We start from the raw sequence: 110,603 nt of genomic DNA on the forward strand, positions 1-110,603 counted from the left end.
GCGCCCTGGTGCAGTCGGTCGAGGTGCCCGGCCGGGACGGCACCCGAGCCGAGGTCGCCCTCGGGCTGCCCGACGTCAAGGCGTACGAGACGCACCCGAGCCCGTACTTCGGCGCCACGGTCGGCCGGTACGCGAACCGGATCGCGGGCGGCGCGTTCGCGATCGACGGGCGGACGTACCGGGTGACGCCCAACGAGGGGCGCAACACCCTGCACGGCGGTGCGGTCGGGTTCGACAAGCGCGTGTGGGAGGCGCGGGAGGTGCCGGGCGGGGTGCGGTTCTCCCTCGTCTCCGAGGACGGCGAGGAGGGGTTCCCCGGGCGGCTGGAGGTCTCGGTGACGTACACCCTCGACGAGGACGGCGCGCTGCGGATCGGCTACCGGGCGACGACGGACGCCCCGACGGTGGTGAACCTGACCAACCACACGTACTGGAACCTCGCCGGGGCCGGCAGCGGGAACGCGCTGGGCCAGGAGCTGCGGATCGCCGCCGGGCGGATCACCCCGGCGGACGAGCAGTCCCTGCCGACCGGTGCCTTCCTGCCGGTGGAGGGCACCCGGTACGACTTCCGGGAGCCGAGGCCGGTGGGGCCCGGTCACGACACGAACTACGTGCTGGAGGAGACCGGCGGGAAGCCGGTCGCCGAGCTGCACGACCCGGCGTCCGGACGCCTGCTGACCGTCCGTACGACGGAGCCGGGGCTCCAGCTGTACACCGCCGACCATCTCGGCGGGAGCCCCTTCGAGCCGTGCGCGGGGATCGCCCTGGAGACACAGCACTTCCCGGACTCGCCGAACCGCCCGGAGTTCCCGAGCACCGTGCTGAGGCCGGGCGAGGAGTTCACCTCGACGACGGTGTACGGGTTCTCCGTGCGCTGAGCCCGTGCGGTCCCGCGTGCGCTCAGTCCTTGCGCAGGGAGTGCGGCGCGGGTGCGGGCGCGGGCCGCTCCTCCGCCTCCCCGGTGAGCTCGCGGGCCAGCAGGGTGGCACCGGCGACCGCGCCCGGCATCAGGAACACGGCGACGAACGGGACGACGAAGGCCAGCGCCAGCGGGACCCCGAAGCCCAGGACCGCCCAGCGCCTGCCGCGGAGCAGCACCAGCCGGTCCTTGAGGACCATGCCCCGGCGCTGGAGGGCGACGGCGGTGAGTTCCTCGGAGAGGAAGTAGCCGGAGACGCAGAAGCCGAGGGCGGGGATCACGGTCTGGCCGACGACGGGGATGAAGCCGAGGGCGAAGAGCAGCACTCCGTAGGCCGCGACGCGCAGCAGGATGCGGACGGAGTCTCGGGCGGAGATCCACAGCTCCCGCCAGAACGGCAGTCCCGACTCGGGCACCTCGCCGCCCTCGCCGCGTTCGACCTCCTCGGAGAGGGACTCGTAGAACGGCTGGCCGATCAGCAGGGTGACCGCGGTGAAGGTGATGACCGCGAGGAATATCCCCAGCACGAAGATCAGGACGGTCAGGCCGTTGCGGAGCAGTCCGAGCCAGGGCGAGGACCAGTCGTCGGCGAACGGGGTCGCCCAGGCGGCGAGGTCGTCGGCGCCGTAGCCCAGGCCGGTGAGCGCGCCCGCGTACACGACGAGGGTGATGAGTGCGGGGAGCAGGCCGATGCCGAACCACCTGCCGTGCCCGAAGGCCCAGCGCTGGCCCTTGACCAAGTAACCGAATCCCGCCCCGAGATCACTCATGGCGTCAGCGTACTTGCGCAGGCCATTGACACCTTCCCCGGCCCGTTTTAACGTCACGCCAGCATTTCGAACGAGTGACGAAATACCGAACACGTGGAGAGGCAACACCCGTGCGCATCACCGGAATCAGCACGCATGTCGTCGGGACGCCGTGGCGCAACCTCACGTACGTCCAGGTGCACACCGACGAGGGCCTCACGGGGGTCGGCGAGACCCGGATGCTGGGCCGCACGGACGCTCTGCTCGGCTACCTGCGGGAGGCGTCGGTCAACCACATCACCGGCTCCGACCCGTTCGCGGTCGAGGATCTCGTCAAGCGCATGAAGTACGGCGACTACGGGCGTGCCGGGGAGATCGTGATGTCCGGCATCGCGGTCATCGAGATGGCCTGCTGGGACATCAAGGGCAAGGCTCTGGGCGTCCCCGTCTGGCAGCTGCTCGGCGGGAAGGTCACCGACCGCGTCAAGGCGTACGCCAACGGCTGGTACACCACCGAGCGCACCCCGGAGGCGTACCACAAGGCCGCCCAGGGGGTCGTCGAGCGGGGTTACCGCGCGCTGAAGATCGACCCGTTCGGGACGGGCCACTTCGAGCTGGGCCAGGAGGAGACCCGGTACGCCGTGTCCCTGATCGAGGCGGTGCGGGACGCCATCGGCCCCGACGCCGAGCTGATGCTGGAGATGCACGGCCGGTTCAGTCCGTCCACGGCGGTACGCATCGCCCGGGAGATGGCGCCGTTCCGCCCGGCGTGGCTGGAGGAGCCGGTGCCGCCGGAGAACCTCAAGGCGCTGAGCAAGGTCGCGGAGAAGGTGGACCTGCCGATCGCGACGGGTGAACGCATCCACGACCGGATCGAGTTCCGGGAGCTCTTCGAGTCGCAGGCCGTCGACATCATCCAGCCGGACGTCGGCCACATCGGCGGCATCCTGGAGACCCGCAAGCTCGCCGCGACGGCGGAGACGCACTACACGCTGATCGCCCCGCACAACGTGGGCGGGTCCGTGCTGACGGCGGCCAGCCTCCAGGTCGCCGGCTGCACCCCGAACTTCAAGATCCTCGAGCACTTCAACGACTTCGCCGACGCGGACATCAAGAAGGTCGTCAAGGGCGCTCCCACGGTCGACCCGGAGACCGGCTGCTTCGAACTCTCCGACGCCCCGGGGCTCGGAGTGGAGCTCGACGTCGACGCGGCGGCGGAGTTCCCGCAGCAGCAGGCACGGTTCGACCTGTGGGCCGAGGGCTGGGAGAAGAGGCAGCCCAAGTGAGTCCGCTCTCCCGCTCGCTGACCGTGGAGCGGCCCGGCAGTCACCGGCTCACCGAGGGCCCGCTCCCGGAGCCGGGCCCCGGCGAGGTGAGGGTGCGGGTCGCCGCGGCCGGGATCTGCATGAGCGACCGCGAGGTGTACGACGGCCGCCGCGACCCGGCGTACGTGCGGTATCCCGTGGTGCCCGGGCACGAGTGGTCGGGCACCGTCGACGCGGTGGGCGAGGGCGTCGATCCCGCGCTGACCGGACGCCGCACGGTCGCCGAGGGCTTCCGGGCCTGCGGGCGCTGCGAGCGGTGCAGGTGCGGGGAGACCTCGCTGTGCTCGGCGGGGTACGACGAGACGGGCTTCACCCGCCCCGGGGCCTTCGCCGACCACCTGGTGGTCCCGGCGCGGCTGCTGCATCCGCTGGCCGGCGACGCCGACCTGCGGGCCGCGGCCCTGCTGGAGCCGGCGGCGGTGGTCGCGGCCGCCGTACGGGCCGGGGCGCCCGAGCCGGGTGAGCGGATCGCCGTGCTGGGCGCCGGCACACTGGGCCTGCTGGCGGTGCAGCTGCTGGCCGCGGTGTCGCCCGCCGAGCTCACCGTGGTCGACCCGCGGAAGGACCGCGCCCTGCTGGCCCTGGACTTCGGGGCCGGGGAGGTCAGGACTCCGGGCGAGGCCGGGGAGGTACGGGGCCGGTACGACCTGGTGGTGGAGACGGCGGGCGCACCGTCCACGGCGGCGGACGCCTGCCTGCTGGCCCGCAGGGGCGGCAGGGTGGTGCTGACCGGGATGTTCGCCCCGGGTGCCACGGGCATCGATCCGGTGCATCTCTCGCTCAGTCAGCTCACGGTGCGCAGCGTCTTCGGAGCCCCCTCTTCGGCGTGGTCCTACGCGGTGCGCGCCTTCACGGCGGGGCTGCTCGACCCCGCTCCGCTCATCACCCACGAGTTCCCGCTGGAGCGGTTCGCCGACGCCGTCGCACTGGTGGGATCCGGGGATCCGGAGACCGGGAAGGTGCTGCTACGGCCCTGAGGGCCCGCCCGGAAGACGCTCCGGCGCGGTCGCGACCTGACCGCCGCCGCGCCGGAGCCGCCCCAACGATCCGAACTTCGTCCGATATACCGAACGTGAAGGACCAGTCGTGAACGACACCCCCGCCACCATCCCCGGCACCGGCGGTGCCCGCCGTCCCGGTGACACCGCACTGGCCGCGCTCGGTCTGGGCCCCGCACCGCTCTCCCCTGCGGACGCGTCCCCTCACTCCTTCCCCTGCGGGGGGAGCTGGCGCACCGAGGTGCCGTCCGTGGAGGGCCCCGAGGCCCTCGGGGTCGTGCTCGAGGAGGCGGCGCGGCTCGATGTGCCGGTCCACCGCATCAGCCAGGGCAGCGGCATCTGGATGCTGACCGACGCGGAGATCACCGAGATGGTGGAGAGCTGCGCCGAACGGGGCATCGAGCTCTGCCTGTTCACCGGCCCCCGTGGCACCTGGGACACCGGAGCCTCGGTGCGCACCGACTCGGGCGGCGCGGGGCTGCGCTCCCGGGGCCACGACGCCCTGGCCGGCTGCGTCGAGGACGCCCTGCGGGCCACCTCGCTGGGCGTGAAGTGCCTGCTCGTGGCCGACGAGGGGGTGCTGTGGACCTTGCACCGGATGCGCGAGCAGGGTGCCCTGCCGGCGGACACCACCTTCAAGGTGTCGGCGCTCATCGGGCCCGTGAACCCGGCGTCGTACGCCGTGTTCGAGCAGCTCGGCGCGGACTCGGTCAACGTCCCGTCGGATCTGACGCTCGCCCAGTTCACCGAGATCCGGCGGGTTTCCAGGGCGCCGATGGATCTCTACATCGAGGCTCCGGACGACCTGGGCGGCTATGTGCGGATGTACGAGGTCGCCGAGCTGATCCGGCGCGGCGCCCCGCTGTACCTGAAGTTCGGCCTCTCCAAGTCGCCCGGCATCTACCCGTACGGGCAGCACCTGCGTGAACTGGCCCTGGCCACGGCCAGGGAGCGGGTGCGGCGCGGACGGCTGGCGCTGGACCTGCTCGCCCGTCACGGAGCGGACGGCGGGATGGCGGAGCTCGGCAGCCGGCTGCCGGGGAAGCTCAACAGGTTCGCGATCTCGTCATAACGCTTCGGACACTATCTCACCAAAAGAAGACACAGCCGCGCACAATCCCACACACCTGTTCTCGGTCGAGCCGCACCGGCGTTCCGGAGCGACCGGACCGGGCCGTGACCCCACATCAAGGATGATGACCATGCGCAACCGCAGAGCCGCACTTGCCGCCGTCGCCTCCGCCGCCACCCTCGCCCTGGCCCTGACCGCTTGCGGCCAGAGCAGCGAGGGCGGCAGCGAGGAGGACAAGGGGGGTTCGGAGGGCGCCACCATCGGCGTCGCGATGCCGACCAAGTCCTCCGAGCGCTGGATATCCGACGGCGCCAACGTCGTGAAGGAGCTCAAGGGCAAGGGCTACAAGACCAAGCTCGTCTACGGCGAGGACGACCCGGACCAGCAGGTCTCCCAGATCGAGAACATGATCACCCAGGGTGTGGACGCCCTGATCATCGCCGCGATCGACAACAAGTCCCTCGGCAACGTGCTCCAGCAGGCCAAGGACGCCGACATCCCGGTGATCTCCTACGACCGGCTGATCCTCGGCACGGAGAACGTCGACTACTACGCCTCGTTCGACAACGAGAAGGTGGGCGAGCTCCAGGGCACGTACATCGTCGACAAGCTCGGTCTGGGGGACGGCAAGAAGGGCCCCTTCAACATCGAGCTGTTCGCCGGGTCCAACGACGACAACAACACCAAGTACTTCTTCCAGGGCGCGATGAACGTCCTCAAGCCCTACGTGGACAAGGGCGAACTGGTCGTCCGGTCGAAGCAGACCGCCCTCAACCAGGTCACCACCCTGCGCTGGGACGGCGGCACCGCGCAGAAGCGCATGGACGACCTCCTCACCTCCAGCTACCGCAGCTCCCGGGTCGACGCCGTGCTCTCGCCGTACGACGGCATCTCCATCGGCATCCTCTCCGCCCTGAAGTCGGACGGCTACGGCTCCAAGGCCAAGCCCATGCCGGTCGTCACGGGCCAGGACGCCGAGGTCGCCTCGGTGAAGTCGATCATCACCGGTGAGCAGACGCAGACCGTCTACAAGGACCTGCGCCAGCTCGCCAAGGTCGCGTCGAACATGGTCGACGCGGTCCTCAACGACAAGAAGCCCGAGGTCAACGACAGCAAGTCGTACGACAACGGCTCCAAGGTCGTCCCCGCCTTCCTGCTGCAGCCGGTCAGCGTGGACAAGGACAACTACAAGGAAGTCCTCGTCGACGGCGGCTACTACACCGAGAACGACCTCAAGTAACCGGGCTCCCTCAAGGATTGGAAGGCACGACCATGGCGGGACCCGTCCTGGAAATGCGCTCGATCGTCAAGACCTTTCCCGGTGTCAAGGCGCTGTCGGACGTCTCACTGAGCGTCCGCCAGGGCGAGGTCCACGCCATCTGCGGGGAGAACGGCGCCGGAAAGTCCACCCTCATGAAGGTGCTCTCCGGCGTCCACCCGCACGGCAGCTACGAAGGGGACATCCTCTTCGAAGGCGAGACCTGCCGGTTCAAGGACATCCGCGCGAGCGAACAGCACGGCATCGTGATCATCCACCAGGAGCTGGCGCTGGTGCCGTACCTCTCCATCGCGGAGAACATCTTCCTCGGCAACGAGCACGCCAGGCGCGGGCTCATCAACTGGCGCGACACCCTCCGGCACGCCGGCGAACTGCTGCGCCGCGTCGGTCTCGACGAGCACCCGGAGACCCGGGTCGCCGACATCGGTGTGGGCAAGCAGCAGCTGGTGGAGATCGCCAAGGCGCTGTCGAAGAAGGTGAAACTGCTCATCCTCGACGAGCCGACGGCGGCGCTCAACGACGAGGACAGCGGCAAACTCCTCTCCCTGATCCTGTCGTTGAAGGAACAGGGCATCACCTCGATCATCATCTCGCACAAGCTGAACGAGATCCGCCGGGTCGCCGACTCGGTCACGATCATCCGCGACGGGCGGTCCATCGAGACGCTCGACGTGAAGGCCGAGGGCACGACCGAGGACCGGATCATCAGCGGGATGGTGGGGCGCGATCTGGAGAACCGCTTCCCGGACCGCACCCCGCACCATCCCGAGGAGGGCAGCGCGCCCGCCCTGGAGATCCGCGGCTGGACCGTGCACCACCCCATCGACCAGCAGCGCAAGGTCGTGGACGACGTCTCGATCGAGGTGCGCCGCGGCGAGATCGTCGGTATCGCCGGGCTCATGGGCGCCGGCCGCACCGAGCTCGCGATGAGCGTCTTCGGCCGCTCCTACGGCCGCTACGCGGGCGGCACCGTCCTCAGGGACGGCAGGGAGGTCCGTACGAAGACCGTCCCGGAGGCGGTCGGGCACGGCATCGCCTACGCCACCGAGGACCGCAAGCACTACGGCCTCAACCTCATCGACACCATCAACCGGAACATCTCGCTGACCGCGCTGGGCAAGGTCGCCAGGCGGGGTGTGGTCGACGAGCACGGCGAGCAGCAGGTGGCCGAGGAGTTCCGCCGGTCCATGAACATCAAGGCGCCGACCGTCTTCGAGCCGGTGGGCAAGCTGTCCGGCGGCAACCAGCAGAAGGTCGTCCTCAGCAAGTGGATCTTCGCGGGTCCCGAGGTGCTGATCCTGGACGAGCCGACCCGCGGCATCGACGTGGGCGCCAAGTACGAGATCTACACGGTCATCGACCAGCTGGCCGCCCAGGGCAAGGCGGTCGTCTTCATCTCCTCCGAACTGCCGGAGCTGCTCGGTATGTGCGACCGCATCTACACGATGGCCGCGGGACGGCTGACGGGTGAGTTCTCGCGGGCCGAGGCGTCGCAGGAAGCACTGATGCGTCAGATGACGAAGGACAAAGAGGTAACCCGATGAGCACGGACGTGAAGGACAGGACCCCCGCCCCCTCGGCGCCCCCGGGAGGCGGAGCGTCCTCCGGCGACGGCCTGCTGCGCCTGGTGCTCGACGGCATACGCAGCAACATGCGGCAGTACGGCATGCTGATGGCCCTCGGCCTGATCGTGGTGCTGTTCGCGGTCTGGTCCGACGGCGATCTGCTGCTGCCGCGCAACGTCTCCAACCTGGTGCTGCAGAACAGCTACATCCTGATCCTGGCGATCGGCATGATGCTCGTCATCATCGCCGGCCACATCGACCTGTCGGTCGGTTCGCTGACCGCGTTCATCGGGGCGATGGCCGCCGTCCTCATGGTCGAGCACCAGATGTCCTGGCCGCTCGCCGTGGTGCTGTGCCTGGCCATCGGCGCGGTCGCGGGAGCGGTGCAGGGCTTCTTCATCGCCTACCTGGGCATCCCGTCGTTCATCGTGACGCTCGCGGGCATGCTGCTCTTCCGCGGTCTCACCGAGATCGTCCTGAAGGGCCAGACGCTCGGCCCCTTCCCGAAGGGCCTGCAGAAGGTCGCCAACGGCTTCCTGCCCGAGGTCGGCCCGAACACCAACTACCACAACCTCACCCTGCTGCTGGGCATCGCCCTGATCGTCTTCGTGGTGCTCCAGGAGTTCCGTGACCGCAGGCGCCAGCAGGAGTTCGCCCTCGACGTGCCGCCGCTGAAGCTGTTCCTGCTGAAGCTGGTCGCCCTGGTCGCGGCCGTCCTCGTCGTCACCCTGCTGCTCGCCAGCTACAAGGGCGCCCCGGTGGTGCTGCTCATCCTCGGTGTCCTGGTCGTCGGGTTCGGCTACGTGATGCGCAACGCGATCATCGGCCGTCACATCTACGCCATCGGCGGCAACCTGCCCGCGGCGAAGCTGTCCGGTGTGAAGGACAAGAAGGTCACCTTCCTGGTCTTCCTCAACATGGGCATGCTCGCGGCACTGGCCGGTCTGGTCTTCGCCGCGCGCTTCAACGCCGCGTCCCCGAAGGCGGGCCTCAACTTCGAACTGGAGGCCATCGCCGCGTCGTTCATCGGCGGCGCGTCCATGAGCGGCGGCGTCGGCACCGTACTCGGCGCGATCATCGGTGGCCTGGTGCTCGGTGTGCTGAACAACGGCATGAACCTCGTGGGCATCGGCACCGACTGGCAGCAGGTCATCAAGGGGCTCGTGCTGCTGGCCGCGGTCGGCTTCGACGTCTGGAACAAGCGCAAGGTCGGTTCCTGACGCACCGGCCGCGAGGGCCACGGCCCCCGCGCCACGAAGGCGCCCTCCCCGGCCGGGGAGGGCGCCTTCGGTGTTCTCCGGGTCAGCCCAGCCGGATCATGTTCCAGGAGAGCGGCTCCAGCACCGCCTTGAGCGTGCCGCCTGCCAGCCCGGTGCCCTCCGCCGCGTGCGGGAGCACCCGCTCGGGCTCGGCGAGGGTGTTGCGGGCCTCGGGATCGGCGTCCGCGACGACCTGGTGCTCCAGGACCGTGTCCAGGCCCAGTCCTGTCAGCGCCACCTCCAGCGGCAGAGCGGCGTCCTGGGAGCGGTTCACCGCGAAGACCGTGACGGCGCCGGTCTCCGGGTCTCGCACGGCCGTGGCGTGCAGCAGGTCCGTCTCGCCGTACTTCTCCGTCGCGTGCACCGGCGAGTCCACGCGCACGTCGAGTACCTGGCCCCGCCCGTACCGTGCGGTGAGGGCGAAGGGGAAGAAGGTGGTCTGCCGCCACGCCGGTCCGCCGGGCTCGGTCATGATCGGGGCGATCACGTTGACCAGCTGGGCGAGGCAGGCGACGGTCACCCGGTCCGCGTGGCGCAGCAGCGCGATCATCAGGCTGCCGAAGACGACGGCGTCGGTGACGCTGTAGTTGTCCTCCAGGAGCCGCGGCGCCTCGGGCCAGTCGAGCGGGTTCTCCCGCGTCTCCTGCTGGAAGCGCCGCTGGTACCAGACGTTCCACTCGTCGAAGGAGAGGTTGATCCGCTTCTCGGACTTGAGGCGCGCACCGACGTGGTCGCAGGTGGCGACGACGCTCTCGATGAAGGACTCCATGTCCACCGCGGAGGCGAGGAAGGAGTCGCGGTCGCCGTCGGTCTCCTCGTAGTAGGCGTGCAGCGAGATGTGGTCGACGAGGTCGTAGGTCTCGGCGAGGACCGTGGCCTCCCAGGCGGCGAAGGTGGGCATGGCGCGGCTGGAGGACCCACAGGCCACGAGCTGGACGGAGGGGTCGATCTGCCGCATGGCGCGGGCCGTCTCGGCGGCGAGGCGCCCGTACTCCTCGGCCGTCTTGTGGCCCGTCTGCCAGGGGCCGTCCATCTCGTTGCCCAGGCACCACAGCTTGATGCCGAAGGGGTCCTTGTCCCCGTGCGCGGCCCGCAGGTCGGAAAGGGCGGTGCCCGAGGGGTGGTTGACGTACTCCTGGAGCTGGATGGCCTCCTGTACGCCGCGGGTGCCGAGGTTGACCGCGAGCATGGGTTCGGCCTGCGGGCCGATCTTGCGGAGGAAGCCGATGTACTCGGACAGGCCGAAACGGTTCGTCTCGGTGGAACGCCAGGCGAGGTCGAGCCGGCGGGGGCGCTCGTCGACCGGGCCTACGCTGTCCTCCCAGCGGTAGCCGGAGACGAAGTTGCCGCCGGGGTAGCGGATGGCGGTGACACCGAGTTCGCGGATCAGGTCCAGCACGTCGGTGCGCAGTCCGGCCTCGTCCGCCGAGGGGTGGCCGGGCTCGAGTATCCCGTCGTAGACACAGCGGCCGAGGTGCTCGACGAAGGAGCCGAAGATCCGGGGATCGACGTCTCCCACGGTGAAGGCCGGATCGAGGGTGAAGCGCGCGGTGCGGGTCATGACATCCTTCGCTCGTTCGGTATTTCGAATGCTGCTCGTAACCTCGAACGGGACCGTAGGGTTCAACCTCCGCGGGCGTCAATGCCCTTGCACGCCATTCGCGGGCGGGCGGGTCAGGGCACGACCGAGGGCCGCACCCCGTGGTGACGGGATGCGGCCCTCGGTCGTACTCGGGTGGTCCGGTCTCAGCCGGCCGACAGCTCCACCTTGATGTTGCCGCGGGTGGCGTTCGAGTACGGGCACACCTGGTGCGCCTTCTCGACGAGCGCCTGCGCGGTGGCCGCGTCGACGTTCGGGATGGAGGCGCTGATCGCGACCTCCAGGCCGAAGCCGCCCGCCTCGGTCTTGCCGATGGAGACGGAGGCGGTCACCGTCGAACCGGTGATGTCCGCCTTCTCGTTGCGGGCGACGACACCGAGGGCGCCCTGGAAGCAGGCGCTGTAGCCGGCTGCGAAGAGCTGCTCGGGGTTGGTGCCCTCACCGCTGCCGCCCATGGCCTTCGGCGGGTTGACGACGACGTCGAGCTTGCCGTCGTCCGAGGAGACGCGGCCGTCACGGCCGTTCTCCGCGGTGGCGACGGCGGTGTAGGCCACGTCGATCTGCTGAATGGTCATACGGGTGATTCCTCCTGCTGATGCGCCGCGACTCGCGCCCACGATCGCGACGGCCTGCGCCGAGCCTAACGGGTGACCGGGCGGGGCCCTTCACGGGTGGCCGCACCGGGCGGCGACGACGGGCGGGCCACCGGCGGGCCCGCCCCCGTGCCCGGCGGGATCTCAGGCGTCCAGCGAGACGATCATCTTGCCGGTGTTCTCGCCGCGCAGCATGCCGACGAACGCGTCGTAGCCGTGCTCGATGCCCTGGACCTTCGTCTCGTCGTAGGTGAGCTCACCGGAGGCGAGCCATCCGGCGACGTCCTGGACGAACTGGGGCTGGAGGTCGTTGTGGTCGCCCACGAGTACGCCCTGCAGGCGCAGCCGCTTGCCGATGACGAGCGCGAGGTTGCGCGGGCCGGGGGTGGGTTCCGTGGCGTTGTACTGGGCGATCATTCCGCAGATGGTGGCGCGGCCGTGCACGTTGAGCGCGGAGATCGCGGCCTCCAGGTGCTCGCCGCCGACGTTGTCGAAGTAGACGTCGATGCCGTCGGGCGCGGCCTCGGCGAGCTGCTCCCGGACGGGGCCGTTCTTGTAGTTGAAGGCGGCGTCGAAGCCGTACTTCTCGACGAGGAGCTTCACCTTCTCGTCGGACCCGGCCGAGCCGATGACCCGGGAGGCGCCCTTGATCCGCGCCATCTGACCGACCTGGCTGCCCACCGCCCCCGCCGCGCCGGAGACGAAGACCGCGTCGCCCTCCTTGAAGGAGGCGACCTCGAACAGCCCGGCGTAGGCGGTGAGACCGGTCATGCCGAGCACGCCCAGGTAGGCGGAGAGCGGGGCGAGCGAGGCGTCGACCTTGACCGCGTGCCGGGCGGGGACGGAGGCGTACTCGCGCCATCCGAGGCCGTGCAGCACGTGGTCGCCCACGGCGAAGCCCTCGGCCTCCGAGGCGATGACCTCGCCGACCGCGCCGCCCGCCATGGGCTCGTCGAGCTTGAAGGGCGGGGTGTACGACTTGACGTCGTTCATCCGGCCCCGCATGTAGGGGTCGACCGAGAAGTGGAGGTTGCGGACGAGGACCCGCCCCTCACCGGGAGCGGTCACCGGCGCCTCGCGCAGGGCGAAGTCCGTGGGCTCGGGCCAGCCGTGCGGCCTGGCGACGAGGTGCCATTCGCGACCGGTCGTGGGAAGTGCTGCAGACATGGCTCGGGTTCTCCTCGATGTCGTGCGGTGTGGCGTCTCGGGTGCCTGGAGCGAAAAGCTTCAGCACATGAAACAACCATGCGTCCACATATTTCACCTTGTCAAGTAATTCGGTAGTCTGGGTGTCATGGCCACCCCGCGCACGGACCCGCTCACGCTCGAAGTCGTCCAGCTCATCGGCGGGGTCGTGGCGCGTTACCACGAGGAGTACGACCGGGCCGCCGCCACCCACGCGCTGACCGGGGCGCAGGCCAGGGTGCTGGGGCTCCTCGCGCTGGAGCCGATGCCCATGCGCAAGGTTGCCCGGAAACTCAAGTGCGAACCGTCCAACGTCACCGGGATCGTCGACCGGCTGGAGCTGCGCGGCCTGGTGGAGCGCCGCCCCGATCCGGCGGACCGGCGGGTGAAACTCGCCGCCCCGACCGAGGAGGGCATCCGCACGGCCCGGGAGCTGCGGGACGCCCTGGACTTCGCCCGTGAGCCGCTGGCCGAGCTGTCCGAGGCCGAGCGGACGGTCCTGCGGGACCTCCTGCGCCGGATGCTCGGCGAGGACGACGCCTGAGCGTCAGAAGCAGAAGATCCACCATGTGCAGGTCGGGGAGGGTGAAGGGGTCGGCTCCGGACCGGCCGAAGGTCCCGGCGGCGTCGGCTCCTCGCTAGGCTCCCCCGAGCCGCCGGCGTCCGGCGCCGCGGTGCCGGCGGACTCCGGGGGCCCGGACGTGGGAGCGGGCGGTGCGGGGCTCCCGGCCGGGGCCTCCGACGACGGGGCGGGCGCGGGCGGCGCCGCGGTGCGGGCCGGGCCCTTCGTGGCCGGCGGGCGGGCCTCGGTGACCGGGACGACCGTGGGGGCGTCCGCCGGCGCGGGCGCCTCGGACTCCGGGCTCGGCGGGACCGGCGGGGCGGACACCTCTCCGGTGGCCTCGCTCACGTAGTCCGCGGCCCCGCTCCCGCCGCCGGGCTCCATGGCGAGCTCCGCGAGGCTCAGCGCCCCCAGCGCCAGTACGGCACCGGCCACGGTGAGCAGCAGCGCGCGGCCGCGTCTGCGGTGCCCGTTCCTCCTGCGGCCGCGGCCCCGTCCGGCGGCGCCCCGGGCGCGGCGGCGGTGCCCCGTACCCCCGGAGACCTCCAGGGTCCCGCCCGCGGGCTCGGCGCCCCGTCCGGCGGGCTCCACGACGGCGTAGGGGACCAGCGCGTCGGCGGGGGTCCCGCAACCGGCGCAGGCCAGCGCCCCGTTCAGGTGCCGTCGGCACGGGTGGCAGTAATCCATGGCGCCCGCAGAGTAGACGCGCGGAGAACGGCACAGGAAGGCGCACAGGTGAGGATCCTGTGTGGAATCCGAGACTCCGGGGCGCGCCGCCCGATACGCGCGACACGCGGCAGGATGAGCCCCATGACCCCTCCCGCCCCGTTCGGGCCGCCCCAGTTCCAGCTCGTGCTGCTGCGCCGGATGGCCGACCACCAGCCCGGTCTCGTCGAGGACGCCCGTCACGAACTGGGCGCCTCCCTCGCCGAGATGCGGGAGGCCAACCGCCGCTGGCAGGCCATGCTGCGCGCACCGGGAGGCCGGGGCGCCCTGCGCCGCTACCGGTCCGTCCTGGGCGAGCCGGAGTCGTCGGTGCGCCGGAAGGTGGGCGACCTGGAGTGCGACGCGCTGCTGTGGCCGCTGCCGCTCTGGCCGGACCTGCGGTTCGAGGTGATGGCCGGTCCCGGTGGCGCCGTCTGGAACGAATGGCTGGTCCGCGCCCCCGGCGCGGCGGGACCGGACCTGGACACGGCGGCAGATCTGCTCCCCTGGTCCTGCACGGTGGACGAGGTGGCCCGGGCCTTCGCCCCGGCCCGGCCCATGGAGGGCAGCGCGCCGACCCGCTGGGGGCTCACCTTCACCGACCCGGGCACCGGCCGGCCCTGTGCGGCCGAGTTCACCTGGGGCCTGTTCCAGCGCACCCTGCCGGGGGCCTCCTGACGCCTGTCGCGCCGTCAGCTGCGCTTTCCCCCCTACGGCTCACCCAGCGCGCGCCGCCCCCGCCCCGGCGTGACGATGCCAGGAGACCGGCTGCCGCCGGTGCCCCCCGTCAGCGCCTCTCGGGAGAATCTGCCGTGACCGTCAGTCTCGAACAGTTGCGCCGTTGCCATGTCGCCGTCGATCTCGGGGCCGCGAGGACCCGTGTGTACATCAAGGGAGTGGGGCTCGTCGTCGACGAGCCGAGCGTCGCCGCGGTGAACACGCGTACCGGCTCGCTCATCGCCGTCGGCGCCCTCGCCGAGCAGATGACCGGCCGTACGCCCGGCTACATCCGGGTGGCACGCCCGGTGTCCGGCGGGACCGTCGTGGACATCGACATGGCACAGCGCATGCTGCGCCATCTGCTGGGCGAGAAGCTCCGCCGCCAGCTGCGCCGCAAGCCCCGGCTGCGGGCCGCCGCCTGTGTCCCGCACGACGCCGACCCCCTGGCCCAGCGGGCCGCGGTCGAGACCCTCGTGGGGCTCGGGGCGCGGCGGGTGGAGCTCGTGGACACCCTGATCGCGGCGGCCGTGGGCTGCGGACTGCCGGTGGAGGAGCCGACCGCGACCATGATCATGGTGTGCGGGGCGGCCACCACCCAGATCGCCGTGCTCTCCCTGGGGGCGATCGTGACGGCGGTACGCATCCCGATCGGCGGCGAGGCCATCGACCAGGCGGTCATCCAGCACCTGCGCCAGCACCACGAGCTGATGCTGCCCAGCCAGTCCGTCCGGCCGCTGCAGCTGGCGCTCCGGGGCAACGGCCTCACACTCAGCGGGCCCGCGGTGACCGAGATCCACGGCCGTGACGTCGCGACCGGCCTGGCGCGTTCCGTCCAGGTCGACACCGCGGCCGTACGCCAGGCCATCCACACCCCGCTCACCGCGGTGCTCGACGGGCTCGGGAAGGTGCTGCGCGACTGCCCGCCCGACCTGGTCGCCGACATCGCGGACTCCGGGATCATGATGGTCGGCGGCAGCGCCCTGCTGCCGGGGCTCGACCAGATGCTGAGGGAAGCGACCGGTGTGCCCGTCACCATCGCCGAGCGGCCGGACGTCTGCTCGGTGCTCGGACTCGGCGCGATGCTGGACGGCAAGGTCCAGCCGCTGGTGCTCGACCCGCTGGCCGGCTGAGCCCGGCTCCCCCGGTGACCGCGACGGGCCCCGACCTGCGGATCACCCTCCAGCACATCGTGGACACCGCCGCGGCGCTGGCGGGTGCGCCGCACGGCGCCCTGGCCCTGCTCCACAAGGAGGACCGCCACGTCACCGACCTGTTCACCACCGGCGCGTCCGATCGCGGCCGGCGCGCCGCCGTCACGCTCCTGGACGGGCGCACCGGCGCGCTGGGCTCCCTGGTCGAGGGCGGACGGGCCGTCCGGGTGGACGATCTGACGGCCGCTCCGCACGGCGGCCGCGTCCCGGCGGACCCCGCCCTCGCGACACGCTCGTTCCTCGGGGCACCGGTCCTGGTGCGGGGCGAGGTGCTGGGCAGTCTCTGCCTCGTCTCCGGGGAGCCGGACGGCTTCACCGACACGGATCTGGCGCTGCTGCGGCTGCTCGCCTCACAGGCCGCCGCGGCGATCGGCGGCGCCCCCCTCTACGAGGCGGCGCGGCAACGGGAGCAGTGGATCGAGGGTGCGTCCGCCACCACCAGGGCGCTGCTGACGGGGGCCGGCTCGACGGACGCCCTGACGACCGTCGCCGAGCGGGCCAGGGTGCTCGCCGGAGCCGTGGCCGGGGTGATCCTCCAGCCCACGCCCGAGGGCGGGATGGAGATCGTCGCCGCGTCCACCCCCGAGGACCCGGCCGGCCTCGTCGGCACGGCCATCGCCCCGGGCGCCGCCGTCCTGGTCCAGCTGCTGGGCGGTGAGGACGTCGTCATCGAGGACTCCGCGACGGACCCCCGGATGACGACCCCCGTACGCTCACGGTTCGGCCCCAGCATGATGCTGCCCCTGAAGAGCGGCGGCAGGCTCATCGGGACGCTCGCCCTCCCCCGCAGACGCGGCGAGCCCCTCTACACCGGGACGGACCGGCTGCTCGCCTCGCAGTTCGCCTCCCAGGCCGCGCTGGCCCTGGTGATGGCCGACAGCCAGCACTACCGGGAGCAGCTGGCGGTCTACGAGGACCGCGACCGCATCGCCCGCGACCTGCACGACCTCGTCGTCCAGCGGCTGTTCGCGACGGAGATGATGCTGGAGTCGACCCGTCGCAAGGCCCCGGAGGGTGACACCGGCACGGCCGAGCTCCTCACCAGGGCGGTCGACGAGCTGGATTCCACGATCCAGGAGGTCAGGACCGCGATCTTCACGCTGCGGCAGCCGCCCGCCGAGGCGCCCACGACCGTTCGCGGCAGGGTGCTGCGGGAGACCGGGGGCGCGGCCGCGGTGCTGGGCTTCCAGCCGTCCGTGCGGTTCACCGGCGCCGTGGACTCGCTGGTGCCTTCACCCGTGGACGGTCAGCTGCTCGACGCTCTCCGGGGAGCGCTGGCGGCGGCGCACCGCCGGCCCGGGATCTCGTCCGTCGAGGTGGAGATCGACGCGACGGTACGGCTGCCGGACGGGCGTACGGCGGTACGGCTGGTGGTGGTGGACGACGGCCGCGCCGACGACGGTTCCCGGTCGACCACCGTCACCTGGCAGGCGCCGCTCTGAGCGCGATGCGGGTGTTGGAGTGGGCGACGCCCGCGTCCTTCTTGAGCCGCCGCAGCAGCGTGTCCAGGGAGCCGGGGTCCGCCGCCGTGGCGCGTACGAGGTAGTCGTGGCCGCCCGTCACGTGCACGACCTCGGTGATGCCCGGCAGGGTCAGCACGGAGCGCTCGAACTCCTCGTTCGTCGTGTCCAGGCGCAAGGAGACGTCGATGAAGACGACGAGGCCCGAACGGGTGTCGGCGGCCGGGTCGACGATCACGGTGAATCCCCGGATCACCCCGTCACGGCGCATCCGGCGCACGCGATCACCCGCCGCGTTGGCACTGAGTCCCACGCGTACGCCGAGATCACGGTACGAGATCCGGGCGTCCTCCTGGAGAATGCCGAGGATCTCTCGGTCCAACCGGTCCATAACGGTGATTGTCGCAGCCCTGGCCGGGAAGCGGCGGGTGAGCGGCCGCGCGGGGGGCCACCCCGCCGCTCCCGCCCATGGGGCGCCTGACTTCCGGCGGGCTACCCGGATGGCCCAGCCCGTCGTGCCCCGCCCGTCCTCGCGCTCTTGACTTGCGGGGTGGAGACCACAGCAGCGCACACCCCAGCCCCGGACCGGAAACAGTCCGCAGCCGCGTACCGGAACCTCGTCGTGGCGACCGTCGGCTTCACGCTCACCTTCTGGGCATGGAACCTGATCTCCCCCCTGTCCGGTGACTTCAAGGACCGGCTCGGCCTGAGCGACTTCCAGCAGTCGCTGCTCGTGGCGGTGCCCGTCCTCGTCGGCTCCCTCGGGCGCATCCCGGCGGGCGCACTGACCGACAAGTTCGGCGCCAAGCTGATGTTCCCGGCGGTCTCGGCACTCACGATCGTGCCGGTGCTGCTGCTGATCCCGGCGAAGAACTCCTACGGCGCGATGCTCGCCGTCGGCTTCCTGCTCGGCCTCGGCGGCACGACGTTCGCCATCGGCATCCCGCTGGTCAACTCGTGGTTCCCGCCGGCCAAACGCGGCCTGGCCCTGGGTGTGTTCGGGATGGGCATGGGCGGTGTCGCCCTGTCCGGCTACTTCACGCCCCGGATCGCCAAGCACGGTGAGAACCTGCCCTTCTGGATCGTCGCAGCCGCGCTGCTGGTCTACTCGCTGCTCGCGGCGGCCCTGATCACCGACCACCCGGGCCGCAAGGTCCCGGCGGACTCGCTCGGCCACCGCCTGGGCCAGGCGGGCCGGCTGCGGGTGACCTGGGAACTCTCCGCGCTGTACGCGATCGGCTTCGGCGGCATCGTCGCCTTCGGCGTGTACCTGCCGACGTATCTGAAGACCTGGTACGAGATGTCCCCGACCGAGGCGGGCACCAAGGCCGCGGGGTTCGCGCTGGTCACGGTGGTCTTCCGGCCGATCGGCGGCTGGCTGTCGGACCGGATCCACCCGGCTCTGGTCACGGCCGGCGCGCTGTTGCTGGCGGCGCTGATGGCGATCGTCCAGGCCTTCGACCCCTCGCTGGACCCCGTCGGCACCATCGCGCTGCTCTGCATGGCGGCGGGTCTCGGCACCGCGAGCGGCAGTGTCTTCGCCCTGGTCTCGCAGGTGACCCCGCAGCCCAAGGTGGGCAGTGTGACGGGCATCGTCGGCGCGATGGGCGGGCTCGGCGGATTCGTGCCACCGCTGGTCATGGGCGCGATCTACAGCGCCAAGGACTCGTACTCCATCGGATTCATGCTCCTGTCGGACCTCGCCCTGGCGGGCGCCGTGTACGCCTACGGCCGGATGCGAAGCCTCCGGCGGGACAGCTGAACCTGCCGGCGGGACGCCGGAGACGGGCGGACTCCCGCCGTGTCCGGCACGCCGCCCGGACCGCGCCGGGCCAAGGGCTGTCCCGCGTCTTCCGGCGGGGCGCGCGGCGACAGCTGTGCGATGCGCCGCGACCGGCGCCGCGCGCTGAACCACCGCGAATCGCGGGACAGCCCTTAGCGTGACCGGAGAACCATCCGCCGAGTGAAGAGAGGCCCGATTCATGGCCGCAGCATCCGAGGGCACCCCCTGCTGGGCGGACGGTACGTTCGCCGACCTCGAAGGGGCGAAGCACTTCTACGGTGAGCTCCTGGGCTGGACCTACGGCGAGTCGCAGAGCGAGTACGGCGGCTACACGCAGGCCCATCTGGACGGCAGGGCCGTGGCCGCCCTGTCGCCGGCCATGCCCGGTCAGGACGCCCCCAACGCCTGGTGCCTGTACCTCGCGTCACCGGACGCCGCCGCGACCACCGCGAAGATCCACGCCTGCGGGGGCGAGGTGGCGGTGGAGCCGATGCGGGTCGGCGACTTCGGGACGATGGTGCTGGCCTCCGACCCCGGAGGGACGGCTTTCGGGGTGTGGGAGGCGGGCAGCCACGAGGGCTTCCAGGAACGGCTGGCCCCCGGCGCCTACGCCTGGGCCGAGGTCTACACCCGTGCCCCGGAGCGGGCCGACGCCTTCTTCGCCGCGGTCTTCGGTTACGGGGTGAAGCAACTGGAGGACGACGCGGTCGACTTCGCGCTCTACGACCTCGGCGCGGACCCGGTCCTCGGCCGGATGAGGATGGGTTCGGAGTTCCCCGCGCAGGTTCCGGCCCACATGAACGTGTACTTCTCCGTGGCGGACTGCGACGCGGCGGTGGAGAAGGCGACCTCGCTGGGGGCTCAGCTCAGGTTCGGCCCGATGACCATCCCGTACGGTCGGTTCGCTTCTCTGACCGATCCGCAGGGGGCGGCGTTCTCGGTGATCGACGGCACGACGACCGGGGGCGAGATCCCGAAGGTCACCGAGATCGCCTGACGCGTGCCGCGGGCCGGTCCACGGACCGGGGGCGGGCCGGCCGTACCGGCCCGCGCTCCTCAGGGCCGCGGGTCGCGGGCGTCGTACCGGGCGAAGCCGCGTTGGCGCAGGGCCAGCAGGCAGACCACCAGGACGCAGGCCAGGCCGCCCCCGGTCACCGCCACGGCAGGTGAGGCCAGGTCGGCGGCGGAGCCCGCCACCAGGTCCCCGAGCCGTGGTCCCCCCGCCACGACCACGATGAACACGCCCTGGAGCCGGCCGCGCATCTCGTCCGGCACAGCCGCCTGGAGCATGGTGCTGCGGAAGACCATCGAGACCGAGTCGGCGCAGCCGGCGAGGGCCAGCACGAGGAGTCCGGGCCAGAGCTCACGGGTGAGCCCGAACAGCGCGATCGCCCCGCCCCAGCAGCAGACGGCGACCAGGACCGCGAGCCCATGGCGCCGGATGCGGCCCAGCCACCCCGAGAAGACGCTGCCGAGCAGGGCTCCGAGGGCGGGTGCCGCGACGAGCAGCCCGGTGGTCCTGGCGTCACCCCCGAACCACACGACCGCGACCACGGGGAAGAGGGCGCGCGGCTGGGCGAGGACCATGGCGGCGAGGTCGCTGAAGAAGGTCATCCTGAGATTGGGCCTGGTACCGAGGAAGCGCAGACCGTCCAGGACGGATGCCCGTTTCGCGTCCTGCGCGGCCCCGCGGCCGGGCAGCATCGACGGCAGCCGCCACATCGCGTACAGGGAGGCGGTGAAGGTGACGGCGTCGACGGTGTAGGCCGCCTTGTAACCCCACCAGCCGACGATCAGTCCCCCGAGCATCGGTCCGGCGAGACCGCCGGTGGTGGACGTCATGGCGTTGAGCGCGTTCGCGGCGGGCAGCTGCTCGGCCGGGAGGAGCCGGGCGATCATCGAGCTGCGGGCCGGGGAGTTGAGCGCGAAGCACACGGCCTGCAGGGCCACGACCGCGTACAGCAGCCCCACCTGCCGCACCCCGGCGAAGGTCGCGGCGGCCAGGGCCAGGGAGAGGACGAACGAGCCGCCCGCGCTGACCAGTCCCAGCTTGCGGCGGTCGACGGTGTCGGCGACGGCTCCGCCGTAGAGGCCGAGCAGCACCAGCGGGACGAGCGAGCAGAGACCGATCAGGCCGACGGAGAACGCGGATCCGGTGAGGTCGTAGACCTGGAGGGACACGGCCAGCGCCGTCATCCCCTGCCCGATCCAGGAGACGGTGTTCCCGAACCAGAGTCGCCGGTAGTCGGGAGAGGTACGCAGCGGCGCCAGGTCGGCGAGTATGCGTGTGCGGGGTACACCTTGTTTGGCTGTTTCGGTCACAGAGGATGGTACCGACCTGCGGCGGAACCGGTCGGGGCGGCCGGGTGATCCAGTCCCGGGGCCGCTTCGGCGCCTCGGCTCGGGGGCGGGTGCGCGGGTCCGCGGCCGCGTTCACCGAGGGCTCCCGGAACCGGACCGGAAGGTCTTGTTCCCTGGCTGACGGGGTCACTTTCCCGTCACTCACCGGTCCGCCGCCGTAACGCCTCCGTAAAAGAACTGTGAAGCAACTATTGACAGGTGCTCATCACCAGGCCACCTTGGGAGCGCTCCCACAACAAGACTTGCACGCACCATCCCCCAGCACCCCCCTCACCCCGACACAGGGTGACGGGATCGGCATGCGGGCTCGGAGCCGCGCTCACCACGCGGCTCCGCTCCACCCGCAAGAGGAAGGCGTTGGTCATGGACTTGATGAAGCGCCGCTCGGGCGGCCGGCCCGCAGGGCCACACGCCCTGCTGATCGGCGTCCTCGCGCTCGGCACCACCCTCCTGGGTGGGCCGGCGGTGGCGTCACCGGCGCCGACCCTGCACGAACTGGCGTCCGCGCAGGGCAGGTACTTCGGCTCGGCCACCGACAACTCCGAGCTGAGCGACGCCGCCTACACGGCCGTCCTCGGTTCGGAGTTCGGGCAGATCACTCCCGGCAACTCGATGAAGTGGGACACCACCGAGCCGGTCCGGGGGCGGTTCGACTTCACCAAGGGCGACGTGATCACCGACTTCGCCCGGGAGCACGGCCAGAGCGTGCGTGGCCACACCCTCGTATGGCACAGCCAGCTGCCCAGCTGGGTAGGAGCGCTCCCACAGGCCGAGGTCGAGCCGGCCATGGTCGATCACATCACCGAGGAGGCCACCCACTACCGCGGCGAGGTCACCGCCTGGGACGTCGTGAACGAACCGTTCAACGAGGACGGGACCTTCCGCTCGAGCCCCTTCCACGACGCCATGGGAAGCGACTACATCGCCACCGCGCTGCGCGCCGCGCACGCCGCGGACCCCGAGGCGAAGCTCTACCTCAACGACTACAACATCGAGGGTCTCGGCGCGAAGAGCGACGCCATGTACGCCCTGGTGAGCGAACTGCTCGATGAGGGCGTACCGCTCGACGGGGTCGGGATGCAGGCCCACCTGGCCGTGCAGTACGGCTTCCCGTACGAGATGCGCGCGAACATGCAGCGGTTCGCGGACCTCGGTCTCGACGTGGCCGTCACCGAGCTCGACGTCCGCATGCAGCTGCCGGCGGACACGGCGAAGCTTGCCACCCAGTCCACCTACTACCAGCGGGTGGTCGAGGCCTGTCTGGCGGTGCGGCGCTGTGTAGGCGTCACCGTGTGGGACTGGACCGACAAGTACTCCTGGGTGCCGAGCACGTTCCCCGGCCAGGGAGCGGCCAATCTGTACGACGAAAGCCTGCTCCCCAAGCCCGCCCTGGCCGCCGTACGCACGGCGCTGGGCGAGGAGGACGACGGCGGAGGAAGCGGCGGTACGACGCTCAAGGCGCTCTACCGCAACAACGACTCCGCCGTCCGGGACAACCAGATCAAGCCGGGCCTCCAACTCGTGAACACGGGCGGTGCCGCGGTCAGTCTTCAGGACGTGACGGTCAGGTACTGGTTCACGGGCGAGAACGGGGCCTCCACGTACAGCACTTGGTGCGACTGGTCCCCGCTGGGCTGCTCGACGGTCACCTCCCGGGTCGCCGGGTCGGACCCCGCCGCGGCCGGTGCCGACCACTTCCTGGAGGTGGGCTTCCGCAGCGGCAGCCTGGCGCCAGGCGCGTCCACAGGCGAGATCCAGCTCCGCCTGAACAAGACGGACTGGTCGAACTTCGACGAGTCGGACGACTACAGCCGCACCGGCGCCACCTCGTACGCCGACGCCACGAAGATCGCCGTGTACGTGGACGGCGAGCTTGCCTGGGGCGTCGAGCCCTGATCACGGGGCCGGACGGACCCGGCCCCCGACGCTCTCCCGATGGCGGGTCACCATACCCCGCCGGGCCCGCCATCGGGAGCACCACCCGGCGAGGCCGCACCTTCCCCTGCCCGGCCGGCCGGACAGCACCATCCCCCAGACCCGTCTGCGGGCATTCACCGCAGGCGTACCGAAGAATGACGGAGCCGCAGATGAGAAGCAGAAGCAGCACGTTGCGCGGAATGCGCGGAAGAGTGGCCGCCCTGTCCGCCCTCGCCATGGGCGCGGCGCTGGCAGTCGCCGTTCCCGCACCCGCCACGGCCGCAGCCACCGCGCGTGTGGACAACCCGTACGCCGGATCCACCGCCTACGTGAACCCCGACTGGTCCGCCAAGGCGGCGGCCGAGCCGGGCGGCAGCGCGATCGCCGACGAGCCGTCCTTCGTCTGGATGGACCGGATCGCCGCCATCGAGGGCTCGTCCACGGCCATGAGCCTGCGCGAGCACCTCGACACCGCGCTGGACCAGGGCGCCAACCTGTTCCAGGTGGTCATCTACGACCTTCCGGGCCGCGACTGTGCTGCGCTCGCGTCCAACGGTGAGCTCGGTCCCACCGAGATCGACCGCTACAAGAACGAGTACATCGACCCGATCGCGGACATCCTCGCCGACCCGGCGTACGCCTCTCTGCGGATCGTCACCATCATCGAGCCCGACTCGCTGCCCAACCTCGTCACCAACGCGGGTGGTACGGCCGGCTCGACGCCCGAGTGCGCGGTGATGAAGGCGAACGGGAACTACGAGAAGGGTGTCGGGTACGCCCTGCACACCCTCGGCGCGATTCCCAACGTCTACAACTACATCGACGCGGCCCACCACGGCTGGCTCGGCTGGGACTCCAACTTCACGCCCGCCGCGCAGATGTTCAAGAAGGCCGCCACCTCGGAGGGCGCGACGGTCAACGACGTCGCGGGCTTCATCGTGAACACGGCCAACTACTCGGCTCTCAAGGAGCCGAACTTCAAGGTCACCGACAGCGTGAACGGCACCACCGTGCGCCAGTCGAAGTGGGTCGACTGGAACTACTACGTCGACGAGCTGACCTTCGCCCAGGGCCTGCGCAACGAGCTGGTCAGCCAGGGCTTCAACTCGAACATCGGCATGCTGATCGACACGGCCCGCAACGGCTGGGGCGGCAACAACCGGCCCGCCGGTCCCGGCCCGACGACCAGCGTCGACGCCTACGTCAACGGTGGCCGTGTCGACCGCCGTATCCACGCCGGCAACTGGTGCAACCAGAGCGGCGCCGGTATCGGCGAGCGCCCGACCATCGCACCGGAGCCGGGAATCGACGCCTACGTGTGGGCGAAGCCCCCGGGGGAGTCGGACGGCAGCAGCCAGGCCATCGACAACGACGAGGGCAAGGGCTTCGACCGGATGTGCGACCCCACGTACACCGGTAACGGCCGCAACGGCAACAGCATGAGCGGCGCGCTGCCCAACTCGCCCGTCGCCGGGCACTGGTTCTCCGCGCAGTTCCGTGAGCTGCTGGCCAACGCCTACCCGGCGATCGACGGCAGCGGCGGCGGTGACGACGGCGGCAACGACGACGACACCACCGCTCCGAGTGTCCCGACCGGCCTGAAGGTCACCGCCAAGAGCAGCAGCAGCGTCTCGCTCTCCTGGACCGCCTCCACCGACGACACCGCGGTGACCGGCTACGACGTCTACCGCGGCTCCACCAAGGTCGGCTCGACCACCGCGACCACGTTCACGGACTCGGGCCTGAGCGCCTCGACCGCGTACAGCTACACCGTGCGGGCGAAGGACGCGGCCGGTAACGTCTCGGCGGCCTCCGCCGGGGTCTCCGCCACCACCGAGGCCGGCGGCGGCACCGGTACGGGCTCGCTCAAGGTCCAGTACAAGACCACCGACACCTCCCTGACCGACAACTCGATCCGGATGTCGCTGCAGCTCGTCAACACCGGCAGCAGCGCCGTGGACCTCTCGACGGTCAAGCTCCGCTACTGGTTCACCCCGGACTCCTCCGTCTCCTCCTTCGGCACCTTCTGCGACTGGGCGATGGTCGGCTGCGGCACCGTGACCCAGTCCGTGAAGACGAACGGCTCGGCCGCCGGGGCCAGCCACTACCTGGAGGTCGGCTTCAGCAGCGGCAGCCTGGCTGCGGGCGCGGCGACCGGTGACATCCAGCTCCGGCTGCACAAGGGCGACTGGTCCAACTTCTCGGAGGCGGACGACTACAGCCGCTCCACCGGCGCCGGCTTCACCGACGCCCCGAAGATCGGCCTCTACCGGGCCGGCACCCTCTCCTGGGGCACCGCTCCCTGAGTGACCGCCGGCTGACGGCACCTGCGTACGACGAAGCGGCCCCCACCTCCCCGGAGGTGGGGGCCGCTTCCCGTCGTGCGCGCGGCTCCGCGGCGGGGGGCGCGTCCCGTGCCTGGCACGGCGAGCGCCTACGGGCCGCGGGCGCCAGGCGGGCCTCCCATGCGCCGGCACGGCGAGCGCCGAGAAGCCGCAAGGGCCAGGCGGGCGTCCCTTTGCCCCGGCACGGCGCGCGCCGGGGGCCGCGGGCGCCAGGCGGGCGTCCCTTCCCCCCGGCACGGCGAGCGCCGGGAGGCCGCGGGCGCCTGACGCCGGGGCGCCGCCGCGTGGACCGTTCGCCTCCGTGGGCATTGGACGACCACCAGGGGCGAGCCCCGGGCCGGAGCGACGTCGCCCGCGCTGTTCGGAGCTACGGCCGGTGCCTGCCGGGGCGGCACGTGACGCCATCACCCCCGGCGGCGGCGAGCCGGACACTCCACCGCGGACAGCCCTCGCGGGGACGCACGAAAGCGCCGGCCCCCGCGGGAGTGGGGGCCGGCGCCGTACTCGGGTCGTTCCGGGACGGTTACGCGTCCTACGGGGTGACGCAGCCGATCGAGCCGATCGGCAGGTTGTTCCCGGTGGAGGTGGCGGTGAAGCCGAACGTGGTGGTGCCGTCCGGCGGGATGACCCGGTTGTAGTCGACGTTCCTGACCTTGACCTTGCCGTCCGAACCGGTGCTCATGGAACCGTTCCACACCTGGTTGATCTTGGTGCCAGTTCCCGGCTGCCAGGCCACCGCCCAGCCGTCACGTGCGGTCGTGTTGTGGTTCATCACCTCGACGGAGCCCTGGAAGCCGCCGTTCCACTGGCTCGTCACGCTGTACACGGCCATGCATCCGGTGTGCGGGTCGTCGGTCGGGGTCGGCGTGGGGGTCGGGTCGGTCGGGGTCGGCGTGGGGGTCGGGGTCGGATCGGTCGGGGTCGGAGTGGGCGTCGGTGTGGTGCCCGCGCCCCGGATGCCGGTCACCTCTCCCTTTCCCCCGTCGAAGACGATGTCGGAGCAGGAGAAGAAGTTCTCCTGGCTGTCCGAGCGCACCCACTGGATGAACATGACGGCGTCACCGGAGCGGCCCGAGGGCAGCGTCAGGTCCCAGTAGTAGTGGCCCGAGTCGGTGCCCACCGAACCGGACTGCGGCGGGTTGGTGACCGTCTGGACGAGCTCCAGGTCGCCCCAGCCCAGCGGTTGTGTCGGTGAGTAGCCCGGCTTGGAGATGTACACCCTGAAGTCACCGGGGTGAGCGGCCCAGTTGCTGTGCTTGACGGTGATCGCGGAACCGGAGGTGAGGTGCGTCCGGGGCCAGTCGCCGCGAGCGGCGTTGTATCCGGTGAAGTTGTACGGGGAACGGTCGCCCGCGCTGCACAGCTTGCCGTCGGGGACGTAACCCACGTTGCGGCCACCGGCGTTGGAGTCGAGAACGGCGAACCAGTTGTACAGCGAGTTCGCGCCGCTCTCCGCGAGTGCCGCCTTGCAGGCCGCGTTGGTGGGATCGAGTGAGCCGGTGCTGGTCCTGGCGTCCAGGTAGCAGAGGTACGTCCGCGAGCCGGGGGTCATCGTCACGCCGTGCGCCTGGGCGCTGTTCTGGCCGATCAGCGCCAGTCCGAGTCCGCTGAGCAGCGTGGCCAGCGCCGCCAGTAAGGACAGGGAGCGTCTCTTGCTTCGCATCATGGATCTCCTGTGTCGGATGGACTGCGTCTGTCTCACGACAGTCCTCGGGCCGGTCATGACGGGGCGGTCATGACCGGGGTCATGAAGGGGTGCGGCGTGCGTCCGGGGAACCCGCGACGCACCCCGCCGGTGCGGTCGGACGAGGCGGTGGCCCCGGGGGGCGGGGGTGCGCCTGAGGGCCCGGCCCGCCCTGATCGGCCGGACGGGCCCTCAGGCGGAGCGGCACGGGTGCCGTTCACCGGGGGAAGCGTGCGCGGGACGGAGGTCACGCGGTGCGGTCCGGCACCCGTGGGCTCAGGTGAGGGTGCAGGCGGCGCCGTTCAGGGTGAAGGCGGCGGGCTCGGTGAAGGTGCCGCCGTGGGAGCCCTGGAAGCCGAAGGCCTGTGTCGCCCCGGCGGCGATCCGGGTGTTGTGCGCCACCGGACCGGCGGTCACGGCCCCGGTGGAGCCGGACAGTGTCGCGCCCCACGCGTTGGTGACGCGTTGGCCGGACGGGAGGGTGAAGCCGAGCTTCCAGCCGTCCAGCGGGCTCGCCCCGGTGTTCCTCACCGTCACGTCGGCGGTGAAGCCGGTCTGCCAGACGTTGGTGGTGTACGCGACCTCGCAGCCGGTCGCCGGTGCTCCGGGGCCGGTGGGCCCCTCCGGGGTGCTTCCTCCGGTGTTCACCTCCGAGGAGAAGGAGTCCACCGACAGCCCCGCGCCGTTCTGCCACGGCTCGAAGCCGGCCTGCACACTCGTGAGGTACCAGTCGTTCCCCGCCATCCCCCTCGCGACCGTCTGGTCGACGAAGTCCATGACATCGAAGCTCCAGCTCGCGATCGCCGACGGCGCGAGGAAGGAGATCACGTCGTTGGCACCGTTGCTGCCGGTCCACACCTCCCATGTGCGCCCGCCGACCGTCGCGGTGCCGACCGGGGAGCCGATGGGCTGGACCGGCCCCACCCGGTTGAACCAGATCATGATCTCGGTCCGGTTGACCCCGTCCTTACGGGGCGCCGGGTCGAGCCAGATGTCGTAGGACGCGTTGTAGGCGGCGCCCGACACGAAGCCGTAGGAGATGCTGCTGGGGGCGGACGAGATGCCGCTGATCCTCGCGGGAAGCGCCGTGCCGGGCGAACAGTTCGTGTAGTGGCAGCCGTTGAAGACCGAGGGGTACGCCTTGGGGGCGCCGTTCGTGGGCACCGAGCCGTCGGCCTGGGTGACCCGGAAGCCGGAGCCGGTGGCGGTGACGCACTGGGTGGCGCCGGTCCCCCAGCGGTTGTTCTGCACGACGTAACGGCCCTGGATCACGGTCGAGCCGTAGGGCTCGCAGAGCGTGGTGTCGGCGTGGGCCGGCGCGGTGGCAGCGAGGAGCGCCACGACCGTGGTCAGGGCGGTGAGCAGTGCGCCGAACAGGGCGCGGGCGGTGCGGGGAGGGTGCGAAGGCGGACGCATGTGGGGCCTCTCTCCGAGGGACCGGATCTGACGGACTGCCCGGCGCGACGACGGAGCGCCCTCCCCCCACCGATGGGAGCGCTCCCATCTCACCGTTTCCCGTGACTGTAAGGTCCGGCAATGGTCATGACAACAGCTCGCGCAAGGATCCGCCGAAGAGATTTCGTGGACACAGGTCAGCGCCGTGCCGATCCGCCGCGCGCTCTGCCCGCACGGCCACGGGAGCGCTCCCCCACGCCCCGGGAGCGGCCGGTCCCGGCCCGCCCCGGCGCCCGGCCCTCCCGCCGGACGCGACCCGCCCGGACGGCCGCTCCGCCTGTGACTGCGGCTCACAGCATCCGCAGCGACTGGTTACGGCCTCCCGGGCGCCCGACGATGATCCGGGCGCCGCACGGCGCGGAGAGGAGGCCTGGTCATGGGCCGTGTCGTGACCGGGGCCGACCCGGTGCTCCGCTACCGGGGGGCGGTGTCCCTGCAGCACGGGCCTCGCGGGACCGCCCCCTGGCGGCTGCCGCACGAGGAGGCCCGGCTGCACCTGCCGGAGGGCGGGATCGGACGGGCCGCGATGCCGGCCGGGGTGCGGGTGGCGCTGAGGACCGACAGCGGGACTCTGACGTGCCGTTACCAGGCCGACCCGGCGCCGCGGTTGAACGGTCCGCAGGAGCACCCGTACCTCGACGTGGTCTGCGACGGCCGCCGCTCCCGCTCCGTACCCCTGCGGGCCGACGGCCGGGACGCCTCCTTCCTGGTGCAGCTGCCCGGCCGTCCCGCGCTCGTCGAACTCTGGCTGCCGCCGTACCACCAGTTCCGGCTGCGTTCCCTGGTCCTCGACGCGGGTGCCACGGTCACCCGCGACGACCGGGACCGGCCCCGCTGGGTGCACTACGGCAGTTCCATATCCCAGGGGCGCGGGGCGAGTTCACCGAGCCGCGCCTGGGCGGCCCTGGTCTCGGAGCGGGCCTGCCTGGATCTCACCTCGGTCGCCCTCGGCGCCGCCTGCTGCCTCCAGCCGATGACCGCGCGCCTGATGCGGGACCTGCCCGCCGATCTCCTGACGGCGTGCGTCGGGATCAACGTCCAGGCGCTGGGCAGCCACAGCCCGGACGCCTTCACCGCCGCGCTCGTCGGCTTCGTGCGCACCGTCCGCGACGGCCATCCGGACACCCCCTTCGCCGTGATGTCGACGATCATCGCGCCGGACCGCGAGAGCGTGCCCGGTCCGTCCGGGCTGACCGTCCAGGAGTGCCGCGAACGTACGCGCACGGCGGTGGAGTTGCTGCGTGCGCACGGCGATTCGAACCTGCACCACATCGACGGCCTGGACGTCTTCGGGCCCGCCCAGGCGCACCTGCTGCTGGAGCCCGAGGGCATGGACCGGCTGCACCCGGGCCCGGAGGGGCATCCGGTGTTCGCGGAGAGGTTCCTGGCGGCGCTCCGGCGCAGCCTGTGTGTGCCGGTACCAGCATGAACCGGGAACTGGTTGCCCTCGCGGCCGGACGCCACGATCACCTCGTCACCTTCCGTCCCCCGAGAGGAACCCCGTGTCCGCAACCGCTCCGCCCGGCACCGCAGGGACCACACCGAGGGTTCCCTGGGTCTCGTACACGGGCGTGTATCTGCTGCTGTTCCTGATCGGCACCGAGACCTTCCTGGTCTCCCCGCTCCTGCCGACGATCGCCGGGGACGTCGGAGTCACGGAGTCCGCCGCCGCCGTCACCGTCACCGCGTACACCCTGGTGTACGCGCTCACCGCACCCTTCCTCGGGGCGGTCTCCGACCGGTTCGGGCGGCGGCCGACGATCCTCGCGGGGACGGTGCTCTTCCTGCTGGGCAACGCGCTGGCCGCGGTCGCCGGGGACCTCACGGTCCTGGTGGTGGCAAGGGTGGCCGGGGCGCTGGGCGCGGCACTGGCGGGGCCGTCGATCTGGGCGCACATCGCCGAGACCGCGCCCGAGTCGGTGCGCGGGCGGGCGGTCGGCCTGGGGATGGCACTCTTCTCGGCCGGTCAGGTGCTCGGGGTGCCCGCCGGCAGCTTCCTGGCCGGGTGGGGCGGCTGGCGGGCCTCGTTCTGGGCGCTGACCGCGCTGTCGGCCGCCTCGGTCCCGCTGCTGCTCAGCCAGATCCCGAGGGCGCGGGGCCGGGACGACGTCCCGTCCGTGGGGCTCGGATCGGTGTTCTCGGTGTGGCGGGACGGAGTCCTCCGGCACACGCTGGTCGTCGTCTTCCTGCTGCAGGCCGCCAACCTGGGCGCGTACACCTTCCTCGGCACGGCCCTGCACGACCGCTTCGGCCTGTCGGTGGACGCGCTCGGGCTGCTCGGCGTCCTGGTGGGCGCGGGAAGCGCCCTCGGATCGCTGGCCGCCGGGCGCATCGGCGACCGGGCCCGCGGGCGGGGCGCCGGGGACGCGGTGTGGATCCCGGTGTGGGCACTGCTGCTGGGAGGGGCGGCCGTGGTCGCCGCTCTGGGCAGCCCCCGGATCGCGGTGTACGCGGGCGTACTGGTGTGGTTCTTCGCCAGCGGCGCCTTCGGCACGGTGATCCAGACGCTGCTGGTGAGCGCCCGGCCGGAACTGGGCGCGACCTCCAGCTCGTGGAACAGCGCGACGCTCTACGCGGGTACGGCGGTCGGGGTCACGGCCGCCAGTTCCTTCGCCCACGCCGACACGGGTACGGCGGCGGTGGGCGGTGGGCTGGCGCTGCTCGCGGGGCTGGTCGCGGTGCCGCTGGTGGGACGGCTCCGGCCGTCCGGCACGGGCAGCACGGACCGCAGGCACCAGGAGGACCAGGACGCCGGCGAGGCCGGAGGAGACCGGGGAGCCGGGGAAGTCCGCCGATCCCAGGAGGAGGTGTCCGCGGATGACCACGCTTGAGGCCTCCCCGGAACGGTCCATACCCGACACGGGCAGCCACCGGGCGCCCGCCCTCGACGGTCTGCGCGCGGTCGCCGCGCTGCTGGTGATCGCCCTGCACGTCGGCATCTACAGCGGGCAGGTGGCCTCCAGCTGGCTGGGCGTCGGGGAGGGCGGCCCGCTCGGGCCCGTCATCTCCCGCTTCACGGTGGGCGTTCCCGTCTTCTTCGTGCTGTCCGGTCTGCTGCTCTACCGTCCCTGGGCGAACGCGGCCCGCGGCGGTCTGCCCCGCCCGTCCACCGGGCGCTACCTGTGGCACCGCGCGCTGCGCATCCTGCCCGCGTACTGGGTGGTGTCCCTGACCGCCCTGGTCTGGTTCGGCCGGGACACACTCACCGAGGTGTGGCCGGCCCTTCGCACCTTCCTGCTGCTGCACATCTACCAGCACGACCCGATCCCCACCGGCATCCCGCAGACCTGGAGCCTCGCCACGGAGGTGTCGTTCTACCTCGTGCTCCCCCTGCTGGCATGGGGGCTCCACCCGCTGCTGCGGCGTGGCCGCACGGCGGCGGTCCTGGGCGTCCTCGCCGCGGTCGAGGCGGTGACGCTCGCGACGGTCGTGGCGACGCACCTCCCGTCCGCGGGACCGTACCCGCTCGCCCAGCTGTGGCTGCCCGAGTACGCCGGCTACTTCGCGGCCGGGACCGCCCTCGCGGTCATCGCCTCCGGGAGACGCCGGCCGCCCGCCTTCGTTCGGAGCCCGTGGCTGTGCTGGGGGGTCGCCCTCGCGGCGTACGTACTGGTCTCGACGCCGCTGACCGGGACCACGGCCCGCTACCCGACCGTGGCCGAGGCGCTGTTGGAGCACCTGCTGTACCTGGTGGTGGCGGTGGCGCTGGTGGCGCCGCTCGCCCTCGCGGACAGCTCGGGCGGCCCGGCGGCGCTGCTCCGGAAGCCCTTCCCGGCGTGGCTGGGGCGCATCTCGTACGGGCTGTTCCTCTGGCACATGGTCGTCGTCGAGGGCTGGCTGCGCGTCACGGGGGAACGGGCCGGGACGGCTCACTTCTGGGTCCTCTTCCCGGGGACCGTGGTGCTCACGACGGTCCTCGCCGCCCTCACCCACCACCTGGTCGAACTGCCCTCGCGGCGCCTGCGCACACGGGCCGCCGCGTCCCGAGAGAGAACGGAAGCACCATGACCGGCTGCGGTCCCGTCCGCTGGGGTGTCAATCTGCCCCTGCCCGCCCGTGAACTCACCGCCCACCGGGCCACGATCGAGGCGCTGCCCGACCTCGGGTACTCCGATGTGTGGACCGGGGAGGGCGGCGGCGTGGACGCCTTCACCCCGCTGGCCGCCGCGGCCGCCTGGCAGCCGCGGCTGCGTCTGGGCACCGGTGTCGTGCCCGTGTTCACCCGGGGACCCGGCATCCTCGCGCAGACCGCGGCGGGCCTCGCCGAGCTCACCACGGGCGATGTGCTGCTGGGCGTCGGCGCGTCGGTTCCCGCCCACACCACCGCACTCAACGGGGTCAGCCACGAACGGCCGCTGGCCCGTGTCCGGGACACCGTCCGCTTCCTGAAGCGCGCCCTGGCGGGACAGCCGGTGGGCGACGACTACGACACCCTCTCCGCTCCGGGCTTCCACCTCGGCTTCGTCCCCGAGAGGCCGCCGAAGGTGCTGGTGGGGGCGTTGCGTCCGAGAATGCTCGGCGTCGCGTACGACCACGGGGACGGGGCCGTGCTCAACCTGCTGACCGCCGGTGACGTACCGCGGGTGATCGCCGCGGGCGGCGGGCCGCGTCCCGGCAAGGAGACGGTGGTGAAGCTCTTCGTCTGCCCGACGCGCGACGCGTCCCGGGCCCGGCAGGCGGGCCGGGGCTTCCTCGGCTGGATCCTGAACCAGAAGCCGTACCACGCCTTCCACGAGTGGCTCGGCCGCGGTGACCAGCTGAAGGAGTCCCACGACCTCCACCTCCTCGGAGACCGCGCCGGTGCCGCCGCCGCCCTCCCCGACGAGCTGGTGGACGCCCTCTGGCTGCACGGTGAGCCGGCGGCCGTGCGCGAGCGGATCCGCGCCTACCTCCAGCCCGGGGTGACGACCGTGCTGCTGTACGTGGCGAACACCCCGGAGCTGCACCGCTCTCCGGAGTCGCTGACCGGTCTGCTGGCGGAGCTCCACGGGTGACCGGGCGGGTCCTGCTGCACTTCCACGGCGGCGGCTACCGGGCGGGGTCCCCCGAGGTGAGCCTGCCGCTCGCCGGGCACCTCGCCCGGCGAGCCGGTGCCGATGCCGTCGTACCCGCCTACCGCCTGGCACCGGCGCACCCCTTCCCCGCGGCCGTGGAGGACGGGCTCGCCGCCTACGAGGCGGTGCTGGCGGCGGGAACCGCGCCCGAGCGGGTGGCCGTGGCGGGCGAGTCCGCGGGCGGCGGCCTCGCACTGGCGGTGCTGCTGGCCGCCCGTGAGGCGGGGCTGCCGATGCCGGCAGCCGCGGCGGTCCTCTCACCGTGGCTCGACCTGACCGTCGAGGCGGAGTCGTACACCCGGTGCGCCGCGACCGATCCGGTGCTCGGTAGGGCGGCACTCCGGCATTCCGCGGCGCTCTATCTGGCCGGCGCCGATCCGCGCGTCCCCACCGCCTCGCCCCTGTTCGCTCCGGCCGAGGCCCTGGCCGCGCTGCCTCCGGTGCTGGTGCAGTCGAGCCGCGACGAGGTGCTCGCCGACGACGCGGTGCGGTTCGGGGAGCGGGTGGAGTCGAGTGGCGGCTCGTGCCGGGTGGAGCTGTGGCCGGGCACGACGCACTGCTGGCAGCTGTTCGTGGACCGGACGCCGGAGGCGGTGCGGGCCGCGGACAGTGTTGCAGCTTTCTTAAAGGACCGCCTCGACAGCCGGACAAGTGGAGGGAAAGCGGACAGGGCGGTCTGAGGCGCGGATATGCTGGCATCCGATCTGGTCGAATGCGGGACCGACGGAGGGGGAAACGACGGTGCGTTCGGACATCGAATTGGAGGAAGGCGTCCGCGAAACTGTCAACGCCAAGGAATTAGGGGCCTTTCTGCGCGCGCATCGCGAGCGGCGCAGCCCGCGCGACATGGGGCTGCCCGACACGGGCCGGCGGCGCACACCGGGTCTGAGGCGCGAGGAGGTCGCCGCCCTCTCGGGGGTGGGTCTCGCCTGGTACACCTGGCTGGAACAGGGCCGGGTCATTCCTTCGCGGAAGGTGCTGGAGGCGGTGGCCCGGACGCTCGGTCTGGACGCCGTCTCCTACCGTCATGTGCTGTCCCTCTCGGGCCTGTTGCCGCCGGTACCGGACCGCGCGGGGCATCGTGCGGTGGCCGCGCACACCCAGGCGTTGCTGGACACCTGGGCGACCTCCCCCGCCGTGCTGCTGGACTCGCGCTTCGACATCACCGCCTGGAACACGGCGTACGCGGCGGTCTGGTCGGACCCGGCCGACATCCCCCGCGAGCGCCGGAACCTGATGTGGTGCATGGCCGGCGACGCGGCGATCCGCACCACGCTGGCCGACTGGGAGCCGGTCGGACGCGCGGTGCTCGCGCAGTTCCGCGGGCAGACCGCGCGACTGGCCACGACGGACGCGCGCACCGCGGAGATCTACCGCATCCTGCGCGCGGACTTCCCCGAGCTCGCCGGCTGGTGGGAGTGCCAGGGAGTGGGCGACCTCACCGCCAGGCAGGTCGAGGTACGTCCGCCCTGCCACGGCGGGCTGACGCTGCGGTACACCGCGTTCAGGCCCGTCGACGACCCCGAGGCGCTCGTGCTGGTGCAGGCTCCGGTGACCCCCGCCGACCACGACCTGGTGGCGCGGCTGGTCCGTGAGCACCACGGGCGGACCGCCGAGGTGGTCCGCATCCACGCTCACGAGGGTTCGCCGCTGAAGAACGCGCGCAGTTCCGCGTAGGTCTCCTCAGGGGCCTCCTCGGGCAGGAAGTGCCCGCAGTCCAGGGCCCGTCCGCGCACGTCGTGCGCCCAGCGCCGCCACACGGAGAGCACGTCGTGGCGGCGTTCGGTGTGCGAGCGCCCGCCCCACAGGGCGAGCACCGGGGCGGCGATGCGCCTGCCCGCCCGCAGGTCGTCCCGGTCGTGGTCCAGGTCGGGGCCGAACATGGCCCGGTAGTCCTCGCACATGGCGTGCCGCACCGCCGGATCGCCCACGGCCGTCCGGTAGGCGGCCAGCGCCTCGGGGGTGAAGAGACCGGCCGCCGGGCCGAAGTAGAAGGCTTCGGGGTCGGCGGCGATCAGCGTCTCCGGCAGCGGGTGCGGCTGGGCGAGCAGGAACCAGCGCCACAGCTGCCGAGCCGTGGACGCGTCCACGGTGGCGAGCGCGTCGGCGGTGGGTACGACGTCCAGGACGGCCAGCCGCACCACGCTCCCGGGATGGTCCAGCGCCATCCGGTAGGCGCAGCGCGCACCCCGGTCGTGGCCGGCGACATGGAACCGCTCGTGGCCCAGCTCCCGCATGACGCGGACCTGTTCGGCGGCCATGGCCCTCTTGCTGTACGGCGCGTGGTCGCCGGTCGTGGCGGGGCGTCCGCTCGCGCCGTAGCCGCGCAGGTCGGTGGCGACGACGGTGAACTCCTCGGCGAGCCGGGGCGCGACCGCGTGCCACATGGCGTGCGTCTGCGGGAAGCCGTGCAGGAGCAGCAGCGGCGGGCCGTGCCCCGCGGTGCGGACGTGCACCGGCACGCCGTCCGTCTCGACGGTCAGCGTACGGAAGCCTTCGAACATGCCCATACGGCGAGGCTAATTCGCTCGACGGGGCCCAGGAATTCTATTGCGGATGCTGTTACCGGAACTCACAGGATGCGCCGTGCACAGCCTATTCGAGTCCCATTGACGCAGCCGGAAACACATTTCTAGGCTGCGCAAGGAATTTCGAATCCAACGGTTTTACTTCCTGGCCGAAAGAGCTGCTCATGAAGCAGAAGTACTCGACGGACATGAGCCCGGCGGAGCGTGCCGCGCTGTGGCGGCAGCGCCTCTTCGAGGCGGAGGCCGGCCTGACCCGGTACCTCACCGAGTCGCGCGGCGGACGTGACATCGACGACTGGATCACGGTGCGCGCGGAGATCTACGAAGGGCTGCCCGGGGTGTCCGGTGCCGCTCTCCCCGAGGCGTGGCAGCGGGTGTTCTTCCGCGCCCAGGCGCTGATGGAGCGCTTCCTCGTCTCCCGCTACGGCCACGGCGAACTCGCCGCCTGGGCACGGGCCGGCGCCGAGGTGCACCGCCACGTGGAGCCGGACCACGGGCGCGGCGCCCTGGACCCCGTGCTGAGGATCGCCCGCCAGGCCGAGCTGTACGGCTCGCGCTACGAGGTCACCGAGGACGGGCACGACAGGTCCTCCCTGACGATCACCCACTGTGCGATCTGGGACTACCGGGAGCGGGCCAGGGCCCGCGGGGTGGGCATCACCCTCGACTCCCCCTGCGAGTACTGCGTGCACGCCATGGGCGCCAACGTCGCCGCCAAGGGCTTCCGGCCCCGTCACGAACTGACCGAGGGACCCGAGGGACACGGCTGCCACTGGGAGGCGGAATGTGCGGCATAACCGGCTGGATCGACTTCGGCCACGACCTGCGGGCCGAGGAGGCCACCGTACGCGCGATGACCGACAGCCTGGTCCGGCGCGGCCCGGACGCGAGCGGGGTGTGGCTCGCCGAACACGCCGCGCTCGGCCATCGCAGGCTCGCGGTGATCGACGTCGCGGGCGGGACGCAGCCCATGGAGATCCGCGAGGGCGGGCGGCACGCCGTCGTCAGCTACAGCGGCGAGGTCTACAACTTCCCCGAGCTGCGCGCCGAACTCGTCTCCCTGGGACACGGGTTCCGTACCCGCTCGGACACCGAGGTGGTGCTCAGGGCTCATCTGGAGTGGGGCGAGGACGCTGTCACCAGGCTCAACGGGATGTTCGCCTACGCCGTGTGGGACATCGCAGGGCAGGAGCTGCTGCTGGTGCGCGACCGGCTGGGTGTGAAGCCGCTGTACTGGACGGTTCAGGGCGAGCGGCTGCTGTTCGGCTCCGAGCCCAAGGCCGTGCTCGCCAACCCGCGCTTCCGGGCCGAGACCGACGCGGAGGGGCTGGCCGAGCTGTTCGCTCTCCCGTCGGCCCCCACCCCGGGGCTGACCGTGTTCCGCGGGCTGCGGACCGTACGGCCGGGGCACACCGTGCGGTTCGGCCGGCACGGGGTGCGCGAACGGCGGTACTGGTCACTGGAGTCGCATCCGCATCACGGCTCCCTCGACACCACCGCCGGCCATGTGCGGGAGCTGCTGGCCGACATCGTGCGCCGCCAGCTGGTCAGCGACGTGCCGCTCGGACTGCTGCTGTCGGGCGGCCTGGACTCCAGCACGCTGACCGCGCTGGCGGCGACCGGTCCCGCGGACAAGGCCGCCACGTTCTCGGTGGACTTCCCGCCCGGCGAGCAGCCGGAGCGGCTCGGCGACTGGAACCGCGACGCGGACGCCCCGTACATCCGGGAGCTGGTGGACGGCCTGGGTACGGCGCACACGGCGGTCACCGTCCCCGGGGACGACCTGCTCACCCATCGCGGCATCGGCCTCGCGGCGCGGGACCGGCCCGGCTGGGGCGAGCCCGACACCTCCCTCCACCTGCTCTTCCAGGGCGTACGACGGCACGTCACCGTCGCCCTGTCCGGGGAGGTGGCCGACGAGGTCTTCGGCGGCTACCCCTACTTCCAGGACGACGGCCCGCTGGACACCTTCCCGTGGCTGCGCGGCAGGACGTCCCCGGCGAGCCTGCTCCGGCCGGAGGTCGCGGCGGCCGTACGCCCCGAGGAGTACGCGGCGCAGCGGCTGAGCGAGGCCCTCGCCGAGGTGCCGCACCTGGAGGGCGAGCCGGCGGAGGACCGGCGGGCCCGGCAGGTCTCGCACCTGGCGCTGACCCGCTGGCTGCCCGCGCTGCTGGACCGCAAGGACCGGATGAGCATGGCGGCGAGTCTGGAGGTGCGGGTGCCGTTCGCGGACCACCGGCTGGTCGAGTACCTGTGGAACGTGCCGTGGGCGCTGAAGACCGCGGGCGGCGAGCCCAAGGGGCTGCTGCGCCACGCGGTCCGCGACCTGCTGCCGCCGCGGGTGCTGCACCGGCCCAAGAGCGGGTACCCGGCGAGCTCGGCGCCCGCCTACGCGGCGGCGCTGCGGCGGCGGGCGGAGGAGCTCGTGCGGCAGGACAGACCGGTCTTCGACCTCGTGGACCGGGAGAAGGTCCGCCGGCACCTCGCCGAGGGGACCGTGCTGCCGGGGCCGCGCGCCGCCCCGCACCCGACCGGGGGCCTGGACCACCTGCTGGCACTGGACGACTGGCTCGACACCTACGGGGTGAGCGTCCGGTGACCGTGTCCACGCAGGAGTACCTGGCCGCCGCCCGGACGTTCCCGACCGGAGTGACGGTGGTGGCCACCCGATACCGCGGCGGATTCCACGCCAAGACCGTCTCCGCGTTCACCTCGCTGTCCCTGGATCCGCTGCTGGTCGGGGTGGCGATCGGCAGGCGCAGCCCGATGGTGTGGGCGACGCAGGCCTCCGGGGTGCTGTCGGTGAACGTGCTGCGGCACGACCAGCGGCGGGTCGCGGAATACTTCGCCGCGCCGTCGGACCGCCGTGACCTGCCTCCGCCCGTCGCCCTGTCCCGGGAGGACACGGGCGCACCCGTCCTCGGTGACTGCCTGAGCTGGCTCGACTGCCGGGTCGCCGGTGTCGTGCGGAGCGGCGACCACGCGCTGATCCTCGGCCGGGTCGTCGCCGTGCGCTCCGGCGAGGGCCGGCCCCTCGTGCACCAGGGCGGCGCCTACCACGCCCTCTCCCAGGAACAGGAGCTCCGCTCATGACGTCCTTGTCCCTCGCCTCGTCGGTCGCACCCCTCGGCGCGCTCGACGGCGACCGCTATCGCAAGAGCCTCGACGACGGGCGCAGCGTATGGCTCGACGGGGAGGAGATCGGCAACGTCGCCGAGCATCCGGCGTTCGCCGCGCCGGTGGCGGAGCTGTCCAGGCTGCTCGACCTCCAGCACGCGCCCGAGCACCGCGAGGTGCTGACGGTGCACCAGCCGGACACCGGGCTGCGGGTCGGCCGCGGCTACCACCCGCCGCGCACGGCCGGGGAGCTGCGGGCGGCCCGGGAGTCCGCCGAGGTGTGGCTGCGGGAGTCGCTCGGCCAGCACGGGCGTTCGCCCGCGTTCATGGCGTCGATCGCGGTCGGGCTCTTCGACTTCCGGCACCGGCTGGAGACCAACCGGCCGGGCTTCGGCGCCAACGCCGCCGCGTACCACCGGTACGCGGCCTCCCGCGACCTCCTCCTCACCCACGCCCTCGGCGACCCGCAGATCGACCGCTCGTCGAGCCCCGTCGACAACCCGGACCACGCCCTGCGGATCCTGCGCGAGGACGACGACGGCATCGTGGTGCGCGGGGCGAAGCAGCTCACCACGCTCGCGCCGTTCGCGCACGAGGTGCTGGTCTACCTGTCCGCCTCGTTCGCACAGCGTGGCGGCGAGGAGTTCGTGGTGTGGTTCGCGCTGCCGCTGAACGCCCCGGGACTGAGGATCCTGTGCCGGGAGCCGTTCGGCGGCGCCCCGTACGGCCATGCCCACCCGCTGGCGTCCCGGTTCGACGAGCAGGACGCGATGCTGTTCTTCGACGACGTGCGGGTCCCTTGGGACCGGGTCTTCCTGCTGCACGACGGGGCGCTCGCCCGCGAGGGCCTGACCCGCATCAACGCCTGGAGCCAGTACATCGGTCAGGTCCGCTACCGGGAGCGGCTGCGCGCCCTGCTCGCCGTCGGCACCCTGACGGCCGAGGCGATCGGCGTCGACGGGTTCCGCAACATCCAGGAGGACCTGGGCGAGCTCGCCGGATACGCGGAACTGCTGGACTACTTCCTGGCGGCCGGCGAGGCCACCGCCCGCACCACCGACGGCGGACTGTTCGCGCCGGGCCCGACACCGGCGGCCGCCGTGTGGGCGGCGCAGGTCGCCGGCCGGGCCGTCGAGATCGTCCGCGGCATCGGGCAGTCCGGGATCCTCATGCAGCCCACCGAGAAGGACCTGCGCTCGCCCGAGCTCCGCCCGCACCTGGAGCGATACATGCGCGGCAGGGGAATCGACGCCGACCGCAAGTCCCGGCTGTTCCGGCTGGCCTGGGAGCTGACCGCGGACAGCTTCGGGCAGCGCCAGGACCTCTACGAGTACGTCCACCGCGGTGACCTCGCCCGCAACCGCATCAACCTGCTGCGCCGCCACGACCAGTCGGAGGTCCGGGCCCGCATCACCGACCTGATATCCCAGCCACTCTGAACCGGAGGCACTTCGATGACCGAGGACATCCTCACCCGCGCCCGCACGCTCTCCGGATACGACGACGTCAGCGCGGTACGGCAGGCACAGGACCACGACTGGGTGCTGGACCAGGTACCGGGCGCCCCGTCCACGGTGGCCGACCTGGGCTGCGGCACGGGCGCCCTGCTCGACGCCGCCCTGGCACGCTGGCCCGGCATCGTCCGCACGGTCGGCGTCGACGGGAACGACGGCCGGGTACGGAGGGCGGGCGCACGGCTGGCGGGGCGCGCCGAGCTGCTCACCGCGGATCTGCTCGGACTCCCGCCGCTGGAGGACCGGTTCGACGCGGTCTTCATGACGTCGGTGCTGCACTGGCTGCACCCCGACGAGAACCGCGCCTTCGCCTGGATCTCCGCCCATCTGGCACCGGGCGGCACCTTCGTGCTGACGACCCATCACCCGGTGACCGACGCCGACGGGTACGGCGGCGAGGACGTCGTCGCACGCGAGGCACTCTCCGCCCTCGGGTACGGCGACAGCCTCGCCGGGGTCGTCCCGATGGGCGTCCGGGCCCGGCCCGCCCCGACGGTCCGGGCCCTGCTCGCCCGTCACTTCACCGTCACCGCGTCCGAGGAACGTCACGTCCCGGTGCGCGCCGAATCCGCCGCCCGGTACCGGGACTTCCACGCCTCGACCTTCGGCACCTACTTCAGCCGTCTCGTCCCCGACGGCCGTCAGGAGGACTTCTTCTCCGCCGTGGGCCGGGCCGCGGCACGCCGCACGGCCGCCCACGGCGAGGTCTACGGCATCACCGTGCGCGTCTGGCGTGCCACACCCCTGACCTGAGGTCCGGCCCGCTCTTCCCCGGCACAACCCGGATGACTCACCCCTGACCTGCCGTGCCGTGGCGTGCCGACCACCGCACCCCGCACACCCGGCTGACACACCCCTGACCTGCCGTCCCGGCCACCGCACCCCGCACAACCCCGGGGGACCAACCCCTGGCCTGACGCACCACCGACATCCCGCCACGCCCCGGGCCCGCCCCGGCGTGCCCCGAGAACGGAGACACCCCGTGCTGCCCACCCGCCGGTCCTTCCTGATGCTGTCCGCCGGCTCCCTGGCCGCCGCCGGACTGGCCGCCTGCTCCACGGCCCCCGGCGCCTCATCCGGCGCACCGCGCGACGGCGGCGAGCCCCGCGACGGCGGCACGCTCACCTTCTCCACCGACGTCGAGCCCGATGTCTACGACCCGCACGTCAGCCCGGCCGACATCGTGGGCGTCCTGCTGCGCAACGTCTTCGACTCGCTGGTGTCCCAGCGGCCCGACGGCACCTTCGAGCCCTGGCTGGCCAAGGAGTGGGAGGTGTCGAAGGACGGAAGGGCGTACACCTTCCGGCTGCGCGAGGACGTGACCTTCACCGACGGCACGCCCTTCGACGCCGAGGCCGTGAAGGCCAACTTCGAGCACGTGGTGGCCCCGGCGACGAAGTCGCAGTACGCGGCGACGCTCATCGGCCCCTACGACCGCACCGAGGTCACCGGCAGCCACAGCCTCACCGTGCACCTGAAGAAGCCGTACGCCTCCTTCCTGCACGCCCTGTCCACCACCTACCTCGGATTCCACTCCCCCAGGACGCTGAGCGAGCACCCCGGGGAGCTGGCCGCCGGCGGGCGCTTCAGCGTGGGCACGGGACCGTTCACCTTCACCTCCCGGGTCAAGGGCCAGAAGCTGGTGTTCACCCGGAACGCGGCGTACGGCTGGGCACCCGGATCCGCGAAGAACCAGGGTCCGGCCCATCTGGAGCAGTTGGTGGTGACCTTCCTGCCGGAGAACGCCACCCGGGTCGGCGCGGTCACCTCGGGCCGGACCGACGTCGCGGACTCCCTGCCCGCCAACCGGGTCGCCACGCTGAGGAAGCAGCAGGGGCTCGGTGTGCTGAGCCATGACTCGCCGGGCGCCGTCTACCAGTACTTCCTCAACACCGGACGGGCCCCACTCGACCAGCTCGACGCACGGCTCGCCGTCCGGGCGGCCGTGGACACCGAGGCGATCACCCGGGCGGTGTTCGCGGGGCAGTACCGCCGGGCCTGGGGGCCGCTGTCGCCGTCGACCCCCTCGTACGCGAAGTCCACCGAGGACAGCTGGGGCCACGACCCGGGCAAGGCGGCCGAACTGCTGGACGGGCTCGGCTGGAGCGACCGGGACTCCGACGGCTATCGCGTCAAGGCCGGCAAGCGGTTCTCGCTGAGACTGCTGTACGTCCCCGCGTACACCAAGCCCGAGCGGCGCACCTTCGACACCGCCGTGCAGGACGCGTTGAAGAAGGCCGGCATCGAGCTGAAGCTCGTACCGCTGGACGCGGGCAGCTACACCCCCGTCCGCAACCGCGGCGAGTACGACATCATCGCCTTCGCCTGGGGCGGCTCCGACCCCGATCTGCTGCGGACCCTCTTCCACTCGGGGAGTCAGCTGGCCGACGGCGGTGCCAACGGCTCGCGGCTGCGCGACACCACGGTCGACGGCTGGCTGGACGAGGCGGGCGCCGCCGCGGACCCGGCCAGGCGTGCGGAGCTCTACGGCAAGGTGCAGGAACGGATCGTCGAGCAGGCGTACACCGTCCCCGCCTTCGTCTCCACCCGGCAGCTCGGCGTACGCGCCAGGGCGCACGGCGTGACCTTCGACGCCTCGGCGTGGCCGCTGTTCCAGGGTGCCTGGGTGGACGCCTGATGCCGGGCACCCTCCGGCTGGTGCTCCGGAGGCTCGCGGCCGGCCTGCTGGTGCTGTGGGGAGCGGCGACCCTGGCCTTCGCCGCCCTGCACCTGGTGCCCGGGGACGTCGTCGACACCGTGCTCGGACCGGGCACGGCCGCCACCCCCGAGCTGCGCGAGCAGATCCGCCGGGACTACGGCCTGGACGACCCGCTGATCGTCCAGTACCTGGGCCAGCTGGGGCAGTTGGCCACCGGCGACCTGGGCCGCTCCTACCAGCTGGGGCTGCCGGTCGGCCGGGTCCTGGAAGGGCAGGTCGCGCCGACCGCGGAGCTCGCGCTCGCGGCGACGGTGCTCGCCCTGACCGTCGCGTTCGCGGCCGCCGTCCTCAGCGCCGGCCGCGGCCGGGGCGTGCGGTCCCTCGTCTCGGGCATCGAGCTGCTCGCGGTGTCCGTGCCGTCGTACTGGCTGGGCATCCTCGGCCTGACCTTCCTGTCCTACCGGTTCGGTCTGCTGCCCGCGGCGGGCGACGGCGGTGCGCTCGCCCTGCTGCTGCCCGCCCTGACCCTGGCCCTGCCCATCGGGGGCGTGCTCGCCCGGGTCGTGCGCCAGGAACTCGACGAGGCGTCCGCCCGGCCGTTCGCGCTGACCGTACGGGCCCGGGGCGCGGGTGAGCGCCGCCTGCTGCTCCGCCACACCCTCAGGCACGCGGCGCTGCCGGTGGCCACCCTGTCCGGCTGGATCGTCGGCAGCCTGCTCGGCGGGGCGGTGCTGACGGAGACCGTGTTCGCGCGGCCGGGCCTGGGGCGGGTGCTGGTGACCGCCGTGACGTCGAAGGACGTGCCGGTGGTGACGGCGCTGGTGCTGCTGTCGGCCGCGGCCTTCGTGGTGGTGAACCTGCTGGTGGACCTGGCGTATCTGATCATCGACCCGCGGCTGCGGGTGGAAGGAGCAGCGGTATGAGATCCGTCCGTGGAGGACCGGCCGAAGGAGGTGCCGAATGAGCGCGATCGCGCGGACCGCTCCGGTCGCCGCCGGGCTGGTACTGGCCGTCTGGGCGGTCGCGGCCGTGGCACCGGGTCTGCTCGTCTCCGCGGGCCCCGACGCCACGGACGTCGTGGCGGCGCTCCGGCCCCCCAGTGGGGCACACCCGTTCGGCACCGACGAACTCGGCCGGGACGTGCTGTCCCGGGTGGTGCACGGAGCGCGGCTCTCGCTCGCCATCGGGCTCGGGGCGACCGCCCTGGCGGTGGCCGTCGGGCTGCTGGTGGGGCTGCTCGCCGCAGCGGGCGGGAAGCGTTCCGACCAGGTGCTGATGCGCGCCCAGGACGTGCTGCTCGCGTTCCCCGAACTGCTCCTCGCACTGCTGGTGGTGACGGTCGTCGGCTCCGGTACGGCCAATGTGCTGGTGGCCATCGGGATCGCCGCCGTACCGACGTACGCCCGCCTGGTCCGCGGGCAGGCGCTCGCCGTGATGCGCTCGGGGTACGTGGAGGCGGCCACGGCCCTCGGGGTGCGGCCGCCGGCGGTCGTCGTACGGCATGTGCTGCCCAATGTCGCGGGCCCGCTGCTGGTGCTGGCCACGGTCGGCACGGGCACGGCGGTGATCTCCGGCTCGGCCCTCAGCTTCCTCGGGCTGGGGGCCGCGCCCCCGGCCTCGGAGTGGGGGGCGATGCTCGCCGACGGCCGGGAGTTCCTCGCGACGGCGTGGTGGACGGCGACCTTCCCCGGGCTGGCGATCATGTCGGTGGTGCTGTCGGTGACCGTCCTGGGACGTTCGCTGCCGGGCCGGGGGGAGCGGTCGTGAGCCTGCTGACGGTCGAAGGCCTGGACGTCCGCTTCGGCGCGGTGCACGCCGTGCGGGACGTGTCGTTCGCGGTGGAGCCCGGCGAATGCCTCGCCCTGGTCGGCGAGTCGGGGTCGGGCAAGTCCACCGCGGCCCGTGCCCTGCTGGGGCTCGCCGGACCCGGTTCCCGGGTCTCGGCGCGCACCCTGCGCATCGACGGACGGGACGCGGCCGGCTTCACACAGCGGGACTGGCGTACGGTGCGGGGCGGCACCGTCGGCCTCGTCTCGCAGGACGCCCTGGTCTCCCTGGACCCGCTGCGCCGGGTGGGCGCCGAGGTCGCCGAGTCGTTGCGGCTGCACCGGACCGTCGAGCCGGACCGGGTACGCCACCGGGTCGTCGAACTCCTGCGTGACGCGGGTGTCCCGGAGCCCGAGGCCCGAGCCGCCCAGTACCCGCACGAGTTGTCCGGTGGTCTGCGCCAACGCGCCCTGATCGCGTCGGCGTTGGCGGGACGGCCGCGACTGCTGATCGCCGACGAGCCCACGACCGCCCTGGACGTGACGGTCCAGGCCCAGATCCTGGAACTGCTGGGCAGGGCACGGGAGAAGGGAATGGGGCTGCTCCTCATCAGCCACGACCTCGGCGTGGTGTCCCGGGTCGCGGACCGGACCGCGGTGCTGCGCGAGGGGCGTGTGGTGGAGACCGGTACGACGACCGGCCTGCTGACCGCGCCCCGGCACCCCTTCACCCGTACCCTGCTGGCGGCGTCGGTGGTCCGCCCTCCCCGGCAGCCCGGCCCCGTGGGCGGGCGGCGCCTCGAATTGACGGCCGTCTCCAAGGGCTACGGCTCCCGCGTCGCCGCCCAGGAGGTCTCCTTCGCCCTCCACGCCGGGGAGACGGTGGGCCTGGTCGGCGAGTCCGGCTCAGGGAAGTCCACCGTCGCGCGGATCGCCATGGGCCTGCTGCCTCCCGACTCGGGCACGGTGACCCTGGGGGGCGGCCCCTGGTCGGCGCTCCCCGAACGCCGTCGCCGCCCGCTGCGCCACCGGGTCCAGCTCGTCCACCAGAACCCGTACGGGACCCTCGACCCGCGCTTCACCGTGGCCCGGGCGCTCGCCGAGGCGCTGCCCCGGCACCCCGACCGCCGGGACCGGGCGCGTGAACTGCTCGACCTGGTGGGCCTGGACGACGATCACCTGCCGCGCCGCCCGCACCAGCTGTCCGGCGGGCAGCGCCAGCGCGTCGCGATCGCCCGCGCCCTGGCCACCGGACCGGAGGTCCTGGTCTGCGACGAGCCGGTGTCCGCGCTGGACGCCTCCGTACAGGACCAGGTCCTCCGCCTCCTGGAGGACCTCAGGGAACGCCTGGGCCTCGCCCTCCTGTTCATCTCCCACGACCTGGGGGTGATCCGGCGGATCAGCGACCGGGTGCTGGTGATGAAGGACGCCCGGGTGGTGGAGGAGGGGACGGCCGCACAGGTGCTGTCCGACCCCCGGCACCCCTACACCAGGGCGTTGCTGACCGCCGTCCCGGATCTGCCCGGGGCGCAGGCGGCACAGGAGGTGGCGCCGTGACGGCGCCCGCCGGCGTACGGACGCCCGTCCCCCCCGTCCCCCGGCGCACGGGGGGACGGGGGACGGGCCGGCCCCTGCCCCGCGTACGGCCGGCGGTGGACCTGACCGGCGGCAGGACGCCTACGGGAGGACGACGTCCCGTCCGGGCCCGCCCTCGCTCACGTCCTTTCCGGGGCCACCGCCGACCAGGTCGTCGCCGCCCTCGCCGTGCAGGGTGTCGTCACCGGGGCCGCCGAGCAGGAGGTCGTCGCCGTCACCGCCCATGACGTGGTCGTCGCCCTGCCCGGCGTACACGAGGTCCGCACCGCCGTAGGCGTCGATCATGTCGTCGCCCCGGCCGCCCCACAGCCGCTGGTCGCCGTCGTCACCCATCAGGTGGTCCATGCCGTCACCGCCGTCCAGGACCACGCGCCCCATGACCATGTCGTCCCCGGCGTCGCCCCGCACGGTGTGCGCGGTGTGGGCGTGCAGGATGTCGTCACCGGGGCCGCCGCTGACGGTGGCCACCCCTGGATCGCTGGTGGCGATCTCGTCGTCGCCGTCGCCGAGGAGGACGTCGATCCTGTCCGGCGTGGAGCCGCCGGTGGGCAGTTCACAGACGACGTAGGTGTCGGACCCGGGTTCGAGGTACGCGCAGTGCTCCCCGGGTTCGAGCGGGACGGAGTCGCGGAAGCCTATCCGCCGTATCCCGTCGCCCTGGTCCATGGGCACCACGTGCAGGTCGTTCGCCTGCCCCGCCGCGGCCGTGAAGGTGATCGACCGCGTCGCCCAGTCGGCGGTGACGTGCGCCTTCGCCGCTGTCGCGGCGGGGGCGGCGGCGGCCGGGGTGACGGCGAGACCGGTGGCGAGGAGGGTCACGACGGCCGCGTGGGTGATGACTTCGTGTCGGTTCATGGGACCTCGTCTCGATGGGCGAATCGCCGGGGCGGCCGGGTCCGGCCCGGGGTGATCCGGTTCCGTGGGGGGGGGAACCGGCGGGAGCCACCGCCCGGCGTGCGCCGGACGGTGGCCGGGCTCGTACCGCGCCGTCAGCTCACGTCGACGTCCACGCAGGCGTAGAAGGCGTTGGCGGTGTCCGCGATGTTCCAGACGGCCAGGACCTTCTGCCTGCCGGTCAGGCTGCCGAAGTCCACCTGGTGGGTGACGGTCGCGCCGGGCCTGGCGCCGCCGTCGTCGAACTCCGCGATCTTCCGGCCGTTCGCGTAGTACTGCCAGGTGCTGGTGGAGTGCTGCGCGGTCAGCTTCCAGTTGAAGTCGGCCGTCCGGGCGACGGGGGTGACCTTCCACCCCTTGCTGTCGTCGTCGAGTTCGGCGAAGCCGGCGTTCCCTCCGCTGCAACTCGTCAGCCCCTTGGGGCCCTCGACGCTCTGCGGCTCGTACGTGATGGAACCGCACGCGACCTCGCCGGAGGCGCACTGTGCCTGACGGCTGGGAGGCGAGGAGATGTAGCCGTGCGCGCTCGCGCTCCCTGCGGGCAGGCACACGGCCAGCAGCGGGGCGATACCCGCGCCGATGGCTACGGCCAGCGTCTTCCTGCTCTTCATGACAACTCCTTCGTGGGGGTTCGCGCTTGCCGGCCACCAGGGACAGGCAGGCATGAGCATGTCAAGAAGCACTTCGCGTGGCGTCGTGGGGTTGCCACGGAAGGCCCCCGAAGCCTAACCCTCTTGGTCTAGACCAGGCCAGGGCCTGCACGAGATCGCCACACTCACACGTACCTCCGGGCGCCGACTGCCCCGGCGGAGCGCTCAGACACCCGCAGGCGAAAGGTGTCCGGCCGCCTTGCCCAGCGCAGCCGCGTGCAGCTCGAGGTCGGGTGCGGCGCCGCGGTCGGCGGGCATCGACGCCATCAGGGCGAGCCGGTCCCGCCAACTGCTGCCGGTCAGCGGCACGGCCACCGCGTTCAGCCCGGCCGCCGACTCACCGGCACTCCGGGCGTGACCGCGGCTTCGGACCCGTACCAGCTCGGCGAGCAGCTCGGTCCGGGTCCGCAGAGTGTGCTCGGTGACCCCCCGCAGCTCTTCCTGCGGGTAGAGGGCGCAGACCTGTTCGGTGGGCAGCTGGGCGAGCAGCACCTTGCCGGCCGCGGTGGAGTGCGCGGGATGGGCGCGCCCCACGTCCAGGGCCACCCGTACCGGGTGGGGTGACTCGCGGCCGTCCGTGACGATGACCCGGTCACCGATCAGCGCGGCGGTGCTCACGGTCTCCCCCGTGGCCTCGGCCGCCGCGGCGAGGACCGGCTGGAGCCGGGCAGCGGTGGCCGGGTCGTATCCGGCGGGCCTGCCCAGGGTGACCAGTTCGGGCCCTGCGCAGTAGCCGCGGCCCGACGTGTCGCGGGAGGCGAAACCGCGGGCCTCCAGGGTGCTGAGCACACGGTGCGCGGTGGACCGGGCCACGTCGAGTTCCCTGGCGGCGTCGGTGACCGACAGGGTGTCGTGGGTGAGGAAGAGGCGCATCAGGCGCAGTCCGGTGTCCAGCGACTCGATGACGTAGCTCCTGCCGACGCTCACGATGTCCTCCCTGTGGTCGAGGCTGGCGGCCCCGGCGGCACGAAGCGCCCGGTCCCTCACCCACCCCATGATCCCCGACCCGCGCGCGGCGGGCCCCACTCCGCAGACGGTGTGCGACAGCCGGGGCCGCTCCCCTCACGTCATCGTCCGCCGCGGTGGAGGAGTGGCCACCGCACCGGCCGGTGCGTGGTTCTGCCCTCGGCCAACGGGCGCCGTAAGCACGGCATTCCGGGGGAAGGGTCAGCCCTGTTCGTTCATCGACCCTGTGGGAGGTACCCGTGTATCCGGTGCTGAGCCGTGCGTGGCGTCGTTCGCCGTACCGGCCGGTGGTGAGCCACCCGCTGCTGCGGCGGGTCCTTCCAGGATTCGCGGTCTCCTCGCTCGGCGACGGGATGGCGGTGGTCGCGGTCAGCTGGCTTGCGATCGAACTGGCGCCGGCCTCGGAGCGGGGCATGTGGGTGGCGTCGGCAGCCGCGGCGTACACCCTGCCCGGCGCGATGGGCGCCCTGCTGCTCGGCCGGTTCCTCCGCCACCGCCCACCCGCTCGACTGGCGGGCTGGGACGCGGCGTTGCGGGCAGGCGCACTCGGCGCCATCCCGGTGTTCCACGCCTTCGAAGCCCTGGGCGTCCACGGCTATGTCGCCCTCCTCGCCCTCTCCTCCGTACTCCACTCCTGGGGCCAGGCCGGCGTCTACACCATGCTGGCCCGCGTCCTTCCCGAACACGACCACCTGGCGGGCAACGCCCTGCTCTCCGGGGTGGGTTCGACAGCCACCGTGGCCGGCCCGGCCCTGGCCGCCCCGGTCATCGCGTTCGGGGGCCCCGCGACGGTGCTCGCCGTGGACGCCCTGACCTTCCTCGCCCTTGCGCTGACCTACCTCGCCGCAGTCCCGCGGGAGAGTGTGCCGCAACCCGACGAGGTCCCCGCATCACGGTCGGCGGGCTTCGCCGTCGTGCGGCGCACCCCCGCGCCGGCCGGGCTGCTCGCCCTGAGCTTCGCGTTCTTCTTCCTCTTCGGCCCCGTCTACGTCGCCCTGCCCCTGCACGTGTCGGACGACCTGCACGCCCCCGCCGGGGTGCTGGCCGCGTTCTACACGGCCTTCGGCATCGGCGCCATGGCCGGATCGGTGCTCACCGGCTTCCTCGGCCGGCTGCGGCTGTGGCCCACCACGGTGGGGATCGTCGTCGCCTTCGGGACGCTCATGCTGCCGATGGGCCTCGGCGCGCCGACCGCCGTGTCGGTCGTCTGCTTCGGATGCGCCGGGATGCTCTGGCCGCCGTACGCCTCCCTGTCGACCACGCTGTTCCAGCGCTCCATCCCCGGCGCACTGCTGCCGCAGGCACTGGCGGCGAACTCCGCGGTTCGCGTGCTGTCGGTGCCCTTGGGCACGGCGCTCGGCGGGCCGCTGGTGGCCTCGCTGGGCTCGGTCGGGGTGCTACGGCTGTCGGGCACGGCCGTAGCGGTGCTCGGACTGGCCTCGGCCGCGGCCCTGACCATCCGGGCGGCCGGGGCCCGCCGATAGGAGTGCGCCGCGGCTCATCCTCCGCGGCCCGCTCGCCACAGCCACCTCCGCCACCGCGAGCTCACGGGCGTACGCATCGGCCGGGGTGGCAGGGGTGCGGGCCGCGCGAGTCCTGTCCCGACGAAGCTGCCACAGGACAACTCCGCACTCGTACAGCGGCGTTGACCATTCCACATGGTTGTTCCAGCCTGATGCGAACAATCTGGAAGGAGGACCGTCTTGTCCTCGAACACCACGCCCGTGCGGGGCGGAGCCCGCCTTCCGGCCTCACGTCTCGTCGCATTCGGCGCCCCGTTCGCTCTGGGGGCCGCCGTCTACGCGGTCGTCTTCGTGGTAAAGCAGCCGACGCTTCCGGATCCGGTCGGCATCCACTGGGACGCATCGGGTTCCGCCGACGGTGTCACCTCCTCTCCTCTGGGGCTGCTCGGTCTCGTCATGGGCGTATTCGCCTTCGAGTTCGCCGGGTTCGGTGCTTCGCTCTGGCAGGTGCGGACGACCCCGGGCAGCCGTCTCGCACTGTCGGTACTGGCCTGGGCCACTGCCGCGTTCACCTGCGCGTTCTGCACCATTGCGCTCCTGGCGAGTGCGGGAGCGGCAGAGTACACCGACGCCACGTTCCCCACCCTGTCCCACTGGCTGGCCACCGCGGGTGCGACCGCGGCAGGCGCGGCAGTGGGTTTCCTCCTGGCCCGCAGAGAACACTGAGTGAGGGAGCCCGGTGAAACACGAGCGCGCCCCGGAGCAGATCGTCCTGTCAGCGGGTGAGCGGGTGGCCAAGGACCTAAGCCTCACGTTCGCTGCACCTCCGTGCGGCGAACGCTGCACGCAAAAACGCCCCAGAAAACACGTCTCCCCAGGTCAGAACGATTCTGCCTGGGGACGCTCGGTGGGGCGGGTGGGACTCGAACCCATAGGCGTGACGCCTCTCACCTGCGACGATGCCGAAACAACAGACATAGCCACCCGTTTCCATCCCGCTGCATCCCCCTCGATCCGGCTGGAACGGGGGACCGTGCAGCGTTCGCTGCACCAGCTCTTCTTCACTTCAACGCGACCACAGCCCTCGGATGCGTAGGGCGGAGCCACATTCGAGGGAGCAACGAATCACCCCGGGCAGCAGCGAGTTTCGTGAGCTCCTTGACACCCTTACCAACCCAGGGCGCGGCTACGTTCCGTAGCGGACTGGCCGACGGCGAAAGTATTGGGTCGTGATGTCGCCAGGGGTGCAACGTTCGGAAGAATGCCGCGCAGGTGCGGATCAGCAGTGCGTCGCGGGCGATGTCCTCCCTGCATCGGCTCGCCGTCGGTGTGCTCCGCCTGGCAGGGCGGAACAACATCACCGAGGGCCTACGCCATCACGGACGGGATATGCCCCGGCCGCCGGCGCCCCTCGGACTCACATGACCATGCCCAGCCGATCGCGAGAGCGACGGAGCTGTGGGGCGTCGCGGTCAGGCGCCTTTGCGGACCGGGGAATACGCTTCTCGAAAGTTCGCCCGTGCCTGCCACAAGCACGGCGTCGTCCCATCCATGGGCGTGCTCACTGCTCGGCAAGTCGGTAGACGGCGCTGTCCGGGTCGATCTTCACGATGACGCCTGTTGCGGCAAGATCGCGGAGGGCATTGCGAGCTCGCTTCTCCTGCTGCCGCTGGTCGCCGTCGCCGTGACCGGCGTCGCGGAGCGCGGTCACGGCGCGCCGAGTGTCCCAGACGCCACCGTGGGCTCGGATGGGCTGCTCCAAGATCTGCGCGATGGTCATAGTCTTGGCCCTTACTGCTCGGCGCGGTGATACTTGCGCTTGTGATTGGCGATGCTCTCCGCCGTCCCTCGATAGCCGGGCGCGCTGGAGCACTCGCGGCACTCCTCCCAGACGCCGGCATCGACCGCAGCACGGCTGACGGAGTGGTGGGGGCCGTAGCCGTGGGTGTGGAGGAACTCGGGCACGGAAGAGCCGTACTTGATGGCGATGACGGCGGCTTCGGCGACCTTGTCGTGGCCAGGGGCGAAGAACTTACCGAGGCCGACTTCCTTCTCGCAGCCGCACCAGCACGTGCCGGTGGGAATGAGGCGGAGCTTCTTCTCTGTCATGGACCAAGCATGACCAACCCTTGCATTGATCACAAGGGTGCAACTCAAGTATTAATAGCAAGAGTTACTTGCATAAGGGACTCAACTGGCCACATCAAGAACGCCCTTGAACCATGAGCGCCGAACCTGGGCCCCCGCGAAGCCGGGGACGACCGCCAATCAAGGCTGGGCGCTACTTCTTGTACCTCAACTACGACCGCCGCCAGCAGCATGGAAGTGCCGAACTGTGTTCAGTCCATCGGTGCGATTTGGTGTCGTACCCATAGGACCGCCGCCGCTACCAGGGACATGACTCCCGCGAGTATCACCCAGCCCCACACGCGACCTGCGAGAACCTCGACCCCGGAGGCATTCGCCAGGATTTCAAAACACGATCCGGGCACGCGCATGTTGTACCCGTCATTGTGTGGATGTGTTGCGCAGTAGCCAGCCTCGTAGCCCACTGCCTTCAGTAGAATTCCCAAAAGGACCGCGCCCAGGCCACCTAGCCCAAGCCACTCGGGCGTAGGCATCACGCGCTCTGGCAGGACCCAGCTCCTCGCGGACGAGCTCCCGTCCTCCCAGCTGCCCCGTCTCTCCGTCTGCAACGGTGCCCGACGTAGTTGTTCCTCAGCCCGCACTACACGCTCTTTGGCTCTCTGTTGCTCCCGCTCGGTCTCGGTGCGCCAACACTGCATGGTGCCCGAGGGCAATACACGACGCACACTCGCCTGATCGTGCCCTACCTTCGAGGCATGAGCCCGTACCGCGGCGGCTGTCGTCAGCCCCTCGGCCTGTGCCACAGGCTGCCCGCATGCCTCACATGTCCACTCCACCTGTGCCGCCCCCTCGTCTGCGTCATAGCCATAGTGCCCATCCTCAGCACGGCGAGGTCGAGCTCGCGAACAGAGGGACTACATGAGTACGACGTCACCACCAAAGCCTGGGGGCGTGCGCCTGCTGAGGAGGCGTCTGCTGATGAGTACCGCTCCGAACCCTGCTTGGGGACCCCCCGAAGAAGAACATCCGCCGAGCACCGACGGCAGGAAGAAGCACCACCGGATCTTCCTCTGGGCCTTCCTGGCCGTACAGGCGCTCTTCCTGGTCTAGATCATTACCGGTGCCAACAGCAACGATCACGCTTCCTGCGAGGGAATGGTCGGCGACGCACTTACCACGTGTCAGAACGCAGGCGACGTCGGCACCGCGATCGGAGTAGGCCTCATCATCGCTCTCTGGGTAGCCGTGGACATCATTTTGGGCATCACCTACGGCGTCTACCGCCTTGCCCGCAGGCAGCGAGCGTGACGCGACTCACCGCCCGGGGGCAGCGGCAATTGTGTCGCTGAAGTCATTCGCCGGGCGAGGGTGGCTCGGGCATTTCCCAGATGCGGCTGAATACGTCGGCAACCTGGGGCCAGACCAGCTGACGAGCATCCTCGACCGAGTCGACCTCATTGGCCAAGGGCCCGAGGACAACGAACTCGTGGGGGATGATTCTGCCAGCCCTGTCCTTGCGTCCCAAGGGATCCGGGAAACGCAGCGCCCCCTTCTCGGCGACGCGACGCCAGACTTCCGGCTCGTCCCCGACACCCGAGAAGGCGTCGTCGTAGACCTGGAGTGGATCCCCGAATCCCCCGTCACGGAGAAACCGGAAACCCCAGGTCCGCCCACGCGTGGCCCAGATGAGGCTCACTTGACGCTCCTCAGAAACACCTGCTCCTCTTCTCCCCTGTCCAGGTCCATCCGGAAGCGGGTCAACGTGGCGGTGAGGTAGTTCTGTTTGGCCATCGCTTCGGAGTTGATGTTTTTGAGTTTATCCCCTGCCACCTTGGCCGCCTCGTTCAAGACTTCCTTCGAGAGCACGAGGCCAACGACGTTACGCAAAAGACCTACCGCACCCGGAAGCTTGACCTTGCTACCGACCAGCGCAGCGGCCAAAGCTCCCGCCCCGCCCAGCAGACTCTCCGCCACCTTCACAGGGACTTGTTTCAACTGGGCCCATCGGACGTGGCGCTCGAATGGAAGCATGGCGGCCAGCGGGAGGATCAACTCCAGGCCGACGCGCTTGGTCACCTCAATCTTTTCTGCACCGAACTTCGCTGACGAAAGCAGCACGAAGTCCTCACCCACGGACAACGCGTCGCTGGCCTCCACCAGCCCAGCGATCACCTCGCGCAATTCGACTATGTCATCGCCGGCCTTCTCCACAAGGAGATCCCTGAACTTGAACACGTCCAGGTTCGGCAGCAGATCGGACTTTGACAGTGCCATGATCCAGATACGCGGAAATTCGACGAGCGGCTTGCCGTCCTTCAGCAGATCACTCTTGATCGACAGCAGTCCGTTACGGAAATTGGTCAGCAGCGACTTCAGGTACCGCTCTTCCTGTCCGGCGTTGTCCAGCAACCGCTGACCGTCCACCAGCAGGAGGGCGACATCAGAGCCCAGCAAGGACATAAACGTGTCGACTCTGCGTTGGGCCTCTTCCGGCCCGCTCACGTCATCCTCGAACCACTCACCCGGGTAATCGTGCCAGACAAGGCGCAAGGCGTCGAAAGGCCTGGCCTTATTGGCCTTGGCGTCGGACCCGTCCTTCAGCCTGACCGAGAAAGAATAGGACGTGGCGGAGAAACGGTCGGCTGCGGGCAGCCGCGCCGACTCCCTCATGCCTAGGTAGTTTCGATGCAGCCGAGTGCCCTGTCCCATTTCGTCCGCCACGACATGGAACAGACTCTTCTGCAGGTACTGAGGCTCCTGCGTGGCTCCATAGAAGGAGGAGAGCATGACGGTCTTCCCGCTGCCGCTCTCGCCGAACACTGCAATGTGCTGCTCCAGCGCTGCTTTCTTTACTTGCATATGAGGAGCATACTGAGGTTCCCCTCGCAGCGTGAAGACCGTGCTGCAGGGGAATTCAGAGCGTGCGCGTGCCGCTGGCGGTTGCCAAAGCTCGCCAGCACCCCTGCCCACTCTCCCGAAGAAGAGCGTTGAGACGTGCCACTTGCTGCGGCATGAGATAGACCGTGTCGGGCTCGAGGCAGTAGTGGGCCTCGGACCGCACGAGGACTTCCGGCCAGCTCCAGATCTTGGTTGCGGTCCACCCCTGACCCACCTGGGCACGGGGAGCCGGGAAAGGTTCACCCTGGGTGCGCCTCTTCCTTGCTGCCCACAGGCGCACAGCTTCATGGCTCAGGCCGGCCCGCGCGGCGATGTCGGCAAGCGAGACGAACTGCTCGTCGACGCGCTCTACAGAGGCCTGCGGCAGCACGCGTCCGATGCGAGAAGAAGACCCGCAGCACTCCGGGCCCGTGGAACCCAGCGCACCCGCGGCGACACGCGCCGGCGCGCCTCGAACGACCCGAGGTCGTTACGGGCGACCTGCCGAGCAGGTCAACCACCGAACCTCACTGAAGAATCGAGGTTAGCTCCATGAGCATCACGCGCTGGCTATGCTGCGTCCGTCCCCTTCCTGGACCAACGAGGACGACATGCAGCAGTCCTGGAACAGCGACCGCCGCCGCACCGCAATTGGCCGCAACGCGCTCTCGGTACCCGCCCGCCAAGCTCTGGCCGATCGCCAACTCACCCCCGACCGCACTGTCCTCGACTACGGCTGCGGGCGCGGCGGAGACGTCAGGTCCTTGGAACGCCTCGACTGCCGCATCACCGGATGGGATCCGTACTACAGCCCGGAAGTCCCGCTCGTCCCATCCGACGTCGTACTGCTCACATACGTCCTCAACGTCATTGAGGACGCCGCCGAACGCCGCCAGACCCTGAAGCAAGCCTGGGAACTCGCCACTACGGTTCTAATCGTCTCAGCGCGCCTGACGTGGGAGAAGGCCAAGGTGCGAGGCCAGGAGTTCGGCGACGGCCTGCTCACCAGCCGGCAAACGTTCCAGCGCCTCTTTGGCTCCAGCGAACTCCGGAACTACATCGAGGAAGTCACTGGCACCCGTTGCGTCTCCGCCGCCCCGGGCATCGTCTATGCATTCAAGGACGATGCTGCACGCCTCGGATACCTCGCGCATCGCATCGTCCCTGATGCCGAGTGGCTGGCCTCCGAAGACACCACTTCGGCCATCGCCTCGCTAGCCGACTACGTCGAGCGCCGCGGTCGCCCACCGCGCGTCGAGGAAATGCCGCGCCCCATGGCCGAGCAGCTGTCTCGTCTCAAATCCGGCGAGCTCCGACGCCTCATCCGCGACTCCGTCGACGGCGACAAGGTCAAGGACGGCGGGAAACGCACCACGCTGAACACGCTCCTGTTCTTGGCCGTCGAGCTCTTCAGTGGCCGCGGCCCCTTCGGCAGCTTGCCCTTCAGCGTGCAGCTCGACGTTCGGTCGTTCTTCTCGTCGTACAAGGAGGCGTGCCAGCGCTCCGACCGCCTGCTCCTCAAGCTCCGGGACGACGCATATGTCCGCGGCGCGATGCACGCATCCGCCGTCGGCAAGCTCACCCCGACCTCTCTCTACGTGCATCATCGCGCAATCGATCAGATGCCGACCGTCCTCCGCCTGTACGAGCACTGTGCATCGATCGCCGCCGGACGCCCCCAGGAATGGACCATCGCCAAGCTGAAGCACCAGGGACGAGCAGTGAGCTGGCTCGATTACCCAGAGTTCGATGCCGACCCGCATCCGCGGATCTCGTCCTCGTACCTCGTAGACCTGAAATCCCTGGAGACCTCGCACATCTCCTATGCCAACTCCGCCAACCGCCCGCTGCTCCACCGCAAGCATGAGTTCCTGGCGCCAGACGACCCGGACGCCCCAAAATACGAGCGTCTGACGCAGGCAGAGCTGAGAGCCGGCCTGTACGAACACCCGCACCTCATCGGCACCGAGAATGGGTGGGAAGCCGAGCTGGTCCGCTGCGGACGTGACCTGCGCGGGCACCGTCTGGTGCGTCGCGCAAATGACTGATTTCCCGCCTCGTGTCCGGCACCCCTCAGGGAGCGTCGGGCTGCATCCGCACGACTGTCGCCGCGAACTCCTCCGGGTCAAAGTCCGCTACCTGGCTCGGGAACCAGGAGAACCGCAGCCCATTATTGGCTACCCCGTCCGGTAGCCCCATTGCGGTCAGGACATGGCTGGGTGTGTAGGAGGCGCTGGTGCACGCCGACCCAGTAGCGACCGCGACCTGATCCTTAACCCTGACGATCAGTGCTTCGGCGTTCAAGCCATCGAAAGTCACGTTCAGGATGTGCGGTACGGAGTGATCCGCGTCTCCGTTGATGTGGAAGCGCGTCTTACCGAGAGCAGCGAGCATGCGCTCCCGCATTGCGAGAGCCTCTCGCTCCCAGCGCGGCTGCCCCTCCTGGAAGACCTTGGCTGCCTCATAGAGCCCCATGATGAGCGGCACTGCTAGCGTCCCGGGCCGAAGTTTCCTCTCCTGCCCCCCGCCGAACATGATCGGCTCCAGCGGAGTCTTGTCCCATCCCCGGCGGCGGGTGACAAGCGCACCCACACCCTTCGGTGCCCCCACCTTGTGGCCGCTGATGCTGATCATGTCGATGGGTGCCTTGAGGTCCTCTGGAAGCTTCCCGTACCCCTGCGCGGCGTCAACATGGAAGTAGGTCGGCGTCCCCCGCAGCTCCTCAGCAAGCTCAGCGACGGGCTGGATCACGCCGGTCTCATTGTTCACGTGCATGAGGGAGACCAGGAGTGTGTCCGGGCGCAGCTTCTCGAGCACGGCCTCCGTGGCGATCCGCCCTGACAGCCCCGGCTCGAGGAAGTCCACCTCGAAGCCCTTGCTCTGCAGATGCACGAGGGGTTCGATGACCGCTTTGTGCTCGATGGCGGAGGTGATGATGTGCCGCCGTTGGTTCTTCTCCCCGTACGGCGCCATCCCGAGCAGGGCGATGTTGTTCGACTCAGTCGCTCCGCTCGTGAAGATGACCTCTTCCGTCTTAGCTCCGACCGTCCCCGCCAGGAAAGTCCGCGCTTCCTGCACCGCCTTCTTGGCGCGAGTCCCGTACTCGTGAGTACGACTGCCGGCGTTCCCGAAATCTTCCACATCGCAGCAGTGATCGTGACAGCTCTCGGCAGTTGTGCCGTATGGACAACAGGCCACACCCATCACCTAGGCCTCAATGCCAAGCGGGCCAGCTCGTTCTCGATCACTCCCCTGGTTCGGCAGGTAGGAGGGAGCCCAGCTCGGGGGACCCATAGGTCAGGAAGATGAGGTCGCTGTCGCCGCTGGTATCCCAGATGTCGCGGTCGAATGTCACAGGGACTGAGGCCGCGGACGGCTGACTCAAGTAGCAATCGACAGACGTCGGGCCGTCGGATCGTCCGGAGGACACACGGGCGTCGTCACGCGGAAGGACGAGGCTGTAGATACCAGGGCGTCCGCCATCTGGGGTCAGCCAGCGGCCTGACAGGGGGTTGTTCGTGAGCTTGGTGGCAAGGTCTGAAGGAGTGATGTCTCCAGTCAGGTCCGGCGGGGTCTTGATAGCGATGTCGCCGTCAGGGGTGCCGAGGTCGCCGGTGCTGACGGGCTGATTGTTGGCGTTGTCGATCTGGGTCCGGATGCCGGCGATCTCGCCGGCGACGACTTCGTCGCTGAGGTTCGCGGCAAGGACGAGGTCTTCGATGACCTTTTCGACGGTGCCGAGAACGGGGGCAGCGCCGCCGAGGATGTTGGTGAAGTCGTCGTAGTCCTCTTTGATGCCCCTGTAAACCTGCTCCTCAACGGTGTCTTCATAGAAATAGTTGCTGATCTGGAGGTGCTCGTAAGTGGCGCCGATGCGGTCGATACGGCCGATGCGCTGCTCGACACGCATCAAGTTCCAGGGCATGTCGTAGTTGATGAGGCAGCCCGACGTCTGCAGGTTGAGGCCCTCGCTCATCGAGTCGGTGCCGATCAGGATCTCGATATCGCCGTTGCGGAACCGGGTCTTGATCTCAGCCTTGCTGACCCGGTTCCACTCTCCTGCCACAGAGTCGTAGATCTCGCCGCCTCGGCCTGAGTAACAGCCGAGGCCGTAGTAGCCAGCGGTCAAGAGGCGCTCGCGAACGTAATCCATGGTGTCGGTGTACTGGGTGAAGACCACTGCGGAGTCGTATGTTTTGAACGACTTTGCCAGGTCCTCGACGAGCTTCTTGGCCTTGGTGTCCTCGCCGGTTATCTCGTCGAGGTCGTTGAGGAAGGAGCGGAGCTCACCGATCTCCTTCTTCAGGCGGTCCGCACGAACGTCGAAGGCCTCGGGGTCGAAGAGGGAGTTCTCCAGGTCGACGCCGTCGTCGTCAGTGAGGAGATCGGCGAGACTCTTGCCGTGCTCGAGTACGTCTAGGCGGCGTTGCAGTGACCGCTTGATCGCTTCGAAAGAGGAAGTCAGACGGCGACGGTAGACGGTCATGATGAAGCCAAGGGCCTTGGTGGCCTTGTCGGATTTGTAGGCGTTGTAGTGGCGACGGATGTATTCCTCGATGCGCTCATACAGCTTCCGCTCGTTCGGCGCCAGAGGGATGAACTCGTCGGTGACGTGCCGGTACGGGATGATGATCGAGGCCGGGATGATGCCGGCCTCCTGGTAGGCACGCATCGTCTTACGGGTGTTGCGGAAGACCCGGTCGCGCATCGGGGTATGGCGGCGAGCCCACTTGCTCATCCACTCGGAGGTGGCGTTAGGGAACTGCGCCCTGAGGTCCGGCGAGGGGGGATTACTGGCCATCTCGGTCACCGTCCACGCATCTGCCCATCCCAGTGCGTCGTCGACTCGCTGCTCCAGCTCAAAGTCGCGTTCGGCGATTGGGTCGGAGAAGTAGTCCTCCAGCATGTCGCAGATGAGTGTCCAACTGCGCCTCTCGGGTGGGTCGCCAAGGTGGGCGAAGTATCCCGTGAAGAAAGACGCCTGCTCACCCCACTTGCCCGGCAGCCGGAGGAGCTCGATTAGGTCCCAGGCCTCGTGAGGGTGCATCTGCATCGGGGTAGCCGAAGCGAGGTAGAGCGCACGCCAAAGCCCGCGCCTCTTCATCTCTTGGAGGAGCGTGAGCAGGGAGTTGGGAGTATCCGTCGCCTTGGAACCGCGGCGTCGAGCGTGGTGGGCTTCATCTACGAGGACGACATCCCACGCTCCGGCGTCAAGAATCTCGGTACGACGAGTGCGGCGGCGAGCGAGGTGAGAGGAGGCGAGCACGATCGGGAAGGCCGACCATGGATTCGCCTTCGAATCGTTCGCGATGGGCTGGTCGAACCGGTCGACGAAGCCACCTTTGTGGTAGCGGGGGACGTCGAGGTTCATCTTCTCGTGGAGCTCTTCCTGCCACTGTTTCATCACCGAGGCAGGCACCAGCAGCAGCGCCCTACGCGCCCGGCCGGAAGTGAACAGCTCGCGTAGCACCATGCCTGCCTCAACTGTCTTGCCGAGACCAACCTCGTCGGCGAAGAGGTAACCGCGCGGGTACGTCGACACCACCCGGTGAATGACCTCAGCCTGGTGCGGCAGCGGCTGAGCCCACGCGGTACCGATGCCGGTCCACGGGGATGCCTTCGGCACATCCCGGAGGGCGATCAGCTCCTCCCAGGCCGCCTGGATATCGAAGTCCATGTCGACAGGCGGTGTCTCGCGATCGGCCTCCCCAGACCTCGGCTGCGGCACGGATGTGTCGAAGGGGAACGGCGGGGCATCGGGGGCGTGCGCTATTAAGTGCTCGCGAACCGCGGTGGGCAGGTCGATGATCGCCCAACCCCGATCAGGATTGGCGCGCCAGTGCCGCTCGAAGGCTCGCTCCTTGGTCTCGCCGTAGTCCTCCCAGGACTCGGTACGCCAAGAGCGGTAGGCGTCGAAGGTCTCGTGGTTCTTTACCCATGCGGTCACCGAGGCGTTATTGGAGCCGCTGAATGCGACCTTGTGACCATAACGGTCTGTGAAGATCCCGTACTTGGTGTGGAAGTAGCGGCCAGACTCCTGGTGGGTGAGCAAGTGGCCCTGCTCGTCAACCGGGATGCCGACCCGGATGTGGAGCCGGTCGTTAGCGACCATCCAGGCGAGCACGCTGAGGTGCTCGCTTTGCACGATCTTCGTGCCCTCCAGACCAGGGTCAGCCAGTAGGCGGCCAGCGACTACATCATCGAGTGGAGCACCGGAGAGCACCGCATCGACGTCCTTCTTGCCAAGCTGGGCACCTGCGATGAGCCGCATCACCCCGCCACGGGCGATGAAGTAGGCCGTGCCCTGCGCGGCGAACTGCAACTCGGCACCTGACCAATACCCGACCGCGCGGTCGTAGGTGACAGCGCGGGAGAGCAGCGGCTCGTAGAACGTCTCGAATGGCGCGTCGTCGGGCGAGTACATCGCTTTCAGCGCCAAGCTGCGGAACGAGTCCTCGCCAGCTGCAGGGTTGTAGAGATCACCCTGCGCCAGTGCCGCCGGCTTGGCTGCAGCGCCAGGGAACGGGGCGTCGTTCCGCTGGGGCAACCTCACTCCATCTCGAAGAGAGCGGCTGGTTCGTCAATCGGCATCACAGGGATATCACCGACTGAGAGATCAACGCTACCGAAGTAGAGCGTGCACAGAGTGTCGAGAAGCCCCGCCTCCGGGTAGACCCATACTCCTTTTGACTTCTTGCGAGGGATCGTATTAATCAAGCCTTGAATGGTTGCAATGAACGCACCATCATCGATATAGCCATGCTGATCAACGAAACGCTTAGCAGCTTGCATGCCGTCAACCTTCGCAATGTAGAGCATGGTGTCGACAGCATCAATTAGGTGCTCAAACCTTGCTGCCTTTAGGCGGACTCCAGGAACATCACCTTCATTGCCCCTCCGAAGCCGCTCTTCAGGTGCCAACAACTCAACGGTTCCAGCTTTCTTCTTGAGCACTTTAGCTCGCGTCAGGTAATCGATGTCTAGTCCGCCAACGGCAAGGGCTAGAAGCCGAGCAGCATCGAAGTCAGCTTCCCGCGCCTTGAATATGTCCCAGGCCATGAGTACGAAGTCGGTAAGGCTATCGATTTGGACGGATTCGCCGACGAGGCGGCGGCGTCGGAGCTCGACAACCTCCTCGCGTGCGGTGTCCAGAGCCTCCTCTGGCCTCAAGAGCCGGTCGGCTCCGCTCGCATCGGGAACCGAAGAGTAGACGGGCCAGTTCCGCGAGATGACAGACAGCGCAGGGCCGTAAGTGGCGAGCATCAGGTCGACACCTTCAATGCCGTCTTCGGCGAAGCGGACCGACGCGCCCCGTGCTGCTGCACGGACTTCAGGCGCTACGTCTTCGAAGTACCGCTTCCCGCCGTCACCGCTCCGGTCCCGCTTTCGACAGACCAACATAATTGTGGACTCTGCGGCGTTCTTGTTGGCTTGGTGGCTGCTGGACTCTGGCTCAGTTGCGACAGGCCAGGACGTCTCGACCGTGAAACCCGCTGCTATTAGCGCCGAACCCAATGCATCCCATGCACGAGCGTTTTTGTTGGTGAACATCACCGTGAGCACGCCGTCGTCAGAGAGAATTCTGCAACACTCAGTAAAGATCGCAGCCATCTTCGCCTCGTAGTCGAGGCCCGCTATCTCCTTCTTACGGCTACCGAGCGCTGCAAACCGTGCGTGGTTGGTGACAGCCTCGTTTTCGAGGTCGGTATTTTCTTCTTCGAATAGCTCCGGCGTTACTACACCAAGGGTTTCCCGCTGCCAGGCGTAGAAGAAATTGGAGAGCTCGGAGTACATCACGTTGGCGTAGTACGGCGGGTCCATGCAAATGTGCTGGATAGATCCGTCAGAAATAGATGGCACGTCAGCTGCAGTACCGGCGGTTACCTGCACATTTCGCTCTAGCCGTACCCCCGGCGCACTACTGCCAGTTTCTTCAAGGAGACGTGCGATCTCGTCGTAAGCATCAACCAACTGACGCAGACACCACGGCAGCAGTTCTCCCGGACCTGGAAATTCGACGAAAGTCCACTTAAACGCAAAGTTGTGTTTCTCAAAGACAGCGCGAGTCGACTGGCGATTCACGTTCCAAGACGTTTGCCGAGCGTTGTAGTTCAGCGCCTTCCCCTGCATCAAGGCAAGCTCGGTGAGAATATCGCTCGCAAGGTTCTCGTCGAGCTCCATTTGCATTTTATCGGCAACCTGACGAAATGCCTGAACGAAGGCCGCGTGCGTGAGGAGCTGACGAGGGGAGAAGAAGTCAGCCCACTTGTTAATACCGTACATCCGGTGCCCACGGTCATAGTTCGACACGTCAGGAATCGGGGTCGAGGGAACAATTCCTGTGGCCTCCCAGGTTCCGAGGTTTTCGTTGACAAGCCGCTCCGCCCTATCGAGCGCCTCTAGGTCGGCTTCGGTCGGTGATCGGAAAGTTCGTCCAGTGGACGTCTTAACTACAACTGCATAGAGAACCTGAGTCATGCGGCCGGCCTTAGCCTCGGCCTTGATGTAGTCGCCATCGACGACAAGATCGTCGTATGGACTGATCGCGCGGCCGCCCGCAAGGAGGCCCCTGTCAGCGTCGAAATCGATGTCCGCCCCATGCACGACTTCAAATCTCGGGGTCTGCAACTCGACTCCGTCGAGTTGAGTCCGGATCCGCACCGCGGCTGGCTTGACTCCCTTCCTAAGCCACCAATCCGGCATCAGCGGCACAATCCGACCAGTACGGGGGCAAGTCACCGCATGGGCATAGAGGTAGTTCGTGACCGTCTCCCTGTCGGCCTTTGGGAAGTACTCAAGGAGTGTGGTGGTGGCGTCGTCCACGATCCGCTGACCCCACTCGCGCAGGAGGGGAGTTAGTGCTGTGCCGCGTTTCACTGGGATTGTGAGGCTTGCGTTCAGGATCGACACAGCCACGCTGTTCAGGTCGTTCGCGTAGGTCGGCAGACCCAAGCGCAGCGCAGCCCATGGGATAGAGCCTCCCCCCGCGGTCACATCTGCAACTGCAGGAATGCGACCCCAGGTGTCGACGAGCACCTCGTGCAACTCTCGGATCTCCTGCTCGCCCACACTGTTCTTGAACGCTGGACGGTAGGTGTAGGGGTTGTCCTTAAGTTTGACGCCCGCAGCCTTAGCAGCTTCGCTGGTTCGTTTCGCCAGCACTGGGTCTCCCCAAATGCCGATGAGACGGTTGAACCAGTCGCGGTACGCCCGCTCGGTTTGCAGCGCTCCAATCGTAGGATGCCGCTCCGCAAGTTCGTCGCTCCAGGCTGGCAGGACTCCCGCCAGAACTGTAGCCGCCGAGGCGACGATAGGGCGACGAGCCCACCATTGATGGAGGGTCTTGAGCTTCGGGAACTGTCCTGGAATCGGAGCAGCCTCGCGTCGCGACTCGATGCTCAGAGCTGCCACCGGCAGCCAATCTTCAGCCAGTACCTTGGGCCGCGTTGTCACGGATACGTACTTTCACTAGTCGGAGAGAAGAATGCGAAGGGCCTTACGGGCGCGTTTGGCATCGACTCCGATGCACTTGGAGTACCAGTAGTAGGTCTCCTCGGTGCTCATAGCATTGATACCGGCGACGAGTGCGCGAACGCGCTCGTACTTTGCGATGGGCTGGGTGACCAGCAGAATCAGGACCAGGCGCACGCCGTCGGGTTCGGTGAGCCGAATCGGTGCCTTGCGGGAGAAGGTCAACACGCTGGGCTGATGGCCGGATCGCCTTATAGCAGCGAACAGGACATCGACGATGCGAGCCGTCTGCTGCGGGGTGAGGGTGACGACGGCCGTGGCAAGGACGGAGCCGGCCTCGCCGTACGTCTCCTCCATAGTGAGGCCGTAGGTCTCGCCGCGACCGGGATTCACGGTGAAACGAAAGCCTCGGACGCCGCTGACGGCAGCGAGCCGGCGGCTCGAGATGGTTATCGAGCGCTGAGAGGTGGTCACTTGGTTACCTCGGCAGTCATCGTTGTGCCCTTCATGCCGAGCTTCTTAATGACGTCATGTATCTGGGCGAACTGCGGGTCGTCAACATCGAGTGCCGGATCGAACCGGAAGGTTAGGGTGATATCGCCAACGACCTTGGTGGCAGCGGTGAGTGCCTTTTTGGCGTGGCCGTAGACCATCTGGAAGTCGGCGCGCTCGGCGGTGCCGTGGAACTGGATGCCTCCTCCAGTGAGCCCTTTGTATTCGGCGCGGATGGTGGAGCGGACCGTGATGCTCTGTTTCTGCAGCATGCCGAGCGAGGCGACGGCGAGGTCGAGGTCGCTCGTGCCGGACGCGGCATCCGCGCTTACCTTCAACGTGATGGTGGAGATGGCGCGGATCGCGTAGTCAGAGACGGCATCGATCAGAGTCTGCATAGCCGCGCCACCAGGGCCGTGCGCTGTGAAGGTCTTGGAGGTGGCGGTGCGAGTGGGAATCTGAACGCCGATCTCGTCGGCAGCCTCACGAAGCAGGATATGGAGGGTATCGAGGCCCTTGTCCTTGATCACTGAGGGCGAGAGTGCCCGGACGCCAGCGGCAGGCTCTGTGTCGGTAATGACGAACCAGCTGTACTCGCTGGACTGGACGGCGGTGGCCAACAACTCAAGGACGTCGGTTTTGGAAGGCTCGCCCCCGCAGGCTACATCGAGGCGGGAGCGGAGGTCGGAACCGGTGAAATGGTCGCTGTTCAGCACTGAGCGAAGGTCGGTCTGGCTGGGCTTGCGGACCAGGAGGCCGCGCTTCTGCGCCTCGGCCATCGTCATGACCTCGGTGTCGGCGCTGAAGCTGATGGACATGCCCGCCTGACTGCTGGCCGTGTATGCCTTGCCGCTGGCCGAGTCGTAGTAGACCCAGCCCTCGTGGTTGACGCCGTTAAGAATCGCGTCACGCAGCAGGGAGGTGTTGCGGACGATGGATGCCTTGTGGTCGGACCAGAAGTAGTCGGCGATAGAGACCGTGCTCGTGGCCCCCTTGTTCGCCCAGGTTCGGTTACGCAGGAAAGAGGCGGTGAACGGGCTGGTACGTATCTTCTCCTCGTCGGTCAACAGCGTGATGACAGCAGAGGTGGCATTCTTCGGGTCGCCCTGGGCACGGGCGGGGAGCTCGCGGTGACGCAGGTAGCCGGTGGCCTTTTCGTCCGACGGGTAGTAGATGTGCTTGAAGCACCGGGTGACCGCGATGCGCGCCTGGAGTCGGGCCTCCTTGTCGTAGGTCTCGACCTTCTTGCGCACCTCCTCGCTGAACTGACCCAACCGGTGGGTATCGGCGGCAAGGTTGCTAGAGGCGATCAGGGCACGTGCACGGTCCTTGAGCACATGAACCTGCTGCGCGTCGGCCAAGGCGAAGACGAGGGAGTTACGGTACTTTCGCGGCGCGCCGACTGAGCCAACCTTGTCGAGCATCTCCACGACCTGTGCAGGCGGGTGGTCGGCGTGGCGCGGGTCTACCGTGACTACGTCGTGGTTGAGCACGACGACGCGCAGTGCATCCTTGTCTGGAATCTCGGCGGGGCCTGACGGAAAGTGGATCGCAGTGACCCCGCCGTCGTTAGCGAACGCCTTCTGTATCAGGCTGTGGACCTCAGCAGACACCGCCGTGTTCGCGACGTTACGCTTCTCTGTCTCGATGATGGCGTTGACGTTGGGCTCGACGTTAAAGCGCCAGCGAGCACCGTCGTACGACAGGTGCCAGAATACCTTTTCCGACTCAGTCAGCGCCTTCTCGAAGATGGTGGCATCCTCACTGGGGCGCAGGGTGCCGACCAGCCAGTCGTTGCGGCCTGCTCCTGCGGTCGACACCATTTCCAGGGAGTGGGTGAACACGGTGCGGGCCACGCGGGCGGCGTAGGCAGGTTTACCGGGGAAGACGTCAGCATCGACGACAGCCGCGTGGGACGTTTTTGAGGCGAAGTCGCCCTTGGCCACGCCCGCGTACTCGGCACGGCCGAGGCCGTCGGTGAGGTGGTTGAGGACCGGCTCGTTGGCGTAGTCGATGTCGCCGACGTTGATGATCGCCGTGTCGTCGTTCGTGGCGTAGATGTTGGCCACGACCTCGGCCAGGAGTTTCAGGGCGCCGCGGGCGCGTTGGAACTCGGAGATATTGCCTAGGCGCTTGTCGAGGACGCGAACCAGTTCGGGGTGGAACGGGTAGGTCTTGGTGACCAAATCGCCATACGAAGACGGGTGCTCTGCACCACCCGCGAGTTGCTCGGTCTTGGCGAGTTGTTCATAGAAGGCACGGTATGTCTCCCCGGCTGCCCTGGCGGCGCCCTCATCGACGGAAGCGAAGATGCGCTTCTTGAGAATCTCTCCGATCTCGTTGTCATCAGCCGGCTTGATTACCGCGCTCGGCTGCACCGCGCGGGTCAGCACGTCGCCAATCTCCTGGGCTGCCTTGAGTGAGGCGGCGTTAGCGGCATCGACCTCCTCTTTCTCCTCACCGGTCAACTCGCTGATCTCGGTGGTCTCGGCACCGAACGCATTCGTGGTCGCGGCCAGGGTGATGATGACCGATACCTTGTTAGTCGGATCGGAGGCGACCTCGAAGAGATTGCCGAGGAAGACCGGGATCGCGCCAGCCATGCGGCGCACGTCCTCGCTGCCCGAAGAGGCCACTGCCCGCAGGTACTTGGCGATCTCGTCGACGATCACCACTGCTGGCTTGCCGCCGAAAGCGGCCTTAATCGTGGCCGTGCCCGGAGCGGTACGTTGGGTGTCGTTCGCCTCCATCACCGCGAACGCTTCATCGCTAATCTGGGCCGCCATCTCACCCCACATCGTGTAGGTGCGATGGCCGCTCGTCTCGATACCCGCAGTCGGGTCGAGGGCATCGCCGACCAGGCCGGCGACCTGGACCGGGCCCTCAGGGAGCAGGCTTGGGTCGAGGAAATTGGTGAGGTTGGACGGTCGTGCACCCTTGGCCAGATGGTAGACGGCGGTCAGGCCATGGGTCTTGCCGCCACCGAACGAGGTCGTCGGGCGAAGTACGCCGTTCTCCCCCGCGACGCCCTTCGCTCCGGTCAGACGGCCGAAGGTCTTGGTGAGCAGCTTCTTCAGGCCGCTTGTGGGGTAAGTCTGCGCGAAGAATGCCTCTGCGTCGCCGTACACCGGGTAGTTCTCCGCGTCGCGGACCACCTTGTCCAGTTGTGCTGCGAAGTGATTGTCAGCCAGCTGACCTTCAAGGACATCATCACGAGCCACGCACGCGCTACGCAGCGACACCAACCGTGCCACGAAAACCCCACCCCAGGAACGGATTGACTGTCAAATGCTGGGCTCTCCCGCTGAGTTCGGCCCAGAGTCAGACGGACCGTCAGCTTAGATGATGATGCTGTGCACATGTAAGAGCTGTTGGATCAATGCACCCAGGCGATTGCCTGCTGATCGCTGCTGCGTGCCAGCACCTCACCTCCGCGACCTTCTCGGCCCGGTCTCCCCTGCTGGGAAGAAGACCCCGCTCTGGCCCTTACACCGGTAGCGGCGGTTGCCATGAGAAGAGCGTGCCTCGTTCTTGAGGACCGCGTCCGAGTGGGCGAGGAGACCCGCCGCTAACGAGCTCGTGCACGGTAAGCGGTGAGACCTCGAGCCCGGGATGGTTGATCATGGTCGGGTGGTGGGGAACGCGACTCGTGCAGCGATCGTCAGCAACCGTCGGATTACGAGCTTGTCGGCCGAAGTGATCGCTGAACTCGTGGCCGAGGTCGGACCGTTGTGGCATGAGCGTCACAAGGCCAAGCTGACCTCTCGGCCGCGGAAGCGTGCTGTGGGCGTCGGTGCGAAGCACCGGCTGGTGTTCGTCGACCGGCTCCTGGCCATGCTCGTGCACCTTCGCCACGGGGTTACCCACGATGTGCTGGCCTGCTGGTCCGGAGTTGACCGCTCCACCATCACCCGGGCCATCAGTGAGATATGCCCCCTGCTCGCCGCGCGAGGGTGCACGATCAGCCCTGGCGTCCGGCTTCGGACACTGGCCGAAGTCATCGACCACCTCGGCGCGAGTGGACAGACCGGCATCATCGACGGCACCGAGATCCGAGTGCGACGCCCGGCCGCCGGGCGCAAGGACCGGGAGAAGTTCATCTCCGGGAAACAAGCAGAACGCCGTGAAGTCCATGGTCGTCACGGACGCCGAGGGGCGGCTGCTGTTCTGCAGTCCGGCCGAGCCTGCGAGCTGCGCGGACATCCCGCACGCTCGGAAGCTGGGCCTGGTCAAGGTCCTGGCCGACGGTCCAGCCGTGGAGATCCTCGCCGACGCCGGCTACCAGGGTCTGGGCGCCCAGACCGGCGGGCGCGCGGTAACGCCACCGCACCGCAAGTTCAAGAAGAACCCGCCCGAGTGGTACGAGGAGATGCACAAGCGTCAGCACAAGGCCCACTCCTCACGCCGCATCCGGGTCGAGCACAGCATCGGCCATCTGAAGAACTGGCGACCCCTCGCCCGCCACCACGGCCGTCGCGAGCACATGAGTGTCACCATCCAAGCTGTCGCTGGACTGCACTCGCACCAGCAGGCCGCCACGGCCAGCGGCACACGAACGTGAACACGGCGGCCAGTCCGCGGCCTTCGACGCGCTACCGCCAACCATGTACGAGCTCGTTAGGCCACGGACCCGCATGTTCGTGCGAACAGGGATTAGGGCGGCGGACCTCAGCGATGCCCGCGGCCGTCAGGTCGTGAGTGAGTAGCCAGTCCATCACAGACTTACAAGGGCCAGCGAGCGCGCCGAACGCCTCAGTTCGGAGCAGCTCCCCAACGTAGGGGGCCTACGAAGGCGCGGGAAGGTCTCAGCGCCACGCGGCTGAGTCCGAGCGACGTGGGAGCACCATGGCGGTGCTGCCCCCGGATCGAACATCCCCAAGTGCGGGGCGTCTCGCCATCAAAGCGGAGCCGTGGGAGCAGCCCACACCCATCCCACGGGCGAGGATGCATAAAAGCGCAGGTCACAGCCGTACATGACTTTCGCTGGATACGCGCAGCTCCGCGTTCGCTGCACCGTCGTGCAGCGAACGCTGCACGGAGAACACCGCCCGAAAAACGCGTTTCCCCAGGTCAGAACGATTCTGCCTGGGGATACTAGGTGGGGCGGGTGGGACTCGAACCCAAACGAGTGACGCCTCTCACCTGCGACGATGCCGAAACAACGGACATAGCCACCCGTTTCCATCCGGCTGCATCCTCCTCAATACCGCTCGAACGGGGATCGGTTAGGCGTTCGCCACACCGCTCCATCTCAGCCTCGCGCAAGCAATGCGCCCGAGGAGCGCAGGAAGGCTTTCACCTTCCAGTACAGTCGACCACCTCCGCGCGGCGGTGGGCTTCACAAACCATGGCTGATCGCCGCCCACCATCCTCGCCGCATGAACGGGACCAACATTCCCAAAACCGACAGGGGGGCCTTGACGAAAGACATAGAGGCACCCCCCCCTGCCACCCACCCCTGCAGCAGTCCCATCCTCACGTGAGCTCCCTGTACATGTCCCAGAGTTCTGAGATATCGGATTGCGGGCGGCCGAGACGAGCAGCTTCATTAATAGCATCAGGAATTTCCTCCAAATTTCCCTGGTCTGCCAAAAATCTGGCCAAGCCCGCTGCTGCAGCCCCGTCACCGCCAGCCATTCCTTGTCGGAGATGGCGCTCTGCCTCTTCCTTCCTCTCCATGCCGTCCAAAATTATCGCAAGATTTAGGTGCGCATTGACCTCCCCCAAAGCGGCTGCCAGCGCGTGCTGATCTATCGCTTCTTGTTTTCGCCCTTGCGAATTGAGCCAATTTGCGAAGTGGAAATGCGCCTCCGCCGCCCCGTCGAGAGATTTCTTAAAGGCTTCCTCTATGGCGATTGCGTTTTCTTTGGTGAGACAAAATTTCCAAAGGTATAGAGCGTTCGCCAGTTCTGCCCCGTCGGCGTCTCGCTTGAGAGCTTCCTCCAGATAGATAGATGCCACTTCCCTGTTATCTCGCTCAATCTCAATTCGCGCTAGATATGGGAAGGCTGAGCGATTCCCTGAGTCGCTCGCCATTTTTAGCCACAGATGCGCTGATTCGTAATCTCGTAGGTCGAAGTACAATTTCCCCAGATTGCCGACGGCGAGCTCGTCGCCCTCCTCTGCGGCTTCTCTGAATAGCTCTTCGGCTTCGGTTGTTCGATCGATCTCAGAAAGAAAGCAACCGAAGTCATTGCGGGCTCCGTCAACTCCATGCTCTACTGCAAACCGGAACCAATGCTCCGCATCGCCGAAATCGCCACCTTTTTTACTTTCAATGTCAGCGAGATATAGTGCCGCTTCTGTCCCACCGCTTTGGATGCACTGCCTCAACACTTCTGCGGCCTTCTGGAGATCCCCTCTATCCTCCAGAAATCCTGCGAGTGCGGCTGCTGCATCACAATCACCCCTCGCAGCCTTCCGATGCAGCACCTTAACTGCAGCTTTCTCTGTCTTGTCAAGGATGAGAAGCTTGCCCCAGAGAGTTCCGAGTCCCATGACTATCACCGTTTCTTGATGCATGACCGAAGGGCTGCCACCGAGGACTCGGCGGCAGCCCACGAACAGCTAGCTGACGGAATATTCCGCCCTCTATTACAAATCTAACCGTGTCGTTTTAGTGGCGAAAACGGTACGAGTAGCGATTCACGTTGATCCTTCTCGTGCTCCATCCCCACCCTCGCAGGCTACCCACGCGCCCGAATTTCTTCCACTTGGGATTTGAGCGCTTTTTCCATCCGCCGTGCCCCCTCGCGTTCTGATGCTTATCCTTCTTTGATTTGCTCGCACCCGTTCGGTGCTCTTTCCTATTATCCTGATTCCACTTCTTCTTTTTGGCGAAGTTTGCAATGCGATTTCTGTCGTACCTTTTTGAGAACCCACCCCAGAAAACCCACGCGAATCGACCGTCAAGGTCAACGCAATTAAGCGGTTCGCCGTAACAGTAGTCGTAAGCGTTGGCGTTTCCACCGTAGACAGGGTCGACGGAAAGGAAACGGCCGGCCCCGGGATTGTAGAGCCGGACGCCCATGAGCGTGAGCCCTGTGAGCGTTTCGCTGGAGCGTTGCTTGGCGCCGAGCCAGTTATAGCGCGTGGCAGCCTGTCCACTGCGGGCGTTGCCGTATTCGTCCGAGTCAAGGGCGACGGGTGCCTTGCTCGTGTCCAGCGGGAGCTGGAGTGCGACGTCGCCGTGGATGGTGGTGAGCTGGAGGACGGTGTCGCCGGTCTTGCTGGTCGTCGCGGCGAGGTCTCCGGAGGCGGAATCGACGTTACGGGTCAGCGCACCGGTGGCGGTGTCCTCAGTGATCCAGCGAGGGTTGTCGCCGTCGCTGTCATAGTGGTTGAGCTTGGACTGTGTCTGGGTCCAGGTGGTGCCGCTGCCGGTCTCGACCTTCCAGGAGCGGAAGCGCAGATTGGCATCGAGCTGCCAGGTCTGGCGCTTGCCGCCCGAAATCTGCTGGTACGCGAGGTCGTTGGCGTAGTAGCCGATGGTGCTGCCGGGCAGGGCGGTGGTGCGGCCGAAGGCGTCGTACGTGTAGCCCGTGTCGACGAGCCGGTCGGCGCTGTCGTAGGCGTGGTTGGTGGTGGTGCCGCCGGTGGTGGCGCAGTCGAGGCCGGGTGCGGCTGTCGTCGTGGTGAGCGACTTGCGGTTGGTGCGTGTGTCGAAGGCGTACGCCCGGCGGGTGCATACCGTCTCGGAGGTGTCCTCGACGGTGGTGAGCCGTCCGACGTTGTCGTAGCGGTAGGTCTGGTCTGACCAGCCCGCGTGGTTGGTGACCTGGCTGTGGATCGACTCGGTCACGGTGTCGGAGTAGACGATCGCACCGTCGCTGTCGCGGGTGTAGGTGCGGTCGGCAGCCGATCCGGTGGTGTCCTCGGTCTGCTTGAGCGTGTATCCGCCTGGCAGCTTTTCGCTGCTGACGGAGCCGTCGGCGTCGTAGGCGGCGGAGAAGGCGCCTGCGATGGAGTCGGTGGTCTTGGTGACCAGGCCGCGCGGCTCAATGGTGTGGTCGTAGGTGTAGGTGACGGTGGAGGGTGAGGTGTCGGTGACCTTGACGGGGCGGTCGAGCAGGTCGTACTCGGTAATGGTCTTGCCGCCGTCTGCGTCTGTGTAGGAGATCTGGCGGCCGAGCTTGTCGTACGCCCTGGTGATCGTTCCGCCGGTCGGTGAGATGGTCTTGATGACCTGGCCGGTGGCCGGGTCGTACTCGGTGGTGGCTTCCGGGACGGCTTGTCCGGTGCCGCCGGTGACGGCGACCTTGGTGGGACGGCCGGCGTTGTCGTACGTCGTCGTGGTGGTGCGGGTGATGCCGTTCGCGGTGTCGGTGACCTTGGCTGCCTTGCCCCACCAGTCGTACTCGGTGGTGGTGGTCGGCAGTGCGGTCGGGTTGGAGCTGCCGCCGGTGATTGCACCGGCCGCGCTGGTGGAGCATTGCAGGTCCGCCCATTCAGGGCGTCCGGCGCAGGTTCCACTGCCGGTTGCGGACCAGTAGGTGGTCACCCGGGTTGCGGCGTCGGTGCCGGTGGCTCCGGGCAGCAGCTGTTTGGTTACCCGGCCCTGGGTGTCGTATTCGGTGGTCTCGGTGATCGCGAGGCCGCCCGGGTCCTTGATCGTCTTGGTCGGCAGGCCCTTGGCCCAGTCGTAGACCGTCTGCGTCACCCGGGTCTCGCCCTGGATGTTCGAATGCTCCCGCACCTGAGCACCTGTGGTGACCTTGGTGACCTGGTCCTTGACCTTGGCGGTTCCGTCGGTCGGACGTCCGGTGTCGTATTCATTGACCGTCCAGGTACGGGCGGTCACGGACGTTCCGGACGGGACGAGGGTGGTGGTGCCGGACTTGAGGTCGGCGGTGAGGTCGATGCGCCGCAGCGGGCCGAACTCTTCCAGCTCGCGGGTTCCGGTCTCGTCGTAGATGGATCGGGTGGTCAGCAGGTCGGCTCGCTCGGCGCCGGTGATCTGGCCGATGCCGAGATCGGCCTGGGCTGCCTTGTCATCGGCGGTGAGGCCGAGCGCGACAGCGCGGTTGGCGGCCGAGAGTTCACGGACCGTGTTGCCGAACCGGTCGTATTCGGTGCTGGAGATGTGTCCGCCGGGAGTGACGGAGTTGACCTCGCGGCCGGAGACGCCGAGGTACTGGACACTGGCGCGCTTGTAGTCGGCCACGGTGAGCGCGCTGCCCGTGTTGGAGGAGGGCACGGAGTCGGCGGGGAAGACTGCGGTCGCGTCGGTCGGCGCGTCCAGCTGTCCCCACGCCTTCACATCCGCGGCGCCCATCTTGTAGGGGGCGGAGGTACCGGTCAGCGGAACGTCATAGACGACGCTGGTGGCTGCGGTTCCTGCTTCGGTGCCGGTCGTGCCCTGCTGGAGGCCGGGGCGAGTGGCTTTGAGGAGCATCCCTTCTCCAGCGGTGGCGGCGTTACCGGCCTTGCCGTAGGTGAAGGTCCACGGCAACTCGCCGGGCGTGGTCTGCTGGATGATCCGGCCGGCCGTGTCGTAGGCGTATTCCGTCTTCAGCGAAGGGCTGATCTGCGGATCCCAGGTCTGGCGCAGACGCCCGGTGCCGTCGTACAGGTACATCTGCACGGACTTGGACGTCGCCGCTGCTGCTCCGGGTGCGGTGGACCACAGGCGTACCTCCTTCACCTGGCCGCTGACGTCACCGAATGCGGTGTCTGTGGCGGTGGTGGAGGTGGCGTAGACGTACTCCATGACGCGGCAGCCCTTGGTCGCCGGGTCGGTGGTGCAGGCGGCGGCGGTGGCGGCCGAGGTCGGCGCGATGACCCGCTTGGGGCGGGCCAGCTTCTTCCCGTCCACGGTGACCGTTTCGGAGATCACGGTGGTGGTGGAGTTGGCGAGACCGTCCAGCAGGGTGCTGGAGACCTGCCAGGTCGTGGCTGCTGCGTCGGCCTTGGTGAACTCGGTGACCGTGCCCTCGGTGTCGGTGAGTGTGAAGCTGCCGCTCACACTGCCCTTGAGGGTCAGGTCCTCGGAGCCGGGCTCGGATATCCAGCCGGTCTTACCGGCGTTGGCGGTGAAGTGGGTTTCCTCGCCCTCGGAGTCGACGACGGCCACAGCGGTGTCGGAGGTCCGGCGAACGTGCGAGTAGTCGGAGTCCGTCAGCTCTCCACCGGTTCCGGCCACCCATTCCTTGCCGAAGATCGGCGCCTGGCCCTCCTGCTTGGCCCCCTTGTCCGGTGTGCGCGACGTGGCGGTGCGTGACACCGACAGACCGAACGCGGTGGCGTCGGAAGCGGACAGGGTGTAGTCACCGGTCAGCAGGTTCACCGAGCCCGGTCCCACCTCGCTGCCAGCGGCGCCGTCGGCGTTGCGGTCCACGATCACGGTCAAGGGCTCGGTGCTGCCTGAAGCAGAGTTGGGGCCGGTGAAGTCGGCCTTGATCTGCACGCTGCCGTCCGGGTCGACGGTGCTGGTGGCACTCCACACGAGCTGAGCGTTCTTGCCGCCCGTCATCGGGACCGGCCACGCGGACAGCGCCGTGCCACCGGAGGTCACATCGCCTGCCGGGATCTTCACCCAGGGGTCGGCCTCCGAACGACGCCAGGAGAAGGACACCTGGTCATACTTGGAGGCATCGGCCTCCGCGACCAGAGGCAGATGACGCGCGGTGCGCTCGCTCTCACCCGGCTGAACGAACCCGCCAGGTCCTGCGTGGAAGGTGTAGTCGATGGCCTCGGACTTGTTGTCCGCCTTGTCCACGGCCCGCACCTGCAGGGTGTGGGTACCGTCCTTCGGCGGCACAACGCTGATGCCCCTGGCCGCCGCCGAACCGCCGGTAGCGACCTTGGTCCACGTCACACCGTCCAGCGACCACTCCAGCCAGTTGTGATCGGCCGCGGGCGGAGTGACCGTGAAGATTCCGGCCTGGCCTGCGCCCTTGACCCACGCGGTCGAGGGATAATCCGTCGATACGATCTTCGTCGGGGCGGAAGGGGCGCTGGTGTCGACGGTGAACGTCTTCCACGCCGACCAGCCGACGTTGTAGTGCGCCCCGTCGTACGGTGAGGTCCGGAACTTGTACGTCTTGCCGTTGGTCAGCACACCCGCCGGGACGGTCACCGAGGCGACCTGTCCCGAGGGCACGTACTTGGAAACGATGACGTCGCCGACCTGGGTGTTGGTGGCGTTGTCGAAGATCTGGAAGGTGCCGTTGACCCTGTCACCGTCGGAGTCGACGAACGTGTCCCGCAGCGTCGGGGTGACCGTGTTGACGGTGTAGGCGCCGCCGTAGGAGAAGTAGGGGGGACCGGCTTCCTGCTTTGTGCCCGTACGGGGCCGGTAGTTGTAGTTGACGACTAGCTTCGGTGGGTTGGAGGCGGCGTTTGCGGAGTTCACCCGCTTCCACTGCGCGATTGCGCTCTCATCGGTGGCGCGCAGTCCCATGTGGCCTCGGGTGGCCTTGGTCGACGCCCACTCCTGTGCGAGCGAGGTGACGTCGGCGTTGATCCAGCCGTCAGGCTGTGCGGTGCACGATGTGTTGCCGCGCGTTTCGGTGGAGGTGGCCTTCTTCGCTGTCATCGTCGGACGGTTCGTCCACCGGCTGGAGGTGGAAGCCGCAGGCGACGACCAGACTTCCCACGGGTAGTTCTTGCAGTCCAGGTTGTTGCCCGCGTGGAAGTTCCACAGGGACAGCTTTGCGTCCAGGACCAGTGCGTCCTGGATCGGGGAGGTGTTCCACGAGATGAAGGACTGCGCCGTGCGCGGGGTGCCGTCGGCGTTCTTCGTGCCCGGGTTGCCCAGGTCGAGTTCAACGTCGGCCGACCAGTCGACGGTCTCGCCCTGCTGGACGTACGTGTCGAAAACGTTCGACAGGGATGAGGTGGAGGGGTCGACCGTCACCGGATACTTGGTGGCCGGGTCGGCGAGGAACTTCGCGTCAGGAGTAATCACCAGGTCGACGGAAGCGCCCTTGGTGACGATCTTCATCGCGACGGGTACTCGCCGGGTGTGCTCTCCTGAGCGTTCGTCGACGGTGGCGTCCCACATCACCGGGGCAGGCATGACAGCCTGCTTCTTGTTCTTCTTGTCGGTGAACACCACACTGCCGTCGGCCTGCTGCTTGGCCTTGAGCCCCTTGGCCTTCAAAGGAAGCGTGTAGGTGTAGCCGTCGATGGCGGGCTTCTGCTTGATCTCAACGTACTGCTCGAAGCCTGTACGCGTCACCTCGACCACCACGTCCGCGCCGGGGACGGCGTTGACGTATTCGGCCCGCGTGCCGGTCAGCTTGGGCGCGGGCAGTCCGCCCTTCCACTGCAGGGTGATCTGCTGATCGCCCTCGCCGAGCGTCACCAGGTCGGTGGCCTTTGAGGCTTGTGCAGACTTGAGAGAGGTGGCGGGGCTTCCTGTCCTGCCCGCGAGTCTCAGGCCGCGGGGGTGCGCGTGAGGTTGGACCGAGCCGTCGGGGTTGGTGGCTAGGTCAAGGTCCACGTCTCGCCACTGGTCGGTGGCGCCGTCCTGGAAGCGGACGGGACCGGCGGCAAGCTCTGTCGTCAGCGAACCATTTTTGTTGGCCCAGGTCGTGGACGTCTCTGTGCGCTCGGACAGCGCTTCGACACGCTTACCGGACAGACGCGCGGCAACGCGGGCGGAAGGGATGTCCGCGGCCTGAGTGGCCGCCGCCTTCTTCGGCGCTGCGGGCGTCGCAGGTGCGGTGGCCAGCGCGGTGCTTGTGCCGTCGATCAGAGTGACTGCCAGGGCCAGAGCAAGGCTTCCCGCTATGTAGCGCAAGCTCTTGCCCGACCATGGTTTCCCGCGCTCGTGGAGCGCGGGTATGTGAGCCGTCATCGTTCCTCGGTCTCCTGCTACTTACGCATCACTTATGTGATGCAAATATGAAGGTAACGAGGAGGAAAAGATCACGAACTCAGACAGATGCACCTGAGAGCGACGGACTGCTCGCGAAGGGTGATGTGAACTCCGTCACTTTGCATCGCCAAAATAGAAGCGTCTACCCCGCTTTTGTGAATTCACACCTGATCATTCGAATCAGTTGAGTATGCGGGCCAGTTGACGGTGTACGTTCTGGTCGAACCTGTGAAGTACGTGCCCCGTGTGGGGTCGCAGGGTGACTGAGCGAGGGGTGGGGCTGCGTGAAGCGGCGTCGAATATGGGGAACGGCTGCGGCCGTGGTGACCGGACTGACCGGGGTCCTGATCTTTCAAGGAGTAACTGGCCATACGGAGAACGGCGTCGCCAGGGGAAGCGATTCGAAGCCCGTCACGGCCCACGCGACAACCATGCACCTGCGGAACGCTGACGACGGGACGGGTGCCTCCCTGGCACGCCGTGACGCAGAGCGGTTCAGCATGCTGGGCGTGACCTGGACCGATCCCGGCGCCCGAGTCACGGGGAGGGTCGAAGTCCGTACCCGTTCCCTGACGACCGGGGAGTGGTTGCCGTGGCTGGAGCTGGACGGGGACAGCGGGCAAGGGGAGAACGGAGCTGCCCGCGGCGGCACCGAACCGGCCTGGGTGGGACCGTCCGACGGCGTCGAGGCCCGTGTGGCTTCGAACGGAAAATCGTCGGCGGGGCTGCCGGCCGGTCTGCGGCTGGACATGGTGGATCCGGGGACCGGCGACGTGAGTGCCATGGAGCCCGCGGCTTTCGCGGTCGAGGAGACGGACGCACCGACCGCCGACCCCTCCGAATCCGCCGAGCCGCAGCCCAGCGTCTCCCCCGGCACCCAAGACCCCGCCGACCAGGAGCCTTCCACCGAACCGCCGGTAAGCGAGTCGCCCTCGGCTCCCGAGTCACCCCCTGCCGAGCCTGGCACGCCGTCGGCGTCCGCAACCCCGGCCCCCACGGCCCCGACCCCGACCGACACAGGACCCACCGCCCCGCCGAGCACCATGCCGCAGCCGCCCGTCACCTCCCGTGCCGGCTGGGGTGCCGATGAGTCGATCAGTCCGGAGGAACCGGGCTACCTGGCCGGCGGCAAGATCAAGGCGGTGGTGGTGCACCACACCGCCGAGTCCAACACCTACACGTGCGCAGAGGCCCCGGCAGTCGTGCGCGGTATCTACGCCTACCACGTCAAGCAACTGGGCTGGAAAGACCTCGGATACAACTTCCTCGTCGACAAGTGCGGCACCGTCTACGAAGGCCGCAAGGGCGGAATCGACCGGCCCGTCCAGGGCGCCCACGCCTACGGCTTCAACGCGGAGACCGTCGGCATCTCCGTGCTGGGCACCTACACCGACACCGCCCCTTCCCAGGCCGCGCTGCTCTCCGTCGCCCGGATCGCCGCGTGGAAACTGGGACAGTACGGCGTGGACCCCGCAGGCACCACCGCACTGACCGCAGGCGATGCCGGCACCAACTACTTCCGCAAGAGCTGGGCCAAGGGCGCGCAACTGCCCTTCCCCGTCATCCATGGCCATCGCGACGGATACAACACGCAGTGCCCCGGCGACGCGTTCTACAACCAGCTCGCCACCATCCGCACCCTGGCGGCCGGCCCCGTCACCGGCCTGACCGTCAAGTCCCTCACCGGAACCGGCCTCTCGGGCGGCAAGCACTACACCAAGGCCGGCGTCACGGTGAACTGGTCCACTACCACCCCTGCCGTACTGATCAAGCAGTACGAGCTCCTGGTCGACGGCAAATCCGTCGCGACGACCGCCGGTACGTCCACCTCGGCGAAAGCCACCCTCACCATCGGAACCCACACTGTGGCTGTGCGCGCCACCCACCTCTCGGGCAAGAGGACGACCAGCACCTCCACCACCGTCATCGCCGAGACGACCGCCCCCACCTTCACCACCAAACCAGCCCTGAGCCTGCGCACCGGCACCGTGAACACCACCGCCGTGCCCTTGAAGCTGAGCTGGAAGGCCACCGACAGCGCGGCTCTCAAGGAGGTGCGCCTGGTCTCACCGCTGGCGAAGACCTACGGACCCACCACGACCAGCGCGTCACATGCGACCAAGTCCGCCACCGCGACCGCATGGAAGATGACGGCATACGACTACGCCGGAAACGCCGCCTCCGCATCCGTCTCCGCCACCCCGGTGATCCTGCAGGAGACGACAGCCACGAAGTCCGGCACGTGGGCAGCCAAGTCATCGACCAACTACCTGGGCGGCAAGTCGTATTCCAGTAGCTCGAAGAACGCCTCACTCACCTGGACGTTCACCGGCCGGTCAGCAGCCTGGACAGTCTCCCGCGCCGCGACATCGGGCCAGGCGCACGTCTACGTCGACGGCGTCAAGGCGGCGACCGTCGACCTGAAGTCGTCCACCACCAAGTACCGCGACGTCATCTGGACCAAAACCTGGTCCAGCAGTGCGAAGCACACCATCAAGGTCGTAGTGGCAGGTACCTCCGGCCGCCCGACCATCACCACCGACGGCCTCGTCTACCTCAAGTAGCCGACCGCGAACGCGCAGCCAGGACCGTGCGGTCCGGCAAGCGCATCGGAAGGGCTGGATACCGCCGCCCCCGTCCCTGGCCCCTCTCGTAGGGCCAAGGACGGGGGCGGCGGCCTGAATCCCGATCCCGGCCTGCACGCGTCAGTCTTCCGCGTCCAAGCCGTCAAGGTCTTGCCCGGTTGCACCGCACCGACCGGACCCGCACCTTGAAGCGTGTCAACGACCACGCGCTTCCATCAGCCGATGATCGCGACCGGGGCGTCCCATGCGTTGCGGTCAACAGTGATCGTGTAACCGCCGCGTTTTTCCTTGCTGTTGACCATGTACTGGTGGCCGCGGCTGTGGTTGGTGTACTGGGTCGGCTTCCACGGCCAGTCCGTGGTGGTCGTGTTCTTCTTGTCCCACAGTGCGTACCAGAGGTTGCCCGGCAGGTCCGTCTTGTTCGTGGCGGTGGCAATGGCCGCAGCGCTGGAACTGCTGAAACCGTAGAACCCGCCCCGGTAAGTCGCGTTGCGCAGCGTTTTGGTGAAGGAGCGCACGTAGGTGAGGGTGGCGTCGTTGCACGCCTTGTCGGTGATGTCGTACGACTCCATGTTCAGGTAGATCGGGCTGCCGGCTTTCATCCCGAGCGCTGACGCCTTGGCCACCGCGTCCCTGGCGTTGCTCGCGCCGACGGCGGCAGCCGTGGAAGCGGTGAACCTCTCCGGGTTCGCGCTCTTCTGGCAGGGCGGCTGCGCGCCAACGTAGAGCGGGATGAGCTTCCATCCGGTGGCGTTGACCGACTTCACCCAGGACTTGGTCAGGTTGGGCTGGGCGCAGCCACGGTTCTTTCCGCCGATGTAGACGGCGGCAGCGCCGTAGAACCCCGTGCGCCACGCCTTCATCGCACTGAGCGAAGGCGCGGTGCACGTGTCGAACGCCCGACCGGTGTACGTCTTCTGCGCCGGCCAGGCGGTAGCGGCCATGGATGTCTGTGCCGCGAACCCGGCACCCGTGACCACCACGACCCCCGTGGTCGCCCATGCGATGTAACGGCTCTTCCTGGACAGCCGATGTCTGGACATTCCCCACCCCATTCAGTGCGGCCCGTGGCCGCATCCGACAACCCGGGACAGTGGTCCGCCCTCTGGCAGAGGCTTGACTAGGTCCCGGGTGCAGCGCCGCGCCGACAGTGGCGCAACGACTGGGCTCCGAAAGTCCGGAGCGCATCGCACAGTAGCCGACACGGGTGTCGTGATCGAGACGGACGCAAGACTCCGCGTGACAGCGAAATGCCTCTCGCCTACCGCTCTTCTCCCACGTCGACGAACCGAGCAGGACATCGCCGGCTCGCCAGGGAGAGTTCTGCGGCTACGAACGCAACGGAGGCCGGAAGGACAGGGACCACGCGAGACCCTCTCTCGCTCCCCCGAGGCCAAGCTTCCAGCCCGCTCAGGCCAGGAGAAAGTACTTCCTCGGCCGACCAGTGACGTCACGCAGACCGCTTACAAGCGAGGGTCCCCTCGCCCACAGCGCTTCGGACCGCAGAATGTGCCGGGCAAGGACTCCACGCGGTGGGGCGGGTGGGACCATTCCACGACGCTCCCACGAAGGCTTCGCTAAAAACCCCAGGTCAAAGCCGTTCAGAGCTCATCTTCGATGCGCGAGGACCCGCGTTCGCCACACCCCCGTGAGTCAAACACCACACGCAAAACACCTCCGACACCACGTTTCCGCAGGTCAGAACGTTTCCGCAGGGTGAAACTGGTGGGGCGGGTGGGACTCGAACCCACGGCCGACGGATTATGAGTCCGCTGCTCTAACCGGCTGAGCTACCGCCCCTCCACGGCGTGGCGCGTACACGTGTACGCGCCGTCTGCCGCAGCATAGCCGGTCATACGATCTCCTGCTGCGGATGGTCGGCTTCGCGTGACCATGAAGACAGTGCAGCGTGCTGCCCGGTTCCGGGTCGTGAGGAATCACCCCGAAAGAGTCGCGGCCCCTCCGTCTCCGGGCACACGAGAAGAGGGCCCCGAGGGGCCCTCTTCCCTATCGCTCCCCCGACTGGACTCGAACCAGTAACCCTCCGGTTAACAGCCGAATGCTCTGCCAATTGAGCTACAGGGGATCGCGCTCCCCCGACTGGACTCGAACCAGTAACCTGCCGGTTAACAGCCGGCTGCTCTGCCAATTGAGCTACAGGGGATTGCTGCGGTGCCGCGATTCGCACCTGCCTGGCTGAAGCCGAGCGGCGCGCGTTCGCTGCGACACATACATTAGCGCAAGCAGGGGGGTGCTCCGCCAATCGGTATCCCCCGGGGTGATCTCGGGTGTCCGCGGGTAGGCGGGCAGCACACGTCGCACGGAGCGAAGGAAGGCTGGCAGCCATGCGGTACCGACTCACGTTCATCGCCGGAGTGGCCCTCGGATTCGTGCTCGGCACGCGGGCCGGGCGCGAGCGTTACGAGCAGATGAAGAAGGCCGCGCAGCGGTTCTCGGAGAACCCGGCCGTGCGGAACGCGGCGGAGTCCGCCGCCCACGGCGGCCGGGACTTCGCCGGCAAGGCGTACCACTCGGTGAGCGAGAAGGTCGGGGACAAGGTGCCCGTCTCGGTCTCCGACCGGGTGCGCTCGCTGCGTGAGCGCAGCGGCCAGAACGGCAGCGACGACTGGGGCACCACCAACACCTGAGGCCCGTGCCCGTGCCGGGTGCCGCCCGGTGCGGGAACGGGCCGGGCGGGGGCGCGGCGGTGCGGGGGCGGGACAGGACCGCGACGACGGCGTTACGGGAACGGTCCGCGCGTGCGGCAGAATCGTGCCCATGGGCATAGTGGCCGGCTTGGACAGTTCATCCGCCTTCACACAGATCGTCGTCTGCGACACCGACACCGGTGAGGTCTTGCGGCAGGGATACGCCGCGCACCCGGTCGAGGCGAAGGCCTCCGAGGTCGATCCGCAGGCGTGGCTGCTCTCACTCGGTGAGGCGGCCTCCGGAGGGCTGCTCGAAGGCGTCCAGGCCATCGGCGTGTCCGCCCAGCAGCACGGTCTGGTGCCGCTGGACCACCAGGGCAACCTCGTCCGGCCCGCGCTGCTCGGCAACGACCGGCGGGCGCAGGCCGCCGCGGCCGATCTGATCGACGGGCTGGGCGGGCGGCAGTCCTGGGCCGAGGCGGTCGGGGCCGTTCCGCAGGCGGCGCAGCCGGTGGCGAAGCTGCGCTGGCTGGCGCGGACCGAGCCGGAGAACGCGCAGCGGGTCGCCGCGGTGCTGCAGCCCCACGACTGGCTGGTGTGGCAGCTCCTGGGCAGGCCCGCCCGCAGGACGACCGACAGAGGTGCCGCGTCGGGCACCGGCTACTGGTCGGCGGGTACCGCTTCCTACCGGCCCGATCTGGTGGAGCTCGCACTCGGCCATCAGGCGCAGCTGCCCGAGGTGCTCGGCCCGGCCGACGCCGCGGGGACCACTCCCGAGGGGCTGCTGATCTCGGCGGGCACCGGCGAGACGATGGCCGCGGCATTCGGGCTGGGGGTCGCCGTGGGTGACGCCGTCGTGTCGCTGGGGGCCTCGGGTTCGGTGATGGCCGTGCACCACGAGGCGCTGGCCGACCCGACCGGGATGATCACCTCATTCGCCGACGCGACCGGGATGCACCTGCCGGTGGTCCACACGTCGAACGCGGTGCGCGCGCTGCGCGGGACCGCCGAGATGCTCGACCTGGAGGGCGGTCTGGACGAGCTCTCCGCGCTGGCCCTGAAGTCGACCCCCGGGGCGTCGGGGCTCGTCCTGCTGCCGTACCTCGAGGGCGAGCGCACCCCGCACCTTCCGCACACCGCGGGCACGCTGAGCGGGCTGCGACGCGAATCCATGAAGCCGGAGCACCTCGCGCGGGCCGCCTTCGAGGGGATGCTCTGCTCGCTGGCCGACGCGCTCGACGTGCTGCGAGGCCGGGGCGTGGAGGTGCGGCGGGTCTTCCTGCTGGGCGCGGCGGCCGAGCTGCCCGCCGTGCAGGAGATCGCTCCCGCCCTCCTGGGCAGCCAGGTCGTCGTGCCGCAGCCCGCCGAGTACGCGGCGCTGGGTGCGGCACGACAGGCGGCGTGGGCGCTCGGGGTCTCGCAGGGAACGCTGGACCCGCGTACACCCCCGGCCTGGCGGGGTGCGGCGGCGCAGGTGCTGGAGCCGGGTGAGGAGCTCCCCGTCGGGCGCGCGGTGCGCCAGCAGTACGGCGCGACCCGGGACCAGATCCACCCCGGGGCTTTCGGTACGGACGCGTGAGGGCCGGCGCTCGCGGGCACGGGGACCCGCACACCCGGACGTGAGGCGCCCGGGGGCGGCGCTCTCCGACGCACACGGCGGGGACCCGCACACCCGGACGTGAGGCACCCCCGGGGCGGTGCACTCCTGGTGCCCGCGTGGCCGGGATCGCGCCCGCGCGCAGGGGGCTCGCAGGCGCGGCGGTACGCCGGGACCCTCGGCACGGAGGCCGCCCGCGGAGGCCGCCCGCCGAGGTCCGGAGCTCGCACGCCGGGAATTTGACCTGGGTTTGGGCAAAAGCGTTGGCCGCCGGGGTGGGGCGTACCGGAGTATGGACCGGCCCCTTTTGCCCTCGCCGACCGAGAGACACGCGTGCTCATAAAAATCCTGCGGACCTATCTGGGTCCGTACAGACAGTCCATCGTGCTGCTGGTGGCGCTCCAGCTCCTGCAGACCTGTGCCAGCCTCTACCTGCCCAGCCTCAACGCGGACATCATCGACAACGGTGTCGTGCAGGGGGACACGGGCTACATCCTGCAGTACGGCGCCGTGATGATCGCGGTGAGCGTCATGCAGATCGTCTGCAACATCGGGGCGGTCTACTACGGCGCCCGGACGGCCTCGGCGCTCGGGCGCGACGTGCGGGCTTCGGTGTTCGGCAAGGTGCAGTCGTTCTCGGCGCGCGAGGTGGGGCGCTTCGGTGCGCCTTCGCTGATCACCCGCACGACCAACGACGTGCAGCAGGTCCAGATGCTGGTCCTGATGGCGTTCACCCTGATGGTCTCGGCGCCGATCATGTGTGTGGGCGGCGTGATCATGGCGCTCGGCCAGGACGTCCCGCTGTCGGCGGTCCTGCTCGCGGTGCTGCCGGTCCTCGGTATCTCGGTGAGCCTGATCGTCCGCCGGATGCGGCCGCTGTTCCGCATGATGCAGGTGCGGCTGGACACGGTGAACCGGGTGCTGCGTGAGCAGATCACCGGCAACCGGGTCATCCGGGCGTTCATCCGGGACCGCTACGAGGAGGAGCGCTTCCGGGGCGCCAACACGGAGCTGACCGATGTCGCGGTGTCGACGGGCCGGCTGATGGCCCTGATGTTCCCGACCGTGATGACGGTGGTGAACCTGTCGTCCATCGCGGTGGTCTGGTTCGGGGCGCACCGCATCGACAGCGGCGGGATGCAGATCGGGGCGCTCACCGCGTTCCTGGCGTATCTGATGCAGATCGTGATGTCGGTGATGATGGCCACCTTCATGTTCATCATGGTGCCGCGCGCCGAGGTGTGCGCCGAGCGCATCCAGGAGGTCCTGGAGACCGATTCGAGTGTGGTGCCGCCCACCGCCCCGGTCACGAAGCTGCTCAGGCACGGGCATCTGGAGATCCGGGACGCGGAGTTCCGCTACCCGGGTGCCGAGGAGCCGGTGCTGCGTTCGGTCGGCCTGGTGGCGCGGCCGGGTGAGACGACCGCGATCATCGGGTCGACGGGCAGCGGGAAGTCGACGCTGCTCGGGCTCGTGCCCCGGCTGTTCGACGCCACGGCCGGCGAGGTGCTGGTCGACGGCACCGACGTACGGACGCTGGATCCGGTGCTGCTGGCGAGGACGGTGGGTCTGGTCCCGCAGAAGCCGTACCTCTTCTCGGGGACCGTCGCGACGAATCTGCGCTACGGCAATCCGGACGCGACCGACGAGGAGCTGTGGCACGCGCTGGAGGTGGCGCAGGCCAAGGACTTCGTGGAGCGGCTGGAACACGGTCTGGACGCGCCGATCGCGCAGGGCGGCACCAATGTCTCCGGAGGCCAGCGGCAGCGTCTCGCGATCGCGCGGACGCTCGTGCAGCGCCCGGAGATCTACCTCTTCGACGACTCCTTCTCGGCCCTGGACTACGCGACGGACGCCGCGCTGCGCGGCGCCCTGTCCCGTGAGACGGCTGGGGCGACCGTGGTGATCGTGGCGCAGCGGGTGTCCACGATCCGTGAAGCCGACCGGATCCTGGTGCTCGACGAGGGCCAGGTCGTCGGGACGGGGACCCATCACGAGCTGATGGACGGCAACGAAACCTACCGGGAGATCGTGCTCTCCCAGCTGACGGAAGCGGAGGCCGCCTGATGGCCGGGCCGGGCGGACGGATGATGGCGGGGCCCACCGAGCGGTCCATGGACTTCAAGGGGTCGGGCAAGCGGCTGCTGAGGCGGTTCAGCAAGGAGAAGTCCTCGCTGTACCTGATGCTGGGCGCGGGGACGCTGAGTGTGGCGCTCTCCGTGGTGGGGCCGAAGATCCTCGGCGGGGCCACGGACCTGATCTTCGCGGGTGTCGTCGGACGGCAGATGCCGGACGGCACGACGAAGCAGCAGGCCGTCGACGGGCTGCGTGAGCAGGGCAACGGCGGGCTCGCCGACATGCTGAGCGGGGTGGACTTCACCCCCGGCCACGGCATCGACTTCGGAGCGGTGGGCACCGTCCTGCTGGCCGCGCTGCTGGTGTACGTGGGAGCGGGCCTGCTGATGCTGGTCTCGACCCGGCTGTCGATCCGGGTGATCAACCGGGTCGTCTTCCAGCTGCGCGAGGACCTGCAGACGAAGCTGTCGCGGCTTCCGCTGTCCTACTTCGACCGGCAGCAGCGCGGTGAGGTGCTGAGCCGGGCGACGAACGACATCGACAACATCTCCCAGACGATGCAGCAGACGATGGGTCAGCTCATCAATTCGCTGCTGACCATCGTCGGCGTGCTGATCATGATGTTCTGGATCTCGCCGCTGCTCGCGCTGGTCGCCCTGGTGACGATCCCGCTGTCGGTGTTCGTCGCGACGAAGGTCGGCAAGCGGTCGCAGCCGCACTTCGTGGCGCAGTGGAAGGTGACGGGCAAGCTCAACGCCCACATCGAGGAGATGTACACCGGGCACACCCTGGTGAAGGTCTTCGGGCGTCAGGAGGAGTCCGCGAAGGACTTCGCCGAGCAGAACGAGGCGCTGTACGAGGCGGGGTTCAAGGCGCAGTTCAACAGCGGGATCATGCAGCCGCTGATGATGTTCGTGTCGAACCTGAACTACGTGCTGGTCGCGGTGGTCGGCGGGCTGCGGGTCGCCTCGGGCTCGCTGTCGATCGGTGACGTGCAGGCGTTCATCCAGTACTCGCGGCAGTTCTCGATGCCGCTGACACAGGTCGCCTCCATGGCGAACCTGGTGCAGTCGGGCATCGCGTCGGCGGAGCGGGTCTTCGGCCTGCTGGACGCCGAGGAGCAGGGGCCGGACCCGGTTCCGGCAGAGCGTCCCGAGGAGCTGCGCGGCAGTGTCGCGCTGGAGAACGTGTCGTTCCGCTACGACCCGGAGAAGCCGCTCATCGAGGACCTCTCGCTGAGCGTCGAACCGGGCCACACGGTCGCGATCGTCGGGCCGACCGGGGCGGGCAAGACGACCCTGGTCAACCTGCTGATGCGGTTCTACGAGGTGACGGGCGGCCGTATCACCCTCGACGGGGTCGATGTGGCGAGGATGTCGCGCGACGAACTGCGGTCCGGCATAGGCATGGTGCTCCAGGACACCTGGCTGTTCGGCGGCACGATCGCGGAGAACATCGCCTACGGCGCCTCGCGTGAGGTGACCCGGGAGGAGATCGAGGAGGCGGCGCGGGCCGCTCACGCCGACCGCTTCGTCCGTACCCTGCCCGACGGTTACGACACGGTGATCGACGACGAGGGCACCGGGGTGAGCGCCGGTGAGAAGCAGCTGATCACCATCGCGCGGGCGTTCCTGTCCGACCCGGTGATCCTCGTGCTCGACGAGGCCACCAGCTCGGTCGACACCCGTACCGAGGTGCTGATCCAGAAGGCGATGGCGAGGCTGGCCCACGGGCGTACCAGCTTCGTGATCGCGCACCGCCTCTCCACCATCCGCGACGCGGACGTGATCCTGGTGATGGAGAACGGGTCGATCGTCGAGCAGGGCACCCATGACGATCTGCTCGCGGCGAAGGGCGCCTACGCCCGGCTGTACGCGGCGCAGTTCGCCGAGGCGCTGGCGGAGGTCGACTGAGCCGGGGCGCCGGCGGAGGTCGGCTGCGGGGAGACCGGCTGCGCGCAGGTCGACTGCGCGGAGGTCGGCTGACCGCCGGCGGCCCTCAGTCGAGGTAGCCGCGGAGCTGGTCCGCGTAGGCGTGGTCCCGCAGCTTGTCGAGCGTCTTGGACTCGATCTGGCGTATGCGTTCGCGCGTCACGCCGAAGATCCTTCCGATCTCCTCGAGCGTGCGGGGCCGCCCGTCCTCCAGCCCGTACCGCAGCTGCACGACCTTCCTCTCCCGCTCCCCCAGGCCGGCGAGCACCGCTTCCAGGTGTTCGCGCAGCAGGAGGAAGGCCGCGGTCTCCACGGGGGAGGCGGCGTCGCCGTCCTCGATGAGGTCACCGAAGGCGACGTCGTCCTCCTCCCCCACCGGGGCGTGCAGGGAGACGGGTTCCTGGGCGAGGCGCAACACCTCCCCGACCCGCTCTGGCGTCAGGTCGAGCTGTGCCGCGACCTCCTCGGGGGTGGGCTCGTAGCCGCGCTCCTGGAGCAGGCGGCGCTGGACGCGGACCACCCGGTTGATCAGCTCGACGACGTGCACCGGCACCCGGATGGTCCTCGCCTGGTCGGCGAGCGCCCGGGACATCGCCTGCCGGATCCACCAGGTGGCGTACGTGGAGAACTTGTACCCCCTCGCGTAGTCGAACTTCTCGACCGCCCTGATCAGCCCGAGGTTCCCCTCCTGGACCAGGTCCAGCATGGTCAGGCCCCGGCCCACGTAGCGCTTGGCGACGGAGACGACGAGGCGGAGGTTGGCCTCGATGAGCCGGCGCTTGGCCATCCGTCCCATGACCACGAGGCGGTCCAGGTCGAAGGCGAGCCGGGAGTCCGGGTCGGGGGTGCGGGCGAGCCGCTCCTCGGCGAAGAGTCCCGCCTCGACCCGGCGGGCGAGCTCCACCTCCTCGGCCGCGCTGAGCAGCGGGATCCGCCCGATCTCGCGTAAGTACTGGCGGAAGAGGTCGGACGAGGCGCCGCCGGAGTCGGTGTGGCTCCGCGGCTCGGGGAGCCCGGGGGGCTCCACCGGTTCCTCCAGCACCGGTTCGGGCGCACCCGGCGTCTCCGGGTGGTGTGCGGCGCGGTTCTGCGCGGGAATCGCGGGGACGAGCTCGGTCGTGATCGGCACGGTCCGGGTCTGCACGGGGGCGACCTCCAGGTGATCGCTGCCGGATCGCGGGGTGCAGGTCCGCCCTCGGCGGACCGCCGCGCTCCGATGACTCAGGCACCGCCATCCAGTGTGGGGTACGACACATCGCCGCCACGAGGGGCGTGCGGTGACTTTTTGCGTCCGGCCCGTGACGGGGCGCTGATCATGGCGCGGGGGCCGCGCCCGCCCTCGATGCGGGACCGGACGGGGCCGGCGGCGACGCCCGGCGGGCTCGTGCGGGCCCTACAGCGCGGCGGCGCCGTGGCCGCGGAGCGACTGGGCGTACTGCTGGAGGATCCAGACCTCGTTCTGCGCCGCGGCCAGGTGGTCGGGGGCGACGTTGCTGCCGAGGCGGGCGAGGCTGCCCTGGACGTCGGCGATCCTGCGGTCGACGGCGCGCAGGCGCACCTGGACGAGCTGCATGCCCGCGTACGTCTCGTCGATGGTCTTGCCGTGGAACACCTCGACGGCGAGTTCGGTGACGAGGGCCCGCACGGTGTCGTCGGGGGCCGCGTCCAGCACGTTGACCAGGTAGTCGCGGGTCTCGGCCAGCCCCTGCTCGGCGCCGCCCGCCTCGGCGATGCACTGGCGTACGGCCGCGTAGGGCGGGGCGGTGAACTCGTCGGCGCCGTAGGCGTCGAAGGCGGGCGAGACCAGGGCCGGCTTCTGCAGGGCCAGCTTGAGCAGCTCGCGCTCGGTGCGGTGGGCGGGGCTGCGGAGGTTGAGCGCGGGTCCGGTGGGTGCCTTCGGGGCGGCCTGGGCCTGCGGCTGCGCGGGACGGCCGCGGGTGGGGCCGCCCGGGGCGGGGCCGCGCTCGCCGCGGTCGCGGGCCCAGCGGGCGAGCTGGTTGACCCGGTGGACGACGAACTCCTGGTCCAGGATGCCGATGAACCCGGCGAGCTGGACCGCCACCTCGCGCTGCACGCTGCTGGTCTTGATCTTGGCGACGACCTGGGCGGCCTCGTCGAGCGCGGCGGCGCGGCCGGCCGGGGTCTCCAGGTCGTAGCGGGCGACGATCTGGCGGAGCGCGAACTCGAAGAGCGGGGTGCGGGGTTCGACGAGGTCGCGGACGGCGTCGTCGCCCTTGGCGAGCCGCAGGTCGCACGGGTCCATGCCGTCGGGCGCGATCGCGATGTAGGTCTCGGCGGCGAACTTCTGGTCGTCCTCGAAGGCGCGCAGCGCGGCCTTCTGCCCGGCGGCGTCGCCGTCGAAGGTGAAGATCACCCTGGCGCTGCCGTTGTCCATCAGGAGCCTGCGGAGGATCTTGATGTGGTCGTTGCCGAACGCCGTGCCACAGGTGGCGATGGCCGTGGTCACCCCGGCGAGGTGGCAGGCCATGACGTCGGTGTAGCCCTCGACGACGACGGCGCGGCTCGCCTTGGCGATGTCCTTCTTCGCCAGGTCGATGCCGTACAGCACCTGGGACTTCTTGTAGATCGAGGTCTCGGGGGTGTTGAGGTACTTCGGGCCGTTGTCGTCGTCGCGCAGTTTGCGGGCGCCGAAGCCGACGATGTCGCCGGAGGTGTCGCTGATGGGCCACATCAGCCGGCCGCGGAAGCGGTCGATGGGACCTCTGCGGCCGTCCTGGGAGAGCCCGGAGCTGACGAGTTCCTTGTCGCTGAAGCCCTTGCCGCGGAGGAACCGGGTGAGGTGGTCCCAGCCCGCGGGGCTGTAGCCGACGCCGAAGTGGGCCGCGGCCTCCTGGTCGAAACCGCGTTCGGCGAGGAACCTCCGGCCGATCTCGGCCTCGGGGCCGTTCAGCTGCTCACGGTAGAAATCCGCGGCGATCTTGTGTGCCTCGACCAGCCGGATGCGTTCACCGCGCTGGTGGGAGGGGTTGTAGCCGCCCTCCTCGTACCGCAGGGTGATGCCGGCCTTGGCGGCGAGGCGTTCGACCGTCTCGGAGAAGGTGAGGTGATCGATCTTCATCACGAAGGCGATCGTGTCCCCGCCCTCCTGGCAGCCGAAGCAGTGGAACAGGCCCTTGCCGGGGCTGACCTGGAAGGAGGGGGACTTCTCGTCGTGGAAGGGGCAGAGCCCCTTGAGGTTGCCGCCGCCGGCGTTGCGCAGCTGGAGGTACTCGGACACGACGGCGTCGATCGGGACCGCGTCCCGGACCGCCTTCACGTCGTCGTCATTGATCCTGCCTGCCACGTGTGAAGTCTACGGGTGACGCCGGCCTCCGGGACGGGCAGGCACCGGGGGCCCGTCCCGGGTGCCCCGGCCCGTCCCCGGGGCGGCGCCGGGCGGTCAGAGCAGGGATTCCAGCGGCACCGAGGGGTCGCCGAGGGCCTCGGGGTCGACCGGGCGGGCGGCGGTGACCAGCTTCTGGATGCTCTCGGTGACGTCCCACACATTCACGTTCATCCCGGCGAGGACCCTGCGGTCCTTCAGCCAGAAGGCGATGAACTCGCGCTTGCCGGCGTCACCGCGGATGACGACCTGGTCGTACGAGCCGGGCGGTGCCCAGCCGGAGTACTCGAGGCCGAGGTCGTACTGGTCGGAGAAGAAGTACGGCACCCGGTCGTACGTCACGTCCTGGCCGAGCATCGCCTTCGCGGCGGCCGGGCCGCTGTTCAGGGCGTTGGCCCAGTGCTCCACCCGCAGCCGGCCGCCGAAGAGCGGGTGGTCCACGGAGGCGATGTCCCCGGCGGCGTAGATGTCCGGGTCGCTGGTGCGCAGGGAGGCGTCGACGACGACACCGCCGCCCTGCGAGCGGTCCGCCGTCTCCAGTCCCGCGGCCTCGGCGAGCGAGGTGCGCGGCGCCGCGCCGATCGCGGCGAGCACGTCGTGCGCGGGGTGCTCCTCGCCGTCGTCGGTGCGGGCGGCGAGGACCAGGCCGTCCGTGCCGGTGATCTCGGTCAGCCGGGCGCCGAAGTGGAAGCGGACGCCGTGCTCGGCGTGCAGCTCGGTGAAGATCTGGCCGATCTCCGGGCCGACGACGTGCTCCAGCGGGGTGGCCGAGGGGGCGACGACGGTGACCTCGGCGCCGTACTCCCGGGCCGCCGCGGCGACCTCGAGGCCGATCCACCCGGCGCCGGCGATCACCAGGTGGCCGTTGTCCCTGCCGAGGGCGGTGAGGACGCCCCGCAGCCGGTCGGCGTGGGCGAGCCGGCGCAGGTGGTGGACGCCGACCAGTTCGGTGCCGGGGATGTCGAGGCGGCGCGGTTCGGCCCCGGTGGCCAGGAGCAGCTTGTCGTAGTGCACGACGGTGTTGTCGCCGAGCTGCACGGAACGGCCGGCCCGGTCGATGGAGGTGACCGTCTGGCCGAGATGGAGCTCGATGTCCTCGGCGGCGTACCAGGCGGTCTCGTGGACGGCGGTGGCGTCCCGCCCCTCCTTGCCGAGCAGGTACCCCTTGGACAGGGGAGGCCGCTCGTACGGATGGTCGCGCTCGTCGCCGATGAGGATCACCCGGCCGCTGAAGCCCTCCGCCCGGAGTGTCTCGGCCGCCTTCGCTCCGGTGAGTCCTCCACCGACGATCACGAACGTCCGATGTGCGTCGACCACTTGATGCCTCCTCGGTACTGGTGCTGCGCTGCGCCACCACCCTGCGAGCGTCCCGCACGCAGCGTGATGGCGAAAGAGGGTGTGCCGCGATCCGGTCACCGCCGCTGGCATGTGGCCCGGTCAAGGTCCAGTCTGCCGGGCCCCCGTGAGTGTTCGGTGAAGGGAACGCGCGGAGGCGTCGGTGAGCGCGGCGATCTGGTCCACGAGGACCCTCTTGCGGGCCCTGTCGTCGGGCGCCGTGGCGTACAGGGCGTGGAACTGCGGCTCCAGCCCTTCGGGCGCCCGGGCGGTGAGTGCGGCGGCGAGCTCGGCGATGACGATCCGCTGTTCGGCGCGGATGGACTCCTGCTCGGCGCGCTGCATGACGTAACGGTCCGCGACGGCCTTGAGCACGGCGCACTCGTTGCGCGCCTCGCGGGGCACGATCAGCTGTGCGGTGTACCGGCGCAGGCGGCCCGGTCCGTACGACGCGCGGGTCGCGGCCTCGGCGGCGAGGCAGAACCTGCCGATGAGCTGGCTCGTCGCGTCCTTCAGCCGTGCCTGGGCGACGGCGGTGCCGTCGTAGCCGTGCGGCCACCACACCTGGGCGGTGAGTCGGTCGAGGGCTTCGGCGAGTTCCCCGGGGTCGGTGTCCGCGGGGACGTACCGGCCGACGGCGACGGCCCAGATCTCCGCGCGTTCCGCTTCGGAGAACAGGCAGCCGGGGTCGATGTGCCCGGCGTGCAGGCCGTCCTCGAAGTCGTGCACGGAGTAGGCGACGTCGTCGGACCAGTCCATGACCTGGGCCTCGAAGCAGGTACGCCCCTCGGGGGCGCCCTCGCGGATCCACCCGAAGACCGGCAGGTCGTCCTCGTACACCCCGAACTTCGGTGACTCCGGGTCCGTGGGGTGTCCGCCGCGGGGCCAGGGGTACTTGGTGGCGGCGTCCAGGGCGGCCCGGGTCAGGTTGAGCCCGACGCTGACGGGCTCGCCGCCCCGGAGGTCGCGGACGAAACGCTTGGGTTCGAGCCGGGTGAGCAGGCGCAGCGACTGGGCGTTGCCCTCAAAGCCGCCGCAGTCCGCCGCGAAGTCGTTGAGGGCCTGTTCGCCGTTGTGGCCGAAGGGGGGGTGTCCCATGTCGTGGGAGAGGCAGGCCGCTTCGACGAGGTCGGGGTCGCAGCCGAGGACGGCGCCCAGCTCCCGGCCGACCTGGGCGCACTCCAGGGAGTGGGTGAGACGGGTACGGGGGCTGGCGTCCCACACGCGGCCGCGGGTGCCCGGGGTGACGACCTGGGTCTTGCCCGCGAGCCTGCGCAGGGCGGCGGAGTGGAGCACCCGCGCCCGGTCGCGCTGGAACGCGGAGCGGCCGGGCCGTTTGTCGGGCTCGGTGTCCCAGCGCTCGGCGTCGGCGGTGCCGTAGGTCGTGTCACGGAGATCGTGCGTACCGTCCATCCCACGACATTAGCCCGGTGGACTGACGACAAGGGTCAGGCGGAGGCCAGGAGGTGCGGGTGCGTCAGCGCCTCGCGCGCGGTCGCGGGCGCGGCGACCGCCTGGTCGTAGCGGTGCAGCACCAGGCGCGCCATCGCCGGGTGCGCCCCGAGCGGTGCGGCGGCGACGCCCGGCGCGGCGGCGGCCGTGACCTTCGCGAAGCGGCCGGGGGCGGTGAAGTACGAGGCGACGGCGGTGCGGTGGCGGCCGCGGGCCGCGAGGGCCCGCAGGGCGGCGGGCACGTCGGGCGCGGCGGCCGAGGCGTAGGCGGGTACGACCGGTACGCCGCCGAGGCGGTCGCTCAGCAGGGCCGCCGTTCGGCGCGCGTCGGTGTCCGAGTCGGGGTCGCGCGATCCGGCGGCGGCGAGCACCACCGCGGTGTCCCGGCGGGTGCCGTCCTCGTCTCGCCAGCCGGCCTCCAGGAGGCGTTCGTGGAGGGCCTCGACGAGCAGGGGGTGCGGTCCGAGCGGGGCCGCGACGCGGGTCCGCAGGTGGGCCGCGGCGGCCGCGGCGAGCGGCAGGTCGTGCCGGACGTGGTGGCCGCGGCCGAGCAGCAGCGGCACGAGCACCGCCTCGCCCTGCCCGATGCCGTCGAGGGTGTCGGGCAGCAGGGGTTCGTTCAGCTCGATGTGGCCGAGCCGGACGTCCAGGCCGGGCCGCAGTTCCCGCACCCGGTCCAGCAGTTCGAGGACCGTGCGCAGGGCCTGCGGGTCGCGGCTGCCGTGCGCGACGGCGACCAGGGTGGGGGCGGCTGAGCCGTGGGTACGGTGCATGGGCCGGCGGGCTCCGTTCAGGGAGACGAGGCCGAGCTGGCTGCCCAGCTGGGCGGTGATGCGGGTGAGGAGTTGCGCCGTGCTGTCGAGGGGCAGGGGCTCTCGGGGGTCTTCCGGTGCCGTCTCCGTCATCCACCGATGGTGCCGGGCCGACGTTGCCGGGCCGTTTCGCACCGGTGACGGGGCTTTGCCTCGCCCTCACCCTGCGGGGTCCGGTGCCGTCAGGTTTCGTTCACACCGGGCGTGAACCATCCGCGCGCCGCGTACGTCACCTCCTGCGGGAGTTCCGGCACGAGCACGGGGGCGTCACATGGGGTCGCGAGCACGATGGACGGGGCCGTGGGCCTGGAGGGTGCCGCGGTGGCCTGCCCGCGCGAGGCCGCGGCGGCTGGTGCAGGCGCTGATGGCCGTCTGCGCCGTGGCGCTGCTGCCCGCGGCCTGGCTGCACACCACGGCCGGCGCCCGCGTGCGGACGGCCGCGGACGCCCCTGCCGGGCAGGTCGCCGTGGTGTTCGGGGCGGGGCTGTGGGACGGCCGCCCGTCGCCCTACCTGGCACACCGGCTGGACGCGGCCGCCGGGCTGTACCGGTCGGGCAAGGTGCGGGTCGTCCTGGTCACCGGGGACAACAGCCGGGTGGAGTACGACGAACCGGACGCCATGCGCGCGTACCTCACGGCCCGCGGGGTGCCGGACGGCCGGATCGTGAGCGACTACGCGGGATTCGACACCTGGGACTCCTGTGTCCGGGCCAGGCGGGTGTTCGGCGTGGACCGGGCGGTCCTGGTGAGCCAGGGGTTCCACATCAGGCGGGCGATCGCCCTGTGCCGGTCCGCCGGGATCGACGCCTACGGCGTCGGGGTCGACGACGTACACGACGTCACCTGGTACTACGGCGGGGCCCGCGAGGTGTTCGCGGCGGGCAAGGCCCTGCTGGACGTGGTGTTCCGGCCGGATCCGCACTTCCTCGGCCCCCGGGAGGACGGGGTGACGAAGGCGCTGGAGGACGACCTCACCGCGGGCCCCCGGGCGGGCTGAGGTGCGCGTACCGGTGGCGTAACCGGACACGGCGGTGCCCGTAATACCCGCCTCGCAGGCTGGGCGCATGGCCCGCACCGAGACGTCCACCCACTGCCCGTACTGCGCGCTCCAGTGCGGCATGAAGCTGCGCCCGGTCGACGACGGCACCGTCGTCGAGGTGGTCGAGCGTACCGACTTCCCGGTCAACCGGGGAGCCCTGTGCGGCAAGGGGCGCACCGCGCCCGCCGTGCTCCGCGCCGGTGTGCGGCTGACGGCCCCCCTGGTACGTGACGCGGGCGGCGAACTGGCGCCGGCGACCTGGGAGGAGGCGCTGGAGCGGATCGCGGACGGGCTGCGCGGTACCAGGGCGGAGCACGGCCCGGACGCCGTGGGCGTGTTCGGCGGGGGCGGGCTCACCAACGAGAAGGCCTACGCGCTCGGGAAGTTCGCCCGGGTGGTGCTCGGCACCTCGCAGATCGACTACAACGGCCGGTTCTGCATGTCGTCGGCGGCGGCCGCGCACCAGCGGGCGTTCGGTCTCGACCGGGGGCTGCCGTTCCCCCTGGAGGACATCCCGCGGACGGGGTGCGTGATCCTGGTCGGCTCGAACCTCGCCGAGACCATGCCGCCCGCGCTGCGCTATCTGACGGAGCTGAAGGAGAACGGCGGCCGGCTGATCGTCATCGATCCGCGGCGGACCAGGACCGCCGAGCAGGCGGATCTGCACCTGGCGCCCCGGCCGGGCACGGATCTGGCCCTCGCGCTCGGCATGCTGCACCTGGTCGTGGCGGACGGGCGGGTGGACGAGGACTTCGTCCGTACCCGGACGAGCGGCTGGGACGAGACCCGGGCGGGTGCGATGGCGCACTGGCCGGAGCTTGTGGAGCGTCTCACCGGGGTTCCGGTGCCCCAGCTGCGCGCCGCCGTGGAGATGTTCTGCGGGGCGGACAGCGGGATGGTGCTCACCGCCCGGGGCCCCGAGCAGCAGGCCAAGGGCACCGACACGGTGGGGGCGTGGATCAACTTCTGCCTGGCCACGGGCCGGGCGGGCCGGGCGCTGTCCGGTTACGGCTGCCTGACCGGCCAGGGCAACGGGCAGGGCGGGCGGGAGCACGGCCAGAAGGCCGACCAGCTGCCCGGATACCGCAAGCTCACCGACCCCGGGGCGCGCCGTCATGTCGCGGAGGTCTGGGGAGTCGACCCCGATTCGCTGCCGGGGCCGGGGCGCAGCGCGTACGAACTGCTGGATGCGCTGGGGCGGGATGTGCGGTCGTTGCTGGTCATGGGGTCCAACCCGGTGGTGTCGGCGCCGCGCGCGGGGCATGTGGAGGAGCGGCTGAGGTCGCTGGACTTCCTGGCGGTCGCGGACGTGGTCCTGTCGGAGACAGCGGCGCTGGCCGATGTGGTGCTGCCGGTGACCCAGTGGGCGGAGGAGGACGGGACCACGACCAACCTGGAGGGGCGGGTGCTGCTGCGGCGGCGCGCGGTCTCCGCTCCGGAGGGGGTCCGCAGCGATCTGGAGGTGCTGAACGGGCTGGCCGGGCTCCTGGGGCACGGGAAGGGTTTCCCGGCGGATCCGGAGGAGGTCTTCGACGAGCTGCGCCGGGCGTCGGCCGGCGGGCCCGCCGACTACGCGGGGGTCAGCTACGCCAGGATCGAGGCGGAGGACGGGGTGTTCTGGCCCTGCCCGGACGAGGAGCACCCCGGGACGCCCCGGCTGTTCCTGGAGCGGTTCGCGACGGAGGACGGGCGGGCCAGGTTCGTGCCGGTCGCGCACCGGGCCTCCGCCGAGGAGACCGACGCGGAGTACCCGGTGGTGCTGACGACGGGGCGGGTGGTGTCGCAGTACCAGTCGGGGGCGCAGACACGACGGGTGGACGAGCTGAACGCCGCCGCGCCGGGCCCGTTCGTGGAGCTGCATCCGCGGCTCGCGGAGCGGATCGGGGTCGCCGAGGGCGAGCGGGTCGCTGTCACCTCGCGGCGCGGGCGGGCGGTGGCCCCGGCCCGGATCACCGGGGCGATCCGGCAGGACACGGTGTTCATGCCGTTCCACTGGCCGGGCGAGGGCCGGGCCAACACCCTGACGAACCCCGCGCTGGATCCGGTGTCGCGGATGCCGGAGTTCAAGGTGTGCGCCGTGCGGGTGGAGGCCGCCGGATGAGCCAGTCGCCGCCCGGTACGAGCGTGCCGCCGGCGGCCAGGGAACGGGCGACGGCGGGGGCGGCGAGATAGACCCATGCCCGTGCGGGGTCCTCGGCGCCCGTCCGGGCGGAGTCCGGGGCGGCGGACAGGACGGGGCGTGCCACCCGCTCGTACAGATTGCGCGGATGCCGCGGCCCCAGGTACTGCTCCAGGCCGTCCAGGTCCGCGAGCAGTTCCCGGTACGCGCCGGGGGCGGCGGTGACCAGCGCGCCGCGCACGGTCCCGTCTCCCCCGGTCGCGTACGGGTAGCCGGGGCCCTCGTAGAGGAGGGCGTCCGGCAGGACGGCCGGGCGTTCGCCGGCCGTGCGGCCCTTCAGGAACCGGTCGTGGTTGTGCTCGCCCGGAAGCAGGGTGCCGTAGACGAAGAAGGGAAGCTCTGTCACAGCTCCGCCGTCGGTGCCGTCTCGGCTGCCACCCAGCCGAGGTAGCGCTCGCTGCCCCGCACCACCGGGAGGGCGATGATCTCCGGCGTCGCGTAGTCGTGGGCCGCGAGGAGGTGGGCCTCCAGCTCGTCGTAGCGCTCGGCCGTCGTCTTCAGGAGCACCTGCCACTCCTCGGCGGTCTCGACGGCGTCCTGCCACCGGTAGACGGAGGTGACCGGCGCGGACACCTGGGCGCAGGCGGCGAGCCGTGCCTCGACGGCGCTCCTGGCCAGGTCGCGGGCCTTCTCCTCGCTGTCCGTCGTGGTCAGCACTGTCAGGCATGCGGGTTCGGCCATCGTGGGTCTCCTCGTCCTTCGGCGGTCCGCCCGGCGCGTCTCCCGGGGGCGCCCCCGGGGCCCGGCCCCCCTCGATTGTCGGCCCCGGCGGATTCAGCCGCCGTACGGGGTACGGTTCCTGGCCTCGCGCAGGGCCCGTCCCCACCAGACGAGCTGGTCGAGCATCTTCTTGGCCGCGCCGTCGGCGGGTCCCGGGTCCCTGGGTCCGCCCAGGTCGTCGAAGAGGGCGCCGGCGTTGTGGAAGGAGACGGTGTCGCGCACGGTGACGGCGTGGAGTTCGGCGAAGACCTGACGCAGGTGCTCGACGGCCCGCAGGCCCCCGGAGATTCCGCCGTAGGACACGAACGCGACGGGTTTGGCCTGCCATTCGGAGAAGTGCCGGTCGATCAGGCTCTTCAGCGGGGCCGGGTAGGAGTGGTTGTACTCGGGGGTCAGGACGACGAAGGCGTCGGCGCGTGCCAGCCGCGGGGCCACCGGGGTGGCCGGGGTGGCGGGCGGCTCCGTCTCGGCGACGTCGATCAGCTCGGTCCCGACGCCCGGGTGGGCGGCGGCGCTTCTCAGGAACCAGTCGGCGACGACCGGCCCGAAGCGGCCCTCGCGGTTGCTGCCGAGGATGACGGCGACGTTCAGCGGGGTGTCGGACGTTGCGGGAACTGGCGTGTGGATGTCCATGGGCAGCAGCCTCACGCCTCAACCGCACTTGAGGTCAAGCGGATTCCGCGGCGCCTACGCTGAGGGCCATGACGACTTCCACGACGGACCCGTACGTCGAGTTCGACGGCCGCCCCGCCACCGGGGAGGACCTGCGGATCCCGGCCTTCGCGGGCTACGGCCACTTCACCGCGATGCAGGTCAGGGATCGCGGGGTGCGGGGACTCGCACTGCACCTGGAGCGTCTGGACTCCGCGAACCGGGAGCTCTTCGGGTCCCCTCTGGACGGGGAGCGGGTCCGTGGGCTCGTCGCGCACGCGCTCGACGGCGCGGGTACGGCCGACGCGTCGGTCCGCGTGCACGCCTACCTCCCGCCGGGCGGCGCGGACACGGTGACGATGGTGACGGTGCGGGAGCCGGTCCGTGCGGACGGCACCCCGCGGAGCCTGATGTCGGTGCCGTACGCCCGTGCGGTGCCGCACATCAAGCGCCCCGGCGAGTTCGCGCAGACGTACTACGGGCGGCAGGCCCGGCGGGCCGGGTTCGACGATGCCCTGCTCACCTCGCCCGGGGGCATGGTGACGGAGGGCGCGATCACCAACATCGGCTTCTGGGACGGGACCTCGGTGGTCTGGCCGGACGCGCCCGCGCTGACGGGAACCACGATGGCGCTGCTGGAGAGCGGACTCGCGCGGGCCGGGCGGCCCTGCCTCAGGCGCGGGGTGACGATCGAGGGCGTTGGCGTCTACCGGGCCGCGTTCGTCAGCAACTCCCAGGGCGTCGCACCGGTCCACCGGATCGACGACACGGCCTTCGAGGTCGACGAGGCCCTGATGCGGCTGCTCGGCCGGGTGTACGAGGACGCCCCGTACGAGCCCCTCCCCGCCCCCCGTACGGGAGCGTGAGACCGTGCTGATCCACATCGAGGCCACCGGGCTCCCGGGGCTCACCTGCGGTCCCGGCACCGGCTTCGAGGGCTACGACGGCATCCACGTCGGCGTGCAGCGCAAGGACCGGCCGGACGAACTGCTCGGCGTGCACCCGGGCGACGCGCCCCGCGCCCGGTGGACGCTGGAGTGCACGGTCACGGCCACCGAGGAGGGCGTCGAGGTGTCGGGGCCGTACGTCCAGAACCGTCTCGGAGGCCGTTTCGTGTACCTGTCCTGGGGGACCGTGGACGAGGCGGGCGCCTTCACGATGTTCCGGAGGGCCAAGCTGATGACGGCCGACATCGCGCCGGAGGTACTTCAGGCGGCCGCCCGGACGGGGCACCTGACCGCGCGGCTGAACCTGACCGACGGGGAGGGGCGGCCCCGGTGCGCCCGGGTACGCCCGCCGGACATCACCTGGTCGGCGACGGAGGCGGGTGACACGGGCGCGGCCTGAGAGCCGGGGGATGGCACCGCCCTCACCGGTACCAGGGGGGACGAGCCCGGTGAGGGCGGTTGCCGTGGGGGCGGCGGGGGGGAGTGCCGCCCCTCTTTTTTTTGGGGGGGATTGGTGCGGTCCCGTGGGGGGATAGAGAGCGTCTGCCCGGACCCCCCGGCCTCATTCCTGTGACGTGGATCACACAGGGCGGTCGGGTCGAGATCACCCGATCGGCACCGGGCACCCCCGACCGCCTGAGCACCCCCGCCACCCGCGCGGTGCCGCGCCGCCGGGCGGGCCCTCGGGGCCGTACGGGTGAGAGACGGCCCGGTGCCGGCGTGCGCCCGGGCGCATCCGGCCGTTACCTCGGAGTCAGGACACATCCGTCTGCCCGGAGGATTCCCATGCGCAGCCCCGCCCGTCTCGTGACCGGTACCGCCGCCGCGGCCCTCACCGCCGCAGCGCTCGGCCTCGCCGTCCCGTCCGCCCACGCGGACGGCCTCGGCAGACCGGATGTCACCGCGGTGTCGGCTGCCGACGGGCAGGAATGCGATCCCGGCGGGACGCAGGTGTGCGAGCCCGCGGAGCAGGACGCGGCCGGCCTCACGGAGCTCGCTCCCGGCCCGGACTCCGCGGAACCGGAGCCGCTCGGCGGCACGGAGGAGGCCGACGACCCGGCGGCCCCGGAGTCCCTCTGGCCCGGGACGCAGGACACCGAGGCCGACAGCGGGAACACCGCCGAAACCCTTCAGCGGCCCGACGGCGCCACGGGTACGGACCCCGGAACGCGCCCCGGGCCCGTACCGCCGGACGCCGACCCCGGGTCCGCGAAGCCGCCCGTGCCTCCGGGCCACAGGCCGACGACCGCGCCCAGCCCGAGCAGGCCCTCCGGGCACGTCGGGACGGGTGTCGGCGGCAGCGCCGCCCCCGACACCGCGCAGCTCGCCACCGGCGCGGGGCTGGTCGCGGCGGCGGTGCTCGGCGGAGCGCTGCTCCTTCGCCGGCGCCGCGTGGACGGCCCCCGCCACTGACGCCGGACGGGAAGAGGACGTGGACAGGAGCGCGCTGATGCCGAAGGCCTGGCTGGCGGGCATCGTCGCACTGTGCGGCGTATGGCTGGTCCAGACGGGTTCCGACCTCCGTACCGCCGCCCCGCAGCCGTCGGCCGCCCAGGCCTTCGACCCGGACCGCGAGGTGCGGCCGGGGACACCGGCCGCCGGGCCGCTGCGGTCCTCCCGGCCCGTCAGGATCCGCGTCCCCGCGATCGGCGTGGACGCGCCCATGACCGGTCTCCGGCTGGGCGCGGACGGCAGTCTGGAAGCGCCGCCCGCCGCCGACCGCAACCTGGCGGGATGGTTCGAGGGCGGTACCGCGCCGGGCGCCGCGGGGACGGCGATCGTCGCCGGCCACGTGGACAACGCGAAGGGGCCGTCGGTCTTCTACTCACTCGGGTCCCTGGAGAAGGGCGCCTCCGTCGAGATCGACCGGCGGGACGGCCGCACCGCCGTCTTCTCGGTCGACGCGGTGGAGGTCTACGAGAAGGACGCGTTCCCCGACGACCGGGTCTACGGCGCCACCCCGGACCCCTCGCTCCGGCTGATCACCTGCGGCGGCGGCTTCAGCAGCGAGGCGGGATACCTCGGCAACGTGGTGGCGTACGCCCACCTCACCGAGGTGCGCTGACCGGGCCGCCGTCGGTCCGGGACCGGGCGGGCGGCGCGACGGCCGGTCAGGCCGTCCACTGGTCGAATCCCAGCTTGGCGACCAGGGAGAACACCACGACGAGCAGGACCCCGCGGACGAAGCCGCTGCCCTTGCTGAGCGCCATCCGCGCGCCGATCATGCCGCCCGCCAGATTGAATACGGCCATGAGCGCGGCCAGCTGCCACAGGACCGTCCCCTGGTAGGCGAACATCGCCAGCGCGCCGGCGTTGGTGCACACGTTCACGATCTTCGCGGTGGCCGAGGCGGTGACCAGGTCGAGGTGGAGCACCGCGGTCAGGGCGAGCACCAGGAAGGTGCCGGTGCCCGGCCCGAACAGCCCGTCGTAGAAGCCGATCCCACCGCCGACCAGCACGATCGCGGTGACCGTCCGGGCCCGGGTGACCCGCGCGCCCGTGCCGTCCCCCGCCGCCGCGGTACCGAAGGAGGGCCTCAGCATCACGAAGGCCGCGACCGCGAGCAGCACCACCATGATCACCGGGCGCAGCACCTCGCTGCTGATCCCCGCCGCGAAGAAGGCGCCGGTCATCGATCCGGCGAGCGCCATCAGCCCGATCCGCAGGGCCGTGCCCACCTGGACGGGGGCCTTGCGCACGTAGGTGACGGCCGCGCCGGACGTGCCGACGATGGCCACGGCCTTGTTGGTGCCGAGGACGTGCGCGGCCGGGACGTGCGGAAGACCGAGCAGCAGGGCGGGCAGGAGGAGGAGTCCTCCGCCTCCCACCACCGCGTCGATCCAGCCGGCCGCTCCCGCGGCCAGGCAGAGGAGGACCAGGGTGGTAAGGGCTGTCTCGGGCATGTCCACGACCTTAGACGGCCCCGGACCGGCGCCCTCACAGAGGGCCGCCCGGTGCGCTGAGCGCAAGGTTCCTCCCGGGAAACAGGAGGGATGCGGTCGGGTAACACCCGCCGCGCACTCTCGTCGGTATGAGGACACGGACGGATGACACGGCTCGGGTGGTGGTGATCGGTGCCGGGATGGCGGGCGCTCGGCTCGCCGCCCGGGTCCCCGGTGTGACCGTCATCGGTGAGGAGGCCCACGCACCGTACAACAGGGTGCTGCTGGCCGAGGTGCTCGCCGGACGGTACGAGCCGGACGTGATCGCCCTGCCGCCCGCCGAGGTGCGGCGCGGAGTGCGTGCCGTACGGATCGACCGGGCGGAGCGCCGGGTGCTCTGCGACGACGGGAGCGTCGTCGGCTACGAGCACCTGGTGCTGGCCACCGGCTCCAACCCGGTGCTCCCGCCGCTGCGCGGCCTCGGCCACACGCTGCCGGACGGGGTGCATCCGTTCCGCACCCTCGACGACTGCCTGGCCCTGCGCGCTGTTGCGCGCCCCGGGGTGCGCGCCGTCGTGATCGGCGGCGGGCTCCTCGGGGTCTCGGCCGCGCGTGCCCTGGCCGAGTGCGGCGCCCAGGTGGTGCTGGCCCAGCAGGGCGAGCACCTCATGGAGCGGCAGCTGGACGCCGAGGCCGCGGGGATGCTCCGCGGGCACCTGGAGGCGCTCGGCGTCGAGGTGCACACCGAGTGCCGGGTGCGCGGGCTGCGCTGCACCGACGGGGACACCCCGGCGGTGCGGGCCGTGGAGATGGCCGACGGCTACGAACTGGAGGCCGAGATCACGGTGCTGGCCTGCGGGGTCCGCCCCCGTACGGGCCTGGCCCAGGCAGCCGGGCTGGAGGTCCGCAAGGGCATCGTCGTCGACGACGAGCTGCGCACCTCGGATCCGTACGTCCACGCGGTCGGCGACTGCGCCGAACACGACGGGACGGTCTACGGACTCGCGGGAGCGGCGCTCGAACAGGCCGACGTCCTGGCCGAGGTGCTGGCCGGACGCCCGGCCCGCTACCGGGGCACCCGGGCGCTGACCCGGCTCACCCTGCGCTCCCCCGCCGCCACCGCCGCGACGACCGGGGTCACCGTCGCCTCCGGGACGTCCGGAGGTCTCGACCTGGCCGCCTTCGGCGACTCCCGTCCGATGCCCGGCGACGACGTGGTCCGGCTGGCCGACGCCACCCGGGGCGCGTACCGCACGGTCGTCGTCCGGGGCGACCGGCTGGCGGGCGGGGTGCTCTTCGGCGACCTCGCCGCGGTCGGCAGCCTCGCCCGCACCTGGCAGGACGACGACCCCATCCCCGCCGACATGTCCCTGCTCCACCTGCTCACCAACGACGGAGGCTTCTGATGCCGGTGTCCACTCCCCCGACCCGCCCCACCGCAGGCGTGCCGACGATCGTGGTCGTCGGGCACGGCATGGTCGGACAGCGGTTCCTGGAAGCGCTCGCCGACCGGGGCCTGACCCCCGCCGCGGGGACCGCGAGGGTCGTCGTGCTCTGCGAGGAGCCCCGCCCCGCGTACGACCGTGTCCAGCTGACCTCGTACTTCTCCGGGAGGACGCCCGAGGACCTCTCGATGGTCGAGGCGGGCTTCATGGAGCGCCACGGCATCGAGCTGCGCGTCGGTGACCCGGCGACGGGCGTCGACCGCGAGGCCCGCACCGTCACCGCGCGCTCCGGTGAGACCTTCTCCTACGACACGCTGGTGCTGGCCACCGGCTCGTACCCCTTCGTGCCGCCCGTCCCGGGCAAGGACGCCGAGGGCTGCTTCGTCTACCGCACCATCGAGGACCTCCTCGCGATCGAGGAGTACGCGAAGACGTCGACGACCGGCGCGGTCGTCGGCGGCGGGCTCCTGGGCCTGGAGGCCGCGGGCGCGCTGAAGGGCCTCGGACTCGACACGCACGTCGTCGAGTTCGCCCCCCGGCTGATGCCGGTCCAGGTGGACGAGGGCGGCGGCGCCGCGCTGCTGCGCACCATCGAGAACATGGGCCTGACGGTCCACACGGGCGTCGGCACCCAGGAGGTCACCGCGGGCGAGGACGGCCGGGTCACCGGCATGTCCCTCTCGGACGGTTCGACGCTGGAGACCGATCTCGTCGTCTTCTCCGCCGGCGTGCGCCCCCGGGACCAGCTGGCCCGCGACTGCGGCCTGGCGGTCGGCCCGCGCGGCGGGATCATCGTCGACGAGGAGTGCCGCACCTCCGACAGCTCGGTCTTCGCGATCGGCGAGTGCGCGCTGGCCTCGGACGGGCGGGTCTACGGGCTGGTGGCGCCCGGCTACGAGATGGCGCTGGCGGTGGCCGAGGTGATCGCCGGCAACGCCGCCTCCTTCACCGGGGCCGACCTCTCCACCAAGCTGAAGCTGCTCGGTGTGGACGTCGCGTCCTTCGGTGACGCGCACGGCGCGGCCGAGGGCTGCCTCGACGTGGTGTACGCGGACTCCCGCTCGGGCGTCTACAAGAAGCTGGTGATCGGGCAGGACGGCACGCTGCTCGGCGGTGTCCTGGTGGGCGACGCCGAACAGTACGGCACGCTGCGGCCCATGACGGGCACGGTCCTGCCGGTCGCCCCCGAGCAGCTGGTGCTGCCGGCGGGCGCGGGCGGCCCGGTCACCCTCGGCCCGTCCTCCCTTCCCGACGAGGCGGTCATCTGCTCCTGCCACAACGTCACCAAGGGCGCGATCTGCGAGCACACCACCCTGCCCGAGGTGAAGAAGTGCACCAAGGCGGGCACCGGGTGCGGCAGTTGCGTCAAGGTCATCGGCCAGCTGCTGCCGCAGCCCGAGGACCAGGGACTGTGCGGCTGCTTCGAGTACACCCGCAGCGAGCTGTACGAGATCGTCCGCACCCTGGGGATCACGACGTACGCGGCGCTGCTCGACTCGCACGGCCGGGAGTCGGCCCGCGGCGGTGACGGCTGCGAGGTCTGCAAGCCCACGGTCGGCTCGGTCATCGCCTCGCTGGCCCCGACGGTCGGCGCGAGCGGTTACGTCCTGGACGGCGAGCAGGCCGCGCTGCAGGACACCAACGACCACTTCCTGGCCAACCTCCAGCGCAACGGCTCGTACTCGATCGTGCCGCGCATCCCGGGCGGTGAGATCACCCCGGAGAAGCTGATCGTGATCGGTGAGGTGGCCCGGGACTTCGGCCTCTACACGAAGATCACCGGCGGGCAGCGGATCGACCTGTTCGGCGCCCGCGTCGACCAGCTGCCGCTGATCTGGACCCGCCTGGTGGACGCCGGATTCGAGTCGGGTCACGCCTACGGGAAGTCGCTGCGCACGGTGAAGTCCTGCGTGGGGCAGACCTGGTGCCGCTACGGCGTGCAGGACTCCGTGAAGATGGCGATCGACCTGGAGCTCCGCTACCGGGGCCTGCGCTCCCCGCACAAGCTGAAGTCGGCGGTCTCCGGCTGCGCCCGGGAGTGCGCGGAGGCCCGGGGCAAGGACTTCGGGATCATCGCGACCGCGCAGGGCTGGAACCTCTACGTCGGCGGCAACGGCGGCGCCACCCCGCGCCACGCGGACCTGCTCGCACAGGACCTCTCCGACGCCGAACTGGTGCGCCTGATCGACCGGTTCCTGATGTTCTACATCCGCACGGCCGACCGCCTGGAGCGCACCTCGACCTGGCTGGACCGGATCGAGGGCGGCCTCGACCACGTGCGGGACGTCGTCGTCCACGACTCGCTGGGTCTCTGCGACGAGCTGGAGCGGCTGATGGCCGACCACGTGGCCGGCTACCGCGACGAGTGGGCGGAGACCATCAACGACCCCGAGCGGCTGCGGCGCTTCGTGACCTTCGTGAACGCCCCCGACGCCCCGGACCCCTCGGTCAAGTTCGTCCCCGAGCGCGACCAGGTCAAGCCCGACCTGGACATCCTCGCGGGCCCCGTGCTCGCCATCCGTACTCTCGAAGGGACCGCCTCCTGATGACGACCCAGACACTGGAAACGGCGCAGGACACCCGGACGATCCAGCTCGCGGACGGGGAAGGGTGGTTCACGGTCTGCGACCGCTCGCTGCTCACCCCGGGCCGCGGGGTCGCGGCCCTCCTCCCGGACGGCCGGCAGGTCGCGATGTTCATGGACCGGGCGGGGCGCGTGTACGCGATCGACAACCGCGATCCGTTCACCGGGGCGTACGTCCTCTCCCGGGGCCTGATCGGCTCCGTGGAGGGCAGGCCGTTCGTCGCCTCACCGCTGCTGAAGCAGCGCTTCGACCTCGAGACGGGCGCCTGCCTGGACGACGACGAGGTCAGCGTGCCGGTCCACCCGGTCCGCGCGGACTGATCCCCGCGCCTTCACCGGCTGTTGACGCTCCGTCAACTACGCGCCTCTACTGTCCTGACGTTCGACCCGCCGGGCCGACCGGACCGGCGGGCCCGCACGTCACCCGTGGAGTGATCGTGGAACGTCGGACCTTCTTGCGCACGGCCGTGGTCGGCACCTCGGCGACGGCCTTCGGCGGCACCCTCTGGAGGGGTGCCGCCTTCGCCGGCCCCGCCCAGCCCGCCACCGGCCCCTACGGTGCGCTGCAGGCGGCCAACGCCGACGGCATCCTGCTGCCCAAGGGCTTCACCAGCAGGGTCGTCGCCCGTTCGGGACAGACCGTCCCCGGCACCTCGTACCGCTGGCACAGTGCGCCGGACGGCGGCGCGACCTTCACCGACGGCAGCGGCTGGATCTACGTCTCCAACGCCGAGGTCTCCTCGGGGAGCGGCGGCGGGGCGAGCGCGGTGCGCTTCAGCTCCTCCGGGACGATCACCTCCGCCTACCGGATCCTGTCCGGCACGAACAACAACTGCGCCGGTGGCCGGACGCCGTGGAACACGTGGCTCTCCTGCGAGGAGGTGACCCGCGGCTTCGTGTACGAGACGGACCCCTGGGGTATGAACGCGGCGGTGCAGCGGCCCGCGCTGGGCAGGTTCAAGCACGAGGCGGCGGCTGCGGACCCCGACCACGGCTACGTCTACCTGACCGAGGACGAGACGGACGGCCGCTTCTACCGCTTCCGCCCCACCACCTGGGGCAACCTGTCGTCCGGCACGCTCCAGGTCCTGGTCGCCGGGACCGCCACCTCGGGCCCGGTGACCTGGCAGACGGTTCCCGACCCGGACGGCTCCCCCACCCAGACCCGCTACCAGGTCTCGGGCGCCAAGGTCTTCAACGGCGGCGAGGGCTGCTTCTACGCGGCGGGCACCTGCTGGTTCACCACCAAGGGCGACAACCGGGTGTGGGCCTACGACGCGAACGCCTCGTCGCTCTCGCTCGCGTACGACGACTCCCTCGTCACGGGCGGCAGCGCCCCGCTGACGGGTGTCGACAACGTCACCCGCTCCGCCTCCGGCGACCTGTACGTCGCCGAGGACGGCGGGAACATGGAGATCTGCCTGATCACCCCGGCCGACACCGTCGCCCCGTTCCTGAGGATCAGCGGGCAGTCCGGCTCGGAGATCACCGGCCCGGCCTTCTCGCCCGACGGCCGACGGCTCTACTTCTCGTCGCAGCGCGGTACCAGCGGCAGCTCGTCCGGCGGTATCACCTACGAGGTGACCGGGCCGTTCCGCTCCTGACACCCGCGGCGGGGGGGGGGGGGGGGCGGGCGCGGCCGGGCCCCCCCCCCCGCGGGCAGCCAGCGCGC

At 69.9% G+C, this 110,603-nt stretch carries 85 protein-coding genes, 3 tRNA genes and 1 pseudogene (1 of these 89 cut by a window edge); 51 read left to right on the top strand and 38 right to left on the bottom strand.

Translation table 11 applies throughout. The annotated features are described in order from the left end of the window. Nucleotides 1–878, top strand: the 3' portion of a protein-coding gene (locus tag ACFXOA_RS01740) for an aldose epimerase family protein (RefSeq protein WP_385020890.1). Its footprint begins 115 nt before the window's first position; 878 of the gene's 993 nt are visible here — the last part of the coding sequence; its start codon lies beyond the left edge, outside the window; the stop codon is at nucleotides 876–878. Nucleotides 879–900: 22 nt separating this feature from the next. Here ACFXOA_RS01740 and ACFXOA_RS01745 read toward each other — a convergent pair whose 3' ends face one another. Then, nucleotides 901–1,689 (bottom strand): EI24 domain-containing protein, encoded by a 789-nt coding sequence (locus ACFXOA_RS01745; protein ID WP_385020893.1) that lies wholly within the window; start codon nucleotides 1,687–1,689, stop codon nucleotides 901–903. Between the two features lie 110 nt (nucleotides 1,690–1,799). Here ACFXOA_RS01745 and ACFXOA_RS01750 point away from each other — a divergent pair, with 110 nt between their 5' ends. The 6 genes from ACFXOA_RS01750 to mmsB all read left to right on the top strand — a co-directional run bounded on the left by ACFXOA_RS01750 (nucleotide 1,800) and on the right by mmsB (nucleotide 9,127). Next, nucleotides 1,800–2,954: a mandelate racemase/muconate lactonizing enzyme family protein gene (locus ACFXOA_RS01750; RefSeq protein ID WP_385020896.1), complete on the top strand. Its 1,155-nt coding sequence runs from the start codon at nucleotides 1,800–1,802 to the stop codon at nucleotides 2,952–2,954. Continuing rightward, nucleotides 2,951–3,970, top strand: a complete 1,020-nt coding sequence (locus ACFXOA_RS01755) for a zinc-binding dehydrogenase (protein ID WP_385020899.1) — start codon at nucleotides 2,951–2,953, stop codon at nucleotides 3,968–3,970. The genes ACFXOA_RS01750 and ACFXOA_RS01755 overlap by 4 nt, the downstream gene beginning before the upstream one ends. Before the next feature lie 109 nt (nucleotides 3,971–4,079). After that, the gene (locus ACFXOA_RS01760) at nucleotides 4,080–5,063 is read left to right on the top strand and encodes a hypothetical protein (RefSeq protein WP_385020902.1); all 984 of its coding nucleotides are present in this window, start codon (nucleotides 4,080–4,082) and stop codon (nucleotides 5,061–5,063) included. Between the two features lie 130 nt (nucleotides 5,064–5,193). Continuing rightward, nucleotides 5,194–6,303, top strand: a complete 1,110-nt coding sequence (chvE, locus tag ACFXOA_RS01765; RefSeq protein ID WP_385020905.1) for a multiple monosaccharide ABC transporter substrate-binding protein — start codon at nucleotides 5,194–5,196, stop codon at nucleotides 6,301–6,303. A gap of 32 nt (nucleotides 6,304–6,335) precedes the next feature. Further along, entirely contained in the window at nucleotides 6,336–7,886 is a 1,551-nt protein-coding gene (gene mmsA, locus ACFXOA_RS01770; protein ID WP_385020908.1) for a multiple monosaccharide ABC transporter ATP-binding protein, read from the top strand. Further along, the gene (mmsB, locus tag ACFXOA_RS01775) at nucleotides 7,883–9,127 is read left to right on the top strand and encodes a multiple monosaccharide ABC transporter permease (protein ID WP_385020911.1); all 1,245 of its coding nucleotides are present in this window, start codon (nucleotides 7,883–7,885) and stop codon (nucleotides 9,125–9,127) included. The genes mmsA and mmsB overlap by 4 nt, the downstream gene beginning before the upstream one ends. An 82-nt stretch (nucleotides 9,128–9,209) precedes the next feature. On the opposite strand, the gene ACFXOA_RS01780 is transcribed toward mmsB, so the two are convergent. The 3 genes from ACFXOA_RS01780 to ACFXOA_RS01790 form a co-directional block, all read right to left on the bottom strand. Then, on the bottom strand, nucleotides 9,210–10,727 hold the full coding sequence (locus ACFXOA_RS01780) for an alpha-N-arabinofuranosidase (RefSeq protein WP_385020913.1): 1,518 nt from the start codon (nucleotides 10,725–10,727) through the stop codon (nucleotides 9,210–9,212). 185 nt (nucleotides 10,728–10,912) lie between these two features. Continuing rightward, nucleotides 10,913–11,341, bottom strand: a complete 429-nt coding sequence (locus ACFXOA_RS01785; protein WP_385020916.1) for an organic hydroperoxide resistance protein — start codon at nucleotides 11,339–11,341, stop codon at nucleotides 10,913–10,915. Nucleotides 11,342–11,503: 162 nt separating this feature from the next. Continuing rightward, nucleotides 11,504–12,526 (bottom strand): NADP-dependent oxidoreductase, encoded by a 1,023-nt coding sequence (locus tag ACFXOA_RS01790; protein ID WP_385020920.1) that lies wholly within the window; start codon nucleotides 12,524–12,526, stop codon nucleotides 11,504–11,506. A 127-nt stretch (nucleotides 12,527–12,653) separates the two neighbouring features. Between ACFXOA_RS01790 and ACFXOA_RS01795 the strand changes: the two genes are divergently transcribed. Continuing rightward, nucleotides 12,654–13,088: a MarR family winged helix-turn-helix transcriptional regulator gene (locus ACFXOA_RS01795; RefSeq protein ID WP_385020923.1), complete on the top strand. Its 435-nt coding sequence runs from the start codon at nucleotides 12,654–12,656 to the stop codon at nucleotides 13,086–13,088. A gap of 3 nt (nucleotides 13,089–13,091) precedes the next feature. Here ACFXOA_RS01795 and ACFXOA_RS01800 read toward each other — a convergent pair whose 3' ends face one another. Next, a complete protein-coding gene (locus ACFXOA_RS01800) occupies nucleotides 13,092–13,793 on the bottom strand; it encodes a hypothetical protein (protein WP_385020926.1) in 702 nt (233 codons plus the stop codon). A 123-nt stretch (nucleotides 13,794–13,916) separates the two neighbouring features. On the opposite strand from ACFXOA_RS01800, the gene ACFXOA_RS01805 reads away from it, so the two are divergent. The 3 genes from ACFXOA_RS01805 to ACFXOA_RS01815 all read left to right on the top strand — a co-directional run bounded on the left by ACFXOA_RS01805 (nucleotide 13,917) and on the right by ACFXOA_RS01815 (nucleotide 17,184). After that, nucleotides 13,917–14,489, top strand: coding sequence for a hypothetical protein (locus ACFXOA_RS01805; protein WP_385020929.1), 573 nt, complete (start codon nucleotides 13,917–13,919; stop codon nucleotides 14,487–14,489). Between the two features lie 134 nt (nucleotides 14,490–14,623). Beyond that, a complete protein-coding gene (locus ACFXOA_RS01810) occupies nucleotides 14,624–15,661 on the top strand; it encodes a rod shape-determining protein (protein ID WP_385020932.1) in 1,038 nt (345 codons plus the stop codon). Between the two features lie 14 nt (nucleotides 15,662–15,675). Further along, on the top strand, nucleotides 15,676–17,184 hold the full coding sequence (locus tag ACFXOA_RS01815; protein ID WP_385020935.1) for a GAF domain-containing protein: 1,509 nt from the start codon (nucleotides 15,676–15,678) through the stop codon (nucleotides 17,182–17,184). On the opposite strand, the gene ACFXOA_RS01820 is transcribed toward ACFXOA_RS01815, so the two are convergent. Beyond that, nucleotides 17,162–17,593 (bottom strand): Lrp/AsnC family transcriptional regulator, encoded by a 432-nt coding sequence (locus tag ACFXOA_RS01820; RefSeq protein WP_014156425.1) that lies wholly within the window; start codon nucleotides 17,591–17,593, stop codon nucleotides 17,162–17,164. The two genes, ACFXOA_RS01815 and ACFXOA_RS01820, sit on opposite strands and share 23 nt — an antisense overlap. Before the next feature lie 159 nt (nucleotides 17,594–17,752). On the opposite strand from ACFXOA_RS01820, the gene ACFXOA_RS01825 reads away from it, so the two are divergent. Both ACFXOA_RS01825 and ACFXOA_RS01830 read left to right on the top strand, forming a co-directional pair. Next, the gene (locus ACFXOA_RS01825) at nucleotides 17,753–18,964 is read left to right on the top strand and encodes a nitrate/nitrite transporter (protein ID WP_385020938.1); all 1,212 of its coding nucleotides are present in this window, start codon (nucleotides 17,753–17,755) and stop codon (nucleotides 18,962–18,964) included. A gap of 220 nt (nucleotides 18,965–19,184) precedes the next feature. Further along, nucleotides 19,185–19,982, top strand: a complete 798-nt coding sequence (locus ACFXOA_RS01830; protein WP_385020941.1) for a VOC family protein — start codon at nucleotides 19,185–19,187, stop codon at nucleotides 19,980–19,982. 59 nt (nucleotides 19,983–20,041) lie between these two features. Here the strand turns inward: ACFXOA_RS01830 and ACFXOA_RS01835 are convergent, their stop codons facing one another. Beyond that, the gene (locus ACFXOA_RS01835) at nucleotides 20,042–21,307 is read right to left on the bottom strand and encodes an MFS transporter (RefSeq protein ID WP_385020944.1); all 1,266 of its coding nucleotides are present in this window, start codon (nucleotides 21,305–21,307) and stop codon (nucleotides 20,042–20,044) included. 402 nt (nucleotides 21,308–21,709) lie between these two features. Between ACFXOA_RS01835 and ACFXOA_RS01840 the strand changes: the two genes are divergently transcribed. Both ACFXOA_RS01840 and ACFXOA_RS01845 read left to right on the top strand, forming a co-directional pair. After that, on the top strand, nucleotides 21,710–23,242 hold the full coding sequence (locus tag ACFXOA_RS01840) for an endo-1,4-beta-xylanase (protein ID WP_385020947.1): 1,533 nt from the start codon (nucleotides 21,710–21,712) through the stop codon (nucleotides 23,240–23,242). 221 nt (nucleotides 23,243–23,463) lie between these two features. Beyond that, on the top strand, nucleotides 23,464–25,569 hold the full coding sequence (locus ACFXOA_RS01845) for a glycoside hydrolase family 6 protein (protein ID WP_385020950.1): 2,106 nt from the start codon (nucleotides 23,464–23,466) through the stop codon (nucleotides 25,567–25,569). A 571-nt stretch (nucleotides 25,570–26,140) separates the two neighbouring features. Here ACFXOA_RS01845 and ACFXOA_RS01850 read toward each other — a convergent pair. Beyond that, nucleotides 26,141–27,274 carry a lytic polysaccharide monooxygenase gene (locus ACFXOA_RS01850; RefSeq protein WP_385020953.1) on the bottom strand — a complete coding sequence of 378 codons (1,134 nt, stop codon included), beginning with the start codon at nucleotides 27,272–27,274 and terminating at the stop codon, nucleotides 26,141–26,143. Nucleotides 27,275–27,568: 294 nt separating this feature from the next. Next, nucleotides 27,569–28,708 carry a cellulose binding domain-containing protein gene (locus ACFXOA_RS01855; protein ID WP_385020956.1) on the bottom strand — a complete coding sequence of 380 codons (1,140 nt, stop codon included), beginning with the start codon at nucleotides 28,706–28,708 and terminating at the stop codon, nucleotides 27,569–27,571. Between the two features lie 415 nt (nucleotides 28,709–29,123). On the opposite strand from ACFXOA_RS01855, the gene ACFXOA_RS01860 reads away from it, so the two are divergent. The 6 genes from ACFXOA_RS01860 (at nucleotide 29,124) to ACFXOA_RS01885 (ending at nucleotide 35,478) form a co-directional block, all read left to right on the top strand. Next, nucleotides 29,124–30,176 carry a GDSL-type esterase/lipase family protein gene (locus tag ACFXOA_RS01860; protein ID WP_385020961.1) on the top strand — a complete coding sequence of 351 codons (1,053 nt, stop codon included), beginning with the start codon at nucleotides 29,124–29,126 and terminating at the stop codon, nucleotides 30,174–30,176. Nucleotides 30,177–30,249: 73 nt separating this feature from the next. Further along, the gene (locus tag ACFXOA_RS01865; protein WP_385020964.1) at nucleotides 30,250–31,578 is read left to right on the top strand and encodes an MFS transporter; all 1,329 of its coding nucleotides are present in this window, start codon (nucleotides 30,250–30,252) and stop codon (nucleotides 31,576–31,578) included. Beyond that, a complete protein-coding gene (locus ACFXOA_RS01870; RefSeq protein ID WP_385020967.1) occupies nucleotides 31,565–32,755 on the top strand; it encodes an acyltransferase family protein in 1,191 nt (396 codons plus the stop codon). The genes ACFXOA_RS01865 and ACFXOA_RS01870 overlap by 14 nt, the downstream gene beginning before the upstream one ends. Continuing rightward, on the top strand, nucleotides 32,752–33,741 hold the full coding sequence (locus ACFXOA_RS01875; protein WP_385020970.1) for an LLM class F420-dependent oxidoreductase: 990 nt from the start codon (nucleotides 32,752–32,754) through the stop codon (nucleotides 33,739–33,741). Before ACFXOA_RS01870 ends, ACFXOA_RS01875 begins: the two co-directional genes overlap by 4 nt. Further along, a complete protein-coding gene (locus tag ACFXOA_RS01880; protein WP_385020972.1) occupies nucleotides 33,738–34,481 on the top strand; it encodes an alpha/beta hydrolase fold domain-containing protein in 744 nt (247 codons plus the stop codon). Before ACFXOA_RS01875 ends, ACFXOA_RS01880 begins: the two co-directional genes overlap by 4 nt. Before the next feature lie 61 nt (nucleotides 34,482–34,542). Beyond that, nucleotides 34,543–35,478, top strand: coding sequence for a helix-turn-helix domain-containing protein (locus tag ACFXOA_RS01885; RefSeq protein WP_385020975.1), 936 nt, complete (start codon nucleotides 34,543–34,545; stop codon nucleotides 35,476–35,478). Here the strand turns inward: ACFXOA_RS01885 and ACFXOA_RS01890 are convergent. After that, nucleotides 35,436–36,311 carry an alpha/beta fold hydrolase gene (locus ACFXOA_RS01890; protein WP_385020978.1) on the bottom strand — a complete coding sequence of 292 codons (876 nt, stop codon included), beginning with the start codon at nucleotides 36,309–36,311 and terminating at the stop codon, nucleotides 35,436–35,438. The genes ACFXOA_RS01885 and ACFXOA_RS01890 overlap by 43 nt on opposite strands. Before the next feature lie 182 nt (nucleotides 36,312–36,493). Here ACFXOA_RS01890 and ACFXOA_RS01895 point away from each other — a divergent pair, with 182 nt between their 5' ends. From ACFXOA_RS01895 to ACFXOA_RS01935, 9 genes are all read left to right on the top strand, one after another. Further along, nucleotides 36,494–37,126, top strand: coding sequence for a hypothetical protein (locus tag ACFXOA_RS01895; protein ID WP_385020981.1), 633 nt, complete (start codon nucleotides 36,494–36,496; stop codon nucleotides 37,124–37,126). After that, nucleotides 37,114–38,928, top strand: coding sequence for an asparagine synthase (glutamine-hydrolyzing) (asnB, locus tag ACFXOA_RS01900; protein WP_385020984.1), 1,815 nt, complete (start codon nucleotides 37,114–37,116; stop codon nucleotides 38,926–38,928). Before ACFXOA_RS01895 ends, asnB begins: the two co-directional genes overlap by 13 nt. Next, the gene (locus ACFXOA_RS01905; protein WP_385020987.1) at nucleotides 38,925–39,422 is read left to right on the top strand and encodes a flavin reductase family protein; all 498 of its coding nucleotides are present in this window, start codon (nucleotides 38,925–38,927) and stop codon (nucleotides 39,420–39,422) included. The genes asnB and ACFXOA_RS01905 overlap by 4 nt, the downstream gene beginning before the upstream one ends. Beyond that, on the top strand, nucleotides 39,419–40,885 hold the full coding sequence (locus ACFXOA_RS01910; protein ID WP_385020990.1) for a 4-hydroxyphenylacetate 3-hydroxylase family protein: 1,467 nt from the start codon (nucleotides 39,419–39,421) through the stop codon (nucleotides 40,883–40,885). The genes ACFXOA_RS01905 and ACFXOA_RS01910 overlap by 4 nt, the downstream gene beginning before the upstream one ends. Nucleotides 40,886–40,900: 15 nt before the next feature. Next, on the top strand, nucleotides 40,901–41,713 hold the full coding sequence (locus ACFXOA_RS01915) for a class I SAM-dependent methyltransferase (RefSeq protein ID WP_385020993.1): 813 nt from the start codon (nucleotides 40,901–40,903) through the stop codon (nucleotides 41,711–41,713). A 229-nt stretch (nucleotides 41,714–41,942) separates the two neighbouring features. Continuing rightward, nucleotides 41,943–43,598: an ABC transporter substrate-binding protein gene (locus tag ACFXOA_RS01920; protein WP_385020996.1), complete on the top strand. Its 1,656-nt coding sequence runs from the start codon at nucleotides 41,943–41,945 to the stop codon at nucleotides 43,596–43,598. After that, complete coding sequence (locus ACFXOA_RS01925; RefSeq protein WP_385020999.1) at nucleotides 43,598–44,542, top strand: ABC transporter permease; 945 nt, start codon at nucleotides 43,598–43,600, stop codon at nucleotides 44,540–44,542. The genes ACFXOA_RS01920 and ACFXOA_RS01925 overlap by 1 nt, the downstream gene beginning before the upstream one ends. Nucleotides 44,543–44,579: 37 nt before the next feature. Further along, nucleotides 44,580–45,386 (top strand): ABC transporter permease, encoded by an 807-nt coding sequence (locus ACFXOA_RS01930; protein ID WP_385021002.1) that lies wholly within the window; start codon nucleotides 44,580–44,582, stop codon nucleotides 45,384–45,386. Further along, nucleotides 45,383–46,942, top strand: a complete 1,560-nt coding sequence (locus tag ACFXOA_RS01935; protein ID WP_385021005.1) for a dipeptide ABC transporter ATP-binding protein — start codon at nucleotides 45,383–45,385, stop codon at nucleotides 46,940–46,942. Before ACFXOA_RS01930 ends, ACFXOA_RS01935 begins: the two co-directional genes overlap by 4 nt. Before the next feature lie 120 nt (nucleotides 46,943–47,062). Here the strand turns inward: ACFXOA_RS01935 and ACFXOA_RS01940 are convergent, their stop codons facing one another. The 3 genes from ACFXOA_RS01940 to ACFXOA_RS01950 all read right to left on the bottom strand — a co-directional run bounded on the left by ACFXOA_RS01940 (nucleotide 47,063) and on the right by ACFXOA_RS01950 (nucleotide 49,452). Continuing rightward, nucleotides 47,063–47,836, bottom strand: coding sequence for a calcium-binding protein (locus tag ACFXOA_RS01940; protein ID WP_385021007.1), 774 nt, complete (start codon nucleotides 47,834–47,836; stop codon nucleotides 47,063–47,065). 134 nt (nucleotides 47,837–47,970) lie between these two features. Beyond that, the gene (locus tag ACFXOA_RS01945) at nucleotides 47,971–48,486 is read right to left on the bottom strand and encodes a lytic polysaccharide monooxygenase auxiliary activity family 9 protein (RefSeq protein WP_385021010.1); all 516 of its coding nucleotides are present in this window, start codon (nucleotides 48,484–48,486) and stop codon (nucleotides 47,971–47,973) included. A gap of 204 nt (nucleotides 48,487–48,690) precedes the next feature. After that, the gene (locus ACFXOA_RS01950; RefSeq protein ID WP_385021013.1) at nucleotides 48,691–49,452 is read right to left on the bottom strand and encodes an IclR family transcriptional regulator; all 762 of its coding nucleotides are present in this window, start codon (nucleotides 49,450–49,452) and stop codon (nucleotides 48,691–48,693) included. A gap of 329 nt (nucleotides 49,453–49,781) precedes the next feature. Here ACFXOA_RS01950 and ACFXOA_RS01955 point away from each other — a divergent pair, with 329 nt between their 5' ends. Both ACFXOA_RS01955 and ACFXOA_RS01960 read left to right on the top strand, forming a co-directional pair. Next, nucleotides 49,782–50,975 (top strand): MFS transporter, encoded by a 1,194-nt coding sequence (locus ACFXOA_RS01955; RefSeq protein WP_385021016.1) that lies wholly within the window; start codon nucleotides 49,782–49,784, stop codon nucleotides 50,973–50,975. Nucleotides 50,976–51,194: 219 nt separating this feature from the next. After that, complete coding sequence (locus ACFXOA_RS01960) at nucleotides 51,195–51,680, top strand: DUF1648 domain-containing protein (RefSeq protein WP_385021019.1); 486 nt, start codon at nucleotides 51,195–51,197, stop codon at nucleotides 51,678–51,680. A gap of 835 nt (nucleotides 51,681–52,515) precedes the next feature. Here ACFXOA_RS01960 and ACFXOA_RS01965 read toward each other — a convergent pair. Both ACFXOA_RS01965 and ACFXOA_RS01970 read right to left on the bottom strand, forming a co-directional pair. After that, complete coding sequence (locus ACFXOA_RS01965) at nucleotides 52,516–52,734, bottom strand: hypothetical protein (protein ID WP_385021022.1); 219 nt, start codon at nucleotides 52,732–52,734, stop codon at nucleotides 52,516–52,518. Nucleotides 52,735–52,745: 11 nt separating this feature from the next. Further along, entirely contained in the window at nucleotides 52,746–53,063 is a 318-nt protein-coding gene (locus tag ACFXOA_RS01970) for a hypothetical protein (RefSeq protein WP_352261052.1), read from the bottom strand. A 957-nt stretch (nucleotides 53,064–54,020) separates the two neighbouring features. On the opposite strand from ACFXOA_RS01970, the gene ACFXOA_RS01975 reads away from it, so the two are divergent. Further along, a complete protein-coding gene (locus tag ACFXOA_RS01975) occupies nucleotides 54,021–54,152 on the top strand; it encodes a hypothetical protein (protein WP_385021025.1) in 132 nt (43 codons plus the stop codon). A gap of 241 nt (nucleotides 54,153–54,393) precedes the next feature. Here the strand turns inward: ACFXOA_RS01975 and ACFXOA_RS01980 are convergent, their stop codons facing one another. The 3 genes from ACFXOA_RS01980 to ACFXOA_RS01990 are packed head-to-tail and all read right to left on the bottom strand — an operon-like array spanning nucleotide 54,394 to nucleotide 56,310. Further along, nucleotides 54,394–54,738 carry a hypothetical protein gene (locus tag ACFXOA_RS01980; protein ID WP_382606014.1) on the bottom strand — a complete coding sequence of 115 codons (345 nt, stop codon included), beginning with the start codon at nucleotides 54,736–54,738 and terminating at the stop codon, nucleotides 54,394–54,396. After that, entirely contained in the window at nucleotides 54,735–55,901 is a 1,167-nt protein-coding gene (locus ACFXOA_RS01985) for a hypothetical protein (RefSeq protein WP_385021028.1), read from the bottom strand. Before ACFXOA_RS01985 ends, ACFXOA_RS01980 begins: the two co-directional genes overlap by 4 nt. Before the next feature lie 55 nt (nucleotides 55,902–55,956). Next, on the bottom strand, nucleotides 55,957–56,310 hold the full coding sequence (locus ACFXOA_RS01990; protein WP_385021031.1) for a hypothetical protein: 354 nt from the start codon (nucleotides 56,308–56,310) through the stop codon (nucleotides 55,957–55,959). Between the two features lie 220 nt (nucleotides 56,311–56,530). Here ACFXOA_RS01990 and ACFXOA_RS01995 point away from each other — a divergent pair, with 220 nt between their 5' ends. Further along, complete coding sequence (locus ACFXOA_RS01995) at nucleotides 56,531–57,967, top strand: DNA phosphorothioation-associated putative methyltransferase (protein ID WP_385021034.1); 1,437 nt, start codon at nucleotides 56,531–56,533, stop codon at nucleotides 57,965–57,967. Nucleotides 57,968–57,992: 25 nt separating this feature from the next. On the opposite strand, the gene dndA is transcribed toward ACFXOA_RS01995, so the two are convergent. From dndA to ACFXOA_RS02020, 5 genes are all read right to left on the bottom strand, one after another. Beyond that, the gene (gene dndA, locus ACFXOA_RS02000) at nucleotides 57,993–59,060 is read right to left on the bottom strand and encodes a cysteine desulfurase DndA (RefSeq protein WP_385021037.1); all 1,068 of its coding nucleotides are present in this window, start codon (nucleotides 59,058–59,060) and stop codon (nucleotides 57,993–57,995) included. A gap of 103 nt (nucleotides 59,061–59,163) precedes the next feature. Next, nucleotides 59,164–62,466 carry a DEAD/DEAH box helicase gene (locus tag ACFXOA_RS02005; RefSeq protein ID WP_385021039.1) on the bottom strand — a complete coding sequence of 1,101 codons (3,303 nt, stop codon included), beginning with the start codon at nucleotides 62,464–62,466 and terminating at the stop codon, nucleotides 59,164–59,166. Nucleotides 62,467–62,468: 2 nt separating this feature from the next. Then, complete coding sequence (locus ACFXOA_RS02010; protein ID WP_385021042.1) at nucleotides 62,469–65,330, bottom strand: DUF1156 domain-containing protein; 2,862 nt, start codon at nucleotides 65,328–65,330, stop codon at nucleotides 62,469–62,471. A 57-nt stretch (nucleotides 65,331–65,387) separates the two neighbouring features. Beyond that, on the bottom strand, nucleotides 65,388–65,864 hold the full coding sequence (locus ACFXOA_RS02015; protein ID WP_385021045.1) for a hypothetical protein: 477 nt from the start codon (nucleotides 65,862–65,864) through the stop codon (nucleotides 65,388–65,390). Continuing rightward, on the bottom strand, nucleotides 65,861–69,136 hold the full coding sequence (locus ACFXOA_RS02020) for an ATP-binding protein (protein WP_385021047.1): 3,276 nt from the start codon (nucleotides 69,134–69,136) through the stop codon (nucleotides 65,861–65,863). The genes ACFXOA_RS02015 and ACFXOA_RS02020 overlap by 4 nt, the downstream gene beginning before the upstream one ends. Nucleotides 69,137–69,716: 580 nt before the next feature. On the opposite strand from ACFXOA_RS02020, the pseudogene ACFXOA_RS02025 reads away from it, so the two are divergent. Together ACFXOA_RS02025 and ACFXOA_RS02030 are read left to right on the top strand one after the other, a co-directional pair. After that, nucleotides 69,717–69,779: pseudogene (locus tag ACFXOA_RS02025) on the top strand (hypothetical protein); the annotation flags it as partial. Between the two features lie 235 nt (nucleotides 69,780–70,014). After that, on the top strand, nucleotides 70,015–70,443 hold the full coding sequence (locus tag ACFXOA_RS02030; protein ID WP_385021407.1) for a transposase family protein: 429 nt from the start codon (nucleotides 70,015–70,017) through the stop codon (nucleotides 70,441–70,443). A gap of 914 nt (nucleotides 70,444–71,357) precedes the next feature. Here the strand turns inward: ACFXOA_RS02030 and ACFXOA_RS02035 are convergent. Together ACFXOA_RS02035 and ACFXOA_RS02040 are read right to left on the bottom strand one after the other, a co-directional pair. Continuing rightward, nucleotides 71,358–72,404 (bottom strand): hypothetical protein, encoded by a 1,047-nt coding sequence (locus ACFXOA_RS02035; RefSeq protein WP_385021050.1) that lies wholly within the window; start codon nucleotides 72,402–72,404, stop codon nucleotides 71,358–71,360. A 94-nt stretch (nucleotides 72,405–72,498) separates the two neighbouring features. Then, the gene (locus ACFXOA_RS02040; protein ID WP_385021410.1) at nucleotides 72,499–78,594 is read right to left on the bottom strand and encodes a DNRLRE domain-containing protein; all 6,096 of its coding nucleotides are present in this window, start codon (nucleotides 78,592–78,594) and stop codon (nucleotides 72,499–72,501) included. A 611-nt stretch (nucleotides 78,595–79,205) separates the two neighbouring features. On the opposite strand from ACFXOA_RS02040, the gene ACFXOA_RS02045 reads away from it, so the two are divergent. Next, the gene (locus ACFXOA_RS02045) at nucleotides 79,206–81,269 is read left to right on the top strand and encodes an N-acetylmuramoyl-L-alanine amidase (protein WP_385021413.1); all 2,064 of its coding nucleotides are present in this window, start codon (nucleotides 79,206–79,208) and stop codon (nucleotides 81,267–81,269) included. Between the two features lie 236 nt (nucleotides 81,270–81,505). Here ACFXOA_RS02045 and ACFXOA_RS02050 read toward each other — a convergent pair whose 3' ends face one another. The 4 genes from ACFXOA_RS02050 to ACFXOA_RS02065 all read right to left on the bottom strand — a co-directional run bounded on the left by ACFXOA_RS02050 (nucleotide 81,506) and on the right by ACFXOA_RS02065 (nucleotide 83,454). Further along, nucleotides 81,506–82,333 (bottom strand): glycoside hydrolase domain-containing protein, encoded by an 828-nt coding sequence (locus ACFXOA_RS02050; RefSeq protein WP_385021053.1) that lies wholly within the window; start codon nucleotides 82,331–82,333, stop codon nucleotides 81,506–81,508. 680 nt (nucleotides 82,334–83,013) lie between these two features. Beyond that, nucleotides 83,014–83,090 (bottom strand) — tRNA-Ile (locus ACFXOA_RS02055). Between the two features lie 213 nt (nucleotides 83,091–83,303). After that, nucleotides 83,304–83,376 (bottom strand) — tRNA-Asn (locus ACFXOA_RS02060). Nucleotides 83,377–83,381: 5 nt separating this feature from the next. After that, a tRNA-Asn gene (locus ACFXOA_RS02065) sits at nucleotides 83,382–83,454 on the bottom strand. 181 nt (nucleotides 83,455–83,635) lie between these two features. On the opposite strand from ACFXOA_RS02065, the gene ACFXOA_RS02070 reads away from it, so the two are divergent. The 4 genes from ACFXOA_RS02070 (at nucleotide 83,636) to ACFXOA_RS02085 (ending at nucleotide 89,524) form a co-directional block, all read left to right on the top strand. After that, the gene (locus tag ACFXOA_RS02070; protein WP_385021056.1) at nucleotides 83,636–83,938 is read left to right on the top strand and encodes a YtxH domain-containing protein; all 303 of its coding nucleotides are present in this window, start codon (nucleotides 83,636–83,638) and stop codon (nucleotides 83,936–83,938) included. A gap of 130 nt (nucleotides 83,939–84,068) precedes the next feature. Continuing rightward, nucleotides 84,069–85,517 (top strand): FGGY family carbohydrate kinase, encoded by a 1,449-nt coding sequence (locus tag ACFXOA_RS02075; protein ID WP_385021059.1) that lies wholly within the window; start codon nucleotides 84,069–84,071, stop codon nucleotides 85,515–85,517. A gap of 351 nt (nucleotides 85,518–85,868) precedes the next feature. Beyond that, the gene (locus ACFXOA_RS02080) at nucleotides 85,869–87,602 is read left to right on the top strand and encodes an ABC transporter ATP-binding protein (RefSeq protein WP_385021061.1); all 1,734 of its coding nucleotides are present in this window, start codon (nucleotides 85,869–85,871) and stop codon (nucleotides 87,600–87,602) included. Further along, nucleotides 87,602–89,524, top strand: coding sequence for an ABC transporter ATP-binding protein (locus ACFXOA_RS02085; protein ID WP_385021064.1), 1,923 nt, complete (start codon nucleotides 87,602–87,604; stop codon nucleotides 89,522–89,524). The genes ACFXOA_RS02080 and ACFXOA_RS02085 overlap by 1 nt, the downstream gene beginning before the upstream one ends. An 85-nt stretch (nucleotides 89,525–89,609) precedes the next feature. Here the strand turns inward: ACFXOA_RS02085 and ACFXOA_RS02090 are convergent, their stop codons facing one another. The 5 genes from ACFXOA_RS02090 to ACFXOA_RS02110 form a co-directional block, all read right to left on the bottom strand. Further along, a complete protein-coding gene (locus ACFXOA_RS02090) occupies nucleotides 89,610–90,686 on the bottom strand; it encodes an RNA polymerase sigma factor (protein WP_385021067.1) in 1,077 nt (358 codons plus the stop codon). 249 nt (nucleotides 90,687–90,935) lie between these two features. Next, the gene (gene dnaG / locus ACFXOA_RS02095) at nucleotides 90,936–92,846 is read right to left on the bottom strand and encodes a DNA primase (protein WP_385021069.1); all 1,911 of its coding nucleotides are present in this window, start codon (nucleotides 92,844–92,846) and stop codon (nucleotides 90,936–90,938) included. A 96-nt stretch (nucleotides 92,847–92,942) separates the two neighbouring features. Next, on the bottom strand, nucleotides 92,943–94,202 hold the full coding sequence (locus tag ACFXOA_RS02100) for an NAD(P)/FAD-dependent oxidoreductase (RefSeq protein WP_385021072.1): 1,260 nt from the start codon (nucleotides 94,200–94,202) through the stop codon (nucleotides 92,943–92,945). A 120-nt stretch (nucleotides 94,203–94,322) separates the two neighbouring features. Beyond that, complete coding sequence (locus ACFXOA_RS02105) at nucleotides 94,323–95,633, bottom strand: deoxyguanosinetriphosphate triphosphohydrolase (protein ID WP_385021075.1); 1,311 nt, start codon at nucleotides 95,631–95,633, stop codon at nucleotides 94,323–94,325. 35 nt (nucleotides 95,634–95,668) lie between these two features. Next, nucleotides 95,669–96,577 (bottom strand): sirohydrochlorin chelatase, encoded by a 909-nt coding sequence (locus ACFXOA_RS02110; RefSeq protein ID WP_385021078.1) that lies wholly within the window; start codon nucleotides 96,575–96,577, stop codon nucleotides 95,669–95,671. Between the two features lie 178 nt (nucleotides 96,578–96,755). Between ACFXOA_RS02110 and ACFXOA_RS02115 the strand changes: the two genes are divergently transcribed. Both ACFXOA_RS02115 and ACFXOA_RS02120 read left to right on the top strand, forming a co-directional pair. After that, nucleotides 96,756–97,481, top strand: a complete 726-nt coding sequence (locus ACFXOA_RS02115) for a vancomycin high temperature exclusion protein (RefSeq protein ID WP_385021081.1) — start codon at nucleotides 96,756–96,758, stop codon at nucleotides 97,479–97,481. A gap of 67 nt (nucleotides 97,482–97,548) precedes the next feature. After that, a complete protein-coding gene (locus tag ACFXOA_RS02120; RefSeq protein ID WP_385021084.1) occupies nucleotides 97,549–99,624 on the top strand; it encodes a molybdopterin oxidoreductase family protein in 2,076 nt (691 codons plus the stop codon). Here ACFXOA_RS02120 and ACFXOA_RS02125 read toward each other — a convergent pair. The 3 genes from ACFXOA_RS02125 to ACFXOA_RS02135 form a co-directional block, all read right to left on the bottom strand. Beyond that, entirely contained in the window at nucleotides 99,587–100,048 is a 462-nt protein-coding gene (locus ACFXOA_RS02125) for a gamma-glutamylcyclotransferase family protein (protein ID WP_385021087.1), read from the bottom strand. The two genes, ACFXOA_RS02120 and ACFXOA_RS02125, sit on opposite strands and share 38 nt — an antisense overlap. Continuing rightward, nucleotides 100,045–100,383 (bottom strand): divalent-cation tolerance protein CutA, encoded by a 339-nt coding sequence (gene cutA, locus ACFXOA_RS02130; protein WP_385021090.1) that lies wholly within the window; start codon nucleotides 100,381–100,383, stop codon nucleotides 100,045–100,047. The genes ACFXOA_RS02125 and cutA overlap by 4 nt, the downstream gene beginning before the upstream one ends. A gap of 93 nt (nucleotides 100,384–100,476) precedes the next feature. Next, on the bottom strand, nucleotides 100,477–101,055 hold the full coding sequence (locus tag ACFXOA_RS02135) for an NADPH-dependent FMN reductase (protein ID WP_385021093.1): 579 nt from the start codon (nucleotides 101,053–101,055) through the stop codon (nucleotides 100,477–100,479). A 68-nt stretch (nucleotides 101,056–101,123) separates the two neighbouring features. Here ACFXOA_RS02135 and ACFXOA_RS02140 point away from each other — a divergent pair, with 68 nt between their 5' ends. The 4 genes from ACFXOA_RS02140 (at nucleotide 101,124) to ACFXOA_RS02155 (ending at nucleotide 104,085) form a co-directional block, all read left to right on the top strand. Further along, nucleotides 101,124–101,939, top strand: a complete 816-nt coding sequence (locus ACFXOA_RS02140; protein WP_385021096.1) for an aminotransferase class IV family protein — start codon at nucleotides 101,124–101,126, stop codon at nucleotides 101,937–101,939. Nucleotides 101,940–101,943: 4 nt separating this feature from the next. Further along, nucleotides 101,944–102,420, top strand: coding sequence for a DUF5990 family protein (locus tag ACFXOA_RS02145; protein ID WP_385021099.1), 477 nt, complete (start codon nucleotides 101,944–101,946; stop codon nucleotides 102,418–102,420). 386 nt (nucleotides 102,421–102,806) lie between these two features. Then, on the top strand, nucleotides 102,807–103,433 hold the full coding sequence (locus ACFXOA_RS02150; RefSeq protein ID WP_385021102.1) for a hypothetical protein: 627 nt from the start codon (nucleotides 102,807–102,809) through the stop codon (nucleotides 103,431–103,433). A 37-nt stretch (nucleotides 103,434–103,470) separates the two neighbouring features. After that, entirely contained in the window at nucleotides 103,471–104,085 is a 615-nt protein-coding gene (locus ACFXOA_RS02155; protein ID WP_385021105.1) for a class F sortase, read from the top strand. Nucleotides 104,086–104,131: 46 nt separating this feature from the next. On the opposite strand, the gene ACFXOA_RS02160 is transcribed toward ACFXOA_RS02155, so the two are convergent. Next, nucleotides 104,132–104,923 carry a sulfite exporter TauE/SafE family protein gene (locus tag ACFXOA_RS02160; RefSeq protein ID WP_385021108.1) on the bottom strand — a complete coding sequence of 264 codons (792 nt, stop codon included), beginning with the start codon at nucleotides 104,921–104,923 and terminating at the stop codon, nucleotides 104,132–104,134. A gap of 128 nt (nucleotides 104,924–105,051) precedes the next feature. Here ACFXOA_RS02160 and ACFXOA_RS02165 point away from each other — a divergent pair, with 128 nt between their 5' ends. From ACFXOA_RS02165 to ACFXOA_RS02180, 4 genes are all read left to right on the top strand, one after another. Next, nucleotides 105,052–106,308, top strand: coding sequence for an NAD(P)/FAD-dependent oxidoreductase (locus tag ACFXOA_RS02165; RefSeq protein WP_385021111.1), 1,257 nt, complete (start codon nucleotides 105,052–105,054; stop codon nucleotides 106,306–106,308). After that, nucleotides 106,308–108,893, top strand: coding sequence for a nitrite reductase large subunit NirB (gene nirB, locus ACFXOA_RS02170; protein ID WP_385021114.1), 2,586 nt, complete (start codon nucleotides 106,308–106,310; stop codon nucleotides 108,891–108,893). The genes ACFXOA_RS02165 and nirB overlap by 1 nt, the downstream gene beginning before the upstream one ends. Continuing rightward, on the top strand, nucleotides 108,893–109,252 hold the full coding sequence (gene nirD, locus ACFXOA_RS02175; protein WP_385021117.1) for a nitrite reductase small subunit NirD: 360 nt from the start codon (nucleotides 108,893–108,895) through the stop codon (nucleotides 109,250–109,252). Before nirB ends, nirD begins: the two co-directional genes overlap by 1 nt. Nucleotides 109,253–109,368: 116 nt before the next feature. Beyond that, nucleotides 109,369–110,535 (top strand): alkaline phosphatase PhoX, encoded by a 1,167-nt coding sequence (locus ACFXOA_RS02180; RefSeq protein ID WP_385021120.1) that lies wholly within the window; start codon nucleotides 109,369–109,371, stop codon nucleotides 110,533–110,535. The last annotated feature ends 68 nt before the right edge of the window (nucleotides 110,536–110,603 follow it).

It is taken from the genome of Streptomyces sp. NPDC059166, from assembly GCF_042755185.1.
In the GTDB taxonomy this organism is placed as follows: domain Bacteria; phylum Actinomycetota; class Actinomycetes; order Streptomycetales; family Streptomycetaceae; genus Streptomyces.

Bases quoted from the DNA above. Each gene is read 5' to 3' on its own strand.
- ACFXOA_RS01895 (WP_385020981.1), top strand. From the start codon at position 36,494: ATGAAGCAGAAGTACTCGACGGACATGAGCCCGGCGGAGCGTGCCGCG.
- ACFXOA_RS01780 (WP_385020913.1), bottom strand. From the start codon at position 10,727: ATGACCCGCACCGCGCGCTTCACCCTCGATCCGGCCTTCACCGTGGGA.
- ACFXOA_RS02070 (WP_385021056.1), top strand. From the start codon at position 83,636: ATGCGGTACCGACTCACGTTCATCGCCGGAGTGGCCCTCGGATTCGTG.
- ACFXOA_RS02120 (WP_385021084.1), top strand. From the start codon at position 97,549: ATGGCCCGCACCGAGACGTCCACCCACTGCCCGTACTGCGCGCTCCAG.
- ACFXOA_RS01940 (WP_385021007.1), bottom strand. From the start codon at position 47,836: ATGAACCGACACGAAGTCATCACCCACGCGGCCGTCGTGACCCTCCTC.
- ACFXOA_RS01975 (WP_385021025.1), top strand. From the start codon at position 54,021: ATGAGTACCGCTCCGAACCCTGCTTGGGGACCCCCCGAAGAAGAACAT.
- cutA (WP_385021090.1), bottom strand. From the start codon at position 100,383: ATGGCCGAACCCGCATGCCTGACAGTGCTGACCACGACGGACAGCGAG.
- ACFXOA_RS02045 (WP_385021413.1), top strand. From the start codon at position 79,206: ATGCTGGGCGTGACCTGGACCGATCCCGGCGCCCGAGTCACGGGGAGG.
- ACFXOA_RS01890 (WP_385020978.1), bottom strand. From the start codon at position 36,311: ATGGGCATGTTCGAAGGCTTCCGTACGCTGACCGTCGAGACGGACGGC.
- ACFXOA_RS01790 (WP_385020920.1), bottom strand. From the start codon at position 12,526: ATGTCTGCAGCACTTCCCACGACCGGTCGCGAATGGCACCTCGTCGCC.
- nirB (WP_385021114.1), top strand. From the start codon at position 106,308: ATGCCGGTGTCCACTCCCCCGACCCGCCCCACCGCAGGCGTGCCGACG.
- ACFXOA_RS02150 (WP_385021102.1), top strand. From the start codon at position 102,807: ATGCGCAGCCCCGCCCGTCTCGTGACCGGTACCGCCGCCGCGGCCCTC.
- ACFXOA_RS02110 (WP_385021078.1), bottom strand. From the start codon at position 96,577: ATGACGGAGACGGCACCGGAAGACCCCCGAGAGCCCCTGCCCCTCGAC.
- ACFXOA_RS01925 (WP_385020999.1), top strand. From the start codon at position 43,598: ATGCCGGGCACCCTCCGGCTGGTGCTCCGGAGGCTCGCGGCCGGCCTG.
- asnB (WP_385020984.1), top strand. From the start codon at position 37,114: ATGTGCGGCATAACCGGCTGGATCGACTTCGGCCACGACCTGCGGGCC.
- ACFXOA_RS01910 (WP_385020990.1), top strand. From the start codon at position 39,419: ATGACGTCCTTGTCCCTCGCCTCGTCGGTCGCACCCCTCGGCGCGCTC.
- ACFXOA_RS02160 (WP_385021108.1), bottom strand. From the start codon at position 104,923: ATGCCCGAGACAGCCCTTACCACCCTGGTCCTCCTCTGCCTGGCCGCG.
- ACFXOA_RS01945 (WP_385021010.1), bottom strand. From the start codon at position 48,486: ATGAAGAGCAGGAAGACGCTGGCCGTAGCCATCGGCGCGGGTATCGCC.
- mmsA (WP_385020908.1), top strand. From the start codon at position 6,336: ATGGCGGGACCCGTCCTGGAAATGCGCTCGATCGTCAAGACCTTTCCC.
- ACFXOA_RS01795 (WP_385020923.1), top strand. From the start codon at position 12,654: ATGGCCACCCCGCGCACGGACCCGCTCACGCTCGAAGTCGTCCAGCTC.
- ACFXOA_RS01745 (WP_385020893.1), bottom strand. From the start codon at position 1,689: ATGAGTGATCTCGGGGCGGGATTCGGTTACTTGGTCAAGGGCCAGCGC.
- ACFXOA_RS01845 (WP_385020950.1), top strand. From the start codon at position 23,464: ATGCGCGGAAGAGTGGCCGCCCTGTCCGCCCTCGCCATGGGCGCGGCG.
- ACFXOA_RS02135 (WP_385021093.1), bottom strand. From the start codon at position 101,055: ATGGACATCCACACGCCAGTTCCCGCAACGTCCGACACCCCGCTGAAC.
- ACFXOA_RS02105 (WP_385021075.1), bottom strand. From the start codon at position 95,633: ATGGACGGTACGCACGATCTCCGTGACACGACCTACGGCACCGCCGAC.
- ACFXOA_RS01915 (WP_385020993.1), top strand. From the start codon at position 40,901: ATGACCGAGGACATCCTCACCCGCGCCCGCACGCTCTCCGGATACGAC.
- ACFXOA_RS01805 (WP_385020929.1), top strand. From the start codon at position 13,917: ATGACCCCTCCCGCCCCGTTCGGGCCGCCCCAGTTCCAGCTCGTGCTG.
- ACFXOA_RS01965 (WP_385021022.1), bottom strand. From the start codon at position 52,734: ATGACCATCGCGCAGATCTTGGAGCAGCCCATCCGAGCCCACGGTGGC.
- ACFXOA_RS01800 (WP_385020926.1), bottom strand. From the start codon at position 13,793: ATGGATTACTGCCACCCGTGCCGACGGCACCTGAACGGGGCGCTGGCC.
- ACFXOA_RS01870 (WP_385020967.1), top strand. From the start codon at position 31,565: ATGACCACGCTTGAGGCCTCCCCGGAACGGTCCATACCCGACACGGGC.
- ACFXOA_RS02030 (WP_385021407.1), top strand. From the start codon at position 70,015: ATGGTCGTCACGGACGCCGAGGGGCGGCTGCTGTTCTGCAGTCCGGCC.
- ACFXOA_RS01970 (WP_352261052.1), bottom strand. From the start codon at position 53,063: ATGACAGAGAAGAAGCTCCGCCTCATTCCCACCGGCACGTGCTGGTGC.
- ACFXOA_RS01860 (WP_385020961.1), top strand. From the start codon at position 29,124: ATGGGCCGTGTCGTGACCGGGGCCGACCCGGTGCTCCGCTACCGGGGG.
- ACFXOA_RS01820 (WP_014156425.1), bottom strand. From the start codon at position 17,593: ATGGACCGGTTGGACCGAGAGATCCTCGGCATTCTCCAGGAGGACGCC.
- nirD (WP_385021117.1), top strand. From the start codon at position 108,893: ATGACGACCCAGACACTGGAAACGGCGCAGGACACCCGGACGATCCAG.
- ACFXOA_RS01875 (WP_385020970.1), top strand. From the start codon at position 32,752: ATGACCGGCTGCGGTCCCGTCCGCTGGGGTGTCAATCTGCCCCTGCCC.
- ACFXOA_RS02075 (WP_385021059.1), top strand. From the start codon at position 84,069: ATGGGCATAGTGGCCGGCTTGGACAGTTCATCCGCCTTCACACAGATC.
- ACFXOA_RS02085 (WP_385021064.1), top strand. From the start codon at position 87,602: ATGGCCGGGCCGGGCGGACGGATGATGGCGGGGCCCACCGAGCGGTCC.
- ACFXOA_RS01850 (WP_385020953.1), bottom strand. From the start codon at position 27,274: ATGATGCGAAGCAAGAGACGCTCCCTGTCCTTACTGGCGGCGCTGGCC.
- ACFXOA_RS01855 (WP_385020956.1), bottom strand. From the start codon at position 28,708: ATGCGTCCGCCTTCGCACCCTCCCCGCACCGCCCGCGCCCTGTTCGGC.
- ACFXOA_RS02050 (WP_385021053.1), bottom strand. From the start codon at position 82,333: ATGTCCAGACATCGGCTGTCCAGGAAGAGCCGTTACATCGCATGGGCG.
- ACFXOA_RS01985 (WP_385021028.1), bottom strand. From the start codon at position 55,901: ATGCAAGTAAAGAAAGCAGCGCTGGAGCAGCACATTGCAGTGTTCGGC.
- ACFXOA_RS02140 (WP_385021096.1), top strand. From the start codon at position 101,124: ATGACGACTTCCACGACGGACCCGTACGTCGAGTTCGACGGCCGCCCC.
- ACFXOA_RS02115 (WP_385021081.1), top strand. From the start codon at position 96,756: ATGGGGTCGCGAGCACGATGGACGGGGCCGTGGGCCTGGAGGGTGCCG.
- mmsB (WP_385020911.1), top strand. From the start codon at position 7,883: ATGAGCACGGACGTGAAGGACAGGACCCCCGCCCCCTCGGCGCCCCCG.
- ACFXOA_RS01995 (WP_385021034.1), top strand. From the start codon at position 56,531: ATGCAGCAGTCCTGGAACAGCGACCGCCGCCGCACCGCAATTGGCCGC.
- ACFXOA_RS01785 (WP_385020916.1), bottom strand. From the start codon at position 11,341: ATGACCATTCAGCAGATCGACGTGGCCTACACCGCCGTCGCCACCGCG.
- chvE (WP_385020905.1), top strand. From the start codon at position 5,194: ATGCGCAACCGCAGAGCCGCACTTGCCGCCGTCGCCTCCGCCGCCACC.
- ACFXOA_RS02155 (WP_385021105.1), top strand. From the start codon at position 103,471: ATGCCGAAGGCCTGGCTGGCGGGCATCGTCGCACTGTGCGGCGTATGG.
- ACFXOA_RS01830 (WP_385020941.1), top strand. From the start codon at position 19,185: ATGGCCGCAGCATCCGAGGGCACCCCCTGCTGGGCGGACGGTACGTTC.
- ACFXOA_RS02035 (WP_385021050.1), bottom strand. From the start codon at position 72,404: ATGCATCAAGAAACGGTGATAGTCATGGGACTCGGAACTCTCTGGGGC.
- ACFXOA_RS01930 (WP_385021002.1), top strand. From the start codon at position 44,580: ATGAGCGCGATCGCGCGGACCGCTCCGGTCGCCGCCGGGCTGGTACTG.
- ACFXOA_RS01840 (WP_385020947.1), top strand. From the start codon at position 21,710: ATGGACTTGATGAAGCGCCGCTCGGGCGGCCGGCCCGCAGGGCCACAC.
- ACFXOA_RS02165 (WP_385021111.1), top strand. From the start codon at position 105,052: ATGAGGACACGGACGGATGACACGGCTCGGGTGGTGGTGATCGGTGCC.